This window comes from Oceanobacillus saliphilus, assembly GCF_023522835.1.
GTDB lineage: Bacteria > Bacillota > Bacilli > Bacillales > Amphibacillaceae > Oceanobacillus > Oceanobacillus saliphilus.
The window spans coordinates 1-115,343 of record NZ_JALCZU010000006.1 but is presented as its reverse complement, the minus strand read 5'-3'; the positions used below and the strand labels follow the sequence as shown (position 1 = coordinate 115,343).

Annotated in this window: 114 protein-coding genes, 4 riboswitches and 1 other annotated feature (1 of these 119 running past the window's edge); of the genes, 77 read left to right on the top strand and 37 right to left on the bottom strand. The window is 39.3% G+C overall.

Annotation, left to right across the window (positions count from 1 at the left end):
• The 3 genes in view from MN204_RS11535 to MN204_RS11525 are tightly spaced (at most 15 nt apart) and all read left to right on the top strand, a layout consistent with a single transcriptional unit that may run on beyond the window.
• Positions 1-457: the 3' portion of a (Fe-S)-binding protein gene (locus MN204_RS11535; protein ID WP_249871226.1), read on the top strand. The gene continues 263 nt to the left of window position 1, outside the view; only the last 457 of its 720 coding nucleotides appear in the window; its start codon lies beyond the left edge, outside the window; the stop codon is at positions 455-457.
• Between the two features lie 15 nt (positions 458-472).
• Entirely contained in the window at positions 473-1,906 is a 1,434-nt protein-coding gene (locus MN204_RS11530; RefSeq protein ID WP_249871225.1) for a LutB/LldF family L-lactate oxidation iron-sulfur protein, read from the top strand.
• 3 nt (positions 1,907-1,909) lie between these two features.
• Positions 1,910-2,611, top strand: coding sequence for a LutC/YkgG family protein (locus MN204_RS11525; RefSeq protein WP_249871224.1), 702 nt, complete (start codon positions 1,910-1,912; stop codon positions 2,609-2,611).
• Between the two features lie 12 nt (positions 2,612-2,623).
• On the opposite strand, the gene MN204_RS11520 is transcribed toward MN204_RS11525, so the two are convergent.
• Positions 2,624-3,508: a LysR family transcriptional regulator gene (locus MN204_RS11520; protein WP_249871354.1), complete on the bottom strand. Its 885-nt coding sequence runs from the start codon at positions 3,506-3,508 to the stop codon at positions 2,624-2,626.
• Positions 3,509-3,662: 154 nt separating this feature from the next.
• On the opposite strand from MN204_RS11520, the gene MN204_RS11515 reads away from it, so the two are divergent.
• The 7 genes from MN204_RS11515 to MN204_RS11485 all read left to right on the top strand — a co-directional run bounded on the left by MN204_RS11515 (position 3,663) and on the right by MN204_RS11485 (position 14,067).
• Positions 3,663-5,840 (top strand): malate synthase G, encoded by a 2,178-nt coding sequence (locus MN204_RS11515; protein WP_249871223.1) that lies wholly within the window; start codon positions 3,663-3,665, stop codon positions 5,838-5,840.
• A 369-nt stretch (positions 5,841-6,209) separates the two neighbouring features.
• A complete protein-coding gene (locus tag MN204_RS11510) occupies positions 6,210-6,920 on the top strand; it encodes a FadR/GntR family transcriptional regulator (RefSeq protein ID WP_249871222.1) in 711 nt (236 codons plus the stop codon).
• A gap of 15 nt (positions 6,921-6,935) precedes the next feature.
• A complete protein-coding gene (locus MN204_RS11505) occupies positions 6,936-8,270 on the top strand; it encodes an FAD-binding oxidoreductase (RefSeq protein ID WP_249871221.1) in 1,335 nt (444 codons plus the stop codon).
• A 1-nt stretch (position 8,271) separates the two neighbouring features.
• On the top strand, positions 8,272-9,654 hold the full coding sequence (locus MN204_RS11500) for a (Fe-S)-binding protein (protein ID WP_249871220.1): 1,383 nt from the start codon (positions 8,272-8,274) through the stop codon (positions 9,652-9,654).
• 74 nt (positions 9,655-9,728) lie between these two features.
• Positions 9,729-11,126 (top strand): FAD-linked oxidase C-terminal domain-containing protein, encoded by a 1,398-nt coding sequence (locus MN204_RS11495; RefSeq protein ID WP_249871353.1) that lies wholly within the window; start codon positions 9,729-9,731, stop codon positions 11,124-11,126.
• A gap of 81 nt (positions 11,127-11,207) precedes the next feature.
• Positions 11,208-11,966 (top strand): fumarylacetoacetate hydrolase family protein, encoded by a 759-nt coding sequence (locus MN204_RS11490; protein WP_249871219.1) that lies wholly within the window; start codon positions 11,208-11,210, stop codon positions 11,964-11,966.
• Positions 11,967-12,300: 334 nt separating this feature from the next.
• Positions 12,301-14,067 (top strand): L-lactate permease, encoded by a 1,767-nt coding sequence (locus MN204_RS11485; RefSeq protein ID WP_249871218.1) that lies wholly within the window; start codon positions 12,301-12,303, stop codon positions 14,065-14,067.
• Positions 14,068-14,107: 40 nt separating this feature from the next.
• Here MN204_RS11485 and MN204_RS11480 read toward each other — a convergent pair whose 3' ends face one another.
• The gene (locus tag MN204_RS11480; RefSeq protein ID WP_249871217.1) at positions 14,108-14,416 is read right to left on the bottom strand and encodes a hypothetical protein; all 309 of its coding nucleotides are present in this window, start codon (positions 14,414-14,416) and stop codon (positions 14,108-14,110) included.
• A 513-nt stretch (positions 14,417-14,929) separates the two neighbouring features.
• Here MN204_RS11480 and MN204_RS11475 point away from each other — a divergent pair.
• Both MN204_RS11475 and MN204_RS11470 read left to right on the top strand, forming a co-directional pair.
• Entirely contained in the window at positions 14,930-16,228 is a 1,299-nt protein-coding gene (locus tag MN204_RS11475) for a hemolysin family protein (protein WP_249871216.1), read from the top strand.
• Between the two features lie 259 nt (positions 16,229-16,487).
• Positions 16,488-17,291: a VLRF1 family aeRF1-type release factor gene (locus tag MN204_RS11470; protein ID WP_249871215.1), complete on the top strand. Its 804-nt coding sequence runs from the start codon at positions 16,488-16,490 to the stop codon at positions 17,289-17,291.
• 131 nt (positions 17,292-17,422) lie between these two features.
• Here the strand turns inward: MN204_RS11470 and MN204_RS11465 are convergent, their stop codons facing one another.
• The 7 genes from MN204_RS11465 to MN204_RS11435 all read right to left on the bottom strand — a co-directional run bounded on the left by MN204_RS11465 (position 17,423) and on the right by MN204_RS11435 (position 21,959).
• Positions 17,423-17,851, bottom strand: coding sequence for an SH3 domain-containing protein (locus MN204_RS11465; protein WP_249871214.1), 429 nt, complete (start codon positions 17,849-17,851; stop codon positions 17,423-17,425).
• 220 nt (positions 17,852-18,071) lie between these two features.
• On the bottom strand, positions 18,072-18,416 hold the full coding sequence (locus tag MN204_RS11460) for a fluoride efflux transporter FluC (RefSeq protein ID WP_249871213.1): 345 nt from the start codon (positions 18,414-18,416) through the stop codon (positions 18,072-18,074).
• The gene (locus MN204_RS11455; RefSeq protein WP_249871212.1) at positions 18,413-18,793 is read right to left on the bottom strand and encodes a fluoride efflux transporter FluC; all 381 of its coding nucleotides are present in this window, start codon (positions 18,791-18,793) and stop codon (positions 18,413-18,415) included. Before MN204_RS11455 ends, MN204_RS11460 begins: the two co-directional genes overlap by 4 nt.
• A gap of 6 nt (positions 18,794-18,799) precedes the next feature.
• Positions 18,800-19,213: a Fur family transcriptional regulator gene (locus MN204_RS11450; RefSeq protein ID WP_249871211.1), complete on the bottom strand. Its 414-nt coding sequence runs from the start codon at positions 19,211-19,213 to the stop codon at positions 18,800-18,802.
• Positions 19,210-20,061: a metal ABC transporter permease gene (locus MN204_RS11445; RefSeq protein ID WP_249871210.1), complete on the bottom strand. Its 852-nt coding sequence runs from the start codon at positions 20,059-20,061 to the stop codon at positions 19,210-19,212. The genes MN204_RS11450 and MN204_RS11445 overlap by 4 nt, the downstream gene beginning before the upstream one ends.
• Positions 20,062-20,077: 16 nt before the next feature.
• Positions 20,078-20,833 (bottom strand): metal ABC transporter ATP-binding protein, encoded by a 756-nt coding sequence (locus tag MN204_RS11440; protein ID WP_249871209.1) that lies wholly within the window; start codon positions 20,831-20,833, stop codon positions 20,078-20,080.
• Between the two features lie 70 nt (positions 20,834-20,903).
• Complete coding sequence (locus MN204_RS11435; protein WP_249871208.1) at positions 20,904-21,959, bottom strand: metal ABC transporter solute-binding protein, Zn/Mn family; 1,056 nt, start codon at positions 21,957-21,959, stop codon at positions 20,904-20,906.
• A 265-nt stretch (positions 21,960-22,224) separates the two neighbouring features.
• Here MN204_RS11435 and MN204_RS11430 point away from each other — a divergent pair, with 265 nt between their 5' ends.
• From MN204_RS11430 to MN204_RS11315, 24 genes are all read left to right on the top strand, one after another.
• A complete protein-coding gene (locus MN204_RS11430; RefSeq protein WP_249871207.1) occupies positions 22,225-24,612 on the top strand; it encodes a 3-hydroxyacyl-CoA dehydrogenase/enoyl-CoA hydratase family protein in 2,388 nt (795 codons plus the stop codon).
• A gap of 20 nt (positions 24,613-24,632) precedes the next feature.
• Positions 24,633-25,808, top strand: coding sequence for an acetyl-CoA C-acetyltransferase (locus MN204_RS11425; RefSeq protein WP_249871206.1), 1,176 nt, complete (start codon positions 24,633-24,635; stop codon positions 25,806-25,808).
• Positions 25,809-25,888: 80 nt separating this feature from the next.
• The gene (locus tag MN204_RS11420) at positions 25,889-27,673 is read left to right on the top strand and encodes an acyl-CoA dehydrogenase FadE (RefSeq protein WP_249871205.1); all 1,785 of its coding nucleotides are present in this window, start codon (positions 25,889-25,891) and stop codon (positions 27,671-27,673) included.
• Positions 27,674-27,824: 151 nt separating this feature from the next.
• Complete coding sequence (locus MN204_RS11415; RefSeq protein ID WP_249871204.1) at positions 27,825-28,181, top strand: arsenate reductase family protein; 357 nt, start codon at positions 27,825-27,827, stop codon at positions 28,179-28,181.
• A gap of 72 nt (positions 28,182-28,253) precedes the next feature.
• A complete protein-coding gene (gene gcvH / locus MN204_RS11410) occupies positions 28,254-28,634 on the top strand; it encodes a glycine cleavage system protein GcvH (RefSeq protein ID WP_249871203.1) in 381 nt (126 codons plus the stop codon).
• A gap of 110 nt (positions 28,635-28,744) precedes the next feature.
• Positions 28,745-29,101 carry a toprim domain-containing protein gene (locus MN204_RS11405; protein ID WP_249871202.1) on the top strand — a complete coding sequence of 119 codons (357 nt, stop codon included), beginning with the start codon at positions 28,745-28,747 and terminating at the stop codon, positions 29,099-29,101.
• Between the two features lie 18 nt (positions 29,102-29,119).
• A complete protein-coding gene (locus MN204_RS11400) occupies positions 29,120-29,428 on the top strand; it encodes a thioredoxin family protein (protein WP_368858665.1) in 309 nt (102 codons plus the stop codon).
• A 182-nt stretch (positions 29,429-29,610) separates the two neighbouring features.
• Positions 29,611-29,718, top strand: a riboswitch (SAM riboswitch).
• Between the two features lie 169 nt (positions 29,719-29,887).
• A complete protein-coding gene (locus MN204_RS11395) occupies positions 29,888-30,919 on the top strand; it encodes a methionine ABC transporter ATP-binding protein (RefSeq protein ID WP_249871201.1) in 1,032 nt (343 codons plus the stop codon).
• Complete coding sequence (locus tag MN204_RS11390) at positions 30,909-31,577, top strand: methionine ABC transporter permease (protein ID WP_249871200.1); 669 nt, start codon at positions 30,909-30,911, stop codon at positions 31,575-31,577. The genes MN204_RS11395 and MN204_RS11390 overlap by 11 nt, the downstream gene beginning before the upstream one ends.
• Positions 31,578-31,645: 68 nt before the next feature.
• Positions 31,646-32,500, top strand: coding sequence for a MetQ/NlpA family ABC transporter substrate-binding protein (locus MN204_RS11385; protein ID WP_249871199.1), 855 nt, complete (start codon positions 31,646-31,648; stop codon positions 32,498-32,500).
• Between the two features lie 209 nt (positions 32,501-32,709).
• Positions 32,710-32,880: a YuzK family famiily protein gene (locus tag MN204_RS11380; protein WP_249871359.1), complete on the top strand. Its 171-nt coding sequence runs from the start codon at positions 32,710-32,712 to the stop codon at positions 32,878-32,880.
• A 343-nt stretch (positions 32,881-33,223) separates the two neighbouring features.
• The gene (sufC, locus tag MN204_RS11375; protein WP_249871198.1) at positions 33,224-34,009 is read left to right on the top strand and encodes a Fe-S cluster assembly ATPase SufC; all 786 of its coding nucleotides are present in this window, start codon (positions 33,224-33,226) and stop codon (positions 34,007-34,009) included.
• Between the two features lie 16 nt (positions 34,010-34,025).
• Entirely contained in the window at positions 34,026-35,336 is a 1,311-nt protein-coding gene (sufD, locus tag MN204_RS11370) for a Fe-S cluster assembly protein SufD (protein ID WP_249871197.1), read from the top strand.
• Complete coding sequence (locus MN204_RS11365; protein ID WP_249871196.1) at positions 35,336-36,559, top strand: cysteine desulfurase; 1,224 nt, start codon at positions 35,336-35,338, stop codon at positions 36,557-36,559. The genes sufD and MN204_RS11365 overlap by 1 nt, the downstream gene beginning before the upstream one ends.
• Complete coding sequence (gene sufU / locus MN204_RS11360) at positions 36,546-36,983, top strand: Fe-S cluster assembly sulfur transfer protein SufU (RefSeq protein ID WP_249871195.1); 438 nt, start codon at positions 36,546-36,548, stop codon at positions 36,981-36,983. Before MN204_RS11365 ends, sufU begins: the two co-directional genes overlap by 14 nt.
• A gap of 40 nt (positions 36,984-37,023) precedes the next feature.
• A complete protein-coding gene (sufB, locus tag MN204_RS11355) occupies positions 37,024-38,421 on the top strand; it encodes a Fe-S cluster assembly protein SufB (protein WP_249871194.1) in 1,398 nt (465 codons plus the stop codon).
• 134 nt (positions 38,422-38,555) lie between these two features.
• Positions 38,556-39,377, top strand: coding sequence for a sulfite exporter TauE/SafE family protein (locus MN204_RS11350; RefSeq protein WP_249871193.1), 822 nt, complete (start codon positions 38,556-38,558; stop codon positions 39,375-39,377).
• A 12-nt stretch (positions 39,378-39,389) separates the two neighbouring features.
• The gene (locus tag MN204_RS11345; RefSeq protein ID WP_249871192.1) at positions 39,390-40,790 is read left to right on the top strand and encodes a bifunctional metallophosphatase/5'-nucleotidase; all 1,401 of its coding nucleotides are present in this window, start codon (positions 39,390-39,392) and stop codon (positions 40,788-40,790) included.
• A gap of 84 nt (positions 40,791-40,874) precedes the next feature.
• Positions 40,875-41,183 (top strand): YunC family protein, encoded by a 309-nt coding sequence (locus MN204_RS11340; protein ID WP_249871191.1) that lies wholly within the window; start codon positions 40,875-40,877, stop codon positions 41,181-41,183.
• Positions 41,184-41,469: 286 nt separating this feature from the next.
• Positions 41,470-42,558, top strand: a complete 1,089-nt coding sequence (locus MN204_RS11335) for an HD-GYP domain-containing protein (RefSeq protein WP_249871190.1) — start codon at positions 41,470-41,472, stop codon at positions 42,556-42,558.
• Between the two features lie 79 nt (positions 42,559-42,637).
• Positions 42,638-43,414 carry a sporulation protein YunB gene (gene yunB, locus MN204_RS11330; RefSeq protein ID WP_249871189.1) on the top strand — a complete coding sequence of 259 codons (777 nt, stop codon included), beginning with the start codon at positions 42,638-42,640 and terminating at the stop codon, positions 43,412-43,414.
• A gap of 47 nt (positions 43,415-43,461) precedes the next feature.
• A riboswitch (Lysine riboswitch) is annotated at positions 43,462-43,637 on the top strand.
• A gap of 152 nt (positions 43,638-43,789) precedes the next feature.
• Positions 43,790-45,349, top strand: a complete 1,560-nt coding sequence (locus MN204_RS11325) for a Na+/H+ antiporter NhaC family protein (protein ID WP_249871188.1) — start codon at positions 43,790-43,792, stop codon at positions 45,347-45,349.
• 230 nt (positions 45,350-45,579) lie between these two features.
• Entirely contained in the window at positions 45,580-47,118 is a 1,539-nt protein-coding gene (locus tag MN204_RS11320) for a sodium-dependent transporter (protein ID WP_249871187.1), read from the top strand.
• Positions 47,119-47,232 carry a methionine/alanine import family NSS transporter small subunit gene (locus MN204_RS11315; protein ID WP_249871186.1) on the top strand — a complete coding sequence of 38 codons (114 nt, stop codon included), beginning with the start codon at positions 47,119-47,121 and terminating at the stop codon, positions 47,230-47,232.
• A 225-nt stretch (positions 47,233-47,457) separates the two neighbouring features.
• Here the strand turns inward: MN204_RS11315 and MN204_RS11310 are convergent, their stop codons facing one another.
• Together MN204_RS11310 and MN204_RS11305 are read right to left on the bottom strand one after the other, a co-directional pair.
• On the bottom strand, positions 47,458-48,429 hold the full coding sequence (locus MN204_RS11310) for a M23 family metallopeptidase (protein WP_306798678.1): 972 nt from the start codon (positions 48,427-48,429) through the stop codon (positions 47,458-47,460).
• Between the two features lie 33 nt (positions 48,430-48,462).
• Positions 48,463-49,038: a YhcN/YlaJ family sporulation lipoprotein gene (locus tag MN204_RS11305; RefSeq protein ID WP_249871185.1), complete on the bottom strand. Its 576-nt coding sequence runs from the start codon at positions 49,036-49,038 to the stop codon at positions 48,463-48,465.
• A gap of 136 nt (positions 49,039-49,174) precedes the next feature.
• Between MN204_RS11305 and MN204_RS11300 the strand changes: the two genes are divergently transcribed.
• On the top strand, positions 49,175-49,450 hold the full coding sequence (locus MN204_RS11300; protein WP_249871184.1) for a YutD family protein: 276 nt from the start codon (positions 49,175-49,177) through the stop codon (positions 49,448-49,450).
• 137 nt (positions 49,451-49,587) lie between these two features.
• Here the strand turns inward: MN204_RS11300 and MN204_RS11295 are convergent, their stop codons facing one another.
• The gene (locus MN204_RS11295) at positions 49,588-49,845 is read right to left on the bottom strand and encodes a hypothetical protein (protein WP_249871183.1); all 258 of its coding nucleotides are present in this window, start codon (positions 49,843-49,845) and stop codon (positions 49,588-49,590) included.
• 441 nt (positions 49,846-50,286) lie between these two features.
• On the bottom strand, positions 50,287-51,708 hold the full coding sequence (locus MN204_RS11290; protein ID WP_249871182.1) for an amidase: 1,422 nt from the start codon (positions 51,706-51,708) through the stop codon (positions 50,287-50,289).
• A 109-nt stretch (positions 51,709-51,817) separates the two neighbouring features.
• On the opposite strand from MN204_RS11290, the gene MN204_RS11285 reads away from it, so the two are divergent.
• The 3 genes from MN204_RS11285 to MN204_RS11275 all read left to right on the top strand — a co-directional run bounded on the left by MN204_RS11285 (position 51,818) and on the right by MN204_RS11275 (position 53,767).
• Positions 51,818-52,258 carry a DUF86 domain-containing protein gene (locus MN204_RS11285; RefSeq protein WP_249871181.1) on the top strand — a complete coding sequence of 147 codons (441 nt, stop codon included), beginning with the start codon at positions 51,818-51,820 and terminating at the stop codon, positions 52,256-52,258.
• Positions 52,259-52,269: 11 nt separating this feature from the next.
• Positions 52,270-52,905, top strand: a complete 636-nt coding sequence (locus MN204_RS11280) for a helix-turn-helix transcriptional regulator (RefSeq protein WP_249871180.1) — start codon at positions 52,270-52,272, stop codon at positions 52,903-52,905.
• A 91-nt stretch (positions 52,906-52,996) separates the two neighbouring features.
• Positions 52,997-53,767: a 5' nucleotidase NucF gene (locus MN204_RS11275; protein WP_249871179.1), complete on the top strand. Its 771-nt coding sequence runs from the start codon at positions 52,997-52,999 to the stop codon at positions 53,765-53,767.
• A 437-nt stretch (positions 53,768-54,204) separates the two neighbouring features.
• Here MN204_RS11275 and MN204_RS11270 read toward each other — a convergent pair whose 3' ends face one another.
• Together MN204_RS11270 and MN204_RS11265 are read right to left on the bottom strand one after the other, a co-directional pair.
• Positions 54,205-55,125, bottom strand: a complete 921-nt coding sequence (locus MN204_RS11270) for a phosphotransferase (protein ID WP_249871178.1) — start codon at positions 55,123-55,125, stop codon at positions 54,205-54,207.
• A 166-nt stretch (positions 55,126-55,291) separates the two neighbouring features.
• A complete protein-coding gene (locus tag MN204_RS11265; RefSeq protein ID WP_249871177.1) occupies positions 55,292-55,807 on the bottom strand; it encodes a phosphatidylglycerophosphatase A family protein in 516 nt (171 codons plus the stop codon).
• An 89-nt stretch (positions 55,808-55,896) separates the two neighbouring features.
• On the opposite strand from MN204_RS11265, the gene MN204_RS11260 reads away from it, so the two are divergent.
• Both MN204_RS11260 and MN204_RS11255 read left to right on the top strand, forming a co-directional pair.
• On the top strand, positions 55,897-56,853 hold the full coding sequence (locus MN204_RS11260) for a YutH/CotS family kinase-like spore coat protein (protein WP_249871350.1): 957 nt from the start codon (positions 55,897-55,899) through the stop codon (positions 56,851-56,853).
• Positions 56,854-56,875: 22 nt separating this feature from the next.
• Positions 56,876-57,841: a 2-hydroxyacid dehydrogenase gene (locus MN204_RS11255; protein ID WP_249871176.1), complete on the top strand. Its 966-nt coding sequence runs from the start codon at positions 56,876-56,878 to the stop codon at positions 57,839-57,841.
• 138 nt (positions 57,842-57,979) lie between these two features.
• Here MN204_RS11255 and MN204_RS11250 read toward each other — a convergent pair whose 3' ends face one another.
• Positions 57,980-58,204 carry a NifU family protein gene (locus MN204_RS11250; RefSeq protein ID WP_249871175.1) on the bottom strand — a complete coding sequence of 75 codons (225 nt, stop codon included), beginning with the start codon at positions 58,202-58,204 and terminating at the stop codon, positions 57,980-57,982.
• Positions 58,205-58,346: 142 nt separating this feature from the next.
• Here MN204_RS11250 and MN204_RS11245 point away from each other — a divergent pair, with 142 nt between their 5' ends.
• From MN204_RS11245 to MN204_RS11235, 3 genes are all read left to right on the top strand, one after another.
• Complete coding sequence (locus tag MN204_RS11245; RefSeq protein WP_249871174.1) at positions 58,347-58,676, top strand: YuzD family protein; 330 nt, start codon at positions 58,347-58,349, stop codon at positions 58,674-58,676.
• Positions 58,677-58,692: 16 nt separating this feature from the next.
• The gene (gene dapF / locus MN204_RS11240; RefSeq protein WP_249871349.1) at positions 58,693-59,553 is read left to right on the top strand and encodes a diaminopimelate epimerase; all 861 of its coding nucleotides are present in this window, start codon (positions 58,693-58,695) and stop codon (positions 59,551-59,553) included.
• A gap of 71 nt (positions 59,554-59,624) precedes the next feature.
• Positions 59,625-59,981: a HesB/IscA family protein gene (locus MN204_RS11235; RefSeq protein WP_249871173.1), complete on the top strand. Its 357-nt coding sequence runs from the start codon at positions 59,625-59,627 to the stop codon at positions 59,979-59,981.
• A gap of 52 nt (positions 59,982-60,033) precedes the next feature.
• Here the strand turns inward: MN204_RS11235 and MN204_RS11230 are convergent, their stop codons facing one another.
• A complete protein-coding gene (locus tag MN204_RS11230; protein WP_249871172.1) occupies positions 60,034-61,020 on the bottom strand; it encodes an NAD(P)/FAD-dependent oxidoreductase in 987 nt (328 codons plus the stop codon).
• A gap of 319 nt (positions 61,021-61,339) precedes the next feature.
• Here MN204_RS11230 and MN204_RS11225 point away from each other — a divergent pair, with 319 nt between their 5' ends.
• The 3 genes from MN204_RS11225 (at position 61,340) to spsC (ending at position 63,784) form a co-directional block, all read left to right on the top strand.
• A complete protein-coding gene (locus MN204_RS11225) occupies positions 61,340-62,554 on the top strand; it encodes an NAD(P)/FAD-dependent oxidoreductase (protein ID WP_249871171.1) in 1,215 nt (404 codons plus the stop codon).
• Positions 62,555-62,726: 172 nt separating this feature from the next.
• A complete protein-coding gene (locus tag MN204_RS11220; protein WP_249871170.1) occupies positions 62,727-63,038 on the top strand; it encodes a YuiB family protein in 312 nt (103 codons plus the stop codon).
• A gap of 62 nt (positions 63,039-63,100) precedes the next feature.
• Positions 63,101-63,784 carry a stationary phase survival protein SpsC gene (spsC, locus tag MN204_RS11215; protein ID WP_249871169.1) on the top strand — a complete coding sequence of 228 codons (684 nt, stop codon included), beginning with the start codon at positions 63,101-63,103 and terminating at the stop codon, positions 63,782-63,784.
• 206 nt (positions 63,785-63,990) lie between these two features.
• Here spsC and MN204_RS11210 read toward each other — a convergent pair whose 3' ends face one another.
• Both MN204_RS11210 and deoD read right to left on the bottom strand, forming a co-directional pair.
• A complete protein-coding gene (locus MN204_RS11210) occupies positions 63,991-64,467 on the bottom strand; it encodes a divergent PAP2 family protein (RefSeq protein ID WP_249871168.1) in 477 nt (158 codons plus the stop codon).
• A gap of 353 nt (positions 64,468-64,820) precedes the next feature.
• The gene (gene deoD / locus MN204_RS11205) at positions 64,821-65,528 is read right to left on the bottom strand and encodes a purine-nucleoside phosphorylase (RefSeq protein WP_249871167.1); all 708 of its coding nucleotides are present in this window, start codon (positions 65,526-65,528) and stop codon (positions 64,821-64,823) included.
• A gap of 342 nt (positions 65,529-65,870) precedes the next feature.
• On the opposite strand from deoD, the gene MN204_RS11200 reads away from it, so the two are divergent.
• Positions 65,871-66,134, top strand: a complete 264-nt coding sequence (locus MN204_RS11200) for a phosphocarrier protein HPr (RefSeq protein WP_249871166.1) — start codon at positions 65,871-65,873, stop codon at positions 66,132-66,134.
• A gap of 209 nt (positions 66,135-66,343) precedes the next feature.
• Here the strand turns inward: MN204_RS11200 and kapB are convergent, their stop codons facing one another.
• Complete coding sequence (kapB, locus tag MN204_RS11195; protein WP_249871165.1) at positions 66,344-66,721, bottom strand: kinase-associated lipoprotein KapB; 378 nt, start codon at positions 66,719-66,721, stop codon at positions 66,344-66,346.
• A 116-nt stretch (positions 66,722-66,837) separates the two neighbouring features.
• Here kapB and MN204_RS11190 point away from each other — a divergent pair, with 116 nt between their 5' ends.
• Positions 66,838-67,035: a hypothetical protein gene (locus MN204_RS11190; protein ID WP_306798676.1), complete on the top strand. Its 198-nt coding sequence runs from the start codon at positions 66,838-66,840 to the stop codon at positions 67,033-67,035.
• Positions 67,036-67,175: 140 nt separating this feature from the next.
• Positions 67,176-67,751 carry a superoxide dismutase family protein gene (locus MN204_RS11185; protein WP_249871164.1) on the top strand — a complete coding sequence of 192 codons (576 nt, stop codon included), beginning with the start codon at positions 67,176-67,178 and terminating at the stop codon, positions 67,749-67,751.
• 164 nt (positions 67,752-67,915) lie between these two features.
• On the opposite strand, the gene MN204_RS11180 is transcribed toward MN204_RS11185, so the two are convergent.
• A complete protein-coding gene (locus tag MN204_RS11180) occupies positions 67,916-69,088 on the bottom strand; it encodes a MalY/PatB family protein (protein WP_249871163.1) in 1,173 nt (390 codons plus the stop codon).
• A gap of 244 nt (positions 69,089-69,332) precedes the next feature.
• Here MN204_RS11180 and MN204_RS11175 point away from each other — a divergent pair, with 244 nt between their 5' ends.
• Together MN204_RS11175 and MN204_RS11170 are read left to right on the top strand one after the other, a co-directional pair.
• On the top strand, positions 69,333-69,884 hold the full coding sequence (locus MN204_RS11175; protein ID WP_249871162.1) for an RNA polymerase sigma factor: 552 nt from the start codon (positions 69,333-69,335) through the stop codon (positions 69,882-69,884).
• A complete protein-coding gene (locus tag MN204_RS11170; protein WP_249871161.1) occupies positions 69,877-71,451 on the top strand; it encodes a hypothetical protein in 1,575 nt (524 codons plus the stop codon). The genes MN204_RS11175 and MN204_RS11170 overlap by 8 nt, the downstream gene beginning before the upstream one ends.
• A 58-nt stretch (positions 71,452-71,509) precedes the next feature.
• Here the strand turns inward: MN204_RS11170 and MN204_RS11165 are convergent, their stop codons facing one another.
• The 3 genes from MN204_RS11165 to MN204_RS11155 form a co-directional block, all read right to left on the bottom strand.
• Positions 71,510-72,856 (bottom strand): glucose-6-phosphate isomerase, encoded by a 1,347-nt coding sequence (locus MN204_RS11165; protein WP_249871160.1) that lies wholly within the window; start codon positions 72,854-72,856, stop codon positions 71,510-71,512.
• A 234-nt stretch (positions 72,857-73,090) separates the two neighbouring features.
• Entirely contained in the window at positions 73,091-73,459 is a 369-nt protein-coding gene (yugI, locus tag MN204_RS11160) for a S1 domain-containing post-transcriptional regulator GSP13 (protein ID WP_249871159.1), read from the bottom strand.
• Positions 73,460-73,563: 104 nt separating this feature from the next.
• On the bottom strand, positions 73,564-74,562 hold the full coding sequence (locus MN204_RS11155; protein WP_249871158.1) for a potassium channel family protein: 999 nt from the start codon (positions 74,560-74,562) through the stop codon (positions 73,564-73,566).
• 101 nt (positions 74,563-74,663) lie between these two features.
• On the opposite strand from MN204_RS11155, the gene MN204_RS11150 reads away from it, so the two are divergent.
• A complete protein-coding gene (locus MN204_RS11150) occupies positions 74,664-74,867 on the top strand; it encodes a hypothetical protein (protein WP_249871157.1) in 204 nt (67 codons plus the stop codon).
• Positions 74,868-75,216: 349 nt separating this feature from the next.
• On the opposite strand, the gene MN204_RS11145 is transcribed toward MN204_RS11150, so the two are convergent.
• A complete protein-coding gene (locus MN204_RS11145; RefSeq protein ID WP_249871156.1) occupies positions 75,217-75,765 on the bottom strand; it encodes a thioredoxin family protein in 549 nt (182 codons plus the stop codon).
• A gap of 133 nt (positions 75,766-75,898) precedes the next feature.
• Here MN204_RS11145 and MN204_RS11140 point away from each other — a divergent pair, with 133 nt between their 5' ends.
• From MN204_RS11140 to MN204_RS11130, 3 genes are all read left to right on the top strand, one after another.
• Entirely contained in the window at positions 75,899-76,957 is a 1,059-nt protein-coding gene (locus tag MN204_RS11140) for a M20/M25/M40 family metallo-hydrolase (protein ID WP_249871155.1), read from the top strand.
• 630 nt (positions 76,958-77,587) lie between these two features.
• On the top strand, positions 77,588-81,865 hold the full coding sequence (locus tag MN204_RS11135) for a S8 family serine peptidase (protein WP_249871347.1): 4,278 nt from the start codon (positions 77,588-77,590) through the stop codon (positions 81,863-81,865).
• 296 nt (positions 81,866-82,161) lie between these two features.
• Positions 82,162-82,305: riboswitch (FMN riboswitch) on the top strand.
• A gap of 163 nt (positions 82,306-82,468) precedes the next feature.
• Positions 82,469-83,053 (top strand): ECF transporter S component, encoded by a 585-nt coding sequence (locus MN204_RS11130; protein WP_249871346.1) that lies wholly within the window; start codon positions 82,469-82,471, stop codon positions 83,051-83,053.
• A gap of 90 nt (positions 83,054-83,143) precedes the next feature.
• Here MN204_RS11130 and MN204_RS11125 read toward each other — a convergent pair whose 3' ends face one another.
• A complete protein-coding gene (locus MN204_RS11125; protein ID WP_249871154.1) occupies positions 83,144-83,500 on the bottom strand; it encodes a TraR/DksA C4-type zinc finger protein in 357 nt (118 codons plus the stop codon).
• A gap of 57 nt (positions 83,501-83,557) precedes the next feature.
• On the bottom strand, positions 83,558-84,493 hold the full coding sequence (locus tag MN204_RS11120) for a 1,4-dihydroxy-2-naphthoate polyprenyltransferase (RefSeq protein ID WP_249871153.1): 936 nt from the start codon (positions 84,491-84,493) through the stop codon (positions 83,558-83,560).
• A gap of 256 nt (positions 84,494-84,749) precedes the next feature.
• On the opposite strand from MN204_RS11120, the gene MN204_RS11115 reads away from it, so the two are divergent.
• From MN204_RS11115 to ytkD, 9 genes are all read left to right on the top strand, one after another.
• Positions 84,750-86,141: an isochorismate synthase gene (locus MN204_RS11115; protein ID WP_249871152.1), complete on the top strand. Its 1,392-nt coding sequence runs from the start codon at positions 84,750-84,752 to the stop codon at positions 86,139-86,141.
• A complete protein-coding gene (menD, locus tag MN204_RS11110; protein WP_249871151.1) occupies positions 86,138-87,889 on the top strand; it encodes a 2-succinyl-5-enolpyruvyl-6-hydroxy-3-cyclohexene-1-carboxylic-acid synthase in 1,752 nt (583 codons plus the stop codon). Before MN204_RS11115 ends, menD begins: the two co-directional genes overlap by 4 nt.
• 5 nt (positions 87,890-87,894) lie before the next feature.
• Complete coding sequence (menH, locus tag MN204_RS11105) at positions 87,895-88,707, top strand: 2-succinyl-6-hydroxy-2,4-cyclohexadiene-1-carboxylate synthase (protein WP_249871150.1); 813 nt, start codon at positions 87,895-87,897, stop codon at positions 88,705-88,707.
• A gap of 37 nt (positions 88,708-88,744) precedes the next feature.
• The gene (gene menB / locus MN204_RS11100; protein ID WP_249871149.1) at positions 88,745-89,563 is read left to right on the top strand and encodes a 1,4-dihydroxy-2-naphthoyl-CoA synthase; all 819 of its coding nucleotides are present in this window, start codon (positions 88,745-88,747) and stop codon (positions 89,561-89,563) included.
• 121 nt (positions 89,564-89,684) lie between these two features.
• A complete protein-coding gene (locus MN204_RS11095; protein ID WP_249871148.1) occupies positions 89,685-91,127 on the top strand; it encodes an o-succinylbenzoate--CoA ligase in 1,443 nt (480 codons plus the stop codon).
• 181 nt (positions 91,128-91,308) lie between these two features.
• On the top strand, positions 91,309-92,979 hold the full coding sequence (locus MN204_RS11090) for a mechanosensitive ion channel (RefSeq protein WP_249871147.1): 1,671 nt from the start codon (positions 91,309-91,311) through the stop codon (positions 92,977-92,979).
• A 623-nt stretch (positions 92,980-93,602) separates the two neighbouring features.
• On the top strand, positions 93,603-93,923 hold the full coding sequence (locus MN204_RS11085; RefSeq protein WP_249871146.1) for a hydrolase: 321 nt from the start codon (positions 93,603-93,605) through the stop codon (positions 93,921-93,923).
• A gap of 105 nt (positions 93,924-94,028) precedes the next feature.
• A complete protein-coding gene (locus MN204_RS11080) occupies positions 94,029-94,577 on the top strand; it encodes a hypothetical protein (RefSeq protein WP_249871145.1) in 549 nt (182 codons plus the stop codon).
• Positions 94,578-94,609: 32 nt separating this feature from the next.
• Positions 94,610-95,083, top strand: coding sequence for an RNA deprotection pyrophosphohydrolase (ytkD, locus tag MN204_RS11075; protein WP_249871144.1), 474 nt, complete (start codon positions 94,610-94,612; stop codon positions 95,081-95,083).
• A gap of 109 nt (positions 95,084-95,192) precedes the next feature.
• On the opposite strand, the gene MN204_RS11070 is transcribed toward ytkD, so the two are convergent.
• The 4 genes from MN204_RS11070 to pckA form a co-directional block, all read right to left on the bottom strand.
• Positions 95,193-95,993 carry an ABC transporter permease gene (locus MN204_RS11070; protein WP_249871143.1) on the bottom strand — a complete coding sequence of 267 codons (801 nt, stop codon included), beginning with the start codon at positions 95,991-95,993 and terminating at the stop codon, positions 95,193-95,195.
• A complete protein-coding gene (locus MN204_RS11065) occupies positions 95,986-96,783 on the bottom strand; it encodes an ABC transporter ATP-binding protein (RefSeq protein WP_249871142.1) in 798 nt (265 codons plus the stop codon). Before MN204_RS11065 ends, MN204_RS11070 begins: the two co-directional genes overlap by 8 nt.
• Before the next feature lie 13 nt (positions 96,784-96,796).
• Complete coding sequence (locus tag MN204_RS11060; protein WP_249871141.1) at positions 96,797-97,786, bottom strand: ABC transporter substrate-binding protein; 990 nt, start codon at positions 97,784-97,786, stop codon at positions 96,797-96,799.
• A gap of 276 nt (positions 97,787-98,062) precedes the next feature.
• Positions 98,063-99,649 (bottom strand): phosphoenolpyruvate carboxykinase (ATP), encoded by a 1,587-nt coding sequence (gene pckA, locus MN204_RS11055; protein WP_249871140.1) that lies wholly within the window; start codon positions 99,647-99,649, stop codon positions 98,063-98,065.
• A gap of 216 nt (positions 99,650-99,865) precedes the next feature.
• Positions 99,866-99,972, top strand: a riboswitch (SAM riboswitch).
• A 247-nt stretch (positions 99,973-100,219) separates the two neighbouring features.
• Between pckA and metK the strand changes: the two genes are divergently transcribed.
• The gene (gene metK / locus MN204_RS11050; protein WP_249871139.1) at positions 100,220-101,416 is read left to right on the top strand and encodes a methionine adenosyltransferase; all 1,197 of its coding nucleotides are present in this window, start codon (positions 100,220-100,222) and stop codon (positions 101,414-101,416) included.
• A 243-nt stretch (positions 101,417-101,659) separates the two neighbouring features.
• Here the strand turns inward: metK and MN204_RS11045 are convergent, their stop codons facing one another.
• Both MN204_RS11045 and MN204_RS11040 read right to left on the bottom strand, forming a co-directional pair.
• Positions 101,660-103,039: a trypsin-like peptidase domain-containing protein gene (locus MN204_RS11045; RefSeq protein WP_249871138.1), complete on the bottom strand. Its 1,380-nt coding sequence runs from the start codon at positions 103,037-103,039 to the stop codon at positions 101,660-101,662.
• A gap of 164 nt (positions 103,040-103,203) precedes the next feature.
• Positions 103,204-103,725 carry a gamma carbonic anhydrase gene (locus MN204_RS11040; protein WP_249871137.1) on the bottom strand — a complete coding sequence of 174 codons (522 nt, stop codon included), beginning with the start codon at positions 103,723-103,725 and terminating at the stop codon, positions 103,204-103,206.
• Between the two features lie 155 nt (positions 103,726-103,880).
• On the opposite strand from MN204_RS11040, the gene MN204_RS11035 reads away from it, so the two are divergent.
• Both MN204_RS11035 and MN204_RS11030 read left to right on the top strand, forming a co-directional pair.
• Positions 103,881-104,903, top strand: a complete 1,023-nt coding sequence (locus MN204_RS11035) for a tetraprenyl-beta-curcumene synthase family protein (protein WP_306798688.1) — start codon at positions 103,881-103,883, stop codon at positions 104,901-104,903.
• Positions 104,904-104,915: 12 nt separating this feature from the next.
• Positions 104,916-105,338 (top strand): DUF1801 domain-containing protein, encoded by a 423-nt coding sequence (locus tag MN204_RS11030; RefSeq protein ID WP_249871135.1) that lies wholly within the window; start codon positions 104,916-104,918, stop codon positions 105,336-105,338.
• A gap of 142 nt (positions 105,339-105,480) precedes the next feature.
• Here the strand turns inward: MN204_RS11030 and MN204_RS11025 are convergent, their stop codons facing one another.
• Positions 105,481-106,257 carry a DUF1129 family protein gene (locus MN204_RS11025; protein ID WP_249871134.1) on the bottom strand — a complete coding sequence of 259 codons (777 nt, stop codon included), beginning with the start codon at positions 106,255-106,257 and terminating at the stop codon, positions 105,481-105,483.
• On the bottom strand, positions 106,250-106,603 hold the full coding sequence (locus MN204_RS11020; protein WP_249871133.1) for a PadR family transcriptional regulator: 354 nt from the start codon (positions 106,601-106,603) through the stop codon (positions 106,250-106,252). Before MN204_RS11020 ends, MN204_RS11025 begins: the two co-directional genes overlap by 8 nt.
• A 334-nt stretch (positions 106,604-106,937) precedes the next feature.
• On the opposite strand from MN204_RS11020, the gene MN204_RS11015 reads away from it, so the two are divergent.
• The 6 genes from MN204_RS11015 (at position 106,938) to MN204_RS10990 (ending at position 110,042) form a co-directional block, all read left to right on the top strand.
• Positions 106,938-107,366, top strand: a complete 429-nt coding sequence (locus tag MN204_RS11015) for a GNAT family N-acetyltransferase (RefSeq protein WP_249871345.1) — start codon at positions 106,938-106,940, stop codon at positions 107,364-107,366.
• Between the two features lie 32 nt (positions 107,367-107,398).
• On the top strand, positions 107,399-108,421 hold the full coding sequence (locus tag MN204_RS11010) for a DUF2332 domain-containing protein (protein ID WP_249871132.1): 1,023 nt from the start codon (positions 107,399-107,401) through the stop codon (positions 108,419-108,421).
• Between the two features lie 26 nt (positions 108,422-108,447).
• The gene (locus tag MN204_RS11005) at positions 108,448-108,849 is read left to right on the top strand and encodes a VOC family protein (protein WP_249871131.1); all 402 of its coding nucleotides are present in this window, start codon (positions 108,448-108,450) and stop codon (positions 108,847-108,849) included.
• Between the two features lie 18 nt (positions 108,850-108,867).
• Positions 108,868-109,206: a DnaJ family domain-containing protein gene (locus MN204_RS11000; protein WP_249871130.1), complete on the top strand. Its 339-nt coding sequence runs from the start codon at positions 108,868-108,870 to the stop codon at positions 109,204-109,206.
• A gap of 75 nt (positions 109,207-109,281) precedes the next feature.
• Complete coding sequence (locus MN204_RS10995; protein WP_249871129.1) at positions 109,282-109,632, top strand: VOC family protein; 351 nt, start codon at positions 109,282-109,284, stop codon at positions 109,630-109,632.
• 20 nt (positions 109,633-109,652) lie between these two features.
• On the top strand, positions 109,653-110,042 hold the full coding sequence (locus tag MN204_RS10990) for a VOC family protein (RefSeq protein ID WP_249871128.1): 390 nt from the start codon (positions 109,653-109,655) through the stop codon (positions 110,040-110,042).
• A gap of 260 nt (positions 110,043-110,302) precedes the next feature.
• On the opposite strand, the gene mnmM is transcribed toward MN204_RS10990, so the two are convergent.
• A complete protein-coding gene (gene mnmM / locus MN204_RS10985) occupies positions 110,303-110,860 on the bottom strand; it encodes a tRNA 5-(aminomethyl)-2-thiouridylate-methyltransferase MnmM (RefSeq protein WP_249871127.1) in 558 nt (185 codons plus the stop codon).
• Positions 110,861-111,072: 212 nt separating this feature from the next.
• Positions 111,073-111,293 (top strand) — a binding site (T-box leader).
• A 198-nt stretch (positions 111,294-111,491) separates the two neighbouring features.
• Here mnmM and leuS point away from each other — a divergent pair.
• Positions 111,492-113,906, top strand: coding sequence for a leucine--tRNA ligase (gene leuS, locus MN204_RS10980; protein ID WP_249871126.1), 2,415 nt, complete (start codon positions 111,492-111,494; stop codon positions 113,904-113,906).
• A 191-nt stretch (positions 113,907-114,097) separates the two neighbouring features.
• Here the strand turns inward: leuS and MN204_RS10975 are convergent, their stop codons facing one another.
• Complete coding sequence (locus MN204_RS10975) at positions 114,098-114,838, bottom strand: YybI family spore inner coat protein (protein WP_249871125.1); 741 nt, start codon at positions 114,836-114,838, stop codon at positions 114,098-114,100.
• A 152-nt stretch (positions 114,839-114,990) separates the two neighbouring features.
• Here MN204_RS10975 and MN204_RS10970 point away from each other — a divergent pair, with 152 nt between their 5' ends.
• Positions 114,991-115,296: a rhodanese-like domain-containing protein gene (locus MN204_RS10970; protein WP_249871124.1), complete on the top strand. Its 306-nt coding sequence runs from the start codon at positions 114,991-114,993 to the stop codon at positions 115,294-115,296.
• Positions 115,297-115,343 lie beyond the last annotated feature (47 nt).

The following is a 115,343-nucleotide window of genomic DNA, read 5'->3' as shown; positions in this document are numbered from 1 at the left end:
TCTATTTGAAGAAGACAAAGAATGGCAGGAAAGAGCTCAAGCTATTGCGGATAAAACGTATGAGTTTACCCAATTTATTGTTTCTGTTCTGGGTGTTGAGGATGTGGGGGCAGTCTATCCAGAGCAAGCTACTTACCATAGCTCTTGTCACATGCTCAGGTTACTAAAGGAAACCGAGGCACCATTTAAACTTTTGAAAAATGTAAAGGGCCTTGAATTACTACCACTTAAAAACAGCTATGACTGTTGTGGGTTCGGGGGAACTTTTGCAGTGAAAATGGGTCCGATATCGGAACAAATGGTGGATGAAAAAGTCAGACATGTTCAGGAATCTTCAGCCGCTGTGCTGATTGGCTCTGACAACGGTTGTCTCATGAACATAGGAGGACGGTTAGATCGAAGGGAAATACCGATTAAAGTGAAGCATATTGCTCAAATATTAAATACGCGAGCCTAAGGGAGGTATTTTTACATGCCAATGAAAATTGGAGAAAAGCAGTTCTTTGATCGGATTGAAGATGCCTTGCAGGATGACTTCATGCGTCATGCGATGGCATCAGCTCAGGATAGATTACGTGGGAAAAAGCTTGCTGCAACCGAAGGAGATAAAACGATTGGTGATTGGGAAGAATGGCGAAGTGCTGGTGAAGAAATTCGCAGGCATACATTGGAGAACCTTGACTTTTACTTGGATCAGTTAAGTGAAAATTTCGCTGAACGTGGTGGACATGTATATTTTGCTGAAACAGCTGAAGATGCTAACCGATATATCCAAGATGTTGCCAGGAAAAAGAATGCAAAGCATGTAACCAAATCAAAATCAATGGTTACAGAAGAAATTGGTCTGAATGAAGCATTGGAAGAAATCGGATGTCATGTACATGAAACAGACCTTGCTGAGTACATTTTGCAGCTGGATGATAAAGATCGACCGTCTCATATTGTTGTTCCATCCCTTCATAAAAATAAAGAGCAGATTCGTGATACATTTAAAACGAAGGTAGGCTATATGGGAACTGAAGAACCACGAGAGTTAACAGCTTTTGCCAGGAGCCAGCTTCGTGACGTGTTTATGGAAGCGGATATTGGAATTACGGGTTGTAACTTTGCTATTGCGGAGTCTGGTTCTCTCTCCCTTGCAACGAACGAAGGTAACTTGAATATGGTTACAACCTTTCCGAAGACACAGATAACGGTTATGGGTATGGAACGGCTAGTACCGACCTGGGAGGAAATGGACGTTTTAATCAATTTATTAAGCAGAAGTGCCGTGGGGCAAAAGATAACGACGTATGTAACGAATTTGACACCAGGCGTGGAGGAAGATTGTGTTGATGCACCAAAGGAGTTTCATCTTGTCATTTTGGATGCTGGACGTTCAAGGGCATTGGGCACGGAGTTTCAATCGGCTCTTCATTGCATCCGATGTGCAGCCTGTGTGAATGTTTGTCCTGTGTATCGGCATATTGGAGGGCATGCTTATGGTTCCATTTACCAAGGACCAATTGGCGCTGTACTTTCCCCTATTCTTGGAGGTTATGAGGAATATGGCGAACTCCCTTTCGCATCTAGTCTTTGTGCCGCCTGTACGGAAGCTTGTCCTGTTAAGATTCCACTCCATGAACAATTAATCAGGCACCGGGAAAATTATGTGAAGGAAAAAGGAAGGGTAAAAGCAAGTGAAAAAGCAGCCATGAAAGCATTTGGAATTGGTGCAAGCACACCATCATTGTTTCAAATAGCTGTGAAGGGCGCACCGATATTTATGAAACCGTTCATACAAGATGGCAGTATTTCGAAAATTCCAGGTCCTATGAAGCCTTGGACAGAAATCCGTAAATTTCCTTCACCCGGGAAAGATAATTTTAGAACCTGGTTTAAAGAACATCAAAAGGGGAGGCAGTAGTCAATGGCTAAAGGCATCATTCAAAATAAGGATTCTTTTTTAAATAATATTGCTGATAAGCTTGAACGAAAACGTAAGGAAGATGTCTCCCTGCCAACGTGGAAACACCAGCCACAATGGCAGGTTTACAAAAATGAATCGACTGACGGCCTAATGGCAGCTTTTCAAAAAAACAGTACAGAAAGAAATGTTGATGTGTATGAAACACAGCAATCGGAGCTTTCTGTAACGATAGAAAAGATTATAAACGAATACGGTGGAGACTCTATCGTCATTACAAAGGATAGTAGGTTTTCAGAATATGGGCTCACTTCCTTATTTGATACAACCCAAACACATATATGGGACACTGCAGCCGGTAAAGAAAATATTGAGAAAGCTAAACATGCGGACATAGGCGTATTTTTTAGTGATAAGAGTTTGGCCGAGTCTGGTACGATTGTTCAATTCAACGATAAGGATATTGCCCGTTCCGTAAGTCTGTTGCCGATTACGTATATTGCTATTGTCCCAAAATCAACCATTGTACCCCGAATGACGCAGGTCACTCACGAGATTCATAAACTTGTAGAGAATGGTAAGGAAATTCCAACCTGTGTCAACTTCATTTCCGGACCCAGTAATAGTGCTGATATTGAAATGGACATCGTTGTCGGGGTACATGGGCCGGTTAAGGCAGTGTATGTAGTAGTAGCAGATCGCTAAATATTGCTTTGTTTAAATGCTGAATGATTCGGACATGGCGATAAATTCACGTACAGCATGTGGCACGTATTTGTCCTTTTTCCAGATCATGCCTAATTCCAGATTGACGACAGGTCTCGTAAAAGGAATCGCTTTAATTTTATCACTGTTAATCTGACCGCAAATTTTACTAGGTAATAAGGCAACACCTAATTTTGCTTCAACCATCTCAATCATAAAATCCTTTTGTGAGCTCTCACATACGATATTTGGATAAAATCCATGATTTTCACATGCTTCAATAATCCTGTCATGGAGGGAGAAATCATGTCGGTACATAATAAAGGGCTCTTTTTCGATATGGGAAAAGCCAATGGATTCTCTTTCCGTTAACGGATTGTCTTTTTGTACAACAAGCATTAATGGATCTTTTAATAGTTTAATTGTCTCAAAGTTTTCTTTTTGAATGGGGAGATTGCAGATTAATCCAATATCCAGTTCGCCTTCATTAACGCCATGTTTAATTTTGTTACTTCCAACCTCATTTAAGATCAAATTAATGGAAGGATAGGACTCTTTGTATTTACTTATTAATTTTGAGAAAAATGCTGCGCCAATAATCGGGGGAATCCCGATTTTTATTTCACCTTTTTTTATATTAATGACATCATTTAGTTCAGATGTTAAATTTTCGAAAGCATCAAGAACAGTCTTCGCATTGACTAAGAACGCTTTTCCTGCATCCGTTAGATCCAATTGTTTAGCGCCTCGATAAAAGAGTGGAGCACCTAGCTCTGTCTCAAGGTTTTTAATTGTTTTACTTAATGAAGGCTGTGATATATGAAGAATGGAAGCTGCTCTCGTGAAGTTGAGCTGTTTCGCAACTTCTGCAAAATATTCAATTTGTCTTATGTCCATCATGAGCACCCTCTCAAAATATTACTGACTTTAACCTAATTATACGGTAAGGTATAGCCAAAAGGAATAACATTCATGCAAAACATGTATTTTTGTTTCTGATAATCTCCTATTAGAATAGTTGATAGAGGGATAGGAAAGGGAGGAATTATGTATGACGGATTATGTGAAGGTGGGCAATCTTCAAGTTGCCAAAGTACTTTATGATTTTGTTACTTCGGAAGCACTACCAGAAACAGGGCTTGATGTTGAAAAATTTTGGACAGATTTAGGTAAACTTGTCTCCGATTTGGCTCCGAAAAATAAAGCCTTATTAGTTGAGCGTGATGAATTACAAAAGCAGATCGATGCATGGCATAAAGAAAACAATGCATTTGATTCCAAAACATATGAAGCATTTTTAGAAAAAATCGGCTATTTGGAGCCTCAGACAGAAGATTTCAATATTACGACCGAGAATATCGACGATGTCATTACGGTACAGGCTGGACCACAGCTCGTGGTGCCAATTGACAATGCACGCTATGCCATTAATGCTGCTAACGCACGCTGGGGTTCACTTTATGATGCACTATACGGAACAGATGCTATAAGTGAAGAAGACGGCGCTGAGAAAAAAGATGCCTATAACCCTATCCGTGGCGAAAAAGTAATTGCATTTGCTAAAAATTTCCTTGATGAAAACGTACCACTTCAAACCTCCTCACATCTAGACGTAACGAACTACACCATTGATAGCGGGAAACTAATCGTAACCCTTAAAAGCGGAGAGACAACGGAACTTGAAGATATTGCTAAATTTACTGGTTACCAGGGGTCTGCGAAAAATCCTGATGCTGTGTTATTTAAAAATAACGGTTTACATTTTGAAATTCAAATTGACCGTAATCACCCAATCGGAAAAACGGACCCGGCTGGCGTTAAAGATGTTTACTTGGAGTCCGCAACCTCCACCATAATGGACTGTGAAGATTCTGTAGCAGCTGTAGATGCCGAAGATAAAACACTTGTATATCGCAACTGGCTGGGCCTGAACAGAGGAGATTTAACGTCTGTATTCAGAAAAGGGGAAAAAGAATTTACGCGTACATTAAACCGTGATCGTGTCTATACAGGAACGGACGGTGAAGAGATTACACTACCTGGTCGTGTGCTGATGTTTATCCGTAACGTTGGTCACTTAATGACGAACAACGCAATGTTGGATGAGAACGGGCAGGAAGTACCTGAAGGAATTATGGATGGTGTGTTTACAAGCTTGATGGCTAAACACGATCTATTAGGTAATAGTCCATACCAAAATTCTACGAAGGGTTCTGTCTATATTGTTAAGCCGAAGATGCACGGATCCAAAGAAGTGGCTTTTGCAAATGAATTATTTAATCGTATTGAAGACATGCTTGAGATGAAGCGCAACACACTTAAAATTGGCGTAATGGATGAGGAACGCCGAACCAGCTTGAACTTGAAAAATTGTATAAATGAAGTAAAAGAACGTATTGTTTTCATTAATACTGGTTTCCTAGATCGCACAGGTGATGAGATTCATACCTCCATGGAAGCAGGCCCAATGATTAGAAAAGGTGAAATGAAATCATCAACTTGGCTGACTGGCTATGAGAAAAATAATGTCCGTATTGGCTTGGATACCGGTTTAAAGGGGAAAGCGCAAATTGGAAAAGGGATGTGGGCCATGCCGGATTTAATGGCTGCTATGCTGGAGCAAAAAGCTGGCCACTTAAAAGCAGGTGGAAACACCGCCTGGGTTCCATCACCGACAGCCGCAACACTGCATGCGCTTCACTACCATGAAATTGACGTTCGAAAAGTTCAAGAGGAACTTCAAAAAGATGTGCAGAATTACCGTAAGAACATTTTACAAATTCCAGTTGCAGAAAATACAGACTGGTCTGCTGATGAAATTCAGAACGAGCTTGATAACAGCGCACAAACATTGCTAGGTTATGTTGTTCGTTGGGTAGAGCAGGGTGTTGGCTGTTCAAAAGTTCCGGATATTAACAATGTAGCGCTTATGGAAGATCGTGCCACATTGCGTATCTCTAGCCAAATGTTAACCAACTGGCTTCACCATGGTATTTGTACCGAAGAACAGACGTTAGATACACTGAAACGTATGGCCAGAATTGTTGACGAGCAAAATGCAGGAGATGCATTTTATCGCCCAATGGCACCTAACTTCGAAGATTCTATTGCATTCCAAGCAGCATGCGACCTTGTTTTCAAAGGGAAAGAACAACCAAGCGGGTACACGGAACCGATTCTTCACAGTCGCCGTCTGGAAGCAAAAGAAAAGTACCACGTAAAAAGTTAATGGATGGGAGGGACTAGCAGGTCCCTCCTTCTCTTTGTTCTTTGATTCGACTCGGAACGATTGTTTGTCGAGTTAGAGCTGGTGCCCGAGTTTCAGTTTCGGTATAGCCAAATTGTTAATGGACAAAGTTCTGAGCAACCCAGGTCCTCCGCAACCAGAATTTCGCTAGTATGGAAACTTGAATACATAAAGGCTCCGCATTGTTACTATTTGACGAAAAGTATAAAAGAAGATAGTATCGTATAAATATTTGCATTCTTTTGAAAACAACCTTGACTTTGCACGATTACAATGGTTTACTAAAGAAAAAGTTATCAGATATCTGATAAGTAAACGAGCTTCGTAATCGAAGCAGAGGGAGGTCTTCAAGTGCTTCAAGCTGATAAAATATCGAGAAAAAAGGTTTCTGAGATTGTTGTTGAACAAATTGAAGGATGGATTCTTTCCGGTAAAGTTGAGCCTGAGGAAAAATTGCCTTCTGTTAGAGAACTGTGTGACATGTTTGAAGTGGGACGCTCGGCCGTGCGTGATGCGTTAACAACATTAAAAGGAAGAGGACTTGTCGTCATAAAGCATGGGGAAGGTACCTTTGTCTGCCGTACTGATACCAATTATCTGCTTCCTAACGTACTAAGCCTGAGAAAAAGAGACATTCGTGAAGTTTATCAAGTTCGTAAGATTTTGGAGGTTGGTATTGTTGAAATGGCTGCAATTAACGCAACCGTAAGTCAACTGGGTCCAATGGAATTAGCATTGAATGACTTAATAGAGGCTAAAACATTAAAAGGGTGGAAAGCAGATTATGAATTTCACCAGGCGATTGCAGAAGCATGTGGTAATGAAATATTGATCGAATCGTTGAAAGCGGTTTCGGAATCAATGAAAAAGGGCATGATGGACTGCCATCGAATCATTTTATCGGATTCGAAATTATCATCCGATGTCAGCATGCAGCATACTGCAATTTATGAGGCTATAAGAGCAAATGATTCCATAAACGCTCGTGAAGCAATGCTAAGTCACCTTACATATGTAGAAGCGTTACTTCATAGTCACCTGCAAGATTCAAGTAATGAATGAAGGAGGAACTGGAACATGATTACTTCTGGTACGGAAGGTGTTTTACCAATCGAGGACATTCTACCCAAAGAACAAATCAAACAGAATGATGAACAAAAGCATCCGCTTGGTAATGGCGGGATACAGATGATGGAAGCCTACTCTGAAGAAGATATTTCAAGTGTGCTCGCATATGCAAATGAACATGATAAAACGGTAAATGTTATATCTGGTGGAACGAAGCGGGGATACGGCGGAATAGTTGAACTGGCCGATATTTTGTTGTCGCTTGCAAACTACAAGGGAGTCGTCGATCATTCCGTTGGTGATCTGACATTGACGGTGAAACCCGGAACGACGTTAAAAGAAATTACAAATGCATTAACTAAAACCGGACAGCGTGTCGCATTTGATACTCCCTGGCCGGAGCTGGCAACGATTGGTGGCATTGTCGCAGCAAATGACAGCGGTCCTAAAAGACTGCTTTACGGATCTGCTAGAGATTTGGTTATCGGCACGAGAATTGTTTATTCGGATGGAAACGTTATTCGCACAGGCGGTAAAGTTGTAAAAAACGTGGCGGGGTATGACATGAATAAGCTTTTCATCGGTTCGATGGGAACACTTGGTGTAATTAGTGAAATCACGATTAAACTACGTCCACTCCCAAAATACGAGGGACTATCTCTGCTGCATTTTCTGAAAGGCAATGAACAGGATATTCGTGATTTTTCTGTGAAGATTCTCGATTCGATGATGGAACCGGTCTCTCTGGAGCTTTTAAACCCTACGCTTACTGAAAAGATGAATGGTAAACATTGCTATACACTTGCAATTGCATTTGAAGATCGGGAAAATGCTGTTCTGGAACAGGAAAAATGGGTGAAGGAACATTTACCAGTCGGCGTGGAACATACCGTAATGCATGAAGAAGAAGCAAGGCAGTGGTGGGAAAAATTCCGTCATTTGGGTCCAAACGGCTACAATGATGAACAGCATGATGCAGCTACGCAAGCTGCCTTAAAAGTAGGAAGTAATAATTTGGATGTCCTCGTTAACCTGGAGCTGGCTGATAAACTTGCTGCGATGCATGCTGTCTCAATTGAAGCGCATGGAGGCTTAGGCCATGGAATTTCACGGGTATTTGTAAAGGGGTCTTCCAGCAATATTGTTTCATACATTAGAGAATTTCGCACAAAGGTAGAAAACGGCCACGGGTATGTCGTTTGTACACATTTACCATTTCAATTAAGGGAGACGGTTGGAGTTTGGGGTGAAAAGCCAGGGTACTTTGCACTGCTACAAGGTATTAAACGAACAAACGACCCGAAGGTAATCCTAAACCGCCATCGATTTGTAGGAGGTATATAGAATGAGTGTGCATGAGAAGGGATTAGCAAATTTGGTAGAGATTGCAAAAAACGGGGTAGCATGTGAAACGAAGACGTTAGGAAACTATCTTTGGGATGATCTTCCTGATGAAAATAAATGGGCAGACTGTGTTCACTGTGGCATGTGTCTGGAAGCTTGTCCGACGTATCAGGAAACAGGTGAAGAACAACATTCACCAAGAGGGCGTGTTTATTTAATCAAAGCTGTAGCGGAAGGCAAAATTAATGTCAATGAAGCATTTTCCAAACCTGTATTTGATTGTTTGGATTGTCGTGCTTGTGAAACTGCATGTCCTGCAGATGTGCAAGTGGGTGGTTTAATTGAAGAGGCTCGAGGTCAAATTCGCCAGGCAATGCCTTTAAAAGGATTTAGTGGAATGATCAGCAAGACAGCATTAAAAGGTGTTTTTCCACATCAGAATCGTTTGAATATGCTTGGTGGGTTCATGCGGTTTTACCAAAAGAGCGGGGTCCAAACTGTTGTAAGAAAAACAGGGATGCTTAACGTCATGCCAACCCACTTGAAAGATATGGAGTCCGTTCTTCCGAAAGTAGGAAAACCGGTGCTAGGCAGGTATCCGGAGATTGTACCAGCTGAAGGTGAGACAAAGCAACGGGTAGGGATTTTAACTGGCTGTGTCATGGATGTCATGTTCAGTGATGTTAACGAAGCGACCATTCGTGTGCTGACACATAACGGATTTGAGGTTGGTATGCCAAAACAACAGGGATGCTGTGGGGCTCTTCATATTCATGCTGGAGATCGAGAAACAGGGAAAATGCTTGCAAAACAAAATATCGAGGCTTTTAAAGATTACGATAAAGTACTAGTAAATGCAGCAGGCTGTGGAAGTGCACTGCAGGAGTATCACGAACTATTCAGAAATGATCCTGAGATGCTGCCTTTAGCAAAAGAATTTTCAGCAAAAGTTGAAGATGTTTCCAAGTTTTTGTATGACACTGATTTTAAACGTCCAAAAGCAGAAGTGAAAACCAAAATAACGTACCACGATGCATGTCACCTAGCACACGGGCAAGGTGTACGCTTTGAACCTCGTCAGCTTTTAAAAGAAATTCCAGGTGTGGAGATGGTGGAGTTACCGGATGCAGACAGATGCTGTGGCAGTGCAGGAATCTACAATCTCACACACCCTGAGATGGCAGGGGCACTTCTTGACCGTAAGATTGATGACATCCCTGAGAATATTGAAATGATTTCAATGGGCAATCCTGGTTGCATGCTTCAAATCGCGATGGGTGTAAAAAAACATGGCAGAAGTGAAAAGGTTGTCCATACCATCCAACTGCTGGATTGGGCTTATGAAAAAGATAAAGAGGAAGCAAGCAAACAAGTTAAATCGTAATGATAAAGGATGTGAGAAATTTGTTTGGAAAAAAGCGTCAAAGACAAAAACCCGATGCTGTTGTACAAAAATTAATGGATATTGTTGGCGAAAATGAAGTTCTTTATTTGAAAGAAGATCTCATTTCTTATGAATGTGATGGCTATACGATGTCAAAAGGTATGCCAAAAGCGGTTGTTTTTGTAAAAAGCACAAAACAGGTTACAGACGTTGTGAAATGCTTAAACAAAGAAGAAACCCCATATATCGCACGCGGTGCTGGTACCGGTTTAAGTGGAGGAGCGACACCATTGGGAGGGGAAGTGCTGATTAGTCTGGTCAAGATGAAGAAAATGCTTCATCTTGACTTGGAAAATAGAAAAGCAGTTGTTGAGCCAGGTTTTATTAACCTTAAGCTGACACAATCTATTTCGGACAAAGGCTACTATTACGCACCAGATCCTTCAAGCCAATATACATGTACAATTGGCGGTAATGTCGCTGAGAATTCAGGTGGCGCCCATTGTTTGAAATATGGCGTTACGACGAATCATATCTTAGGCCTTGAAATTGTACTTCCTAGTGGTGAAGTCATTGAACTTGGTGAAGAAGGTGTTCCCGATCGTCCGGGATATGATCTGCTTGGCCTTTTGACTGGTTCAGAAGGAACGCTTGGCATCGTAACTAAAATCACAGTAAAAGTATTAAAAAATCCTGAAGGGAAGAAAACCGTTCTTGCTTATTTTGATGAAATCGATGATGCAAGTAAAGCAGTTTCAGAGATTATTGCTGCTGGGATCATTCCAGCAGCACTTGAAATGATGGATTCTATTGCCATTGAAGGTGTGGAATCAGCTGCCTATCCAGTTGGACATCCAAGAGACATTGCTGCCTTTCTGCTTATTGAAGTAGATGGGATTGCCGCTGGAATTGAAGACCAAATCGATGAGATTCTTACTGTATGTAAAAATAATAATGTCCGAGAAGTAAAAGTGGCGAAAGATGAGGCAGAGCGTGGTCTTTGGTGGGCAAACCGAAAGATGGGCTTTGGAGCAATGGGGGCAATCTCTCCTGACTATCTTGTGCAGGATGGCGTTATTCCCAGAACACGCTTGCCTGAGGTCCTTACAAAAATCGCTGAAATCAGTAAAAAGTATGAGCTTCGTATTGCGAACATCTTCCATGCAGGCGATGGAAATCTACATCCACTCATATTATACGATGCGAGTATTCCGGGTGAAAGTGAGCGTGCATCCAAAGCGGGTTCCGAATGCTTAAAGGCTTGTGCAGATGTTGGAGGTTCGATTACTGGTGAACACGGTGTCGGAATTGAAAAATCAGCTGAAATGCGCTTTATTTTCAGTGACGAAGAAATAGCTGCACAAACAGATATACGAGCTGTGTTTAACCCAAAAAATCTATTAAACCCAGGAAAACTATTCCCACAACCTGGTCGTTGTGCAGAAGTGAAAAAGGAATTAGTAAAAGCTTAAAAAGTTTGTTCAAAAAGTCCGGTATAAAAGAGAGGGGTGGAAAAATACCCCCTCCACAAATGAATTAGAGGAGTGGAAACAATGAAATTCGCTAGATTTAAAAAACAAAATGAAGAGGCAATTATGCAAGGAATTGTAACGGGTGATCAGATTCAACAAATTGAGGGGAACATATTCTCTGATTGGGAACATACAGATTTCATACATAATCGAGAAGAGGTTGAACTATTAGCCCCACTTACACCAAGACATGTGATAGGTATTGGCGCAAACTATGTTGGTAAAACAGATGATTTACCTTCTGAACTTCCTGAAATTCCTGTATTTTTTTATAAACCAATTTCATCCATCATAAGTAGTGGAGAACCAATTGTTATCCCAACTGGAATAGAAGAAGTGAAATTTGAATCAGAGCTAGCAGTTGTGATTGGCAAACGTACAAGCAACATTTCAGAAGAACATGTAACAGACTATATTTTTGGCTATACGGTAGCCAATGATGTAACGGCACCGCAATTCTTTCATGAAGCTGGACATTGGATGGTAGGAAAATCATTTGACACGTTTACACCGCTTGGTCCATATATCGAAACAGAACTCGATCCTGACAAAGTAACGGTTGAAGCATATTTAAATGGCGACAAGAAGCAGGATAGTTCTACATCGCTTATGATTGTTTCCATGAGAAAGATGATCGCTTACTTATCCAGCGTGATGACACTGGAAGCAGGCGATGTGATTCTTACTGGTAGTCCACTAGGGGCAGAAATGATGAAATCTGGGGATGAAATCATCTGTCAAATTGCTGGAATTGGTGAGCTTCGTAACGCTGTAGAATAAGGTTGAATTGTACCACTAATAAAGGAATGGAAAAGCCAGGTGATTCATAAGTTATATAACAATATCAAATTTAAAAAATGATGTTGTTATTTAATATAATTAAACCTTTATAACATGGTAACTGGCAATAAATCCCATACTTTAAAAATAAAGGAGGGTTGAGAATTTTGGGTAGGGGATATTTGCCGTAAAAGTCCGATTGATAAGGGCCTAAAGGATGCAGTCAAAAAAGCGTTGGGACAGGACGTTGTAACTTTAGCCCTTGTTCTTCTTTACAAGTGGGGGAGAAAAAGCTCTCACTGATGAATTTTTACTTTATAAGGGGGGATTGAAATTGGGGAATGGATTATTAGCTGTACTGGCTTTATTACCAATTATTGTTGTTGCTGTTTTTCTAGTCGGTCTTAAATGGCCGGCAAGTAAAGCAATGCCGCTTTCCTATATTGTAGCTGTCTTACTGGCTCTATTTATTTGGGATGTAGCATTTCCACAAGTCGCTGCTGCTTCTGTTCATGGGCTTATCGTAGCTGTCACGCTTTTATTTATTATTTTCGGTGCGATTTTATTATTGAACACACTGCAAGAAAGCGGGGGGCTTCACACCATTCGTCGCGGTTTTACCGATATTACACCGGATCGCCGTATTCAAGTAATTATTATCGCATGGCTTTTCGGTTCATTTATTGAAGGTTCAGCAGGTTTTGGTACACCAGCTGCTGTCGCGGTACCATTATTAGTTGGGTTAGGCTTCCCAGCGATGGCAGCAGTTGTATCCGGCATGGTTATTCAAAGTACACCAGTATCATTTGGGGCAGTTGGAACACCAATGATTGTTGGGGTAGGTACAGGACTTGAGCCGCTCACTCAAATCACAGATATTTCCACGTTTGTATTTGGTGTTGCGGGGAAAGTAGCCTTACTCCATGCCATTGCGGGGCTATTAATTCCATTGTTTTTAGTCGCCATATTAACTAAATTTTTCGGGAAAAACAAATCATTCAGTGAAGGCTTAAAGGTCTGGAAGTTCGCAATATTTGCTTCGCTGGCGATGACTATGCCATATTTGTTCGTTGCTAACGTGTTAGGACCTGAGTTTCCTGCAATGATTGGTGGCTTAATAGGGTTGGCTATTGTTATTCCTGCTGCTAAAAGAGGATTCCTTATGCCTAAAGAAGACGATATTTGGGACTTTGAAGCAAAAGATCGCTGGGATCCAACTTGGACAGGACGTGTCGAACTCAAACATAGTGATATTTATGCAGGTAAAATAAGTATGTGGAGAGCATGGGCTCCCTACGTGATGATTGCTGTTCTTTTACTAATATCAAGACTAACTGTAGTTGGAGATTGGCTTAAATCTGTAAAATTAACACTTCCCAATATTTTCGGTTCAGCAATATCGTCCAGTTGGGAAATTCTATTTTCGCCGGGCTTTATTTTTATAGTCGTTGCGGTATTCACATATTATCTCCATGGAATGAAAGCCAGGGAATTCGCGAGAGCTTGGAAAGATTCCGGTAAAACAATGATAGCTGCAGGATCGGCTTTAGTTTTTACTGTTCCGATGGTTCAGGTATTTCTTAACTCAGGTGGCGGAGCGGCAGGTTATGCGGAAATGCCAATCGTATTAGCAGAAGGTGTTGCCGGTCTTGCAGGGTCTGTGTACCCAATCTTTGCGACGTTTGTCGGAGGACTCGGTGCATTTGTAGCTGGTAGTAATACGGTTAGTAATATGATGTTCTCGCTCTTCCAGTATGGAGTAGGTGATCGGATTGGTGGGGACGCAACTTGGATGGTTGCACTTCAGGCTGTTGGTGGTGCTGCAGGAAATATGATTTGTGTGCATAACGTTGTTGCAGCGTCAGCGGTAGTAGGTCTTGTAGGGAAAGAAGGTCATGTTATTCGTAAAACACTTCTTCCGTTTTTCTATTATGCCCTGTTGATCGGTTCGATTGGTTATTCCATTATGTGGACAGCTGATAAAGGTATCTTCAACATTGGAATCATTATCTCCGTTCTTATTTGGGCAGTCGTCATCTATATTATCGCAACCAACAACAAACGACTGGACGCAATAACTCGAAAGAATAATGTAGCTTAACGGAGGTGCCACTGAGGTGCCTGTCACTACCCGAATAATGTCATAATATGCCGAAAACCGAACAGTGCCTGGCACTGTTCGGTTTTCCTCTGGTAGGGTTGCAGGATTTATAGGAGCTGTTAGGGCCAACTTGCAAGGTTACTATTTGTGATTGGTTTTTGGCAGGCACGTTTTCAAGGGAAATGATAAAAACAGCACCTTGTTTCATGAAAGATTCATAATTACTTTCTAGAGCAATATCGATTTGTTTAAGTAGATGTCTTCTAATAGCGTTTTTTTCTATCATTTGAGAAACTGGGAATAATGACTTTTTCCTAACAGGCACTTCATTTGGCATCGTTGTATGCATTTTTATAATCTGCAATTAACGAATACATTATTAAATTTCACCTCAACTGTGATCTAGATGTTTATCGACAACTAAACTATATCAAAAGTTGAGGTGCTTTTGCTTTATAAATACAATTGCCAAAGTGCATAATAAGGTACGGAAAGTTTTACACAGATATTGGTTAGATTTCATTATTCCTCTGCGAACAAGCCTATAAATATGTCACTAAATATAGACTCATATTTTCAAATATATTATAATCAAATAAGGAAAGTAGGTGGTTCGATGGGAAGGTAAAACTATATGACCGATTCAGCAATGGCTCCGTAACTGTATTTTTACTTCATATGTTGAATCATCACGTACGGAAAATCAAATCGAATATACTTATTTTTTAGCAGGAAGGAAAGTATAAAACTTTCCTTCCTGCATAAGTGCGACTAAGGCTGTCACCGAAAGACTTGGTGACAACCAAGTTTTCTAAAAAAATCAGGAGGTGAAGTCCTTGTGTCGATGGCACAAGGATCTTAATTGGACATAGATACCATAATAAGTTTACTTGCAGTTGCAGTACTTCTAGCTTTAGCCGCTTTCTTCGTAATGGCAGAGTTTGCGATTGTAAAAGTTCGAAGTGCTCAGCTAGAACCGCATATTGAAAATGGAAGGAAGTCAGCGATATACGCTAATAAAGTTGTGACCCATTTGGATGAGTATTTGTTCACTTGTCAACTCGGTATCACGGCTACTGCAATCGGGATCGGGCGTCTATCGGAACCTGCATTCGAAAGCCTACTGCATCCTATTATTGGGTCACTGAATATAAGTGGAGGACTTGTTACAACTTTTTCCATTGCTATTTCTTTTGCATTTGCAACGTTCCTCCATATTGTTGTGGGAGAACTTGCACCAAAGACATTGGCAATTCAAAAAGCCGAGCAGGTTACATTGTTTGTAGCACGGCCTCTTATTTTCTTTTATCGACTTCTCTTCCCGTTCATTTGGTTCTTAAACGTTTCAGCACGACTCTTAGCTCGTTCTGTGGGACTGCAGCCCATGACTGGTCACGAAGCATCGCACAGTGAAGAAGAATTGCGCTTGATTCTTGCAGACAGTTTTAAGAGTGGTGAAATCAATCAATCAGAAATGATGTATGTAAACAATATTTTTGATTTTGATGAACGCGTAGCAAGGGAAATAATGGTTCCTCGTACAGAGATGGTATATCTTTCAAAAGAGGACAGTTTTGAAGCTAACATCGAAATCATTCGTGATGGACAGTTTACGAGATATCCTGTGGCTGATGAAGACAAAGATAATATTATTGGTTTGGTGAATTTGAAAGAGGTTTTTACTGGTCAATATGATGAGGACAAACCTCATACGATAGAAAAGTTCATTCGTCCAATTATTCATGTATCAGAAGCGACCCCAATTAAACAGCTATTGGTTAAAATGCAAAAAGAGCGGATTCATATGGCAATCGTTAATGATGAGTACGGTGGCACTGCCGGCCTTGTAACGGTTGAAGATATATTGGAAGAAATTGTTGGTGATATTCGTGATGAATTCGATGAAAATGAAATCCCGGATATCGAGGAAATTGACGAGAAAACGATAGTTGTTTCAGGTAAACTGAATTTGGATGAAGTAAATCAACGTTTAGGAATACTCTTGGAAGATGATGAAGTAGATACGATTGGTGGTTGGTTCTTCACGAAAAACCTTGATGCTGAAGTAGGTTCGTCCATGGAACATGATGGCCATGAATTCATCCTTGATGAGAAAGATGGATATCAGATTAAACGGATTAAAATTGCAAAAATAGTATAGATACAATAAAAGGCATACCTGCTAGCAAGGTATGCCTTTTTGTATGATTCTGTAAAAATAAAAATATATTATTTCCTTCACTTGTTTAATTTTGACTCAACTTTAAAACCCAATAAAATACGTACAAATATTTAACTGGATATAATTAGAGTGCCAGCCACAAAATAATTTGGTTTCTTGTTCCGTCTGTAAATGTTTATTTACATCAGGTTTAGGATAAATAACTAATATCATTTCTTTAGGAGGTTATCTAAATTTTATGGCTATAAATAAACAACTAAAAGAGTTGGAGAATGTCATAATGGAAGGAAGCAACAAAGTTTTTACGATGTACTTAAATACGGACCCGGCTGATCCTGACCAACAAGGTGGAGAATGGAAGATCCATTTCAAAAATGGTATGCGGAACTTTGAAAGTTACTTGAAAGAGGCAAATGACAAAGAGGAATTGAAAAACTTTCAGCTCGTCAAGAAAAACGTTGAAAAGTTTATAAAGGAAAGTGAACAACAGCAATTAAAGGGAATCATTGTATTTGCTACTGCTGATGAAATGGTATGGTATGCAGACATTGTCCAAATGCGATTGGAGAATGAATTTTACTGGCAGGAAACACCTGAATTAAATCAACTTAAACAAATTGAGGAAACATATCCTAAGACAGGGATTATCCTTGTCCAGCAAAATGAGATTAAAGTAATCGATTCCTATTTGAATCAAGTGGAGGACACGCTCTCCTATGAGCTTGATGTGGAGGAAGAAACATGGAGAGTTATGCAGGGGCCACGGAAAGCTAATTCCACAACTGGGCTTGGATCTTCCAATATTCAAAAGGATAATTTTGAAGCGCGTTATGAAGCTAATCAAAAACGATGGTACAAAAGCATTGCTCCTAAGCTTGATAAACAGGCGAAGGATAGAAAATGGGAAAAAATAGTTGTCATAGGAGAACCTTTTGCATCTAAAGAATTGTCAAATCAAATGAATAAACAAGTGAATGAAATAATCCAGAAAAATATGCTTGATCATGAAGAGACAAAAGTTATGAAGGAGGTTTTTAGCTGAGTGACAAGAAAAAGACAGTGTCTGTATAAGCAGACACTGTCTTTTTTCACAAGGAAGTATAAAATTTTTTCCTTTCATAAGTGCAACGAAGACAAACGTCCAGCCCTTGGACGTTTGCCTTCGTTTTCTAGTTATTCTTCAGTCAAATATTTTTCATTTACAAAGCCTGTAAAATCAGGTGTGGTGATTTTCACCCATTCACTACCATCGTCCTCAACTTCTACTTCCTGATTAAGTATCAGTACACCGGCAATTTCGTAATCCGTGCCTGGTCCACTTCGGACATTAAGTAAATCCACAGATACAATTCGAGTGGAATGAGTAATTGTGTTATCCTCTTGTGATTCTTCAGCTCTTTTGCTATTTGCTTCATCTTCAACGGAAGCATCTTCTGTTTCTTCGTCATCAGCTGTATCTTGAAGATGGTCATTACTAGAATCAGACACACTGTTAACCTGAATTTCCGGATTCATAAAGTTATGTTGCATGATCGCTACAAAAGCGATAAAGCCTGCAGATAAAATAAGTAGTATTCCAAATAGAATTCCTTTTCGGTTCATTTTTCAAATCTCCTATAAAATAAATGTCTAGAAGTAGTATACATGAACTGACAGCAAATTGAAAAGAACTGGCTGTTAGTTCCAGTTCTTTTCGTTTTTTAATAGTTACCAAGTCCACTTGCAGGTGTTTGGATAATGACCGGATTTTCGCTGGATCAAGCCATCCAACGTATTACCCAGTTATTATACATGAAATATTCAACAAGTTAGAAGGAAAGCATTACAAGAAGGTGAGGATAGTAAAAACAGCTAAAATCGATACACTAAACGAGCTTAATACATAGATACCTGCATAGATGTATTGCTGATGCAGCAATAGTTGCAGCGTCTCATTTCCAAAAGTTGAAAAAGTGGTATAAGCTCCGCAAAAACCAACTCCAAGCAAGAGCCAGATTTCATCGGACAGGGAGCCTTCCGTGTAGAAATGGTATAAGAATGCCAAAAACATGGATCCTGTTATATTGGCAATCCATGTAGCAGGTAATTTTTTGTTCCATTTAATAGAGATGGAATACCTTGTAATACTTCCTATGAAACCACCAAGGGCGACTAATAATAAATTCATCTGGAAACCTGCTTTCCAGCTTTGTCGGCAAATTGATATCCAAGATAACTAAAAGCCAATCCACCAATGAAGGTAATGACGATGTAACTGAGAGCTGCGATTGGATTGGCGTCCCACAATTGAACATATTCTACAGCAAGAGCCGAAAAAGTGGTGAATGAGCCAATTAGGCCGGTTGTAAGAGCACCGAACACAGCAGCTGATAGTTTTTGCTTCATGAAGGAATGATTTAATAGGTATGCTAACATAAAACAGCCTATTAAATTGACAATCAATGTTGAAAAGGGAAATCCGTTCGTGTCAACTAGTAGGGAAATGCCGTAACGTCCACTTGCACCGATCATTCCCCCAATACCTATTGCAACATACAATTTCATTTACATTTATGCTCCTTTGCACATTGGACACAAACCATAAATTTCAAATTTATGACCTTCAATTGCATAGTTGGCAAGTGACTGCTGAACTTCATCCATCGGGCAGACTTCTATTTCTTTTGTTTTACCGCATTCATTGCAAATAAAATGATGATGATGGTGATGTGTACAATTCATCCGAAAATGTTTTTCGCCATTTAGTTCTGTAGATTCAAGTATTCCCACTTCATTGTATAAATGTAAGTTTCGATAGATCGTATCAAAGCTGATTCCTTCATAGCTATTTTCCAAATAGGTGATTAAGTCTTTAGCTGTACGGTAGCCGTCTGCTTTTTCAAAATAAGCAAGAATATCTTTTCTTTTTCCAGTCGTTTTATAGCCTTTATCCTTTAAAAGATCAATTGCTTCCTTTATGTTCATGCTGAATTCCTCGCTTTCTCGGGTTTGGAACGGATTCGTTTTATTCCGATGGCGATTAGTAAGATAATAATGGATACCATTACTATTGTTCCGCCTGGAGGGATACTTAAATAATACCCAGATACTAATCCTATAATAACAGATAATTCTCCAAATAATATCGATAATAGCATCATTTGCTTAAAACCTTTGGCAAGTCGCATGCTTGCTGCCACTGGCAAAGTCATAAGTGCAGAAACGAGCAGCACACCTACAATACGGATGGAGGCTGCAATAACAAGTGCTGTCAAAACGATAAATAATAAGTGAATCCGTTTTGCGTGCAATCCGGAAATAGTCGCATGTTCTTCATCAAATGATAGGGTGAAAAGCTCTTTATATAAAAATACGACAACAAGGACAACAAAGATTGAAATACCAAGTATCATAAAAAAGTCATTTTTGCTCACTGCAGAAACAGAGCCAAACAGATAATTAAATAAGTCTGTATTAAATCCATCAGCGATCGAAATGAAAATGACGCTTAAACCTACTCCGGCAGATAATATAATCGGTATGGCAAGTTCCTGATAGGCTTTATAGATAGTTCTTAATTTTTCAATCAGTACAGAGCCAATGACGGAAAAGACCATTCCACTATATAGCGGACCGATCATTAGTCCGAATTTTTTTTCTGCCATCAATCCAAAGGCAATTCCAGCCAGTGTTACATGTGAAAGTGCATCAGCGATTAAGGAAAGTCTCCTTACTACAATAAAAGTACCAAGCAGAGGGGCAATCACGCCAATCAGCAACCCGGTTAAAAACGTATATCTTAAAAAATCATATTGAAAAAAATCTGCCAGCATAGTGTTTCCTCCAACTTTAATGGTTATGGGTGACAATATTTACGGGATGCCCATAAAATTGAGATAAATCTTTTTCGGTAAGGGAACTATATTCTTCCGGATTACCGTGGAAATGTAATGTTTTATTCAAACAAACAATATCTGTCGCATACTCCGTCATTGTACCGGTATCATGGGTCACAAGCAGCAGCGTTTTGTTCTGTACATGATGCAATTGATGCAATAACTCATAAAATCGCTTAACATTTTCGTAATCGATCCCGACAGTCGGTTCGTCCAGTATTATTAATTCTGGATCACTGACTAAAGCACGGGCAATAAATATTCGCTGTTGCTGCCCACCTGATAGATTGCCGATATTTTCATAAGCATAATCAAGCATTCCAACCTGATCGATTGTTTCCAGTATTTTTGATTTATGTGCTTTATTAATGAATTTAAAATAGCCGATTTTAGAAGTAAGGCCAGCAGAAACGACTTCAAATACGGTTGCTGGGAAGCCTTTATTAAACGAATTTGCCTTTTGTGAAACAAAGCCAATTTTATTTTGGTCCTTCAGTTTATTTATCGGCTCATTAAAAATATGGATAGAGCCCTGATCTGGCTTCAATAGTCCTAGAATAAGTTTGACTAAGGTGGTTTTTCCACCACCGTTTGGACCTACTAATCCCATGAAGGAGCCTTGGGGAATTTCAAAGTTAATATTGGCCAGAACATTTTTATTTTCATAGCTGTAACGTATGTTTTTCATGGATACTACAGGTTCTGTCATGGTAACACCTCTTTCATATTAACGCTGTGAAAAACGAAGGAAGCACCTTGAAATAAGGTGCTTGTTTTTGCTATTTTGTAGCGATGTCCAGAATTTCCAGATTGTAATTCATCAAGGATATATAATCTTCATCATTGTTAATATCTTCCTCTGTCAATACAGACAAATTATGAATGGTTAATGAATCTACTCCGATTTCACCCTGGATAACTTCTGAAACGCGATTTGAACTGTTCTGTTCAAAAATGATATAGTCCAAATCATATTCTCTAGCTTGATCAATAATTTCGGTCAGTTCTCTTTGAGAAGGTTCATTGCTTGAAGACAAACCATTGATGGCTATTTGTTCAATTCCGTATCTATCTTCCCAATAACCGAAAGCAGCATGAGAAACAAGTATATGTTTATCTTTTTTTGTTCCCAATACATCTTGATAGTTTTCGTCCAATTCATGAAGTTCCGCCTCTAATGCAGCAAAATTTTCATTATAAAGAGCTTCTTCCTCAGGGTTTACTATTACAAGCTCATTTTTAATAATTTCTGCCATAGCAATCATGCGTAATGGGTCAATCCAGATATGCGGATCTTGATCACCATGGTTATGCCCATCATGTGAATCAGCTTCTTCACTCTCGTCATGCTCCTCATCTGAATGGTCTGAATGATTATCATGAGCGTGTTCATCTTCAGTGTGCCCATCTTCGTCCTCTGAATGTGTTGAATGTTCGTCATGTCCATCTTCAGTGCGAGTTCCCGTGTGGTAGAGTTCATCGTGCACACCAATTTCTATTAAAGTTACATCTTGGGAAGCCAGTGCAGCTGCAGCACTTTCGGCAAAACCTTCCATTCCCGCACCCATATATATAAATGCAGTACTGTCTGCGATAGTTGTCATGTCTTTTGTGGTCGGTTCATAAGTATGTGCATCTACCCCTGGTGGATAAACAGTCTTCGCTGAAACAGTATCTCCGCCGATTCTTTCAACAGCATATTGAATAGGATAAATGGAAGTATAGATTTCCAGCTGATCTTCTCCTTGATGTGAAGAAACATCGTTAGCAGAAGAACATCCTGCTATAATTATACTAAAAAATAATACCAGAATCATAGTTTTTAAGTTTTTCATTCGTTATCATCATCTCCGTCCAAGATTAATTCACTTTCCATATAATAACGTAATGGTTACGATTTGTAAACAGGAATCATTACGGTTCTAATAATTTTTAAAATCGATTAATTTATTTAACTTCATTAGGAAAAGTGAATTAAATCTATTGCGAAATATCAGAAATTAAATTATAGTAATATATAGATGGATAGATAGGAAACTGTCTTTTTATTTAAGTTAAAAATGAATGAGTATTCATTCAACTATGTTTGGAGGTCGAAATATGAAGCATTTAATCAAAAGTGCAGCTGTGCTTGGATCGGGAGTGATGGGGTCTGGAATAGCTGCCCACCTCGCTAATTTGGGAATACCAGTTATGATGCTCGATATCGTACCACGTGAATTGACAAAAGAAGAAGTAGAAAAGGGCCTTACAATGGACCATCCTGTTGTACGGAATCGTATCGCAGCGAACAGTAAAAGGGCTCTGCGTAAACAAAAACCATCTCCAATTACAACGAAGCAGAGTCTCGAACTAATTTCAGTCGGAAATATGGAAGATGACATGAAGAAATTGGCTGATGTTGATTGGGTTATAGAAGTAGTTGTAGAAAACCTGGAAATAAAAAAGAAAGTATTTGCAACGATAGATAACTACCGGACAAAAGGAACAATCGTAAGCTCCAACACCTCAGGTATTTCAGTGGAGGCAATGATAGAAGATTGCTCGGAAGATATGAAGAAGCACTTCCTGGGAACACATTTTTTCAACCCTCCACGCTATCTGAAACTGTTGGAAGTCATACCGACAAAGCATACGGATCCTCAAGTTCTTCGCTTTATGAAGCAATTTGGAGAAGATGTCCTCGGAAAAGGTGTTGTGGAAGCGAAAGATACACCAAATTTTATTGCAAACCGAATTGGCACTTACGGATTGCTTGTAACGGTAAGGGAAATGCAGAAAGGTGGATTCAGTGTAGGAGAAGTTGATTCCGTGACAGGTCCACTTATTGGCAGACCAAAAAGTGCAACATTCCGAACGTTGGACGTTGTCGGATTGGATACATTCAGTCATGTGGCAAAAAATGTTTACGATCAGGTTAATGGGGCTGAAAAAGAAGTATTTGACATTCCGGAGTTCATGAAAAAGATGCTTGATGAAGGCTTGCTTGGAGCAAAAAGCGGCCAAGGGTTTTTCGTGAAAAAAGACCGTGAGATTTATGAATTAAACCCAGAATCAATGGAATACGAGAATCGGAAAAAACTGAAAACAGCTGCAACGGAAATGGCCAAACAAGAAAAAGATTCACGCCATAAAATGAAAGCGCTTGTATCGGCTAAAGGTGATAAGGCCGGTGATTTGGTCTGGTCCATTTTGAAGCCGGTGTTAACGTACTCCGCTGAGCTTCTTTTTGAAATTGCAGATGACGTCGTTTCCATTGACAAGGCAATGAAATGGGGGTTCGGATGGGAGCTTGGACCGTTTGAAACTTGGGATGCGATAGGATTGCGCAGTTCAGTTGAGCGAATGCAGGAAGAGGGAGAGGCTGTTCCAGACTGGGTGCTGGCGATGCTTGAAAATGGTCATGAATCATTTTACAAAACGATCGAAGGCAACACATATTACTACGAAAAGGGTGACTATAAGGAACAGAGATTCAATGAAAAAGAGATTCATATAAAGCGCCTTAAAGAGCTCAATGGTGTAATCAAAAAGAATAGTGGAGCGAGCCTAATCGACATGGGAGATGGTGTTGCACTACTGGAATTCCACTCAAGAAGCAATGCAATCGGTCTTGATATTATCCAAATGGTGAATGATTCCATTGAGGAAGTATCGAAAAACTATGAAGGACTTGTTATTGGGAATCAGGGAAAAAACTTTTGTGTGGGAGCCAACCTAGCAATGATGCTCATGGAAGCACAGGATGATAATTTCTTTGAATTGGATATGGTTGTGCGAAAGTTCCAGAACATGGCGATGGCAATTAAGTATTCCGAGAAACCGGTTGTCGTTGCTCCATTTAACATGACACTTGGTGGCGGAGCCGAGGTTTCCCTGCCGGCAGCTGCGATTCAGGCATCACCGGAAACCTATATGGGGTTGGTTGAATTTGGTGTCGGTCTCATTCCAGGTGGCGGGGGAACAAAGGAGCTCTACTTAAAAGAACTTCGGAATCTCCCACAAGGAGTAGATTTTGATTTAACAAAGGTAGCTAATCATGTTTTTGAAAAAGTTGCCACTGCTAACGTATCGACATCTGCTGCCGAAGCGTTGGAAAATGGCTTCCTTAATAAAAATGACAGAATCAGCGCAAATCCGGATCACCTTTTATATGATGCCAAACAAAGGGTGCTAGCATTGGCGAAATCAGGTTATAAAAAACCAATACGGGAAAAAATCCCGGTTGTTGGTGACTCTGGTTATGCAGCAATGGTGATGGGAGCGAGGACAATGCAATATGGCGGGTATGCATCCCAACACGATGTGAAAATAGCAGAGAAATTAGCATATGTATTATCAGGTGGAAGAATTAAAGAAGGAACGTTCATCGACGAACAGGTCATGCTCGATCTGGAACGTGAAGCATTCCTCAGCCTTATCGCTGAACCGCTGACACAAGCTCGAATGCAGCATATGCTTGTAAAAGGAAAGCCATTACGTAATTAACTAAAAAAGGGGGAGGAAATGTGAAAGAAGCAGTTATTGTAGCAGGTGCCAGAACACCGGTAGGAAAGGCGGCAAAAGGATCCCTATCCAACACAAGGCCTGATGATTTAGCGGCAATTACCATCATGGAAACACTTAAACGTGCAGGTGGATATGACGGCAATATTGATGATGTCATCATAGGATGTGCTACCCCGGAAGCAGAGCAGGGTATGAATATGGCACGTAATGTTGCTGGGTTGGCAGGACTAGGAAATGATGTTCCCGGAATTACCATTAACCGTTATTGTTCATCTGGATTACAAAGTATCGCCTATGCAGCTGAACGTATTATGGTCGGAGCAAGTGATACGATTATTGCGGGCGGAGCTGAATCTATGAGTCTACTACCTATGGGTGGACATGTGCTCAAACCGAATTCGAAATTGGTTGAAAAAGCACCTGGATATTACATGGGAATGGGTCATACTGCCGAGGAAGTAGCTAACCGTTTTGACATTTCAAGAGCTGATCAGGATGCATTTGCTGTCCAAAGTCATCAACGTGCAGCGAAAGCAATAAAAGATGGGAAATTCAATGATGAGATTGTTCCTGTGGAAGTTACCGAGCGTACTGTAGGTAAAGATAACAAGATTGAGGAAAAGCGTTTTCTTTTTGAAATGGATGAAGGAGTTCGACCTGGAACTACAACGGATATCCTTGCAACATTACGCCCTGCATTTCATAGGAAAGGTTCCGTAACAGCAGGAAATGCTTCCCAAATGAGTGATGGTGCGGCTTCAGTACTCGTTATGGATCGTGAAAAAGCCGAAGCTGAAGGGCTGAAGCCATTGCTGAAATTCCGTTCCTTTGCCGTAGCAGGTGTTGAACCGGAAATCATGGGTGTCGGACCGGTTGAAGCTATTCCGAAAGCACTTAGGATTGCAGGACTGGAACTGTCGGATATTGGCTTATTCGAACTGAACGAAGCATTTGCTTCACAATCGTTGCGTGTTATCCAAGCCCTTAATTTGGATATCGATAAAGTAAATGTAAACGGTGGCGCAATAGCGCTAGGGCACCCGCTCGGATGTACCGGCACAAAATTAACACTAACATTGTTACATGAAATGAAACGGAGAAATGAACAATTTGGTGTCGTTACCATGTGTATTGGCGGTGGTATGGGAGCAGCTGGCGTATTTGAATTGCTGTAATGTGGAGAAATAAATTGATTTTTTTGTAATAACACTTCAAGGGTTAAACGAAAATTTCTATAAATGAAAGGGAGATTATCATGAGTGAAACAAAAGAAAAATTAGTTAAAGGTGGGGCATTTTTAATAGAAGATTTGTCTGGTGACGACATTATCACTCCAGAGGATTTCACAGAAGAGCATAAGATGATTGCCAAAACTACGGAAGACTTCATCGTTGGAGAGGTATTACCATTAATCGATAAACTGGAAAACCATGAATTTGATCATTCTGTGCAGCTTCTGAAAAAAGCTGGGGAGCTCGGACTTTTAGGTGCGGATGTTCCAGAACAGTATGGCGGCTTGGCATTAGATAAAATAAGCTCATCCCTAATTACGGAAAAATTCTCCCGAGCTGGGGGTTTTTCAATCAGCCATGGTGGCCATGTAGGTATTGGATCTCTTCCAATTGTATTTTTCGGTAATGATCAGCAAAAGGAAAAATACTTACCAAAATTGGCAACCGGTGAATTACTGGCTGCATATGCATTGACCGAACCAAGCTCAGGATCGGACGCACTTGGAGCAAAAACAACTGCGAAACTTAATGACGCCGGTACCCATTATTTATTGAATGGTGAAAAGCAGTGGATTACGAACTCAGCTTTTGCGGATGTATTCATTGTTTATGCGAAAATTGATGGCGAGCATTTCTCCGCATTTATAGTTGAGCGTGACTTTCCTGGAGTTTCAACAGGTGTAGAAGAAAAGAAAATGGGAATTAAAAGTTCTTCAACCCGTACATTGATCCTGGAGGATGTAGAAGTACCTGTGGAAAATCTTTTAGGAGAAAAGGGACGTGGCCATATTATCGCATTCAATATTCTGAATGTAGGTCGATATAAGCTTGCTGTTGGAAGTGTAGGTGGTTCCAAGCGTGCACTTGAATTGGCTGCCAAATATGTAAATGAGCGCAAGCAATTCAACACCCCAATCTCCAGCTTCACTTTAACACAGGAAAAACTTGCTACGATGGCAGCTAAAATCTACGCAAATGAAAGTGCGGTGTATCGTACGGTAGGATTATTCGAACAGCGTATGGGAGCTTTAAGTGATGAGCAGTTAAAGGATGGCAGAGAAGTTGCCCGTGCAATCGCTGAGTATGCGATTGAGTGTTCCTTGAATAAATATATGGCTACTGAGCTATTGGATTATACTGCTGATGAAGCGGTGCAGCTGCACGGTGGATATGGATTTATGCAGGAATATGAAGTTGAACGGATTTATCGTGATTCAAGAATAAATCGTATTTTTGAAGGAACGAATGAAATAAATCGTTTGCTTGTACCAGGCACACTTCTGAAAAAGGCATTAAAAGGTGAATTGCCATTGTTGCAAAAAGCACAAGGGCTTCAAGAAGAATTACTGATGATGATGCCGGAAGAAGTTGGTACCCAAGCATTGGAGCAGGAGAAATATCTATTACGAAATGCAAAGAAAATGGTCCTGCTTGGAGTGGGGCTGGCTGCACAGAAGTTCGGCAAAAAGTTGGATAGAGAACAGGAAATTCTAGTGAATCTTGCTGATATGACTGCGGAAATATACAATATGGAATCAGCAATTCTCCGTACTGAAAAAGCAATAAGCAATTCAGGAGAAGCAAAAAACAATTTAAAGCTTCTGTATACACAGGTATATGTGCAGGAAGCATTCAATCGAATTGAAGCTGATGCAAAAGAAACATTAATTACTGTCGAAGAAGGAGATACTTTGCGTACGATGCTATCCTCGTTGCGAAAATTGACTCGGCACACACCAATAAATGTTGTTTTGAAAAAACGGGAAATTGCAGCTGAAATTATTAAAGAAGAAAAATACGTCATATAATTTATAATGTCTCTGCCATTTCAGGTAGGGACTTTTTTTCTTTCTGTTTTTAGAAGTCCTTACAATGGAAAATGACTTCTATTTTGGTATAATGAGATAAAATCAAACATCACTTAGTAAGGGTCAAAAAATAATTGTTAGGAGGGAAAATATGGCCTTGACATTTTATTGGTATCCGAATTGCGGTACATGTAAAAATGCAAAGAAATGGTTGGACGAGAACAATATCGATTATTCAAGTGTACATATAGTGAAAGAAACACCATCTGAAAAAGAACTTTTAGATTTGATTGAAAAGAGTGAACTTCCTGCTAAGAAATTTTTCAATACAAGCGGCAAAAAATATCGGGAGTTAAATATGAAAGATAAGATTAAAGATGCAAGTACAGAAGAGATGGCGAAGCTTCTCTCAACAGACGGAATGCTGATCAAGCGCCCGATTGTAACAGATGGGCAAAACGTAACAGTAGGATTCAAAGAAGAAATTTTCGAGGAAAATTGGAAGTAGGGATGATAGGGGCTAGAAAAAAAGCGCAATAGATTGTATAGTAATATGGAATGAATTATTGGAGGGATAACAATGAGCTTACCACAGGGATTATTATATTCGAAAGAACATGAATGGATTAAAAAAGAAGATGGAAAAGTAAGAATTGGAATCACTGATTTCGCACAGGATGAACTTGGTGATATCGTTTTTGTTGAATTACCAGAAGTTGGAGACGAGCTGACAGCAGATGAACCGTTTGGCAGTGTAGAGTCAGTGAAGACTGTTTCCGAATTATACGCTCCAGTCAGCGGCAAAGTTGTTGAAGTGAACGAAGAGCTAGAGGATAGCCCGGAATTTGTAAATGAATCTCCATACGAAAAAGCCTGGATGCTTGTTATTGAAACAACGAATGAATCTGAACTGGAAGAATTGCTGTCCCCTGACCAATATAAAGAATTAATTGAAGGATAATAACCAAATTAGGCTGGCTAACACAACTATTTGTGTATAGTCAGCCTTAACTTTATCATATAATGTAATTAAATAAGCATCTTTCTTGCTTGCATAAGGAGTGCTATGTGATGATAACTACTGAACCGGAGAAAGTAATTATTGTCGAAGGACTGACAGATAAGAAGCAGATTGAGAAGATTATCAACGACAATGTTACGATTGTTTGCACGAATGGTACTATGGGTGTTGAAAAGTTTGATGAATTACTGGAAACATACGAATTGGATGAGAAGGATGTGTTTATTATGGTTGATGAGGATAAACCCGGAATGAAATTACGTAAGCAGCTTGCTCGTGAGCTTCCGCATGCTGAGCATATTTACGTCAGCAGGGAATATCGGGAAGTAGCGGCTACACCGGAAAAAATTCTTGCAACCGCATTACTAAGCAAACATTTTTCCGTCCATCCTATATTTTTATTCTAAGATTTAAGGTGGTTGAAAGTGCAGCAGATTACAGAAGAAACACTCAATCAGGAACGAATGCTCTTATATATTTATACTCCTTTTTGCGGTACATGCAGTGTCGCAAGAGCAATGTTAGAAAAAATTGAGTCGGTGCATGGCGAGGATCTTTTTTATGAAATGAATGCTTCGCTGCATCCTGATTTTATGCAGGAGAACATGGTTGAAAGTGTTCCGTGTCTGTTAATTAAGGAAGGCAATCAGATTAAGGAGAAAATCTATGCCTTCCAATCGACAGGCAATATTTACAGCTATTTGATGAAATATAAACCGGAATTATTTGTTTGAATACTTGGGTGTGATCAAGTTCATCATCGGTGATAGCCTTCGTTGCAGTTAGGCAGATAGGAAAGTTTTCTCCCTTCCTAATCTGCCGAAAAACAATCAAAGAGGCTTTGTGCATTTTTTATTGACATAGGTATAACCTCATGCTAGGATAGTATCACTGATTAAAAATAAATAATTTCTATCTCTTATCTTGAGCGGTGGAGGGACTGGCCCTGCGAAACCGCGGCAACCTTCAAATTTTAATTTGAAAGGTGCCAATTCCTGCAAAGTAGTACTTTGACAGATGGGGGAACGTGAGACTTTTATAATAAGACGTCTTTCTGTTCTCGGACAGATTGGCGTTTTTTGCTGTTTTTTGCAACTAAGTCATTCACCCAAAGGCTTAGGCAGTTGCTAAAGTTTTCAAAAAAATAGGTCGTATCGGTCGATGATGCCACTATGTTATGAGGAGGTTAAAAAGTGATATCGATTGAGGGTTTAAATAAAATCTTTTCGTTAAATAAGAAAAAGATTATAGCCGTTGATGATTTGACGCTTACTATAAAAGAAGGCGAGATATACGGTGTGATTGGATACAGTGGTGCCGGAAAAAGTACCTTTGTTCGTCTGCTTAACAGACTGGAAGAACCCACTTCTGGTAAAGTTACGATCGATAATAGGGAAATTACGTCATTAAATCCAAAACAGTTACGTCTGGCGCGCCAGGAGATTGGAATGATTTTTCAGCACTTCAATTTACTTTGGTCGAGAACGGTTGAAGATAATATTGCTTTTCCATTAGAGATAGCAGGCATTTCCAAAGCAGATCGTTCAAAACGTGTCCAGGAATTGATTGACCTTGTTGGATTAAGTGGACGTGAAAAAGCATACCCATCCCAATTAAGCGGTGGTCAGAAGCAACGTGTAGGAATAGCACGTGCACTTGCGAATAATCCGAAAGTACTGCTTTGTGATGAAGCAACTTCCGCATTGGATCCCGAAACTACCAACTCTATTTTGAACCTATTGGTGGATATTAACCAGAAGTTCGGCCTGACAATTATTCTGATTACCCACGAAATGCATGTCATTCGTAAAATTTGTAATCAAGTGGCCGTCATGGAGCAGGGGAAAATAGTTGAACAGGGAAACGTTCTTGATGTATTCACCCATCCTAAAAAATCAGTAACTAAGAAATTTGTGGAACAGATTATGGGATCAAGTGAAGCGGATGAGGATATATCGAACTTAATAGATAATTATAATGATGGGAAAATTCTTCGTTTGCATTTTCTCGGTGAAACAACGAACCAGGCCCTTATTAGCAAATTGGCAAAAAAGTTCGATGTGGAACTCAATATTCTGCAAGGTAAAATCGTGCAGACACAGGCTGGTGGATATGGGACATTATTCGTTCAGGCTAAAGGGGGTATTGAGGAAATCAATAAGGCCGTTCGCTTTATTCAGGAAGAAACCTCAGTAGAAGTGGAGGTTATTCGTGATGCTAACTGAGTTATTTCCAAACATTAAGTTGGACAACCTCCTGGAAGCAACCTATGAAACGTTTTACATGACAATCTTGGCATTAATCGGGACATGTATTTTAGGAATCATTTTAGGTTTATTGCTCTATCTGACTGCAAAAGAAGGTATATGGCAAAATAAATATATTAATTTAATCGTAGCCGCTTTTGTAAATATATTTCGTGCAATACCTTTTATTATCCTGATTTTATTGTTATTCCCGTTTACCGATTTTCTGATTGGCACAATAAGGGGTCCAAATGCAGCACTGCCTGCACTGATTATTGGCTCTGCCCCGTTCTATGGCAGACTTGTTGAGATTGCATTAAAGGAAGTAGATAAGGGAGTTGTCGAGGCAGCCAAATCAATGGGGGCAAAAACAAGTACCATTATTTTCAAGGTTCTTATACCTGAATCAATGCCTGCACTTGTCTCTGGACTGACAGTTACTGCGATTGCGTTAATCGGTTATACGGCAATGGCCGGGGTGATTGGAGCAGGTGGACTTGGTAACTATGCATATTATTTCGGATTCCAACGCCGAGACTTCGATACCGTGTTTTTCTGTACAGTGATTATTGTAATTATCGTATTTATTTTCCAATTTATTGGGGACTTTATTACTAACAAAATGGATAAAAGATAAGTAAATTCATGTGTAAATAGGCCATTTACCTATTTTAACTATATATTAATAAAGAAGGAGAGAAAAGCATGAAAAAAATTCTAGGATTATTAACATTAGCATTTGTATTACTATTGGCTGCCTGTGGGGGAGGCAATACAGATACAGGAAGTGAAGAGGGAACAACGGAAGGAACAGAAGAAACAACGGAGATTACAGTAGGAGCTTCAAGTGTTCCACATGCTGAAATTTTGGAAGAAGCACAATCGTTACTAGAAGAACAAGGGATTACATTAACTATTGAAGAATATCAGGATTATGTATTTCCGAATGATGACCTGGCAAGTGGGGAGCTGGATGCTAACTATTTTCAGCATATCCCATATTTGAACCAAACAGTGGCTGACACTGGCTATGAAATTGAATCCCTTGGTGGTATTCATGTAGAACCAATGGGCGTATATTCTCAAAATATAACGAGTATTGATGAGATTCCAGATGGTACAGAAGTAATCTTGAGCAATTCTGTTGCAGATCACGGCAGAATCCTGTCTTTGTTTGAAGCGGAAGGATTACTTACACTTGAAGAAGGTGTCGAGAAATCAGAGGCAACAATGGAAGACATCGCAGATAACCCTAAAAACTTAAGCTTTTCACCGGATTATGATCCAGCATTTTTGCCGGAATACTATAATTCAGAAGAAGATGCTCTTGTTGTCATCAATACAAACTATGCAATCGAAGCTGATTTGAACCCACTGGAAGATGCGTTGTTTATTGAAGGCGAAGAATCCGAATACGTGAATGTGATTGCTGTTAAATCTGAAGATAAAGATAATGTAGCACTGAATACATTGGTTGAAGTTCTCCAATCAGAAGAAATTCAAAACTTTATTATTGAAAACTATGCTGGTGCAGTTGTGCCAGTAGGCGGAGACAGCTAATAATTTTAAATGTTGAGGATTTCAAAGGATTTGCTAGTTAATCAATCGTATTGTATGGTGCGAGCCGATTGACGGTTGTAATGGGGAAATAAATAGTTTTATCCTTGAAAAGAGGTTTATATCCGTTTTGTGAAGGGAATCGTCCTTGTGTTAACATGATTATTGTAAAACACTCGAAAGGATGGTTCACTATCAATAGTGGAATTGACTTGAAGTATACCTCTGAAATGGAAAAAGGGATGTCGCAATCCCGTCACATGAGCTATGAAGAGTACGGAAGAAAATTTGAAAAACGTATTGAGGTTGAAAAGCAACGAGAAGAGGAATATAAAGAAGCGAAAATGTTAGCTTCAGAACTAGATAGTCAATTGCCAAAATAAAAAATGAATGCTGATGTTCTATTAATAGAGCATCAGTGTTTTTTTGTTTGCATGTCAGAAAGTTAACCTTACCTACCTGCAAAATTGCAACGAAGGTATTAGCCTTTTATTTTCTAATATAGGAAAAACGAGTAGAATAAAAAAAATAGGAGAAGTTCTTATTAAAGAGTCCTCCATTTTCAATTAGAGAACATGTGAAAACTCTTAAAAAATGCCATTTTACTGCTAATCTAAAAGAGTTGATTATTAATTTGAAATGCTTTAAGATTGTAATGAGAATAAATTGAGAATGGATGTAAATTCATTTGAAATCTAGAAAATACAGTATTTGGAGGTATGTTTTATGTCAGGATCAGTTTTAGAAATTAAAAATCTTCATGTATCCATTGAAGACAAAGAGATATTAAAAGGTGTAAACCTTACGATAAAAGGTGGAGAATTCCATGCCATCATGGGACCGAACGGAACTGGTAAATCCACTCTTGCTTCAGCGATCATGGGTCATCCAAAATATGAAGTTACAGAAGGAAGCATTCTTCTTGATGGGGAAGACGTTCTTGAAATGGAAGTTGATGAACGTGCCCGCGCCGGTCTTTTCCTTGCAATGCAATACCCAAGTGAAATAAGCGGTGTCACTACTTCTGACTTCCTGCGTTCTGCAATCAATGCACGTCGCGAAGAAGGCGATGAGGTTTCATTAATGAAATTCATTAAACAATTGGATAAAGATCTTGATTTCCTTGAAATTGACCAAAGCATGGCTACACGTTATCTTAATGAAGGATTCTCAGGCGGGGAGAAAAAGCGTAACGAGATTCTTCAATTGATGCAATTAAAACCAGCGATTGCGATTCTGGATGAAATTGACTCCGGACTGGATATAGATGCCCTTAAAGTTGTTTCCAATGGGATTAACAAAATGCGAAATGATAATTTCGGTTGTTTGATTATTACGCACTACCAACGTCTACTAAACTACATTACACCTGATTTCGTACATGTAATGATGCAAGGACGAGTTGTTAAGTCAGGTGGACCTGAACTTGCGAAGCGTCTTGAAGCAGAAGGTTATGAGTGGATTAAAGAAGAACTGGGTATCGAAGACGAAACAGTTGAACAAAACGCGTAACGTTAGGAGGGGTAATATGACTGTAGAAACTAAGCTTCCATTTGATAAAGATTATATAGAGCAATTCTCCAAAGATCGTAATGAACCACAATGGATGAAATCGTTGCGCCTTAACGCTTTGGAACTTGCAAATACACTTGATATGCCAAAACCGGATAAAACAAAAATCGGTAATTGGAATTTCAGTAATTTCAAACATGAATTTTCAGAAGGAGATGCAGTTTCTTCTGTAAAAGATTTGCCGAAAGAATTACAGGCATATTTTGACGAAGAGAACACAGCTGAGAATCTTTTGATTCAGCGTAATCATTCTGTAGCATACAATACATTAAATGAAGATCTCAAAAATAAAGGCGTCATTTTTACGGATATCTTTACAGCGATGAACGACCACAGTGATCTTGTTGAAAAGTATTATATGAAAGATGCTGTATCTGTTGATCAAAACCGTTTGACAGCACTTCATACAGCTTTAATGAACGGTGGGATATTTATTTACATCCCTAAAAATGTTCATGTTGAAGCGCCGTTACAAGCTATATTCTGGCAGGAAGATGCTCAAACAGCTTTATTCAACCATGTACTTTTGGTAGCAGAAGAAGGAAGTGCACTTACTTATGTGGAAAACTATATTTCCCATAATGATGAGCAGCAAACAGTTGCAAATGTCATAACCGAAGTATTTGCACATGACAATGCACAGGTTGCATATGGTGCAGTTGATAACTTTGCAGCCGGTACAACAACATACATCAATCGTCGTGGAGTTGCTCATCGTGATGCAAAGATCAACTGGGCGTTGGGACAAATGAATGATGGTAATACCGTTTCTGAAAATATCACTTATCTGATTGGTGACAATTCAAAATCAGAGGCAAAAGCTGTTACTGTTGGACGTGGGAAGCAAACACAGAACTTTACATCAAGCATACGCCAATATGGAAAAGCGACAGATGGCTATATTCTGCAACGTGGTGTTATGAAAGGCAGTGCAACAACTATTTTCAATGCAATTGGAAAAATCGAACATGGTGGGTCCAAGTCTAACTCCGAGCAAGAATCACGTGTACTTATGTTAAGTGAAAAAGCCCGTGGTGATGCTAACCCAATTCTTTTGATTGATGAAGATGATGTAACCGCTGGTCATGCAGCTTCTGTTGGACGTGTAGATCCGTTACAAATGTACTATCTGATGAGCCGCGGACTGAAAAAGGAAGAAGCAGAACGCCTTGTAATTCACGGTTTCCTTGATCCGGTCGTATCCCAAATCCCTATTGAGTCAGTAAGAAAACAATTGACTCAAGTCATTGAAAGGAAAGTTAATTGATGGATGTCAAAGCCATTAAAGAACAGTTTCCGATCTTAAATCAGGAAGTAAATGGCCATCCGTTAGTATATCTTGACTCATCAGCTACATCCCAAAAACCGGTGTCTGTTATTGAAGCAATCAATAAGTATTATCGTGAGGATAATTCGAACGTACACCGTGGTGTCCACACGCTGGGTACCCGTGCTACAGATAAATATGAAGGTGCCCGTGAAAAGGTCCGTAATTTTATCAATGCGAAGAGCACAGCTGAAGTTATCTTTACCCGTGGTACAACTACCGCAATTAATACAATTGCAACCAGTTATGGACGCAACAAACTAAAAGCTGGGGATGAAATTGTGATAACCCCTATGGAACATCACAGTAATATCATCCCTTGGCAGCAGGCTGCAAAAGCATCTGGTGCAACATTAAAATATATCCCATTGCAAAGTGATGGCACCATTACATTGGACGATGTCCGTGAAACGGTGACGGATAATACGAAAATTGTAGCAATAACACATGTTTCTAATGTACTTGGTACCATTAATCCTATCAAGGAAATTGCCAAAATTGCACATGATCATGGTGCAGTCATTGTTATTGATGGTGCGCAAGGTGCCCCGCATATTCAGGTTGATGTTGTGGAACTGGACTGCGATTTCTATGCTTTCTCGGGACATAAAATGTGTGGCCCGACCGGGATCGGGGTATTGTATGGTAAAAGGGCACTTCTGGAAGATATGGAACCAGTGGAATTCGGTGGAGAAATGATTGATTTCGTAAATCTTTATGATTCAACATGGAAAGAACTGCCATGGAAATTTGAAGGCGGAACACCAATCATCGCAGGAGCCATCGGACTTGGAGCAGCAATTGACTTTCTTCAAGAAGTTGGCCAGGATAACATTTTGGAACATGAACAAAAATTAGCAGATTATGCAATGGAGCAATTACGCACAATAGATGGTATGACAATCTATGGTCCAGAAAAACGTGCAGGACTTGTTACTTTTAATATAGATGATGTTCATCCGCATGATACAGCGACAGTACTCGATTCATTTGGGATTGCAGTACGTGCTGGACATCATTGTGCACAACCATTGATGAAATGGCTGGAAGTATCTGCAACTGCACGTGCAAGCTTCTATCTTTATAATACAAATGAAGATATTGATAATCTTGTGGATGGACTGTTAAAAACAAAGGAGTATTTTGGCAATGGCTTTAAATAACCTTGATACACTTTACCGACAAGTAATTATGGATCATTATAAGAATCCAAAAAACCGCGGAAATATTGTTGATGGTGATGCCGTGACAATAGATATGAATAACCCGACCTGTGGTGACCGGATCCAACTGCAAATGCAAGTTGAAGATGGTATTGTCAAAGATGCCAAATTTGACGGAGAAGGTTGCTCAATCAGTATGTCATCTGCTTCCATGATGACAGAGGCAATTAAAGGAAAAAAAGTGGAAGATGCAATTAACATGTCCCATACTTTTTCTGATATGATGCTTGGAAAAGATATTGACACAGAAAAATTTGATTTGGAAGATATTGAAGCACTACAAGGTGTTTCTAAATTTCCAGCAAGAATTAAATGTGCCACTTTAGCTTGGAAGGCTATGGAAAAAGGTGTAAACGAAGACTAAGGTATATTTTTTAAAAAAATACCAATAGGAGGTTTTATAAATGGCTAAGAATATGCCGGAAATCGATGAATATAAATATGGTTTTTCTGATAAAGATGTCTCTGTTTTTCGTACGGAAAGAGGCTTAACAAAGAAAGTCGTCGAAGAAATCTCCAAATTGAAAGAAGAACCACAGTGGATGCTGGATTATCGCCTGAAAGCTCTTGAGCATTTCTATAAGCGCCCAATGCCACAATGGGGTGGGGATCTTACTGGTTTGGACTTTGATGAGATCATTTATTATGTAAAACCATCTGAAAAACAAGGAACAACTTGGGATGAAGTTCCTGCAGAAATCAAGCAGACATTTGATAAGCTTGGAATTCCTGAAGCAGAACAAAAATATTTGGCTGGTGTATCAGCACAATACGAATCGGAAGTTGTATACCATAGCTTGAAACAAGATTTATCAGATTTGGGTATCCTATTTACAGATACAGATACTGCATTGCGAGAACATGAAGATCTCTTTAGAGAATACTTTGGTAAAATAATTCCTTATTCGGATAATAAATTCTCTGCTCTTAACTCTGCTGTATGGTCTGGTGGATCATTCATCTATGTTCCAAAAGGTGTTCAAACAACTACACCATTACAAGCATACTTCCGTATTAACTCTGAAAATATGGGGCAATTTGAGAGAACATTGATTATCGTTGACGAAGGTGCATCTGTTCACTATGTAGAAGGTTGTACAGCACCAGTGTATACAACAAACTCACTTCACAGTGCAGTTGTTGAGATTATTGTTAAGAAAGATGCATATTGCCGTTATACAACGATTCAAAACTGGGCAAACAATGTGTATAACCTAGTAACGAAACGTGCAGTATGTGATGAGAATGCAACGATGGAATGGATTGATGGTAACATCGGTTCTAAATTAACAATGAAATACCCTGCCATCCTCCTAAGAGGTGAAGGTGCTCGTGGTAATACGCTTTCTATCGCTATAGCAGGTAAAGGACAAATGCAGGATGCAGGAGCTAAAATGCACCACCTGGCACCAAACACATCATCCACAATTGTTTCGAAATCCATCTCTAAACAAGGTGGGAAAGTATCGTATCGTGGACTTGTTCATTTCGGACGTAAAGCAGATGGCGCACGTGCAAACATTGAATGTGATACGTTACTCATGGATAACGAATCGTTCTCCGATACAATTCCATACAATGAAATTCTGAATGATAACATTTCATTGGAACACGAAGCGAAAGTTTCCAAAGTTTCTGAAGAGCAATTATTCTACCTGATGAGTAGAGGATTGACGGAAGAAGAAGCAACAGAAATGATCGTCATGGGCTTCATTGAGCCATTCACAAAAGAACTTCCAATGGAATATGCAGTAGAAATGAACCGTCTGATTAAGTTTGAGATGGAAGGTTCAATCGGTTAAGTATAACTTCAAAACCTCAAATCGGTAATTCCGGTTTGAGGTTTTTTGATGTAAATTCGACAAAATTCGGGGAGTGACAGGCACCGGTTTGTGATAAGATAGGTATTAGTATATAGAGGATGGTAGGGATTAGTTTGGTTATTTTAATGTGCTTGGTTATTGGGGTTATTACCGCGTTTGTCGGATCGATGATGGGACTGGGTGGAGGGATTATTCTGGTTCCCGCTTTGTTGTTTATGAGTTCTATTTCAGAAGGGTTTGCCTGGGCAACCCCACAGGCAATCGTTGGTATTTCTTTAATAACGATGGTAGTTACCGCATTATCTTCCACCTTGGCTTATGCCAAAGGGAAAAGGGTAGATTATAAAACGGGATTTCTTTTTTTGATTGGAAGTATCCCTGGTGGCGTACTTGGTTCCTGGCTAAATCAATTTATTGATTCTCAGTCATTTTTAATGTATTTTGGTATATTAATGATAGGAATATCGTTATTATTTTTTATTAAAAGACAACCTTCCAGTAAGCAGCGATTTACTGGAGATGAACGAGGTGTCCGCACATTTGAACTTTACGGGGAAACCTTCCGTTACCGTGTCTCTATTCCGATTGCATTTATATTATCATTACTAGTAGGAACGTTATCCGGTTTGTTTGGAATTGGCGGCGGTTCGATTATGGTGCCGGCAATGATTTTACTTTTCGGATTTCCTGCACATGTGGCAACCGCTACATCGATGTTTATGATTTTCTTTGTAAGTATTGTAGGCGCCAGTACGCATATTGCACTCGGACATATCGCCTGGGCATATGTGCTTTTCTTTATACCTGGATCATGGATTGGTGGTAGACTTGGAGCGAAGGTAAATCAAATGTTGCCTGGGAAGACATTGGAATTAGCATTGCGGGTATTGCTTGTTTTTATCGGTTTGCGGATGATATATCAAGGGTTATCCTAAGGAGTTATCAATATGGAAGAAAAACTTTATTTTTATTATACCAATGATTTACATAGTAATTTTGAGCAGTGGCCCCGGGTTACTGGATTTTTGAAAGAGAAAAAGGCTCTCCGTAAAAGAAGGGGAGAATCAAGTTGGATAATTGATATTGGAGATCATGTGGACCGTTCTCATCCCATTACGGAAGCCTCTATGGGCAAGTCTAATATACAGCTATTAAACGATGCCAAGTACGATTTTGTAACCATTGGAAACAATGAAGGGATCACACTATCCCATAAAGATTTATATCATCTTTATGATGAGGCTGATTTTCAAGTTGTCTGTGCGAACCTAAACAGTACAGATAACATACAGCCTTCTTGGCTTAATGAGAAAATTAAAATTGAATCGGTTAATGGAATCAAAATAGGCTTGATTGGGCTGACCGCTCCATTCAATGCTTTTTATAATTTGCTGGACTGGCATATTTCATCAGAGTTTGATGCACTGGATAAACACCTTGCCGAGTTGAAAAAATCTGTTGATATCATTATCGTGATGTCACACCTTGGTATCAGTGTTGATCAGGAAATTGCAAGAAGGTATGATGATATCGATGTCATTATTGGCGGTCATACCCATCACCTGTTGAGAAACGGTGAATATCTAAATAATACCGTCATAACAGCTGCAGGAAAGCATTGCTCGTTTATTGGAGAAGTCATTTTAACCTGGGATCATGATCAGAAGCGTCTTGTCAAAAAAGAGGCTTTTACGACCGATATTACGAATGCTACCAAAGATGTAGAAACAGAGCAGCAGTTGAATGCGTTACAGAAAGAAGCTGATGATTTGCTGGGGGAAACAGTAGTTCATATGGAGCAGCCGCTTGAAGTGAGTTGGTTTACGGAAACCCCGCTTATGCAGGAATTGACGAACACCATTAAACAGTGGACCAATGCAGATGCTGCTATGTTGAATTCAGGCTTGCTGCTGGATGGATTGCCGGCCGGTGATGTCACCTATGGAGATATACATCGAATCTGCCCACACCCAATAAATCCTGTTGTTGTTGACTTAAAAGGGGGCGAATTGATTGAGGTAATTCGTGCATCATTGTCAAAGGATTTTATGGAACTGAAACTGAAAGGATTTGGTTTTCGCGGGGAATTACTTGGAAGAATGATGTTTTCCGGACTGACTGTTGAGACTGCTTTTCACAAAAATGGCGGAGAATATGTAAAGCAGGTTTTGCTCGATAATGGAAAGCAGGTAGATCCTGATCATACGTATTATATTGCTACTGCAGATACATTTACATTTGGCAGGCTATTACCTGAAGTAGCCAAATCGGATACAAAGCATTATTATGTACCTGAATTACTCCGTGACCTACTTGCAACTACATTACGCCGTAAATTCTCTTCATGAATGTATTTGCAAGATGATCTGTGACACGTTGCCCCCTCTTTGCATACAAATATAAGGTGAAATGTGAAGGGGGCAGTCATAATTATGATTACGATAAATCCGCTTGAAGTAGATGGTATGATCTTTACGGCCATTAGTGTAGAGCTTCCAAAAACTACATTGTTAACGATATCGAATGACATCGGCTATATTATGTGTGCGGCATTAGACGTTGATATCTTTAATGAAATTCCGAAACTAAAGGAACGGAACGTCATAGCAGGCCGTGCAGTTGGTGTACGTACCATCGATGAATTGCTGAATGCACCATTGGAAAAAATCACGGATGCTTCAAAAGCATATGGATGGGAACCTGGTATGACAGGAAAAGATGCCTTACTAAAAATATCGTGAACATGATAAATGTCTTCCGCTTGGGAGGCATTTTTTCTGTTGTTGGAAATCTGCATGCAGTTTCTGTTTAATTAGTAAATTGGTTATTTGTGCTAATAATTGTAATATTTTCATAGCATATCTTTACAATTTCTGATACTATTTAATAAGAACAAGGCCTCTTCTACACAGGTAGGATAGTATAAAATTTACTTATCTGTATAAGTGCCTAAAGGATTCGCCGAAAGGCTCAGGCAAAAAAATCCTTCGTTTTTTAATTGAATCATGTCGATGTTAGGGGATCATTATGAAACTTGCGAGTACGAAATCAATCAAACCGGGAACAATTCTTGCGCAATCCATCTATAACGAAAACGGTGTTGTACTGTTGGCAAAGGGTATGTCTTTAACAACACAAATCATCAAAAGACTGCTTGAGCAAGGAATTACATACATATATATTGAAGATATACATACGAAAGATATTTATCCGGAATCACTTATACCCGATAATCTTCGCAGAGAAGCTACGAAAACAATTAAAAATGTATTTAAGCAAATCAAAAAAGATGGCATGATGGAAAAATCGTATATATTAGATAAAAAGAATAAGGATCTTGGAAACGTGGTAGAACAGATTCTTAAGGAAATACAGACTAATGAGAAGTCATTGACATTGCTTTCCGACATTTTCATTTCCGATGATTATGTTTTTCAGCATTCTCTTAATGTAGCCATCTACTCTCTTGCAATAGGAGTTCAGCTAAAATACCCACAAAAGGCTTTAGTAGAGATAGGTGTTGGGGCTATGCTACATGATGTTGGGAAAATCTTTATTGATCCTGATATTTTGCATAAACCCAACCGGCTGACAGATCAAGAGTTTGAAATTATTAAAAGTCATACACAAATTGGGTATGATTATCTTAGAAAACATTCGGGCATCTCTTCTGTAATTGCCCATTGTGCCTATCAGCATCATGAACGGCTTGATGGTTCAGGTTATCCTCGCGGCATATCTGAAAAAGATATGCTACCATATGCTAAACTGATTGGGATTGCAGATGTATTCGACGCTGTAACAAGCAATCGCGTATACAGGGATGCAATGCTTCCTCATGAAGGATTGGAAATTCTATATGCGGGTGCAATGAGCCTTTTCGATAAAGAAATGGTAGAAGCATTCAAGAAGAGCATCGCTGTATATCCGGAAGGTCTAGCTGTAGAATTGAGTGATGGAAGACAAGGAATTGTTATTAGACAAAACGAGGAACTATGTGATCGCCCTGTATTGAGAATTATTAAAGAGAACGGAAAAGACGTGGACGAGATTTATGAACTCAACCTAGGAAATGTTGTCAACATAACCATTACCGCCGTTCTGACAGATATTTAGTAAACAAATGTCATACAAATCATTAATTAGTCTAACCCCCTTAGAACAAGCATAAATTGTTCTTGAGGGGGTTTTTGGATTGAGGCATAAAAAGCGTTATCGAAAAAAATTCGCATCACCTCCAGGAAGTAATATTATGATGATTACGCTAGTAATATTTGTATGCTGTGTAGGATTCAGTATATGGATTATCGATAAGCGAATTGAACCGGTGCTCATGCAAATCGGCGAAGTGAAGACAGATGAATTTGCAACGCGTGCAATCAATTCCGCTGTTAGATTCGCTGAAGAGTACAACTTTGAGGATGTATTGAATATAACCTATGATAACGAGGGACACGTTGCGACGTATGGTTGGAACCCATCTGCAGTCAGCGAAATCAATCGCGTGGCGACCGACAGAGTTGAAGAGTTCTTCAAAAATGTAAATAGAGGAGACCCAATTACTTATGATTATTCACTTCATGATCCGTATGATTATGAAGAAGGAGCCAGAGGGCGTGTAGAACAGGATCCCACCTTGGTTGAAGTACCGCTAGGGCAAGTTACAGGCAATACTGTTCTGGCCAACTTGGGTCCAAAAATTCCAATTAATCTAGGCTTAGTAGGAAGTGTACGGACAAATATTGTACGGGATGAGGAAGAGTTTGGCATCAATGGTACTTGGGTTTCGCTCTTTGTCAATGTAGAGGCTGATGTACAAATTGTCATACCGTTTACGACGGAAGTTAAAACCGTACATACGGAAATCTATATTGACGGAGGAGCTATTTTTGGCAAAGTACCGGAATTTTACAGTGGCGATGGTGGTGGACCGTCAATCGCTGTCCCTAAAGAGGACTTGCAGAATAACTAAGAATCTTGTATAGTAATCGTATAATTAAATATTAAACCTTATCAGATCGGTGAGGTAGAGGCGCAAACAAGATGAGTAATCAACCGGAGGATGACAACTGGGATGGTTGATAAAAGGATTGTTTGCCGAAGCGTAATAAGGGTCAGTCTTATTATTGCTGGTACATTTTTGAACAAAGGATGGACTGTCATGCAAAATCTATGCATGGAGAACTACTGATCGAAATGGAGGATAACGTATATTGTAAAAACAATGATAGGTTATTTTCTATCGTTGTTTTTTTGTGTGTAAAAATAACGTATGCTCGTATACTAGCATTTCGTACTCAAGTAAGTTCGCCTGACGTCCATTCCAAAAAAAATTGGAGGTAACATTATGGAAGGCACAATTTTTTCATTAATTCCCGCACTGCTTATGTTGGTGCTTGTAATGCTTACAAGAAAAGTATTACTATCCTTAGGTGCAGGAATTATCGTTGGGGCATTATTTATTCATGATTTTAATATTATCGCTTCCGTTTCAGAAATTTGGACGGTTTTTTATGAAATTTTTGTTTCTGAAGGGGCTTTAAATACAGGAAATCTACTATTACTAGGATTTTTAATATTATTAGGGATGATGACAGCATTCCTGCAGGCATCCGGCGGAAGCAGGGCGTTTGGAGAATGGATGATGAAACGCATCAAAACTCGCACAGGTGCGCAGATCATGACAAGTGTATTAGGCTTAATCATATTCATTGATGATTACTTCAATAGCTTGGCTGTCGGACAAATTGCAAGACCTTTGACAGATAGACATAAAATTTCCCGGGCAAAGCTTGCCTACATTATTGACTCCACTTCTGCACCAGTGACCGTCATTTCACCAATTTCAAGCTGGGGAGCTTATATTATAGGAATTCTTGGTGGATTATTTGCAGCGAATGGAATTACAGATATTCAGCCACTAACGGCATTTATTCAAATGATCCCCCTTAATTTATATGCCTTTTCAGCGATTTTGCTTGTGTTCATGGTTGCTTATTTGAAACTGGATATCGGGCCAATGCGCAAGCACGAGAAACGGGCAATGGAGACAGGTGCCTTATTGGATCCTGAACAGGATAAGGTTCCTGGTGACCTAAGTGATGCGTTTACCCCGCATAAAGCAGGAAAAATTTATCATTTAATACTACCAATTATCGTATTGGTAGTTGGAACAGTTTTGTCAATGGTTGTCACAGGTGCAAATGCAAGTGAAGGTACGATAACGATTTTAACTATATTTGCCAATACGGATGTTAACTTATCATTAGTTATCGGTGGAGTTCTGGCTGTTCTAACATCCCTGATATTCCATTTTGGATTAAGTACCCCGAAAGCAAATATCGGAAAAATAGTTGGGGAAGGTACGAAAACAATGCTGCCTGCCATTTATATACTTATATTGGCATGGATGATTGGTTCAATCATTGGTACCCTTGAAACAGGTGCATATTTAGCGGGAATCTTTGAAAATGCATCAATCAGTTCTACGATGCTACCAGTTCTTTTCTTCATCATTGCGGGATTTATGGCCCTTGCAACGGGAACATCCTGGGGAACATTCGGGATCATGCTGCCGATTGCAGCAGAAGTAGCAGCTGTTTCAAACATCGAAATGCTTCTGCCTTCATTGGCTGCTGTACTGGCAGGTGCTGTTTTTGGAGATCATTGTACGCCAATATCAGATACAACAATTCTTTCATCAACAGGTGCGGGTGCTAACCATATCGATCACGTATTAACACAGTTACCTTATGCACTCATTGCAGCTGGTGTGGCTGTTGTTGGCTATCTGCTAGTTGGTCTCACGAATATGGTAATTATTCCATTGCTTGTATCTCTTGGACTTGTCGTAATTATTGGTTTTTCAATAAGTTACTATTTAAAATCACAAGGTAATAATGCGTAAAACAGTAAAAGTAATCTTTCATCATAATTGGTGGAAGGTTATTTTTTTGCGAGTAAGATAGTGTGTGAATAGTCGAATTAAATGAAAATTTAAATATTATTTTGACATAGGATAAAAGTACCGTTATAATACAAGCATAAATATGTGAAAAAAATAAATATTTAAAACATTCCTTCTTACTATTAAACATAAGAATAGATAGTAGAAAGGAAAACAAAGGAGGGCTATACATGGAAGGACGTTCTCAGTGGGGGACAAGAGCTGGTTTTATTTTGGCAGCTGTCGGTTCTGCAGTAGGTTTAGGTAATATTTGGCGTTTTCCGACAGTTGCCTTTGAAAATGGTGGGGGCGCATTTTTTATTCCGTATTTATTTGCTTTGTTAACTGCGGGGATACCGATATTGATTATGGAATTTACAATGGGCCATAAGTATCGAGGATCCGCACCATTAACGTTCAAAAGAATGAACAGGAAAACAGAATGGCTGGGCTGGTGGGGAGTACTAGTAGCATTTGTCATCTCCACGTACTATTCAGTAATCATTGCTTGGGCACTATCTTATTCGGTCTTTTCATTTAATTTGGGCTGGGGTCAAGACACAGAAGGATTCTTGTTTGCAGATTATTTAAATCTTACAGTTGATCCGGGACAAATCGGAAACTTGGTTCCTGGCGTACTTATTCCATTAATTCTTGTTTGGGCTATCGTACTGGCTATACTGTTTAAAGGTGTTAGAAGGGGTATCGAAATTGCAAATAGGATTTTTATTCCTACATTAGTAATTATTTTTCTTATAATTGTTATATTTTCCCTGACATTACCTGGTGCAATAACAGGAGTGGATGCATTCTTTGCACCTGACTTCAGTAAAATACTCAACGCGGATGTATGGGTTGCAGCTTACGGACAGATATTCTTCAGTTTATCGATTGCATTTGCAATCATGATTACGTACGCCAGTTATTTGCCGAAAAAGTCGGATATAACGAACAATGCTTTTATTGTTGGGCTTGGAAACTCCAGTTTTGAATTGCTTGCAGGTATTGGAGTGTTCGCTATTTTAGGCTTCATGGCATTTACTGCTGGTGTTGGTGTTGATGAAGTAGTGGCTGGTGGTGTTGGTCTGGCTTTTGTAGTCTTTCCTGCCATTATCAATGAATTTCCATTCCTGAATGAATTTTTTGGATTCCTATTCTTTGCTTCGCTCGTATTAGCGGGATTAAGCTCTTTAATTTCAATTATTGAAACATATGTCGCTGGATTAGTTGATAAATTTAATATTAGCAGAGGAAAAGCGGTAATTTTCGGTGGTGGTTTTGCTGCAGTGATTTCATTGCTTTTTGCTACACAAGGAGGACTTTTCTTCCTGGACGCAGCAGATTACTTCATTAACCAATTTGGTGTCGCGTTAGTCGGTTTAATCGAAGTTATCATGATTGCATGGATATTGCGGGAAATGAAGGGACTGCAATCATACGCAAACGAAATATCGGATATTCGATTAGGTTCATGGTGGACCATTTGTTTGAGTATTGTTACACCGATTGTCCTGGGTTATATGATGTTTGGATTATTCAAACAGAACTTGTTGAAAGAATTTGATACCGGTACAGGAAACTATGAAGGATATACGGATACATTTATTATGTTTGGTGGATGGGCCGTCGCAGGAGCCGCTTTATTGATTGGTATTTTACTATCACTTTCAAAATGGAGAACTTCGGATACAGTCGAAGAAGAAACTCAAAAGACTGGGGAGGCAAAATAGATGAGTGGTGGAGCGATTTTTGTAATGATCATCGGTATGATTATTATTTGGGGAGGACTTGGAGCAAGCATCTGGTATGCTTTAAGAAATCAAAAGAAGCAAAGTAAAAATTAAAGCAAACTTGGTTGTCACTGATACGCTTGGTGACAACCAAGTTTTTTTAGAGATAAGAAAGTATAAAATTTTGGCAGCAATTAATTCTTACACCTAAACGGCCGCTTCCAACTCCGGTTCCTAGAAACTCCCTTGCTTATGCGAGCGTTTCTAACCCGTCACCTCCGATTTCGTACGTCCAACGCAAGCTAGTCGGCGGTGTAGAAGACCCTCGCGATTTTGTTCTTAGTCCTTATTTCTTGCCATGCGTTCCCATTTTACTAAATATGGGTAGGGGTCAAAAGACCATTCACTATAACCGTTATCCTTGTACATTCCATAATGCAGATGTGGAGGGAATTTCCCTGATGTGCCTGGTGGACCATAGCCTGTTGAACCGACACTTCCAATCACATCTCCGGGTTTTACTACCTGACCTACTTTTATTTCGTCACTGAATCCGCTCATATGGGCATAATAATGGTAGATGTTAAAGATATCTCGTATACCAACCCGCCATCCACCATAAAGATTCCAGCCCATCATTTCAATTACTCCATAGGTGGTGGATTTAACTGGAACACCATACCCAGCAAAAATATCAGTTCCTTCATGTATACGTAGTCCTCCAAAACCTCTTCGATCCCCCCATGTATTACGGTAGCTATAATTATGCTGAATGGAGACAGGAAAATCCCTGTCAGTTAGATTTATATCACCAAATGTTTGAAACACTTTTGCCGTATTCATAATCGTCTGAACGGTTAAATCTCTTTTATAGTGATTCCAAAGTGCAATTTTAATATCATCTCTGTCAGGGCCATATTCCAGAAGAATCATCGCCATTGTATACAGCACATCTTCCGCATTTTCCGGGTCGGCAACGCCATCCCCATTCCCATCTTTTCCTTTACCATTAAATGTGTCGATGAGAGCTATGTCCTTCATAAAAGAGCTATTACCTGGTCCAAACCATAATTCAGGTGGGATTTCTATGGAAATCACCTGCTCGGGCTCATCACTGTTTTTAATATTTCGTTCATAATTATCAATTGCAGCAAAATAATACCATGGAATTTGGGTAAGTGCTTCCGTTTTTTTAAAGAGAGCCATTCGTTCATCGTAAATATCTTCTGCCTCTTCTTCAGCTTGAATACTATATGGCTGTATGAAAATAAACATAAAAATAAAACAACTAAAGGCTAATCGAAAGAACATTATCTCACCTCCTCAAACTTTTTCTGGAACACATTATTCCATCATATCCGGAGTGTTCTCCGTTCCTTGCGGCGATTTTTGCATTTCTTCTATAATCTGGTCAATGGTGTTGTCATAGTTTCGATTTTCGGTTGTAGAATTATGCAGACTTTGAATGTCGTACACTAATGCTTCATTGTCGGTAACGTAAATATCGAAATAACGTGGCATGATTGACATTGCAGTCCTCTTCGCTACGTCTGCAGCGGTATTTTCGTTTATGGCTTCCGTTCTGTCATAGGCAATCAAAACTTCCTGGTCTGTGACAAGTGTTGCTACTTCATTAAAATCGTCATTTTGTAAGATTATCCTGGTAATCATATCGGCCATTGCATGACGATCAACAGTTATTTCTTTATTATTACTTTCTGTGTCATTTTCAAATTGTTCCTTTGTGTATCGAACATAACCGATTTGAGCATCCAAGTCCTGGTTTGCAGGATTTTGATAATTTCTTGTAGGGTTCAATTCGTTTACTATCTGTTCCCTTTCTGTCAACGTGTTATCTGTTTGACCACACGCTGAAAGAAATAAAGTAACTGCAAGTGCAATGAAAAATAGTGATTTCATGATTTACCTCCTATATTAGCGATTGATGTGATGCTTTTAGTTTCTTTAAAAAGCAAAAAATAATGCATGTAAATATTTCTGGTTTCCATAACTGCTCATGTGGTAAACTATAATAAGGTTAAGTGGGGTGAATTTCTTGATTGAATTGAACGGAAAGAACTACGAAATTATTGAAAATAAAAAAGACGGATTTCAGGAACAAGCATTGAAGGACCGCTATTCCGAAATTTTGGCGAAATATGACTATATTGTGGGAGATTGGGGCTATGACCAACTCCGTTTAAAAGGATTCTATAAAGATAGAAATGCAAAAGCAACGATTGAATCAAAAATCGGTACTTTGGATGATTATCTGCTAGAATATTGTAATTTCGGATGTGCCTATTTTGTTTTGAAAAAAATACCAAAGTAAACAATGTTATTTATAAAGAGCAGAACTTTCATGAGTCAAATGATTGGAAGAAGAGGCAACAGCTGTTGAATCTGTTGCCTAGCTTTCGTTCTATTCTAATCTTCGTCCCATTTCTGCCCGCATTCACTCCATGCTTGTTACTTTTCACTATCGTGGGTAGGGTGAGCGCCATCTGCCTGCCTTGGTATTCCATCATGCTGATTTTTATCAGGAAATACAAATGCACTGTCACGGTATTGTCCAGGTTTCCATGGTTCGGATTTGCCTGTTACTTTCTCATCTATATTAATTGCGGAACCATAAGGACCTTCAGGAAATTCTTCCGGAATTAACTGGTTTTTTTGTTGATCGACATTGGGAAAATTAGAGTATTCCTCTTTATGATTATCTTTCATTTGTAAATCGCCACCTTTAGTTGTGTTACAGCAATTATAGTATGTGTATTAACGAAAGAATTATGACAGTTGATGTTGTAGTCTATTGTTTGAAGAAAAGAGGAGAATTTATCTTTCCGTGTAATAATAAAAGCAGCTAATCCATGATTCAATAGATTAGCTGCTTTTATCTTCACAGTAGATATAAAGTGGGACGTAACTTCAATGTTAAATATAAAGCACTTTTAATGGGAAATAGATTCTCCAGCAACCGCAGCCCGTATACACTGCGCTTTTGGTGTGAGTGTATTCCCCAGAGCGTTTGCCGAAGTAACTTATTTCCATAACCAGCGCTACAGATCTAACATGAATAGCAGTTACTTCGGAGTTTACAGATATTGTGCAAATGATAACAGTTTTTTCGGTAGGGTGAGCAACCTCAGTCGCGATCGTTAAAACAGCTTATTTTCTAAACCGTACATAACCTCTAAATTTTTTCTCAATCAGTCTTCCTAAGCGGAACAGAGCATCTTCATTCCCGTTTGTGCTCATAATTTGAACGCTGACTGGCATATTGTTCTCATCGACTCCAACAGGCACTGTCAAAGAAGGCAATCCCCAGACGTTCGCATATGCCGTATAGGGCATATATTGCAGAAATGTCTTTCGAATAGAAAAAATTTCTTTGAAGACCTGACCATGTGGTAAGGCTCCTGAATGGTATACCGGAAAGATCAACAAACGATTTTTTAAATATGACGCCAGCAGTTCATCTCCTTGCTCAAGTGTTGCTTCAATTTCGCGAATACGCTTGAGGGATGGTCGGAACATTTTCGCTCCCATGATTGCCCAGGAAAGGTATGGATGTATCTTCGTACGTTGTGTTAATTTTTCCTTGAAAAAAGAGGTGTATACATGGGATCTGTCATTGTTGTATGCTTCCAGTTCAATTAATTTACTTCCTTCAATGGACATAATTTCTTGCCATATAAGAGCACTATTCTTGAAATATGGTGGAATTGCCCGTTTTGTTGAGTATATTTTTTCCAGAAATAATTGAAGCTGATCAAGAATTTCTTTTGTTTTTTGTGATAACGGATAGTCGATATTTCCAGGTAATATTTCTATTCGAAAATGCTGCAGTTTTTTTTGTTCCAATGATGACCCCGAAAGAATTTGATAGAGAAGCCTCATGTCCTGAACGGATCTCCCCATCGGACCTACAGTCATCATCCGCTCCTGAAGCGGATTAATCACATGCGGGAAATGGCCGGTAGTGGAAACTTGATACATCCCGGGCTTGAAACCGATAACGCCATTGAAATGTGCTGGAAAACGAATCGAACCACCGATATCTGAACCGATGCCAGCAGCAGCGCCTCCAATTGCGAGTAGTGCTCCCTCACCCCCGCTGGAGCCCCCGGCAGTCCGGCTAACATCCCACGGGTTGTTTGTTCTTCCATACAATTTATTCTCTGTTTCCTGACAAAAGCTTAATGCTGGTGTATTGGTTTTACCTAAAATAATGGCTCCTGCATTTTTTAAACGTGTGACAATCTCGGCATCGTCCTTGGAAATCAAATCCTGCCGGTGTTCCAGTCCACCTGTTGTCTTCATATCTGCAACATGCACCGATTCTTTTATGCTGATTGGAACACCGTGCAAAGGTCCTTTAATCTCATTCCTTTCAAGCATAGAATCCATTTCCGTTGCTTCTTCCAGAGCTTTCTCAAACCGATCTTCCACCATGGCGTTAATTTCTGGATTGTTTTCTAGTATATGTTTGATGAAAGCTGTAACAGCTTCGACACTGGTCATGTCATGATTTTGGATGGAACTAGCTAAAGCCGTTGCATCCATATCGATGATTGATTTTTCTTCCATTTGCTTTCCCTCATTATAAAGATCATTTTATTAAATATATCATGTTTTAACTTATATTCATAAAGAATATGATATGATAAAATTATAGTCAGTTATGGAGGTATTATGAATGTATTTTGTGGATCAAAGTAAAATTGAGCAAACACTTATATATATGGAAGAAATCCTTCTGGAAATAAAAAAGCAATCATTTAGTAGTAAAATCGAAAAATTTGGTCTAGAGCGAATGGTTCATGTCCTAATTGAATCTATCCTTGATGTCGGTAATATGATGATTGATGGGTTTATTATGCGTGATCCAGGAAGTTACAATGATATTATCGATATATTGATTGATGAGAAAGTGCTGCCAGCAGAAGAAGAAGAACAGGGATACAAGTCTGTCATCGGTCTTCGCAGGATGCTCGTTAATGACTATACAGATATTAACCATTCCATGTTAATTGAGATAATGAGGGATAAAGAAGAAATGTTAGGTAAGTTCAGCCAAAACATTCGAATCTATTTAAAAAATGAACTTGGAGTAGCCAACGCTTTTTCCAATGAATAAAGGTGATGAAAATGAGTAAACGTACACCTACAAAAGAAAAGCTGCTGCACGTCTTAAAAAAGAATAACGGTTTAACCATTGGAGCTATCATGGCGTATTTTTCCATTTCGGAAATTGCTGTTCGAAAGCAGCTTCATGAACTTGAGCAGAACGGTTTTGTCAATTCGGTTGCCCATAAACAAAAGATTGGTCGTCCATATTTCACATATGTTTTGACTGAGAAGGGACATGAGACATTTCCTAATCAATATAAACATCTCCCTGTTGAACTATTGCAAGATTTAGAAGAGTTACATGGAAAAGCAGCTGTTGAGGAGCTTTTGAATAAGCATGGTGAACGCGATAAATCTTCCTTCAGAAAAGCCATACAACTAGAAGACTTTGATGAAAAGGTAACTGAAATGATACGTATACAGAACGAAAAGGGGTATATGCTCGAGGTTGAGAAAACCGAAGCTGGTCATTATGAAATACAAAATTTCAATTGCCCGGTAGCCAATATCGCTAAGTGCTATCATCAGTTGTGCACGAATGAGAAAAAGCTATATGAAGATATTTTCTCGGAAAGTGAAGTTAAAGCGCATTCTTTTATAACAGAAGGTGAACCTATTTGCAGTTGGACAATAACAAAACCTGAAAAAAGATGATTCAATCATCTTTTTTGGCAGATACAAAAGTTTAAAACGCTCCTATCTGTATAAGTGTAACGAAGTTTTCTGAAACGGAGAAGGATTTTATATGAAAAAGTATAAAGGATATTTAATCGATTTGGATGGAACGATGTATCGCGGAACAGAAGTGATTGATGGAGCAGCTGACTTTATTGATGAACTTTCCGCACGAGGTATTCCTTATTTGTTTGTTACCAATAACTCATCAAAAACCCAGGAGGATGTATCCAATAAGTTAAATTCCATGGGTATAAAATCCACACCAGATCAGGTTGTGACTACAAGTCTTGCAACCGCAAATTATATTCGTTCAAATAAGGAATATGCCCGTTGTTTCGTGATTGGCGAGTCTGGCCTAATTCATGCCCTAGAAGCAAGTGGATTGGTCATTACGGAAGAAAAATGTGATTATGTTGTCATGGGCATTGATCGTCAAGTGACCTATGAGAAGTTCGTTAAAGCTTGTCTTGCCATACGGAATGGTGCATCATTTATTTCCACTAATAGTGATGTGGCTATTCCGACGGAGCGTGGGTTACTTCCAGGAAACGGGGCATTGACGTCGGTTGTGTCCGTAAGTACGGGCCGTAAGCCAACATTTATCGGAAAACCCGAGGCTATTATCATGCAAGAGGCTTTACATATTCTTGGTCTATCAAAAGAGGATACGTTAATGGTAGGAGATAATTATAATACAGATATAAAGGCAGGGATCAATGCGGGCATTGATACATTAATGGTATTCACTGGCGTAACCCCGTTTGATGATCTCGAGACTCTAATCAAACAGCCAACCTATCATGTACATTCTCTGAAAGATTGGGTAAGGTATATTTGAAATGAACGGAACCAATAATAATGTTGTAGAAAAAAACGCTTCAAGACTTTGAAGTGTTTTTTCACTATTTACTCAACTAGGGTAACACTAAAAAAAGTTCAAACGTTTAAATGGGTTAAACTTTCGAATGTCACTAATAATCGCCTTACTGATTTGACAAACGGAAGGCTGGTTTTGTTATTTTTGTTACTTTATAAGCTTCGCATTTTATGTGAACTGCGAATTAACTTAATTAATTACAATTGGATTTGATATATGGTGTGACGCTGGATAAGTAGCTTCGGCGTTCGCTCTAGGGAAGCGCAGTGTATACGGGCTGCGGTTACTGGAGAATCTATTTTCCATTAAAAGTGCTTTATATTTAACATTGAAGTTACGTCGCATTTTATATCAAATCCGATGAAAGCCTTACATTTTTTAATTAACGCGAATAAGAGTTAGCCCAAATTGTAACTAGAAGGATCGAGCAATACTTCCACAAGACTTTCAAATAGCTTTACTTGAGAGGGATTGGTCCAGTCTTCTTCGACTTCTGCCATTAACCACATTACTTCATCAAGAAATACATGCCCAAGTGCTCGATTCCACTCCCTTTGTTCCAATTCGGTAAAACTCATATATTCCTTATAACCTGATAAAAATAAATTCCATTCAGAAGGTGTGAACATACGGGCAGGAGCTGTTGCCATTTCATTATGGAATAAAAGCAATGCAAGTGCCAAATCAAAAATTTTAGGAATCCTTAATGCATTATCAGGATCAATCAGAAAAGGATCCGGTGTATAGATTAAATTATTAGCTTTATAATCATGAGGTGTTGTAACTGACGGTAATGGTAAACGTCTTAATTCTTCCTGCTGTGCGACAATCTCCAATAGCTTCTTTTTCAGCTCCATGCTGTCGATATAAGAACCTGCACCTTCTGCAAATCTTTTAATATTTTCAACACTTTCATCTACCTCTTGATTATTAAAATTGAAAACATCATATTCATCCAGATCGTATGTATTTTCAGTCGGTGAAAGATGGTGGATTTTCCCTAACAATTCCCCGGCTTCATAAATTTCATGTTGTTTTCCTGAATATACCAATCCATGAATAAATGGGTAGACAACATAAACGTATTCTCCGATTGACTGTGGATTGTCAGTATCGAGTGTTACTGGGGTAACAACATTAATTCCCTTTTCATTTAAGGCTGTCGTATAAGAAATAAGACGGTTCGCTCTTGCCATTGGACTTTGGGTGCGCTTTACAATAAATGCATTCACCCGATAAACTGGAGAGAAAGAATAAATACTTTTAGGTTCTTCTGTTGACTGGAAACCAAATGTCTGTAAAACTTTACATCCACTCATACCAATACCCCCGTATTTCAAATCAATATAATTATAAAAAACACACAGCAAGACAGTTTAATCGCTGTGTGTTTCTATGTTATGCACATGTGATTTCCTGGTATAAGAAACGATAATCTACAGGCCTGCATAAATGCTGCTAATTTTCACGAGCCAAGAAGGATATTCAAATATCAACTTCCTCCATGTCCTCTGCATCACTATGGGCCAATCTACTTGATGCAGCAGCGGCAATTGCACCGACGATATCATCAAGAAACGTGTGGATTTCACCACTGGATTTATCATTTAGTTTTTTCAGTATTCCGGGCTTTTGTTTATCGATGTATCCGAAATTGGTCATTCCTATGGATCCATAAACATTAACGATGGACAATGCAATAACCTCATCCACTCCGTACAGACCTTCATCAATCTCAATTGTTTTCTGTAATGGTTCTTCAAGTTTTTTCTGCTCTGCAAGAACATCCAATTGGATTCCTGTCAGAATCGCATTTTGGACTTCTCTTTTTGTAAGTACGCGGTCTACATTGTGCCTGCATACATCCATGGATAAATTTTTATGATATTTCGCTTGTAAATAATAGACAAGTTCAGCAATATCATCCAATCCGACTCCACGTTGTGTAAGTAATTGTCTAGCTTTAATTTCGAGTTCACTTTTATTTGTATATTTAGCCATCAGATCACCTTTTCATTATTGTAGTTAAATTATCTTTTCTTCATTCATACACTTTTATTAAAAGGGAAAAAGGGGAGATTGCTTTGCCAATGGAAGAAATGTTGAATATTCATTACCATATCCAGGTGGAAGATAAACTGTTTCTTGGTAATAAAGAAGGTTACAGACATGGTGACACTATCTATTTTACCATTTCTGGAACAAACAGGGAAACAATACTAATGGAACAAGCGGCACTTTCTTATTATTTAAATGAAAATATCCCGGAAAGTCTGGCCCTGCCGATTAAGAATGTGGATGGTGAATGGTACACGACTTATGCAGACGATTTCTGGATGGTTTTAAAGCTTCCAACATTGACTCGAAATCACGAAGACTCAACTGGTATCCGTTTAGCAAAAATTCATCAAATTGGTGCCCAGTTCAGATATGAACCAAAAACGATTTCAAGCTATGGTAAGTGGAAGGAACTTTGGATTGAAAAAATAACTACTTTTGAGAATGCAATCGAAAAACAAGCCTATGAAACCCCCTCAGACTATTACCGGACTTTGATGGATTTTCTTCCATACTTAATTGGAGTCAGTGAGAATGCCATTCAATATTTGCAGGAGAGCGAACGTGAAAAGCGCATTCTCGCCACTGACCAGGGGACGACAACCTTCATTCGGTTTGAAGCGTTTTCGGAGCAATCGATTATTTGGACAGATCAGCTTATCTATGATCATCCCTCAAGAGACATTGCTGAATATATACGTCATTCCTTTCTAAAAAATGACAGTTCGAAAAAAATGATACGTTTCTTGAATGATTACCAGAAACTATGTCCATTATCCATTTTCGGATGGCGATTAGTGTACGCACGATTACTCTTCCCTATACATGTTTATGATTTAATTGAACATGGATTCACGCATCCGGATGTAGCTAAGTTAAAAAGGATGATTACGTTACAGGCAGATTATGAAAAGCAGCTAGGTTCATTTTACAAAACAGTTGGAGTGGATAGTGAAAGTTGGGGAATACCTGTGTTACACTGGCTGTAACGATTAAAAGTGAGGGGAGAACATGGGAAAAGCAAGGATTTATATAACAAGGAAAATACCGAATTCATTGCTCGCCGATTATGAGAAAATCTTTTCGGTTCGCATGTGGGAGAAAGAAGATGAAAGGGTACCTAGAGAGGTTTTACTGACAGAAGCGAAAACAGCAGATGGTATACTCACAGTTCTAACTGATCAGGTTGATGAAGAACTTTTGTCACAAGCTGCAAATTTGAAAGTAGTTGCAAATCTTGCTGTCGGTTATGACAATATCGATTTGCTTGCTGCAAAAAAACATGGCGTCATTGTCACGAATACACCTGATGTATTATCAGAGACAACGGCAGATCTTGGATTCGCATTGCTGATGGCAACTGGAAGAAGGGTAGTTGAAGCAAATGAGTTTATCAAAAACGATAGATGGAAGGAATGGGCCCCATACCTGTTGGCTGGAACTGACATCCATCATAAGACAATAGGCATATTGGGCATGGGAAGAATAGGGGAAGGTATAGCGAGACGTGCCAAAGGATTTAATATGATGGTCCGCTATCATAATCGTACACGCAAAGAAGCCGCAGAAAGGCAACTCGGAGCAATCTACTCAAGCTTTGATGAATTGCTGTCAAATTCCGACTTTATTGTTTCGGTTGTTCCACTTTCAAAGAAAACGGAAAATATCTTTAATAAACAGGCATTTGAAAAAATGAAATCAAGCGCTATTTTCATTAATATATCCCGTGGTGGAGTCGTTGATGAAGATGCATTACTCCAGGCACTCAAAGAAGGGAAGATAAAAGCGGCGGGACTTGATGTGTTCAAGGAAGAACCGATATCTTCCGAACATCCACTTATGGGAATGCCAAATGTTGTATGTCTTCCTCATATCGGATCTGCGAGTGAAGAAACCCGAACAGCAATGATTAATCTTTGTCTGAATAATCTTAAAGGGGTTCTTTGTGGAAGTGGTGCCATAACACCTATCGATTAATTGATAAAAGGGACAGTTTTTTTAAAATAGAAAACAAGCTTTTTCGTCTGTGCATCTATGGAAGTTTTATAAGCCTATACTTTCTATGGTAAAAAAAGGCAGACAAGTGTATTGTCTGCCTTATAATATATAAAGTTCTTAGAAAACTTGTTCGATTTCTTTCACTCCAGGAACTTCTGCCATTAAAGCGCGTTCGATTCCTGCCTTTAAAGTGATTGTAGAACTTGGACAGTTTCCACATGCACCCATTAGACGAAGCAAAACAACACCGTCTTCATCGACATCGATTAATTCGACGTCTCCACCGTCACGCAGTAAGAATGGACGTAATTTATTCAATACTTCTTGTACTTGCTCTTGCATATCCATCTACTCCTTTCCATACTCCCATTATAAATTGTATTTGTATAAAAATCTATCTTTGAAATTAATTTTAAGTTTCCAGTCAATTATATTTTATCTTTATATAAAGATTTTGTAAAATAAAATACAAGGAGGGGATACGGTGGAAACTAAAAAAGTTATCATAACCATTTACGGATCGGAACAAATTTGCGCCAGCTGTGTTGGAGCACCAGGTTCAAAAGATACGTATGAGTGGCTACAGGCTGCAATCGGAAGAAAGTATATAGATGCCCCAATTGCATATGAATATATTGATATCAATCAGCCTCCTGATGTGGAAAAGCATCAGAAGTTTGTGGAACAGATTATCGAGGAGGATTTATTTTATCCAATCGTTTTTGTGAATGATGAAATGGTCGCAGAAGGAATTCCCCGTTTGAAGACAATATATAGCTCTTTGGATAAACACGGCATACAACTACAGTCATAACAGAAGGCAGGTACTCATAATGGAAATACCCTTTATCAAAATGCATGGATTGGGAAATAATTACATTTATATTGATCTGTTCCAACATAATCTAGAAGAAGAAATGCTGGCTGATATTGCTCAGAAAGTTTCAAATGTTAACACGGGAATTGGTTCGGATGGAATGATTTTGATTCACCCTAGTGAAAAAGCGGACCTTGGCATGCGGATATTTAATAAAGATGGGTCTGAAGGAATGAGCTGTGGCAATGGACTACGATGTACGGCCAAATATGCTTACGAACATGGCATAATCAAAAAAGAAAAGTTCAGCATTGCGACAAAAGCGAATATTGTGGAATCCGAAGTGCAATTAGAAGGTGACCAAGTTCAGGAAATCACGATCAATATGGGCGCACCTGACTTACGTCGCATGGATATTCCAATGATGGGAAATGACGATCCGAAAGTAGTATCGGAACCGTTTATTGTTAACGGGGAAAAATTACATGTAACAGCTGTATCGATGGGGAACCCTCACGCTGTGTTTTTTGTGGACAATATAGAGGAAGCTCCATTATATGAGCTCGGACCTAAAATTGAAAAGGATATGCGCTTTCCTGAGGGCGTCAATGTCGAATTCATCGAAATTGTATCCCCTAACGAAATAAACTTTTGTGTTTGGGAACGTGGATCTGGGGTAACGCAAGCATGTGGAACAGGCGCATGTGCAGCTGTCGTAGCTTCTGTTTTAAATAATCATGTGAATCGGAATGAGGATGTTGTCGTTCATTTGGCTGGTGGAGATTTAACAATCAAATGGGATGAATATGGTGATGTCTGGATGACCGGTGGGGCGGAAGTTATTGCAGAAGGAATTTTTACGTATTCCAAATAGAAATCAAATGGTTGAATATCGTTTGTTGTGTTGTATACTTAAGATATTACTAAAAAGAGGAGGTCCGGCAAATGGTCATTAATATAACGGATAGTGCGTGTGCTCAAATTAAAGAAATGATGAAGGATGAGTCTGAAAATGCACGATTGCGATTTGGTATAAAGGGTGGAGGCTGCAGCGGATTGTCCTATTCATTGGGTTTTGAGTACGATGTAAACGAAGAACTGGATGTCATGGAAGATATTAACGGAATTCCTGTTGTGTTTTTCAATCAGGACATACCTATCATAGAAGGTACAACCATTGATTTCAAACAAAATATGATGGGCGGAGGGTTCAGCATCGATAACCCGAATGCCATCGTTTCCTGTGGATGTGGATCATCATTCCGTACGAAAGATAAAGTCGGAACACCAGGGGACTGCTAATAAAAAAGAAAGCCAGAGCGCATTTATTTTCTGCTCCGGCTTTCTTTTTTTCTTAAAACATTGCTGTTGAATGCTTCGGTTGGACACGAGCTTTTGGATCAATATAGTTTTTGGCATTGTTGACTGCCGTTGGACCTTCCCCAAATCCGGTTACGATCAGCTTTACTTTACCTTCATAGGTGCAGATATCACCTGCCGCATAGATTCCGGGAATATTGGTTTCCATTTTTGTGTTGACGACGATGCTGTTTTTTTCAATGTCCAGTCCCCAATCCTTAATTGGCCCTAGACTTGAAATGAACCCATAATTACAGATGACATCATCCACTTCAAGGTCCATTTTTCTCTCGCCTTTTACTTCTTCCAATATAATTCTGTCGACTTTATCGGAAGTAACAATATCAGTTGGTGCGAATGGGGTCAACACCTCTACCGTTGAAGTCATCAATTGTTCCACACTATGCTCATGAGCACGGAATTGATCGCGTCTATGAACAAGCTTTACATTTTTTGCAACTTTTTCTAGCATTAGTGCCCAGTCAACTGCGGAGTCTCCGCCACCTAAAAGAACAACATTTTTATCCTTGAACTGATTCATATCTGTAACATGATAATGTAAATTCTTTCCCTCGAAATTTTCACTTTCCCCAATGTTTAAACGGCGTGGCTGGAATGCTCCATTTCCTGCTGTAATGATGATTGTTTTTGTATAATGAATTTCTCCGGTAGTTGAAGTCATCTTAAAGGAGTTATCTTCTAGTCTATCCAATTTTTCAATAGCTTGTCCTAATACAATTTCAGGATTGAACATGCTTATCTGTTCTTCAAGTCTGTCGACAAGCTCCTGTGCACGTACTTTTGGGAATCCAGCTACATCATATATATATTTTTCCGGATAAAGGGCCGTCAGCTGTCCGCCTGTATGTGGCAGGCTTTCGATTATTTTAACACTTGCCTGACGCATTCCTCCGTAGAAAGCTGTGAATAATCCAGCAGGACCCGCTCCGATAATCGTGATATCGTAAATTTCTTCAGACATGATAAACCCTCATTTCTCTCTATTAATTTGTGCCATTTATATCGTACCATAAACACTGGAGGCATGGTATAAATGGGTACTTAATTTGTTTTAAGGGAAAATTAGGAAGGGCTTGATTATTAAAAATGCTTGATTTAGGGTTGAAATTTATTGCCAAAAAAGCTAGTATGAATAAGGATATATTACAGGTTGATGACAAATAGATGTTATTTTAGTAACTTTTTATAAGGCAAACTGACACGTACATTCATTTTGTCTTATGAGTTAGTGAAGAGAATCACAAATAGGAAACATCCTAGAATATGGAGTAGTGAAATTAATGAAGAAACCACATATAGTAATTTTAGGTGCTGGATATGGTGGCATGATGACAGCGGCAAAATTGCAAAAAACACTGCATCCATCGGAAGCAGTTATTACACTTGTTAACAAAAATGATTACCATTACCAGACGACATGGCTTCATGAAAATGCTGCTGGTACACTTCATCATGATCGGACTAAAATTAAGATTAAAGATGTCATAGATTCAAACAAAGTAAATGTTATTTTAGATGAAGTGATCTGTGTTAAGCCAGAGGAGAAAATGGTAAAACTTTCAAATGATGAGCTTAAATATGATGTTCTTGTTATTGGATTAGGATTCGAGGCGGCAACATTTGGTATTCCCGGGCTGAATGAGCATGCATTTACGATCGATAATATTAATAGTGCCCGTGTACTGAGGGAGCATTTGGACTATAACTTCGCATGCTACCATCATGAGATGGAAACAAATGATGCTCGACTCAATATTGTCATTGGAGGCGGCGGTTTCACGGGAATCGAGTTTGCCGGAGAATTGGCAAATCGAATTCCACAGCTGTGTGAAGAATATGACATTGAAAAAACCCAGGTAAGGATTATTGTAGTTGAAGGTGCATCAACTATTTTGCCCGGATTTGACGAGCGGCTTGTTGATTATGCCATGAATTCATTGGAATCTCGTGGAGTAGAATTTATCAATGGTGCAATGCTGAAGGAATGCAAGAATGATAGTATTGTTTATGAAAAAGATGGAAAACAAATTGAAATACCAACAATGACAACGATTTGGGCGGCAGGAGTTCGGGCAAATTCCATTGTTGAACGCTCTGGATTTGAAACAAACCGAGGGAAAGTTGAAGTACGGGGTGATATGCGTACCCCTGATCATGATGAAGTTTTCGTTATTGGAGATTGCGCATTAATTATAAATGAGGAGACCGGGCGACCATTTCCTCCGACAGCGCAAATTGCAATCCAGCAGGCTGAAACAGTTGCAAGCAATGTGAAAGAAAAGGTCCGTGGTGGAAAACTAAAATCGTTCGTACCTCATTTACAAGGGACAATAGCTTCGCTTGGTAACGATGATGGGATTGCCGAAGTCCTTGGTCATCAATTATTCGGTTGGAAAGCAGCAGTTATGAAAAAAGTGAGTGATAACCGTTATCTTCTTAAATTGGGTGGGATCGGTCTCTTGATGAAAAAAGGTAAGTTTAACTTCTTTCATTAACTAGCCCAAAGCTCGGGGACAATAGTCATGAGAGGTTCACTTACTTATCCAGAAAGGTAAGTTTATATCTGTAAATAAAGCAAAGGCAAGCGTATAGCCTTTGCTTTTCTTTTGTTTTATTATAAAATGACTCTTATATGCCTGTATAGATAAATGAGGGGGAGTTACTACATTGATCCAATTAATTGTTTCTGTTATGTTATACTTTATCATCTTTTTCGGGATAGCATTTATATTGAATATGCTTTTAAGAAGAACCTGGTTGATGGCATTCCTATATCCGTTTATTATAGTTATGATAATTGATAATATCTCCACGCTCGAATATTTTACAAATACTGGAGATGCTTTTGCAAAATTGTTAAGTGAAATAACAAGTTTAGCAGTTGCAGATGTCATCATTTTATTATCTGGCTTAGCTGGAGCAATCGTTTCCGGTATGGTTATAAAGTTCTTGCGTAAAAGTGGCTATCAAATGTTTTAATTCCTTTTTTTTGAATAAAATTTTAATAGATTGGAAATGATAGCATCCAAGAGGTGTTAATCATGAAAATCAAAAAAAATATTTGGCATGTTGGAATGTTGGTGCTGATTATGTTTATATTCACGCAGGCATTTCATTCCATTACGGATGCCACATGGATTGAAAGAAAAGCTGAGGCAATGGACCAGCCGGATTCGCAGATCACTTCAAAATCAGCTGAGTATAGACATAGTGCATTAACATATAAAAGTTTAAACACTGCAAAGGCAAAACAAAGGTACATTTCAAGTGATGAGATTCATGCTCCAAAATCAATTGAAGAAGCAATTGACTTCAATCAGTATCCAGTTACAACGGTTTTGGCTACAGGTTATACGGCAGGAATCGAATCAACTGGGAAAACATCAGACCATCCGGAATACGGAATTACTTTTTCGGGAGTTAAAGTAAAGCGAGACTTGTATTCTACCATTGCTGCAGATTTAGATGTCTATCCGATTGGGACAATTCTGTATATCCCTAATTATGGTTACGGTGTAGTTGCAGATAAGGGAAGTGCAATCACAGGGAATAAAATCGATTTATATTACCATACCGTTGAAGATGTATTTTCACAGTGGGGTAAAAGAGAAGTTGATGTATATATCGTGGAATTGGGCAATGGTCAACTTAGCGAAGAGCAGCTGAACCAATTAAACGAAAATGAAGCCATGCAGGTATTCAGACAACAAATTAATGAAAGTTAATATCAAAAGCAAAAGTAGCCAGTAAGCATTCAAAATGAAAAGACTCCCTAAAAATTTAGGGAGTCTTATTTTCATTTCCATGCGTATAATAATATTTCTAAAGAATATCTATCGACGTTACTCATTCCATCGAATAAACTGTTGTTACGACACATATCTGTCTGTATACTACGAAGATCAGGAGCAACAATATTCAAAAAGAGCTTTTATTGGAAAAGTGGATAAAGAAGGAATGCAATGATAATACCTGTCAAACCGCCGAAAAATACTTCAATAGGCTGATGGCCGAGTAATTCTTTCAATTCCTGGCGTTTCTCATACTCTTCCTTATTATTCCAATCCTTTGCACTCTCAGTAAAATGATGAAAATCATTAATTAATCGATTTAGAACAGCAGCCTGTTCCCCAGCTTGTCTTCTCACCCCAGAAGCATCAAACATGGTAATTACACTAAAAATACATGCCAAGGCAAATACATTGGAAGTTACTCCTTCTAAAATACCAATTGCCGTTGTCAATGCAGTTACAGCAGCAGAATGACTACTGGGCATTCCACCGGTGCTGAATGCAAGCCCCGGTTGGTATTCTTTCGTGAGAATGAATTTGATTGGAATTTTAACAACCTGAGCAAACACGATTGCTGCTAATGCTGCCCATAAAGGGAAATTGGAAAACAAAGCCATAAGCTAAAAACATCCTTCCTGCTGATCGAAACCGTTGTTACATCGGTTCGCTTCCGTATTGATGTTGTTATTTTACCATACCGAAGTTTCCAGGTAAACGAATGTCTGAAGCTAATGAATAATCTCTGCTATATTTTAGTGTTTTTGAGTGAACTAGACAGTCGCGACATCTGTTTGAATTTGTCTGAAAGTCGCAATTAAAAAGCAACAATTGCTATCATGGTCATTCAGACGGAAACCGCATCTAACGTAAAAACGTAATGCTTCTATTCCGTTTCATTAGGAAATGATAGTCAATCGTACAACTTCATAAAAGCAGGCTGTCCATTAATGGGCAGCCTGCTTTCGTATAACTATTTAATTACTGCATCCAGAGCAATTTCCATCATTTCATTAAATGTCGTCTGACGTTCTTCTGCAGTAGTTTCTTCGCCAGTAAGGATATGGTCAGATACAGTCAGTACAGATAGAGCCTTACGACCATATTTTGCTGCAAGCGTATAAAGTGCAGTTGTTTCCATTTCAATAGCAAGCACTTGATATTTGGCAAGCAGTTCATTTACTTCTTTTGCATTGTCGCGATAGAATGTATCGCTTGTAAATACATTTCCGACTCGCAAATGGAGTCCCTTTTCGACACCGGCATCATAGGCATTTTTCAAAAGCTCAAAATCAGCAATTGGTGCATAATCAATACCATTGAAAATTAACCGGTTCATATTGGAGTCAGTGGTTGCACCTTGTGCTAAAATTACATCACGTACTTGAACATCTTTCTGAATGGCACCACAAGTACCGACACGGATAAGTTTTTTAACGTCATAGCTCTGAATCAGTTCATTTACATAAATAGAGATGGATGGTACACCCATTCCGGTTCCCTGTACGGAGACACGTTCACCTTTGTATGTACCTGTATACCCGTACATGCCGCGTACTTCATTGTATAATTTTGCATCTTCCAGAAACGTTTCAGCAATAAATTTTGCGCGGAGCGGGTCTCCAGGCAAAAGAATCTTATCAGCAATTTCTCCTTGTTTTGCACCTATATGAACACTCATTTCATTTCCTCCTTGATTTATAAAAACTAGTTTAAATTAGGCTCTCCTCATAAATTTTGTTGCTTTTATTTCGTCGTTTTAAAATTAGGTTTCACTACCAACATTTTTTTTCGGTGGAACGAGCAGCGACCGAACCGATCTTTTAGAAAACAGCCTTAAATTAAAGTTATCACAACAGGATGTTAAAGACAAATTTCCTCTTTATATGATAATTTATGAGTTAAATCTTTCATAAAACCGCGTAATTGTATATAATAAAATTAGGTTTATGTGAACCAATAACAGGTATGGTTTAGTGAGTAACCTAATTACAGTAAATAGATTTTGGAAGGATGAGATAAAATGAAAGCACAAACATTTACGATTACAGCTGATACTGGAGTGCATGCAAGACCTGCAACTCTACTCGTTAATAAAGCGGGCCAATATAATTCTGAAGTAGAGGTATCTTATAAAGGGAAAAAAGTTAACTTAAAATCAATTATGGGTGTTATGTCACTAGGAATCCCTAAAGGTGCTGAAATCGAAGTTACTACTGATGGTAATGACGAAGAAGATGCATTGAATGGTATTGCAGAAGTAATTAAAGAACACTTAGGTGAGTAATCTAAAAAGCTAGGGAACATGAATTTGTTTCCTGGCTTTTTGGGTTTAGGGTTTTTATGAAGTAAGAAATTATCGTTTGTTGCTTGTACAAAAGCATAAACGTACCCACCTACATAAGTGTAACAAGGCTGTCACCGAAATGCTTGGTGACAGCCAGTTTTTAAGCAAGTAAGGCATCCGCACAAAGGATTAGGCAGTTGTCAAGTTTTCTAATAATAATGCTTTTCTAGAGAATTTAATTTTAGCAGTGATTGCTTGTTAAATTCATGATCCTCTGCAACTAATTTCTGACGATAATTTTTAACTGCTTCTTTCAGGGATTTTCCATAAGGAGGAATCTCACCTTCAAAAGAATGGACAGCCGCTTTTTTGACATTCATTTTTTCGTGATGCGCCAGAGCTTTTCGTTCATGGAAAAACACATCCTCAAGCTTTCCATAGTTATGAAGATCGCCTTGCAGTGGGTGTTTCAGAACAGCGAGCACTTCAATCAGATAGTTTGCTCCCCGGTCCTCGATTACTTCACCGATATATGTACCTGAATGATAATGTGCTTTGACAGTATCTCCGATTTTAACTTCTGCCATTGTATCACTCTCCTTAGCTATATTGTGCCAAAAATGTAGCAGTTTGGCGAATATTTGACTCATTTTGTTGGTCAATAGAATAAATTTGATATAATAAGAAATGAAGGATGTGAAGAATGATGATGCCTTTTCTTTATTTTCCCGAAGATAAAGCGGAATATATTCCAGCTATTATCGCTCTGGCAGTTTTTATATTTATGGCAGTTCTTGCTATGAACTTCATGATAAAAAAATCCAGAAGAGATGAAAAGGATTTTAAAGAGAAATACGATAAGCTATTGAAAAAAGCCAGCAATGATAAAACCAATTCTTGAGCTAGCCTCCTTATATTCTAATATAAGGAGGCTTTTTTTACTGTTACCGACAGGCTTGGTGCATGCCTTCGTTTTTAATGTTTAGTTTATAGTATAGTTGCAAATACTGAGTAGAAAGAGATGCTAAAGGAGCTAGTTATATGCGTTTTATTTTCTTGCTTATCCTACTTATTTTAACCGCCTGTCAGGAAGACAGCCCTACAAGTAAAACAGTGGAAATGTACAATGCCTCAGGAGATATGGTTGGAACGGCGACATTGAATGAACAGGAAGAGGGAGTAGGGATAGAACTTAAGCTGGAAGGTCTGGAACCGGGTTTCCATGGAATACATGTACATGAGTTTCCTATATGTGAAGGCCCCGATTTTATATCTGCAGGCAATCATTTCGATACAGAGGGCAATGAACATGGTCTGATGCACCCTGAGGGAGCCCATCTCGGTGACCTGCCAAATATTGAAGCCGATGGCGAAGGACTCGTGGAAGCGGAACTGATGCTAGCGGGTGCAACCCTGCTTGATGGAAAAGATTCCATATTGAAAGAAGAAGGAACTTCGTTGGTTGTTCATGAATCCCAGGATGATGGGGTCAGCCAGCCAAGCGGGGATTCCGGAGCAAGAATTCTGTGCGGTGAAATTAAAAGGGACGAGGATAACGGTGCAACAGAAGAGTCACCTACAGACCCGACCGATTTTAATGAGGAGCAGGACGAGTAGCTGGAAATTAGCGATGTGTTGTAATCTTGCCGATAAAAACCAATATTCACCGAAAAATAAAAAAAGATAGTTGATAAGTGCGTAGTGAATGCGTCTTAAATAATCTCAAGTTAACCATAATAGAAAAAGCAGTCAAATGCTGAGCGCATTTGGCTGCTTTTAAATCAAAGAGCTTGTACCGCTCCAACAATCCGGTTTACGCCTTCTTCCAATGTTGCACGTGGACAGGCGATATTGATTCGCATGAATTGATCGCCCTCTTCACCGTATTCCGCCCCTGTATTCAAGCCGACTCTCGCTTTTTCAATCATAAATCTTTTCAGTTCCTTGCTGTCCATATTAAGTTCGCTGCAGTCAACCCAAAGTAAGTATGTTCCTTCAGATTTAACGACTTTAAGTTGTGGTGCATGTTTGGCAAACATTTCCGTAACATAGTTCGCGTGGTTTTCGAGTAATGCCACAAGTTCTTCCAACCACGATTCACCATACGTATAGGCAGCTTCCATCGCCGTATTTCCCATCATATTCAACATATTATGGAAACCTTGTCTGCTGAACGCAGCATTCAGTTGTTTGCGCTTATCTTTATTTGTCGTGATAACATAGGAAGCATCCAGACCAGCAAGGTTAAATGTTTTGGAAGGTGCCATGCAAGTAATGGTCTGATCGGCAATCTCTTCAGAAAGAGATGCAATCGGAATATGATGCTTCCCCGGGAATACGAGGTCGCTATGAATTTCATCCGAGAAAATCATGACATCATATTTCAGACAAAGTCTCGCCATTTCCTGCAATTCTTCTTTTTTCCATACTCTTCCTACAGGATTGTGTGGAGAGCATAAGATAAAGGCTTTAACACCACTTCTTAATTTTTCCTCGAAATCATCGAAATCAATCGTATAATAATTATCTTGATTTATAAGTGAATTCTTTACAACTATTCTGTCATGTTCAGTAATTACACTGTAAAATGGAGTGTAGACAGGGGATTGAATTAAAATTTTATCCTGTGGTTCAGTGAATGCCTGTACTGCCATATGTAAGCTGGTTACTACACCAGGACTATAGGTTAACCATGATTTATCTATTGTCCATTGATTTCTTTTCTTCTGCCAGTCAATAATTGCACCAACCACATCATCATCTACGACTGTATAGCCATAAATACCGTGCTGTGCGCGTCTAATCAAGGCATCATTTACCTCTTTCGGTGCTTTGAAATCCATATCGGCAACCCACATCGGGAGAACTTCGTCGGATTGGAATACTTCTTGAAGCATGTCCCATTTGGCAGACCTTGTATTTCTGCGGTCAAATATTTCATCAAAGATACTCATATTCAGTCAGCCTCCTACTTTCATTATTGCTATTATAGCAAAGAGTACTTGAGAATGCGCAAAAAAAAAGCAAAGCGTCGAAACGCCTTGCCTACAGGGGGAATACGAGAAAGTCTTACATTTATAGTATTACCCGGTGTTAAAAATTATAAACAGCTTTTTAAAATTATTTTTTTGGAAATGCAACTTTATCTAAAACTTCTTTCGTTTCACAATAGATAAAAGAAAGGGGGAGAGTCCCCAATTGAATGAACAGGAGATTATCCAAAGAGTAAAATTAAATGACGAAAAAGCGTTTGAACAATTAATTGACCATTATAAACCAGTAATAGAGAGATTTGCTTATCAGTTTGGCATTAAACAGGAAAACATTTCGGATATTGTTCAGGAAACCTTCATTAAAATTTACAGGAAGATTCATTTGTATACGAAAGGAAAGTTTTCAACATGGCTGTACAAAATCACATTAAATGTAACCCGGGATTATTATCGAAAAGAGAAGAGAAGTACTAAATTAATGGATCGAGCCAAGGAGCGACAGCAAGGAATGCATGCGAGAGGGTATTATTTTGAAAAACAGGAGCATTTATTTCTGCATGAATGTATTCAGAAACTGGACGCTAAGTATAAGCTGCCATTAATCCTCTATTATTTTCATGATAAAACATACGATGAAATTGCCCTTATATTAAATATAAAGTTATCAATGGTGAAAACAAGAATTTATCGCGGCAAAAGGAAAGTGAAGGAACTATATGAATCTACTATCGGGGAGGAGGTTTATCAAAATGGATGATAAAAAGCTTGATAAATTGCTTCATCATCTAAAGCAGGATTATGATAAGTTACCTGTACATACAGATACGGAACACGTAATGAATAAGTTATTTAACAAGAAAAGGAAATCAGTTCGGGGGAAGCTACTCCCAGGTTTGGGCTTAGCTTTGGGAATTTTATTATTTATGCTCGTGTCATTACCCTATTTAAGTGATTTTCAACAAGGGGAGAATAAGACCAACTATCTTGAAATGTACTATTTGGAAAAGAAGAACGCGTTTTGGGAAGAACTTGGTATCGAACAGGTGGACTTGTTCGGGGAAGTAGAGTTTGCTGAATCAATTATTGAAGAATACAAGTCAACAACTGATTCGGACAGATTGAATCAGGCAAAATCAGAAATCGATACTGCTTTTACAACTCCCAATCAATTAGCGAAGCAATTAAATGAAGAAGGAGAGTTGCTTTTAGCTGATGATCGTTTCCGTGTAAAGATGCGTCAGATGGAAGACACCTTTCAAGGTTATTTCCAAGAATTATTATTGGAACATAAAATGGACGTATATGCGCGGGATGAAGTAATTGCAGCACAGGACAATATAGATCGTTACGAAGGATCATCAGAAATCGAAGCCTTTCTGCATGCAATAAGTGAACAAGGATTCATGATTGTTCCGCTCCAAGACGGAACAAACGCTGCAGAAATCCAAATTGATTATGAATGGATATACGATAAAAGTGAAAATTTCGAGGGCTTTGAAGGATATAAACGTTTCTTGGAGCTGTCTACAACAATGATTGATCATAATTATCCAGGTGCAACAAATAGATTTGAAATACCGTGGACAGAGTTTGATACAATTTTACTTGAAATAGAAGATTTATATGATTCCCACCCTGAAGAAAGGGATCTCTTATTTAACAAGTTGGGATTGCACTATACGGCGATGGTATATTTGAATGACTATATTCTTGGAGGGGTCGGGACATCCTGGGATTTGGTATATGGGATGGAAATTGATGATGAATCCGCCAAAGCAGAACTAAGGAATTTTGCGAGCGAACATAAAGGTTCACGTTTTGGCGAGATAGTAGGTGGTATTGTCAACGAATATGAAGCTAATGGATGGGTCTTAAAGAGCTTTCTTATAATGGATGAAATGAACCTCTTATTTCACGAAAGTTATGATCATATAAGCTATGGGGATATTATCGAATCCAATAGATGGCCAATTACTGAAACGACAAAGCAAAATTATAATAACTTTAAAGAAAAGAAGGATAGAGACGTACGGAACGAACTATCTTCACTTGAATATCTGGCAATCTACATGTATGCAGCTGTTAACCGAGACACGGAGGTAGTCGACGCATTATCTGTAAGTGACAGTGATTTTAAAAGCTCAAATCAGCCCGATTGGTTCCAAATAGCGATTGATGCCAGATATATTATAAGGGCAGAAGGGGACGATAAAAAGGCAGTCTACCATTTTATTGGAGAGAGCTATGAAACAGAAATTATAACAGAGATTCAGATGCTAAAAGAAGATGGATTCTGGAAGGTTTCTGGTCAGAAAATGAATTAAAATGAAAAGACATCACATGCTGTCCTAGCATGTGATGTCTTTATCTTTACTATTTTTTTTAAAGACGTTTTTCTAATTCTTCTTTCTGAGTTTCGTATCCAGGTTTACCAAGTAATGCAAACATATTTGTTTTGTATGCTTCTACACCAGGTTGGTCGAATGGATTTACGCCAAGCAGGTAGCCGCTGATTGCACAGGCTTTTTCAAAGAAGTATACCATATAACCGAATGTATAAGCATCAAGTGCAGGTACTTCTACAATCAGATTTGGAACGTCACCATCTGTATGGGCAAGCATCGTACCTTGGAATGCTTTGTCGTTGATCTCATGAATTGTTTTTCCTGCAAGGTAGTTCAAGCCATCGGAATCATTTTCTTCCGCTTCAAGCGTCATTTCTTTTTTAGAAGAATTAACATGCAGAACCGTTTCGAAAATATTTCTGCGGCCTTCTTGGATGTATTGCCCTAATGAATGAAGGTCTGTTGTGAAATTGGCTGAAGAAGGGTAGATGCCTTTTTGATCTTTTCCTTCACTTTCGCCAAATAGCTGTTTCCACCATTCGGAGAAATACTGCAGGCTTGGCTCATAATTAATGAGGAGCTCAGTCACCTTTCCTTTGTTGTATAATACATTTCTGACTGCAGCGTATTGATAAGCCGGATTTTTTTCAAGTGATGGATCAGCAAAATCATTCATCGCATCTTTTGCACCCTGCATCATATCATCAATGGAAATGCCGCTGACAGCAATTGGCAATAGTCCTACCGCAGTCAATACAGAATAACGGCCGCCGACATCATCCGGAATGACAAACGTTTCATAGCCAGCCTCATCTGCAGAAGTTTTCAAGGCACCTTTTGCTTTGTCGGTAGTTGCATAAATGCGACCTTTCGCTTCCTCCGCACCATATTTTTCTTCAAGATACTTTTTGAAAATACGGAAGGCAACTGCAGGTTCTGTCGTTGTACCACTTTTTGAAATCACGTTAATGGAAAAGTCTTTATCTTTTAGTACATCAAAAAGCTCGCTCATGTATGTAGAACTTAAATGATGGCCAACAAAGATAATCTGTGGTGCATTGCGTTCCTCTTTGGAAAGCAGGTTTTGGAAAGAATGGTTCAACATTTCAAGGGCAGCACGTGCACCAAGGTATGAACCACCGATACCAATTACAAGCAAAATATCGGAATCATTTCTAATTTTTTCAGCGCTTTTCTTAATCTGCGCATATTCTTCTTTGTCATAGTTTTCAGGTAGGTCGATCCAACCGAGAAAATCATTTCCGGCACCGGTTTTTTCATGAAGCATTTGGTGTGCCGCCTCAACATATGGGCTTAGATTTTTCACTTCCTGTTCATCGAAAAACTTCAGTGCTTTATCATACGTAAATGAAACATGTGTCATTGTTATCCTCCTTGTAGCTACTGTAATAATTCAACTTAACTTTAAGCTAATAGGATTGTGAAATCAAGAACAAAGCTTGTTATTTTCGTTTGATTTTAAAAATAGTATAAAAATAGTACAACGGCACGGGAGAAATGCATGTGGAGATAAGAGATGATGTATCTGAAAAAATAGAAAAAAGAGGCTTATACTAGGTAAAATCGATCCTAGTATGAGCCTCTTTTTTCATCGTACTTACTTCTTTTCTGATTGGTCGATCCACTCTTGAAGTTTATCTTTCAATGTGTTAAATCCAGAAGTATCATTGTCCTGTTGGAATGTTGCTTGAGGTTTCTTAGCTCTAACAGGTTTTTTTGGTGCTTCTTCAGTAGCACGAATGGATAGAGAAACTTTATTTCTAGCTTCATCAACGTTCATTACTTTTACTTTAACGTCGTCCCCTACAGATAGGTGCTCATTGATATCTTTAACATATCCATGTGTGATTTCTGAGATGTGAACTAAACCTTGGTTTTCTTCGTCTAAAGCGACGAATGCTCCGTATGGCTGAATTCCTGTTACTTTACCTTCTATTATCTGACCAGCTTCAAATTTGTTAGTCATGCTGAACAACTCCTATACCTATATTCGATTCTTATACACAATATATTATTATAGCACAGTTAGTTGATTCTAGCAAAAATAATAGAGAGGTTAAAAAGAAAACATTACCAACGAGTAAGTGAAATGAGAATATCATCTTTCACTAAAATCTGATTTGTTGTGGGATGAATAAAATACTTTCCTTCACGAATATAACCGAGAACTAACTTCTCCTCTTTCAACATTTCTGCCAAGACCGTTTTATATGTTTGGTTTTCAAGCGCTGTCGATAACTTCGTATGCAAGAATTGCTGCTGACCAAGAATTTGAATGATATCCTCAAATGACGTAGCCTTCCTATTGTTGGATAGCTCATGAAAGAATAAAGAACTCATAAAATCATTTGATCGGATAATTGTATTGGCGCCTGCACGCAATGCGTTTTCGATCTGCCTTTGGGAGAGAATTTCTGCTACAATCGGAATTTCTTTATGATTGCCTCGGACTGCAATAGTCGCAAGAATTGTATAATTATCGGACTGCCGCTCATTTTTGGTTATATCTGCACTGATTAAAACACGAGAAGCATAGGCAATATTTGCTTTTATTAGCGTACTGTCCTCGGTTGCATCACCATGAATAAAATGGACAGGAGATTCCTGGAAGGTGAGGTGGCGCAACGTCCTGTCAATCAGGACAATGCGGATACTCGGATGTTTCTTCACTACAATATCAATCAATTGTCTCGTTCGTTCATTCCATCCGATAAATATATAATGGTGACTCCCTTTAAAGGCAAGCTTACCACTTTCCATCTCCTGCTCCCGTTTGACTGTAGCTGCTGATAGAGATGTAATATAAAATGCAAGAAAGCCTCCCCCTGTCAAAATGAGCAATATCGCAATCATTCTTCCGGTTTGGGTCAATGGAACATAATCCCCATACCCAACTGTTGCCCCTGTTACAAATGCCCACCAAATGCCATCGAAAATAGTCGGAAACTGAGTAGGCTCAACGATATGGATCAGAAAGCCGAAAAAACTCATCAAAACAAAAATAGTGACCAGCAGCTTTAGAACAGTTGGAAGTCGAAAATAAACCTGTTTCAGGAATCGAATATACATAGCTTCACCCTGGAATAGCTTGATTTTTAGTTAGTATGTGCCGGAATAGGGGGGCTATTCAATATATGATGGATTGGTCTTGTTTTTGATGGAGTAGATTAATGGATAAACTGTTCGCATTAATTAATGCTTCCACTTGCACAGCTAACGTCACAATCCATTGTCAGGGAAATAGGGAAAGATATAAGGCTACGTGTAGTGGATTCGAAGGCAGAAAAATGTTCGTTTCTGTTATGAAGATCAAACCGTGTGCAGTAAGTGCTGGAAATGATCTTCATCAATGCGATGAAGGTCAAAATGTGTGAGGTTAGCGGTGGAAATGATCTTCATCAATGCGATGAAGGTCAAAATGTGTGAGGTTAGCGGTGGAAATGATCTTCATCGATGTTATGAAGATCAAATCATGTGAGGTTAGCGCAGGAAATGATCTTCATCGATGTTATGAAGATCAAATCATGTGAGGTTAGCTCAGGAAATGATCTTCATCGATGTTATGAAGATCAAATCATGTGCAGCTAGCGCTGGAAATGATCTTCATCAATCTGATGAAGGTCAACCCCAAAAAGCGTCAGAACCCAAAACACTAGAGGTGATAGCCAATATTATCTCACCCAATAAAAAAAGTAACAGCGGAAAACTGTTACTTTTTGAGTGCTATTTCAATGTTTCTTTTAAACTGTTATAAACGACTGTCCAAAAATCGGTATGGTCACGGTAGGATTTTGTCATGAACATATACATTTCACTGGACTTTTCCTTGAAATCCTCTGCATCCTGTGGTGGGAGCTTACTGCGGGATTCATCCACGAATTCCTGTATTTTTGCTGCTCTTGGTCCCCATTTGGCGACTTCATTGCCGTCTTGATCAAAGAAGATGAAAATAGGAATAGAGCGGGACTTGCCATTTGTCAGGTACTGATCCATTAATTCCAGATTCTGATCACGTAAAAGCATTCGTACTTGAATACCAGTTGCTTGCGAAAGCTTCAAAAGGATTGGGATATTAAGCATGGCATCGCCGCACCAGTCTTCTGTCAGCACGATGGCTCGAAGATTACGTTCCCGTACCTCCTCGAAAAAGGCTTCGTCATTCGGTAAAATGAAGTGATCGTAAATATGAAGTAAATCCTCTTTGTGTTTTTCCATTGATTGAATATAAAGATCGGGGTTCAACCCTTTTTCAAACCAGTCATTCAAATTCATTCGGCCACACTCCTCGTATTTAAAAGCTTGTACTAGAAGTGTACCCATTATTGAATTAGCAGTAAACAAAAGTGCTCTCTAGTTAAATATTTGCTATCATAAAGATAAATGAAACGTTCTGGGAGGAAATAAGATGGCTCTACCAAATCAGGAATTTTTACTAGAATTACTGAAAACGGCTTCTCCATCAAGTATGGAAATGGAAATTCAGAAAAAATGGATAAATTATGTGAAAGATTTTGCACATGAAATTAGGACGGACAATGCAGGTAATGCGATAGGTATATTGAATCCGGATGCACCATTTAAAATATTACTAGCTGGGCACTGTGATGAGATTGCACTCGTCATCAATCGGATTGACGAAAGTGGATATTTACATTTCGATAAAATGGGTGGTATTAATCCAAAAGCTGCCGTAGGGATGCGGGTTACAGTGCTCGGTTATAATGGGGCTACCACTGGAGTGATTGGTGTTAATGCCCAGCACCATGGCGGGCTGAAAAACGATTTTGGGCTTGAAGATCTGTTTATCGATTGTGGTTATAAATCAAAAGAAGAAGCTGTCAAATATGTACAAATAGGAGACCTTTGTGTTTATAAAACCGAACCAGAAATTCTGATGGATCGCTATGTGGCTGGCCGTGGTTTAGATAACCGGACAGGGGCGTTTATCGTTGCGGAGGTGCTTAAACAACTAGCTGAAAAAGATGTGAAAGTTGGTGTGTACGCGGCTAGTACTGTCAATGAGGAAACGAATATGGGCGGAGCGTATTTTGCGGCAGCAGGCATCGAACCTACCATGGCAATAGCCTGTGATGTGACATTTGCTACAGACTATCCTGGTGTCAACAAAAATAAGTATGGGGACATCAGACTTGACGGTGGTCCCGTACTCGCAAAAGGTTCCCCAATTAATAGTAAAATCAACAAACTGCTTGAAGAGACGGCGAAAAAGCTGAAAATGGATGTTCAATATGAGCTGACTCCAAGAATGACAGGAACGGACGCAGATAAAATGCGATTAACCGGGAAGGGAGTCCCAGTATCATTGGTCTCTTTACCACTGCGCTATATGCATTCTCCGGTTGAAACGGCGAGCATAAAAGATATCGAAGAAGAAATTGAATTGATCGTAACGATGATTGCTAATATGACTGGTGAAGAAAGTCTAAATCCGTTGGAAGATTAATTAATATGCCGTGAAAGTAGCCGCCAAGTCCTGAATCAAGGATTTGCCGGCTATTTCAATTGATAAACATATAAACCTATACATGATAGTGCGTTCCAACTATATACCTACTTCAAACTACTATTCAGCCTCTCTTCTCCATACCTTTATGCCTGATTTTCCAATTAGAAGAAAAAATAATGGGATCTTGAGTTTCGTAATTAGGATTATTTAATCATTTTTCAAAAAAATATGGAAGGAAAAAAGTACCTTGGCGAGATTAAACCCACTTGTATCAATGATTCATTTGCATATAAGAAAATGAAAAAGGCAACGGAACTTGAAGAAAACAAAGAAAAACTCATACTATACTATCAATTTAGAAAATTCAGATTAAATATGACAATAGTCGACATTTTTTCATCTATGAATCTATTATACTAGCACTAACAGCATGAATTATCTATACACCGCAATGGGCTCGTTATTCGACATGATTATGTTGCAGAGGGGGGTTACGGTGTTTTTCGCATGTCCAATGTCGAATATTCGGATGGTAACGGAAGTGTTTTAAAATTGAGGGGAGGAAAAGTATTGAGACTAAAGAAGAAACGTCAAGTAAAAGCATTTAGTATTGCAGCATCGGTATTGATGACATTCTCATTAATTGCTCCAAGTGCAGCTCTTGCAGAATCAAATAGTAAAGCGCATTATTCCTTAAATGATTCTCAAAATGTAGCAGAGGTTAAAGTGAGTGATCGGCTGCGGACACAATTTACAGAAGATGAAAAAGTTACATTCCTAGTCAAATTCAATGAAAAAGCAGATGTGGAGACAGTAGCGAGAGATGCGAAAGCAAGTGCTGACAAGGCGAGCCTTTCAGCTCAAAAAGCGGAACATATTCAACGATCTGCAGTTATTTCAACGTTGAAATCCACTGCTTTGACATCCCAACAGAATGTGATCGATTATGTAGAGCAGGAAGTGGCAAAAGGAAACGCTGAAGATCTCAAATCTTTTCATATTGTCAATGGTTTGGCGGTTACGGCAACGAAAGAAGTAGCAGAAAAAATCGCTACCTTTGCCGAAGTTGAAAAAATCCTACCAAACGAAACGCGAGAAATTTCTACAGTAACTGTTTCAGACGAAGTGGAAACACCAAACTCCGAAATTGCTAACGTGGAATGGAATGTAGAGCGCGTTGGAGCACCTGCAGTTTGGGATATGGGAATTGATGGTACAGGAACAGTTGTAGCAAGTATCGATACGGGGGCACAGTTTGATCATCCCGGACTTGCTGAACAATATCGTGGCTATGACGCAGCGACCGGCGAAATAGATCACACGTATAGTTTTTTCGATGCAGTTAACGGGCGGACACCTGCTTATGACGATCATGGGCATGGTACACATGTTACCGGTACAATGGTTGGAAGTGAGCCTGATGGTTCCAATCAAGTTGGCGTAGCGCCTGGAGCCAAGTGGATTTCGGTTAAAGGGTTGAATGCTGCCGGCGGTGGATATGATGTTGATTTGATTGCTGGAGCGGAATGGTTACTCGCTCCTGGTGGAGATGTTACAAAGGCACCTGATGTTGTCAACAACTCATGGGGTGGTGGACCAGGACTTAATGAATGGTACAGAGATGTTGTCATTGCCTGGAGAGCAGCAGAAATATTCCCTGAGTTTTCTGCTGGTAACGGAACTCCGACTCCTGGATCAGTTGCTGCTCCGTCGAACTATCCGGAGTCATTCGCAACTGGAGCGACGGACATTAATGATGGACTGGCAAGTTTTTCATTAGTGGGACCTTCTCCATATGGTGAAATCAAACCAGATATTTCAGCACCTGGTGTGAATATCCGTTCTACGGTACCTGGTAGCCGTTATGAAGGTGGATGGAATGGAACTTCCATGGCAGGGCCTGCGGTGTCCGGGGTTGTAGCTTTAATGAAACAGGCAAATGCTAGTCTAACAGTTGATAATCTTGAAGAAATTATTATGAATACAGCGACACCACTAACAAACAGCCAATATACAGAATCTCCAAATAATGGTTTTGGATATGGCTTGGTGAATGGTTATGATGCTGTTTCATCTTTAATATCTGGTCTTGGAGTAATAGAAGGTCAGGTTACGAAAGAAGGGGAAGATACAGAAGCTCCAACTTTTGAACATGTTCCACCAGTCGAAACATACGAAGGAATGGATCTCGATTTATCCATCCATGTTTCTGATAATATTAGTATCGCTTCAGTAGAAGTTGTCTATGGTGATGGACAATCTATCGAGGCAACACGCGTTTCCGGAGATTATCGATCTGGGGAATATGCGGTAACAATTCCTGGTGAAGATATAGTGGGTGATTCTTTCACCTATCATTTTATAATTAATGATTTTGGTAATAATGAAGTAACTACGGAGGACTATGTAGTAGCTGTTTATCCAGGTATTACAGTAGGATATTTTACAGATTTTGAGACGAATCCTGCCGGTTGGACACTATTTGGAACAGATAATAACAGCTGGAATCGTGGTATCCCGACTTCTGGTCCTGGGGAAGCCTATTCAGGTGAATACGTATATGCGACAAACACAGACGGAACATATACGAACAATGAGGATTCAACACTTTTGATGCCTCCGATTGATTTACCTGAAGGAGAATCATACCTACAGTTTGCTCATTGGTATAACATTGAAAGGAACTGGGATTTTGGTCATGTTTATATTTCAACGGACCAAAATAACTGGACACAGCTTCTCCGTATAACAGATGTAAATAATGCTTGGGAAACAGTGGAAATTGATCTATCTGAATATGCTGGTGAGCGTGTATATATTGCGTTTAACCTGGATACGGATGGAAGTGTCATAAGAGATGGATGGTATATTGATGATGTAGGCTTGTCAGACACTTCATTGGAAATAGAAGAAACGTCGTCCAGTGGGGAAGTGGACAACAGTACAAGTGATGTCGTTAAAGAAGAAAAAGTAGACCCTGATAACATGCAGCCTAGCATGGCTAAAAATGAATCTTTACCATCAAGTGATGCAGGGATTCATCCGATGCTGCTTCCATTAGGTGCACAAGTCAGTGTACTTGAAAGTGGACGTTCTGTAACAACAAATCCAGCAAATGGAACGTATTCGTTTATGCATGCTGCTGGTGACTTTACGGTTGTTGCAGAAGCATATGGATTCGAGACCCAGGAGCAATCGGTATCGTTGGGGGCAGATGAAACTGTCGTTGCTGACTTTGTACTGGAAGAACTGGCAAAATCAACAATGAGTGGAACAGTGACAAGCTCCAACTCTGGAAATCCGATTGAAGGAGCAACATTGCTACTCGTTGAAGATGCGAATATTACTCCTGTAGAAACAGATTTAGAAGGTAATTATGAATTAACTGGCTACAATGGTACGTATACACTGAAAGTAATAGCGAGAGATTTCCATCGTTATGAAATGGAAGTAGAACTGGATGGTGATTTCGAATTAAATATTGAACTTGACCCATTCTACACGGTTCCAGGCGGAGAAATTGGCTATGATGATGGAACTGCTGAAAATGCACGTGCATTTTATGATGCTGGGAACGGTTGGGCAGTAAAAATGTCCTTACCAGATAACCAGGAATCAGCCATTGTAACAGATGGTGTGTTCCAATTCCATGGTACTGACTGGCCAAATCCAGGTGGAACAGAATTTGCCGTTGAAGTATGGGATGCTACAGGTTCTGACGGAACGCCTGGTCAACGAATTGCTGGTCCTTTTGATGCTACGGCTATAAGAAGCCTAGCAGAATGGACTGTTGTCGACTTAAGAGAGCATTCTATCCAAGTAGAAAGCGATTTCTATATGGTTTATATTCAATCGGATCCTCATCCAAATGCACCTGGATTGGCTACCGATGAAAATGGAACAAATGCAGGTCGCAGTTATCAATATGTTGGTGGAGCTTGGTCACAATCTCCTACTTCAGAAGGTAACTACATGATCCGCGCCCGTGTGGCCTATGGAGTGGAAGACCCTGTAATTACATCACCTGCTGCTGGTCTAGTAACAAATGAAGCATCTGTTACTGTTGAAGGAACAGCGTCTTCAACAACTACTGTAAAATTATTGAATAATGGATTGGAAATTGGTACTGCTGAAATTGGTAATGAAGGTACTTTTGCTATACCGGCAGAACTAGCAGAAGGTGAAAATGAAATTACCGCAGTAACTGTCGTAAACGGTGAAGATGCAACAACTTCAGAAGCAGTTACCGTTACGCTTGACACGGTTTCACCTGAACTTACAATTGATAGCCCACTGGACGGGGATATGACCAATCGTGAAACAATTACTGTTGAAGGAACTGTTTCCGATGAGCATCTTGAATCAGTAGAGGTTAATGGTCAAGATGCATCCGTTACAAATGGCAGCTACTCGAAACGTTTGATTCTTGATGAGGGTGAGAATGTAATTGAAGTAGTTGCTGTTGATGCTGCAGGAAACACAACTGTAGAGACAGTAACAATTGCTGCAGATTACACCGCTCCGGTAATCGAAAACTTGGTTCCGACTGAAGATCAACAGCTTCAAGCAGGTCAAACAGTCGCAATTGAGTTTGATAGTGAATCAGGTCTGACTGCAACATTTGCAGTGCATATGCCGTTAACGAATCTCGGTGGCAGCCTTTCCAATGTAACAGAGCTACCATTAACGGAAACATCTAATGGACATTATATCGGATATTGGACGGTACCAAGCAATATCGTTGCTGATGGTGCTCTCATTGAAGTAACAGCTGTTGACGATTTTGGTAACGAAACACGTGAACAGGCTGAGGGTAAATTGTATATCGGTGAAGAAGATAACGGCAATGGTAAGGGGAAAGGGAAAGATAATGGAAAAGGAAATGGGAAAGGAAATGGCAAGTAAAAATTATTTATCATAATTTGTATGGAAGGTGCAGAGGTGAATCAGCCTCTGTACTTTTTTTCGTGAGTAGGAAAGTTTATACGTTCTTACTCGCATTAGTGCAACGAAACCATCCGCCCAAAGGCTTAGGCAGTTGCCCTAGTTTTTTAAAGCGAAACGCGGAATAACCGGAACACGCGCTGCGTAAATCTTACCCTCATTTGATAGTTTAGAAGGGAAAAGCTGTAAACCCGATTTTTCTACTTGCATTTAATTCAGTATATTGTATAATACATATAAACAATTAAATAATCGATTCCAATCTTCGGGGCAGGGTGAAATTCCCGACCGGCGGTGATAAGCATATGCTTAAAGTCCGCGAACTGTATGGCAGCTTGCCATATGGTTGACCTGGTGCAATTCCAGGACCGACAGTATAGTCTGGATGGGAGAAGATGTCGAGCCTTACTTTGGTGTTTTTAAATACACCATTATTTGCCGATAAATTTACAACCCTAAAGCCCCTGTTTGCTTTAGGGTTTTTGTGATTTATCGGGGGATGTTACAGGGCAGCGATCCTTCATCACGAGATCGGAATCGATAAGATGAAGGAGGAGTATGATGATGCAAAATTCTACCAAGCGATCATCAAATTTATTAAAACTTATTATTCTAGCTTTACTAGGAACAATCTCACTTGTACTATTTTTTATTAATTTCCCATTGCCGTTTTTACCACCTTATTTGAAAATTGATTTCAGTGATGTGCCGGCTCTGATGGCGTCACTCATTTTCTCGCCGATTGCAGGCGTCATTGTGGTTGCAGTAAAAAATATTCTTTATTTGGCAGTTTCTGGAGCAGGAGACCCAATTGGGGTATCTGCAAACTTCCTTGCCGGTGTCATGTTTGTCGTGCCAGTTTCCATCCTTTACCATAAAGTTAAAGGTGTTAAAAGTATTATTAGCGGGTTGGTAGCGGGAACATTGATCATGGCTATCGGTATGAGTGTACTGAACTATTTCATTATCTTGCCTGCCTATGGTTGGTTTATGGGCTGGGAAATGTCTCAACAAGTAATCTGGACGTCCGTATTGGTCGGGGTACTGCCATTTAATATTATAAAAGGGATTGTCATTGCTCTATTGTTTATACCGTTATTCATCAAAATGCGCAGCTGGATCGAAAACCAACAAGCAAGGTTCATCTAAATTTGAAAAGCTAACCCGTTGCGGTTAGCTTTTTATTTTATCTAAAATGAAAAAATTCACCCTTACAAACAATAAGGGTAAATTTTTGTGTTATTCCTCTTCTTCAACTAAGTTTCTTGCAATCGGCATTACTTCCAATCTTTCTTCCGGAATCGGTTTTCCTGATTTTTCACTGAGACCATATGTGCCGTCTTCGATTTTCAGAAGCGCATCTTCAATTTCTTTTAAATGATCCTGGCGCATAAGATCCAATCCGGCATCACGCTGCTGCTCGAATTGTTCAGTTCCCATATCTGCTGGGTGGTTATCGTAATCAGCAAGTTCCTGGATAGAATCATTTGGACCGATATTTCTGTTGGTTGCTATTTCCTGTTCCGTTTCTTTTTTCATTTGTAATAGTTTTTCTTTAAAATATGCAAACTTTTCTTTGCTAAGTTGATTGCTCATCATCTCATCCTTCCTTTCATTACGGAGGGGTGATATTCCAATCTGAAACAATTACTGTTAGAACAGCTCTGAAAGAAGCAGTGAAATACCTAAAAGAAAACCATAAATCGTGTTCGTTTTGGCAGTAGCCGCCATGGCAGGCATCATTTCAATCGCTTCGGTTTTCCCGCGGAATTTCTTGATAACTTCCCGCGCTTTGATTGCGCTGAAGAAAGTAATAAATGACCATAAAGGTAAAATACCGAGAACGATTAATATGGCTGTTATACCATATGCTATAAGCATTGACACGGCCAGCAATGTAATGGCGTTTTCTCTGCCTATTAAAATAGCGATCGTTTTCCTTCCTCCCAATTCATCTCCATCACGGTCGCGAATGTTATTGGATAGGTTGATACTACCGATGAAGATTGTAACTGGAATGGAAATCCAGATCACTTCAGCAGTAACCGTACCTGTTTGAATAAAGTACGTAATGCCAATAATTACCGTTCCCATTAAAACACCTGAAAATAACTCTCCAAATGGGGTATAGGAAATTGGAAGGGGCCCTCCTGTATATAAATAACCGAAAGCCATACAAACTAAACCAATCACTGCAATCCACCAGCTGGAAGCCATACAGATGTAGACACCTAGAAGAATGGATACGCCATAGAAAGCAAACGCAAGATTACGGATTTTTTGTGGTGCAATTCCGTCACGTACGATAGATCCACCAATTCCAACTGATTGGTCTGTATCTAATCCACGTACAAAATCGTAGTATTCATTGAACATATTGGTTGCTGCTTGTATAAGTAGTGATGCAACTAACATAGCAAAAAAGAGTAACCAATTAATCGTACCCTCATTAAATGCGACCATTGTTCCGACAAAAACGGGTACAAAGGAGGCTGTTAGTGTATGGGGACGCATAAGTCTCCACCAAACGTGAAAGCCGCCACGTTCATTTAAAGCCTGTTTAATATTACTTTTATCTGTAGATTGCATGTATCTGTTCCCCCTGATTCTAATTTCATAGGATGATCCATAAAATTCAACTTCCGCTTCTAAACGGTTGTTGTTAACGCTATTTATTTTCACATCATACTAATAGTATGGAATTTGTTAGGGAGTGTCAATCTATTCTGGCTGGTCTGGATGAGTATTTTGTGGAATTAAAGGGATTTTCTTGAGAAACTAGAGAAAAGAGCATAAAATAGGATAGGATGTCTCTGACTTCAGGATATTACGGAGGTTTATTTAGATGATTGAAATTAAGGAAGCACAACTTGCATCCATTCTATCTGAAGCTATTCAGCAGTTAAAAGCAGAAGATGAATGCAGGCTTGTTAGTATAACAAAAAAAATAGAAAAAACCGATCCGCTTTATTTTTTTAATGCGGCTAAGCATATTGGAAACCGTTCGTTTTGGACAAGTTCTGATCACTTGCTTTTACTTGCTGGTGCTGGAATGGCACATCAAATGACTTCGGATCAGTTGCGGATTGAAGCAACTCAGAAACAGTGGGATACCTTGTTGCGTGAAGCATTCGTGTATAACCCCTATGGTGTTCCAGGAACGGGGCTCGTTGCGGTTGGTGGTATGTCATTTGATCCGAAAAAGAAACCAACCGAATTATGGGAGAAATACAAACCAAGTCATTTTACCATTCCAGAATTCTTACTGACCAAATATGATGACAGCTATTATTTTACGATAAATATATACGTGAAAAAGAATGATCATGCCAAGCAATTGGCAGATGAACTGGAGCAGATGGAAAGAAGGCTTCTTCTTCCTACTGATAGTACTGCCGATGACCTTATCATGACAGGCTGCCTTGAGGTTGCTCCCCAACAGTGGAAAAAGAGTGTCCAGAAGGCAACAGAAGAAATTGGTAGGGGAAAGGTAGAGAAAATTGTACTTGCAAGGGAAGTCCGGTTAAAATATAATCGGAAAGCCGATATTACGGCAGTGTTGTCGGGTTTATTAAAAACCCAGCCAAACAGCTATATTTTTGCATATGAAATTGAAGAGGACTGTTTTGTCGGAGCAACCCCTGAAAGGCTCGTAAAAATTGAGGGAAAGCAGCTTCTATCGACATGTCTTGCAGGAACTGCTCCCCGTGGTAGTACAAAGGAAGAGGACGTAAAGCTGAGGGATGAACTACTCCATGATGAGAAGAATCTCAAGGAACATGATTTTGTTGTTACGATGATCAAGCAAGCGATTAAAGATTGCTGCATTCAAGTAAATATCCCAGATAAACCGGTAATCTATCCATTAAAAAATTTACAGCACTTATACACGCCGGTAAGAGGACTTTTAAAGAATGGATATAGTATTTTTGATATTGTAGAAAAGTTGCATCCAACCCCAGCTCTGGGTGGAACGCCCCGGGAGGAGTCACTTTCATTTATTCGCGAACATGAACTGTTGGATAGAGGTTGGTATGGTGCGCCGATTGGATGGGTGGACAGCAACAAGAATGGTGAGTTCGCAGTTGCTATTCGTTCTGCACTTATTCAAGGTGATGAAGCTTCCCTGTTTGCAGGATGTGGCGTTGTAAAGGATTCTGATCCGGAAAGTGAATATGAAGAGACGAAGATCAAGCTTCTGCCCATGTTATCTGTTTTAGGAGGCAAAAATAAATGAATCATACAGAAACATTAACAAGATATACAGCAAATTTTGTAGATGAATTAGCTAAAAGTGGGTTGATTGATGTTGTTATTTCGCCAGGTTCCCGATCGACGCCACTTGCATTGACATTTACGGAGCATCCTTCGATAAAACAATGGGTTATTATCGATGAACGCTCTGCCGCTTTTTTTGCATTGGGGATAGCTAAACAAACGAACCGTCCAGTGGCACTCGTCTGTACTTCCGGAACCGCAGCTGCAAATTATTTCCCTGCTATTGTGGAAGCCCATTACAGCAGGGTGCCATTACTAGTTCTGACAGCAGACCGACCCCATGAATTGCGGGATGTCGGTGCCCCACAAGCAATTGAACAAGTTAGACTATATGGTAATTATCCGAAATGGTTTCATGAGATGGCCCTCCCTGAAGCGTCTACAGAAATGCTCAGCTACGCAAGAAATAAAGCGGCACGGGCTGTATACATGGCGCAGGAAGGAAATCCTGGTCCGATTCATATGAATTTTCCATTTCGTGAGCCACTGAATCCAGATTTTTCACTGGATAATATTTGGACGTTTCCTGGTGCAGCGCAACATACACAATCTGTCAATCCTGTGTATGATGGGAAAAAGCGTTTGGCCGAACCAGAGATCCAGCATCTTGTAGAGAAACTCGGTAATGGTCAAAGAGGGGTCATTGTTTGTGGTCCACAAACAGATCCGGATTTTGCAGACGCGATTACAACACTGGCCAATAAATGGGGGCTTCCGGTGTTGGCTGATCCATTATCTCAAGTGCGAACGGGAAGTCATCATAAAGATCAGGTGATCGAAGCGTATGATGCCTTTTTGAGGAATGAAGAGATCCGGAAACAATTGAAACCTGATTATATTATCCGCTTTGGGGCGATGCCGGTATCCAAAGCATATCTTTTTTATGTTAAAGAACATTCGGACACCAGGCAATATATCGTAGAAAATTATACCGGGTATCGGGAACCGACGGGGAATGTTACAGAATTTATTTTTGCGGACCCAGTCATGCTCAGTGAGGATTTAACTGCTGCTTCGCCTGATAAAGATGTAGATACAAACTGGCTGGAAATGTGGAAGGAAATGAATCGTATCTCCAAAAAACATCTATTAAGCGGCACAGAAGCAGCAATCACGGAAGGGGAGGTTGTCCGAGGTCTAGCTGAAGTCATCCCTGAGGAGAGCATATTATATGTCGGAAATAGTATGTCTGTTCGTGATGTGGATACGTTTCTGATGACCACTCCGAAGCACATTTCCATTCTTGCCAATCGAGGAGCAAATGGGATAGATGGGATGGTTTCCAGTGGACTTGGAGCAGCTGCAGCAGGTAAGTGTGTTACATTACTGCTCGGTGATTTATCATTTTTCCATGATATGAATGGACTGATGGCGGCAAAGCATTATAACTTGAATATAACAATTTTGCTTGTGAACAATAATGGTGGTGGGATTTTTTCATTTCTGCCCCAATCGAATGATAAAAAGCATTTTGAAGCATTATTCGGAACTCCGGTAGACATTGATTTTGAAAAAGCGATTACGATGTATGGGGGAGAATATGCACAGGCAAGAACAGAAGGACAATTAAAGGAATTGCTGTACACCAGTTACCAGCATGAAGGTCTTTCCGTTATCGAAGTGAAAACAGAAAGAACCGAAAATGTAGAATGGCATCGAGCGAAGTGGCAAGCCATCGAAAAGGAAATCTTACAGGACAGGGACTGATTGATATGTATTTTTCCAGAGAAGATGCAGCCTACTGGTACGAAATTCATGGAGAAGGTGTTCCCGTTGTCATGTTGCATGGTTTCACAGGTAGTTCAGCTGCATGGAAGCCATTTGTAGATAGCTGGGGATCAGGATATCAACTAATAACGGTTGATTTGCCCGGACACGGCAAAACTCGGACACCATCACCTAGGTCTATGGCAGATTGCTGCAAGGATTTATTTGAACTCTTCCAATCAATTGATTTAGGTCCGTTTCATTTGCTTGGATATTCAATGGGCGGCCGAACCGCACTGTCATATGCCATATTGTTTCAGGATTCATTACGTTCATTAATTTTGGAAAGTTCCTCACCAGGAATTGCTGATGAGGAAGCAAGGAAGTCAAGAAAAGAAAATGATGAGAAGCTGGCTGAGCGTATCGAGCAGTGTGGAATATCGTCATTCGTAGATTTTTGGCAGGATATTCCATTATTTGATTCACAAAAAAGACTTTCTGCCGATGTACAGGGATCATTACGTGCTGAGCGGCTTTCGCAATCTGCAGAGGGGTTGGCCCAATCGCTCCGTATGATGGGTACTGGGAACCAGCTATCTTTATGGGATCGGCTCCATGATTTTAAGAAACCGGTGTTACTGATTGCTGGGGAACTTGATGAGAAATTTGTTGCAATCAATAAAAAGATGCAAAAAAAGCTGATATCATGTAATCTGATAATATGTGAGGATGCAGGTCATGCAATTCACGTGGAAAAACCGAATACTTTTGGTAAAATGGTAAAGGCATTTATTCATGCCAATACGCATACTGACTAAAAGATAACTACATAGTAACTATTGGAGGGATTTGAACATGACAGTAGAATGGCAAAAAGCGAAAGACTATGAAGAAATTGTTTATGAAAAATATAATGGCGTTGCTAAAGTGAGTATTAACCGTCCAGAAAGACGGAATGCATTTACACCGCTAACCATTCAAGAAATGATCCATGCATTTTCAGACGCAAGGGACGATTCTTCAATTGGAGTAATTATTCTTGCCGGTGAAGGAGACGAAGCGTTTTGTTCCGGTGGAGACCAGGCTGTCCGCGGGCATGGTGGGTATGTTGGAACGGACAGTATTCCACGTTTGAATGTCCTTGATTTACAACGATTGATCCGTACGATTCCAAAACCGGTCATCGCAATGGTTTCCGGATATGCAATCGGTGGGGGGCATGTCTTGCACGTTGTATGTGACTTGACAATCGCTGCTGACAATGCAATTTTCGGACAAACAGGACCGAAAGTAGGAAGCTTTGATGCTGGATATGGGGCTGGCTACCTTGCACGAATGGTCGGGCACAAACGGGCACGTGAAATATGGTATTTATGCCGTCAATATAATGCGGATGAAGCGTATGAAATGGGCATGGTAAACAAAGTAGTTCCATTGGATCAATTAGAAGATGAAACATTGCAATGGTGTGAAGAAATTCTTGAAAAATCACCAACTGCACTTCGCTTCCTGAAAGCATCTTTCAATGCGGATACGGATGGACTTGCTGGATTACAGCAACTTGGTGGAGATGCCACATTGCTTTACTATACAACAGAAGAAGCAAAAGAAGGACGCGACGCTTTCAAAGAGAAAAGAAAGCCAGACTTCAAACAATTTCCGCGTTTCCCTTGATCTGAGATAACGATAATAAAACCTTTGCTTAAATTTTGGCAAAGGTTTTTGATTTTTTGGCACACGCCACCTATTCCATTTGGGAATAAACAATAAACAATAAGTAAGGAGAATCATCAGAATGGCAGAAATTATTCCCCATTGGTTAACGAAACAGGCTGATTTATCCCCTGAGCTGATTGCGATTGAGATGGATAACGGCATGACAGTGACTTTTGCTGAGTTAAAAGAAAGAAGCCAGATCTTCGCAAGAAAGCTAGCACAAGTGGGAGTTACAGAGGGAGTTCATGTTGGAATTTTATCTACCAATCAGGTTCCAATGGTAGTGGCAATCCATGCACTAAGCTACTTGGGAGCAGTTGGCGTCATGCTGAATACGCGATTGACGGATGAAGAACTAAATTATCAATTGAAGGACGCTGAAGTTTCTCTATTACTGACTGCCGATCATTTAAAAGACTCTACCAACGATTTGAAAGCAGAAAAAATGAAGACTTTTTCTGAGATGGAGTCTGTTATAGAAAAGGATTTCACATTAAAATCGGAGCTGCATCTAGATGATATATTTACCATTATGTACACTTCTGGAACAACCGGTTTTCCGAAAGGCGTCATTCATACATATGGCAACCATTGGTGGAGTGCAATTAGTTCAGCTTTGAATCTTGGACTTAATAAAGAAGATAAGTGGCTGATTCCCTTGCCTGTTTTTCATGTAAGTGGACTGTCAACAGCAATCAAGAGCGTCATTTATGGGATGCCGATTTACCTCATGGAAAAGTTTGATGCAGTAAAAGTACATGAGGCAATTATGAAGAAAGGAATTACGATTGTTTCGGTTGTAACAATCATGGTGCAGCGTCTCATGGAAATGCTTGGTGATCAATCCTATCCGACATCATTACGTTGCTTGCTTCTCGGTGGAGGCCCTGCACCAAAGCCAATGCTTAAGAGGGCTAAGGAAAAAAATATTCCAGTATTTCAGTCGTATGGGATGACGGAGACGGCGTCACAACTTGTGACGCTGAGCCCCAAAGACGCATTGGAAAAAGTCGGGTCAGCAGGCAAACCTCTTTTCTCTGCTCAGCTGAAAATCTCTGAACACGCAACAGATCAGATAGGTGAAATTCTCGTGAAAGGCCCGATGGTTACAAAGGGATATTTTAAAAACAAAGAAGCAAATGAAGCAGCATTTACAGGTGGGTGGTTTTCAACTGGCGACCTCGGCTATTTGGATGCCGATGGATTTTTATATATCGTGGATCGAAGGAAGGACCTGATTATTTCGGGCGGGGAAAATATTTACCCATCTGAAATAGAAAGCGTTCTTAGTGGTATGGAGCAAATTCTGGAAGTTGGTGTTGCAGGAAAAGCTGATGAAGTGTGGGGAAAGGTACCTGTTGCTTTTGTTGTGAAAAAGCGGGAAGTGACAGCCGAGGAAATTTACGCATATGCCAAAAACAGATTGGCGAAATATAAATTACCCAAAGAGATCCGCTTTGTCGATGAGCTGCCAAGAAATGCGTCAAATAAGTTGGTCAGAAACAAATTAATCAATGACTAATGCCCCGGTTTTAGCGACGTAAAATGATGAAGGAAGTTTTGCTAAAGCTACAGACTTTCTTGGGCTGAACGTGGTTTGCCAGGTCCATTAGCTGGAGTAATAACTTTTAATAAATTTATAATGTTTTGAAATTATCCCTTCAAGGTATATATAAGTATATTCTTGAAGGGAGTTTGTGTAGATGAGCAACTTTATGGAACAGTATTTTTCAGTTAGTTTTATGCAAGGACTGCAAAATTTCGTTATTGCACTTCTTGTTTTATTGGTTGGGTGGCTGATTGCAAAAGTAATTGGTAATGCAGTTGAAAAGGCATTGAAAAAAACCGATTGGGACGATAAACTGTTTAACAGATTTCGTACAAGTGATAAACCTGTAAATTCAGCCAAGATAATTGGAAAAGTGGTTTATTACATACTTCTTTTAGTAGTATTCATCCTGTTCTTCAACGTATTGAACCTGAATATGATTGCAAATCCTTTATCTGATCTTATTTCCACCTTCTTAAACTTCATCCCGCAAGTATTGGGTGCAGCGCTTATCCTGCTGTTAGCATGGGTGCTTGCAAGTGTTACTCAGTGGTTGATTGTTGAGGGAAGCAGAAAAGTCAATTTGCAAAATTTATTTTTTAAGATGAAAGTGGCTAAAACGGAAGAGGAGATTCGTGGATATACGCAAACTATTGGAAAAGTAGCTTTTTATCTCATATTGCTTTTATTCATCCCAGGTGTTTTTGATGCCCTGAATATTCAAGGTGTGGCAGCACCATTCAGCGGACTGCTTGCTAGTATTCTCGGATTTATTCCAAAATTGATTGCTGCAGCTATTATCTTTGCAGTCGGTTGGTTTGTAGCTAAAATTGTAAAAAACATTGTCACAAATCTTCTGCAGGCTGTTGGTTCTGAAAAGCTGATTGAACGTTTAAAGCTTTCCAAGCTCTTTGAAGGTACTAGCTTTGCAGCATTTGTCGGTAATATTGTTTTCATTTTAATTCTGATTCCTATCACAATTACTGCTCTTGAACAACTTGAATGGAGAGGTATTACAGATCCAGCCATTGACATGTTAAATACCGTTATGACAATGATTCCAAATATCATCGTCGCCATTACCCTTGTACTTGTTGGTATATGGCTTGGAAAATTAATTGGCGGATTTGTTGAAGACTATGTGCAGCGTATTGGCTTTGACCGCCTCTCTGCTACATTGAATGTCGGCAATAAGAGCGCCGCAAGCAACAAGATGAGCCCTTCTGCCATTTTAGGTTATATTGTACAGTTCCTGATTGTCTTTTTCCTTACAGTACAGGCACTGAATCTTGTGCAGCTTGACTTCCTTGTAGGAATTGCAACGGCTATCACTGCGTATATTCCACATGTGCTTGCAGCCGTTCTGATTCTTGCAGTAGCGATTATCCTTGGAAACATTGTCCAAAAACTATTGAAAAATATTCTTGATGGTACTGCTTCCAATACACTTGCAGGTTTTGCAAAATATACGATCCTAATAATTGCAGGGTTTATGGCATTGACACAGCTTGGTATTGCTCCATCCATCGTTAATGCAGCATTTATTCTAATTCTTGGAGGCTTGTCCCTTGCGTTCGGTCTCGCGTTTGGACTTGGCGGCAAGGATTTCGCAAAAAAATATTTGCGTAAGTTTGATCATACAATTGATGAGACAACGGTAAATCAACAACAAACTGAAAAAAGCGACGTATCTGATTTAATGGAAGATACGGAAGTAAATCCTACAAAATCAACGGAACAGACCATTGATGATACGGAACCAGAGTCGTTCGATAATATTAATGATTTAGAATCAGTTGATAACAATGATCCTGAAAAGCATTAACCCAGGAAGTGAAAATAAATACAAATCTAAGGCCCACTAAAAAGATTAAAGCACTTGCAAATTCACAAGGAATTTTGCAAGTGCTTTTCTTTACAAGCTTTTTATTTTATGAAGATCAAAGCTGATGAAGAAACAGGGGAGAAATGACCATCATAGCGGTAATGAAGATCAAAGATGATGGAGAACTCGGGAGAAATGACCTTCATAGTGGTAATGAAGATCAAAGCTGATGAAGAAACTGTGAGAAATGACCTTCATAATGGTAATGAAGATCAAAGATGATGAAGAAACTGGGAGAAATGACCTTCATAGCGGTAATGAAAGTCAATGATGATGAAGAAACTGGGAGAAATGACCTTCATAGCAGTAATGAAGATCAAAGCTGATGAAGAAACCAGAAGAAATGACCTTCATAGCAGTAATGAAGATCAAAGATGATGAAGAAACAGGGGAGAAATGACCATCATAGCGGTAATGAAGATCAAAGATGATGAAGAACTCGGAAGAAATGACCTTCATAATGGTTATGAAGACACAATATACAATAAACGTATTCACCCAGATGCTTTTTTTGGGTTAAATTCGAGTAATTGAGCCAAATTAAGGACAGGAGGTGCTGTAAGTTGGAAAAAGAAAAATATTATGTGAATATCGGTGATGGGTCAATTTCACAGATGAGATATCAAAATAATGATGATTTTGTCATCTATGCAAGTATGCAAGACATAGCTTTACTACGATCAAAAATGGAAAATATGCATGGGGCAAATTTTGACTCTTATATACGTGCCCATATCCCAATCGTTCCATATCATAATGATAGTGCTAATGACGAGTATGACGATAATTTGACAGAGGCTTTTCGAATGGTATATGAACTGGGAGATGAACAAACAAAATCACATATTAAATCAATGGGTATTCTATCCGACAAACATTTGTAGAAAAATTAGAATAGAATTGGTAAAAAATGTTTAAAATGCGTTTAACCTCTTGGGATTAAAGGAATAGATAAGCACAGAACACTTTAACAGCCAGGGGGATATAAAATGAATAAACAGCCAAAGAAACTGAAGTGGATCATTACAATTGGAATCGTGGCTTTATTAGTATATATAGGAAGTACTACGATAAATAAGGAACTAGTGTTAGCAGATGACCATGAACAAATCAACATGTCATCTCTGACGAAAGATGAACTGTTCTCTTCTGAAGCAGCGTTAACTCATGATGATGTCGTTCATTTGACGCGTACATTTATGGATATTCTGGTGCAGGACACGAATGTAAATTATCAAGTCATTAACTTTAATACGAAAGAGGAACTCTTAAATGAATTTGAGAAGGTTACAACGAAGGAAACTGCTCAGGATTATGTTGATTTCTACTACACAGAAGAGGCAGATGGCATGTATATCTTGCCGACAGAAACGCCACCATGGTTTCTCGAAGGAAATGAATATGATATGATAAACGTGGACGCTTCAACAGTTAAAGTCGTACAGGAAAATTATACGGATCTATACGGCTATTATACATTGGAGTTGGAATTCACATTTGATGGTGATTGGAAAATAACAGAAATTATGTTCTATTAATTTTTCAATCAGTAAAAAGGCAGTTGAATTATTTGATAACATTCAGGGACTATTACAACAATGAGGTAAACCTATCTTTTGATGATCATCCATTTTCCAAGTATCCAAAACATGTCTGGGTTATATGCAAGTATAAGGAAAAATGGCTATTAACAAAACATAAAGAAAGAGGACTGGAATTTCCCGGTGGAAAAGTGGAAGAAGGAGAAACGGCAAAAGAAGCTGCCATTCGAGAAGTGATGGAAGAAACTGGCGGAACCATCCAGGAAATCAGTTATATTGGTCAATATATGGTAGATGGCAGAAACGATACAGTTATAAAAAATGTCTACTTTGCCAAAATAGATAAACTGACAGAACAGGAAACCTATTATGAAACAGACGGACCGATCCTGCATAAATATATTCCAGCAAAAGTCAAATACATTAAAAAGTATAGTTTCATTATGAAAGATGGCGTGCTCGAACACTGTATGAAATTTATTAAAGAAAATCGTTTCAAATAACAAGATAATATTCTGATATTTTGTTTTGAAGTGAGGATAACATCGGCAGTGCGAATCCTAAAGAGTATGCCCGTGAAAAAACAGAAACATATAGCCTGCTTAAAACATGCTATATGTTTCTGTTTTTTATTAGCCATTTCTCCAGTTTTTCAACCAGTTTATACATGATTGCAGCGAGGATTGCTATAATGACTAAACTTGCCATGACGAGGGTGAAATCGAAAACTTGAAATCCATAGATGATGAGATATCCGAGACCTTGCTTGGATACAAGATACTCACCGACGATGACACCGACCCAGGACAGCCCGACATTCACCTTCAAGGTGGAAATCATGGCAGGCATGGCTGCAGGGAATATGGCTTCCCGGAAGCATTGCCATCGTGTAGCACCAAAGCTGCGCAATACTTTTTCATAGTTTGGATCGACTTCATTAAATGCAGAGAATACAACTAAAGTCGTTACAATGACTGAAATGATGAATCCCATTGCAATAATGGACAGGTAACCTGGTCCGAGTGCCACAATGAGAATCGGTCCGAGTGCTACCTTTGGCATGGCATTAAATACAACAAGGTAAGGATCCATCACCTTTGCAAAGCGTGCAGAAGACCAAAGCATGGTTGCAATAAGTATTCCACCTATGGTTCCAATGATAAACCCAATGATTGTTTCAAAGAGGGTAATCTGTATATGCGTAAATATAGTGCCATTGGCAAATCGGGAGATAATGAGTTGGAAAACCCTGCTCGGTGAACTGAATAACAGTGGGTCAATCCAATAGAAACGGCTTGCTGCTTCCCATAAGGCAAAGAAGGAGATTAATATGGTCAGCTGCCAGACGAGGATAATTTTTTTCTCTCTTTTTAATCCCCGCTGGTAGCTTTCAAATAATTGGCGATCATTCATTTGGAATTTTCACCGCCTTTTTTTCTGATTCTTTTGCCTCCAATTCATTCCAGATCTTATCAAATAGGATTTGATACTTTGGGTGGCGTCTGGACAAGAAAGGAATTTCATTACGAAGTTCAAGTGGGACATCGTATATTTTTGCAATGGACCCAGGGTTGGTATTCATCATGAAAATACGATCGCTCATTGCAATTGCCTCTCCAATATCATGGGTTACCAGAATAGCTGTTTTATGGTATGTCTTGAGTAAATCAGACACCAAGTCCTCAAGATTCAGTTTTGTCTGATAATCAAGTGCAGAAAAAGGTTCGTCGAGCAATAATATTTTCGGATCATTTATTAGCGTTCTAACCAATGCCACTCGCTGCCTCATTCCACCTGAGAGCTCATTGGGATATTTCAATGTGACATTATTTAATCCTACTTCACGAAGCAGTTTAATCGCTCTTTCCTTCAGTTCCTCTGTTATATTTCGATTGATTTTAGGACCAAGCAAAACATTATCGATGATGGTTTTCCAAGGGAAAAGATAATCCTGCTGCAGCATATAGCCAATATCCAATTCTGACTCGCCGACTTCATCACCTTGCAGCAAAACCTTTCCCTCCGTATGCCGGATGATTCCTGCCATAATGGAGAGAAGTGTTGACTTACCACAACCGCTTGGTCCGAGCAGTGCTATAAATTCCCCCTCTTTAACAGACATCGAAATATTGTTTAATGCCTTTGTGTAATTATTTTTAGAAAAATAATGATGGGAGACATGGTCCAAGGTCAAAAATGACACAAGATCCCCTCCTTTAATCAGATAGTACCTTTTCAGCGTATTCTGTGTTTACCAAGTCTTCATAAGGAACATCGGCAGGAAGTTCACCGGCCTCATCCATAATTGCTTTTAGATTATTCCATTCTTCTTCATCGAGGATTGGATCAGTGGCGAATGATCCCTGACTTTTATAGCGGTCGATTGATGCAGTGAGAATATCTAAATCAGTATCTTCAAAGTAAGGCTCAATTACTTCGGCGATTTCCTCAGCACTGTTTTCCTGAACCCACTGCTGTGCTTTATATATTGCTCGTGTAAATGACTCGACAGCTTCATCGTTTTCTTCCATATAGCTTTGCTTCGTCATAAAGACCGTATAAGGTACCTTTCCGGATTCCTCTCCGAATGAAGCTACGATATGTCCCTGACCTTCTTTTTCAAATACACTTGCAGTTGGTTCAAATAGCTGAACATACTCATAATCACCCGATGCAAATGCTCCAGGGATATTGGCGAAATCAATGTTCTGGACTAAATCCAGATCTAAATGGGGATTAATGCCGTGCAGTTTTAATACATATTCCCCAACCATTTGAGGCATTCCTCCAACACGCTGTCCTAAAAAGTTACTTCCTTCAAGGTCTTCCCAAGTAAAATCGGGATTCGGCTCCTTTGCAACTAGAAATGTCCCATCTGTCTGGGTTAATTGTGCGAAGTTAATTGCATAATCCCTGGAATCCTGCGCATAAACGTAAATGGATGTTTCAGATCCAACGAGTGCAATATCTGCGCCACCTGAAAGGAGTGCTGTCATTGTCGTATCGCCACCCCATGTGGTCTGCAGATCTACTTCAAGACCTTCCTCTTCAAAATACCCTTTTTCAAGTGCTACATATTGTGGCGCATAAAAGAGGGAACGGGTTACCTCTGCCAAGCTTATCTTAGTCGTTTCTGCTGCATTGCAAGCCGAAAGGAAAATGAGGAAAACAACGGACCAAACAGCAATGAATCTAACTTTTCTCATATATTTCGTTCCTTTCAAAATATGTGATGATTTATCAACACAGTTTATGCAGTGGGGAAAAAATGTGTGAATGCCTAGTTTCGGAAGGGGAAGCATTAGCAACCTTAATTATCACCAAGTCTTTCCGTGATGGCCTTCGTTGGCACTTATACATATCGGATACTTTTCTATACGCAAAAAAACCGGCCTCATTCGGAGACCGGTTGTCAGCACCAGGCTGGCTATTGCTTTCACTCATATAATTAATAATCCTTTTGGGATGAGGAAACGAAGTTATTAACCTTTATATAAAGGTCCTGCTTGCTTGATTTCATCACTTGCCAGTGTGAACTTTTCGAAGTTTTTATGGAATTTCAAAGCTAGCGATTGTGCAGCTTGCATGTAGCCTTCTTTGTCCTCCCAAGTATTCTTAGGTACCAAAACTTCATCAGGGACACCTGGTACATGCATCGGTATTTCAAGACCGAAAATTTCATCTGTTACCGTTTCAACGGAATTCAGTTCACCTTCGAGAGCGGAATGGACCATAGCACGTGTATAAGAAAGCTTCATCCGGCTACCCAGACCATAAGAGCCACCAGTCCATCCAGTGTTTACCAAAAATACGTTGGAATCATACATATCGATTTTTTGACCAAGCATTTCCGCATATCTAGATGGTGCCAAGGGCAGGAATGGAGAACCAAAGCAAGCTGAAAATGTTGCTTGTGGTTCCGTAACGCCACGCTCTGTACCAGCAAGTTTACTTGTGTAACCACTAAGGAAATGGTACATTGCCTGTTCTTTCGTTAACCTGCTGATCGGTGGCAACGTTCCGGAAGCATCTGCAGTTAAGAAAATAATTGTATTCGGATGTCCGGCTACACTCGGTGTAACGATATTATCGATATTTTCAAGCGGATATGCCGCCCGAGTATTTTCAGTAAGGAAAGTATCATCATAGTCCGGAATTCTTGTAACCTCATCAAGAATTACGTTTTCTAATACGGAACCATAGCGGATTGCATTGAAAATTTGCGGCTCTTTTTCTTCTGATAGATTGATGCATTTCGCATAGCAGCCACCTTCAATGTTGAATATGCCATTCGGGCTCCAACCATGCTCGTCATCTCCAATAAGTCTGCGGTATGGATCGGCAGACAATGTTGTTTTACCAGTACCTGAAAGGCCGAAGAACAATGCTACATCACCTTCCAAACCAACATTGGCTGAACAGTGCATGGATAGCACATCATTCTGTGGAAGCAAATAGTTCATTACAGAGAAGATGGATTTTTTTATTTCTCCCGCGTATTCCGTACCCCCGATTAATACAACGCGTTTTTTAAAGGAGATCAAGATAAAAGTTTCTGAATTGGTGCCATCTATGGCTGGATCTGCTTTGAAATTTGGAGCGGAAATCACAGTAAATTCAGCTTGATGATTCTTTAATTCTTCCTCCGTTGGTAAAATGAACAATTGTCTGGAAAAGAGATTATGCCATGCGTATTCGTTAATTACCTGTATTGGCAGGCGATAATTTTCATCGGCACCTGCGAAACCCTTAAACTGATAAATTTCATCTTTGTCACTTAAATAATCAATTACTTTTCTGTAAAGATTATCAAAGACTTTTTCCTCGATTGGGCTGTTTACTTTTCCCCAGTCAACGGTATCTTTGGAAACTTCATCCTTTACGATGAATTTATCCTCCGGTGATCTGCCAGTATATGCTCCGGTTGTAGCCCGAACTGCGCCAGTAGAAGTCAATATACCTTCATTACGGCTCAAAATTTTTTCAACTAATTGTGCCACCGATAAGTTCTGGTAAATATTCTTATGGGAATAAAGCTCCTTAACTATTGACTTTTCCACAGTTTTCATATTGGAATCTCCTGCCTTTTTAAAGGTATTGTATGATATAATGAAACGACTTTCCACGAATTATTTATCTGATTCTGGTTAATAGTATAACACATTCAAATTAATAGTCCATACTATTTAACTAAGAAAATTTGAAAATTAAGTGACAACGTTTACACGTGTAAAACAGTTGACAGGACGGACTGGTTTCGTTAATCTAAAAACTGAACGGATACTCTCTTATTCAGAGTCGGTGGAGGGACAGACCCGATGAAACCCAGCAACCATCGCTACGGTGAAAAGGTGCTAACCTGATGCAAGGATCATACCTTGAACAATAAGAGCGAAAGGCCAGGTAGTCCCTTTCCTCATGCTTTTTAAGGAAAGGCTTTTTTGTTTTTAGCAGGTAGCAACGTATCAACTTACCTGCATAAGTGCAACTAAGTCATTCTCCAAAGGCTTAGGCATTTGCTGAGAAGTAAAACTTGATCACATGAAAAATTGTTTACCTTTTGAAGGTACTTTGAATAATATAGAAAATAAAATTGAAATTAGAGTTCCGTAACACATTATAAAGGAGAGTTTAGCCATATGGCTGCAAATCGTCGTTTGTTTACATCAGAATCTGTTACAGAAGGGCATCCGGATAAAATGGCAGACCAAATATCCGATGCAGTTCTTGATGAAATTTTAAAAAAAGATCCTCATGCAAGGGTGGCATGTGAAACCACTGTTACTACCGGACTAGTATTAGTCGCAGGAGAGATATCAACCAGTACGTATGTGGATATTCCGGCAATTGTAAGGGAAACGGTAAAAGGGATTGGCTATACACGTGCAAAATATGGCTTTGATTCTGAAACTTGTGCTGTGCTGACTGCCATTGATGAACAATCAGCTGATATTGCCGGAGGTGTGGATACAGCGCTTGAAGCACGACAGGGGAAAATGAGCGAAGATGAAATTGATGCAATTGGTGCAGGAGACCAGGGGTTAATGTTTGGTTTTGCGTGTGATGAGACAGAAGAGTTTATGCCATTACCCATTTCGCTTGCACACAAATTATCCAAACGCCTGACAGATGTCCGCAAAGAAAATATATTGGATTATTTACGTCCAGATGGAAAAACACAAGTGACCGTGGAATATGATGAAAATGATCAACCGGTTCGTGTTGATACAATCGTTATCTCCACGCAACATCACCAGGATATAACATTGGAACAAATTGAAAAAGATTTGATTGAACATGTAATCCGTGCAGTCGTTCCGGCCGAATTACTTGATGATGCAACCAAATATTTTATCAATCCAACAGGACGCTTTGTCATCGGAGGACCACAAGGCGATGTAGGATTGACCGGCCGCAAAATTATCGTTGACACATATGGCGGATATGCTCGTCATGGTGGTGGTGCATTCAGTGGAAAAGATGCTACAAAAGTTGACAGATCTGCTGCATACGCTGCTCGTTACGTTGCTAAAAACATCGTAGCAGCTGGTCTTGCGAAATCTTGTGAAGTTCAATTGGCATACGCAATCGGAGTAGCAGAACCGGTTTCCATCGCAATCAATACATTTGATACGGGTAAAGTAAGTGAGGAAGTTCTGGTTAAAGCAGTTCGTAAGTTATTCGATCTTCGTCCAGCTGGGATCATCCGAATGTTAGACTTGCGCAAACCAATATTCAAAGACACGGCTGCTTACGGTCATTTCGGCAGAACCGACATCCTGTTCCCATGGGAGAAAATCGACAAAGTGGAAGAATTGATTGCAATGACAAAATAATCATGCTTCTAAGCGTTAAAAGCTGTACAGCTCATAAAGAGTTGTACAGCTTTTTTTTGTTGCTTAGGAAACTATAAAATTTTAATGATGTGGATAACTTAGTTACCGAAACAACCACGTCTAGCGCAAGCGCCATTCATATTATCTTTTATAATACCTGTTTTCATACGACAGTATATGGCCTGTAATTGTTCACTAATATAAAAGATCGCATGAATATGAATTCAAAAAGCATACGTAAAACTAAAACCCTTCCACTTCATAAAAAAGATCATCTATATCATCATATATATACCAAATATCATCATAATCATCGTAATAATACCATTCATCATATAGTTCATCGTAATACCAGTTATCATCTAATGTGTTATGAAAGTAAACAGCCTGGGAATCAAATTCGAATTCCTCATCGTACCAATCTTCCTCATAATCATATTCAAATTCCTCTTCCATCCAATCTTCTTCATACTCATAGTCATAGTCATACTCATAGTCATATTCGTCATACGCATCGTACCAATCTTCATCATACTCATAGTCTTCAAACCAATCGTCGAAGTAGGAATCATCATCGTAATAATCCCATAGGTCTTCACCATATTCATACCAAAAATCTTCATAATCATATTCCCAGTAGTCATAATAGGAATTTTCATCGGAATAATAGCCACCTTCAAAATAGCCATCACTATACTCCCACAGTTCCTGGAAATAAAAGTTACCATTTACATCGTAAAATTGAGCTAGTATCGCATCTTCAGACATCGGTTCCGCAATCCAGGATGTTATAAGTTCATTAACTGTGTACAGTGGAATGCTGAATCCAATTGTTGAATCTGCGGTACTTTCGGCAGAGTTGATGGCTATGATTTTTTCAGTCGATTTTGAGATTAATGGCCCTCCACTGCTTCCAGGAGAAATCGGAGCGGAAATCTGATATAAGTTTTTATAAGTATATGATCCAATGTAAAAATTCCGATCCTGACCGGTAATGTACCCCATTGTCGCTGTGTTTTCAAGGCCAAGAGGGCTTCCCAATGCTATGACTTCTTCTCCAACTTTATTGGGCTCTGTAACCTCGATAGCAAAGGGCTCCCGTCCAACCAAATCTGGAACATGGATGATTGCAACATCTATACTGTTTGAATAACCGATTACTTTACCGGATAACTCCTGGCCGTTTACTGTCTTTATGTAAACATCGGTTGTACCTTCAACAACGTGGGCATTTGTCACAACTGTACCTTTATTATTGAACAGAAATCCTGAGCCTTGGCTGTAATCGGATAACACGGTGTAGACAGTTTCTTGTGCAGAAGCAATAATATCGGTCAATTCCCGTTCCTGAACTGGTTCGAGTTCCTGCTTCTCGGCTACGGGTTTTTCAAGAGCAGGCTTATTTTGAACTGTACTTATTTCAGAAGTTGCGTTTTCAGAAGCAGGTAAGTCAGCCTCCGATATTTTGGTATCTTCATAAAATAGATAGTAGCCAATAATAAGTATAAAAAGTGCACTAACTGCAATAAATGGAATACGAATATTTCTCTTCTGTTTGTTTCCGCAGTGCTGGCAAAACCTTGAATTTTCGATTCGTTCTTTCCCGCAATTTGGACAGTACATACGAGCCCCTCTTTACAAGTTTATTTTAGGTATATTATACCATGCATAAGGAATAGTTAGTAAATTTATAAGAAAAAGATTTTTTAACCTATCGCTAGATTCTGCAACTAAAAAACCGTTATCTGCAAATCATATTCTGCGATAACGGTCTTCTATTTTGCTAGCTATAACCCCATATTCGTATGTTCCTTATAATATTTTCCTTTTTCAACATATGATTTTCTCACGCGTTCCATTTCGGCATAATCATCTTCATTCAGTTCCCGCACGACTTTGGCAGGTCTTCCCATTACCATTGTGTTTGGTGGGATTATTTTACCGGGTGGAACTAGGCTTCCGGCCCCGACAAATGCATTTTCGCCAACTTCAGCTCCATCTAAAATGATTGAACCCATACCAATCAATGCATTTTTGCGGATAACTGCTGAATGCAGGGTGACCTGGTGGCCAACGGTAACATCATCTTCGACAAGAAGTGGTTTGTTCGGACTTTGATGCAGCATGGATAGGTCCTGAATGCTTACTCTTTTGCCGATTCTAGTCGGGGCTACATCCCCACGAATCACGGTTTTAAACCAAATGCTGGATTCCTCGCCAATTTCTACATCACCATTGATAACCGCGTCTTTTGCTATAAAAGCGCTCTCATGGATTTTTGGATAAACAGTATTATAATGGTCTATCATGCATTCATCTCCTCGTTCTCATTTGTATGTTTCATGTCTATATGATGTATAATTAGTATAACAAATTTAAAAGGTAAATTACGGTAAGAACGTATTTGAATGGAGGAAATAATGTGAGTCGGGTGCCAAGCAATGCAATTTTACTTCTACGGTCCATGTTCCAAAAAATTTTCCCTATGGTTGATGAGGAAATCAATTATTGGAGAAATCGGGCTAAGCAGATTCCCAATGAGGAATTACGCACACAGGCAATTGCAAGTATAGATTCCAAGAAGTTTCACTGTCAGGGTGGGGGAGTGTATTCTCTGCTTGCCGGCAATCAGAATAAAACGGCAATCCGTTTTATTGTTGCCTACCAGACAATCAGTGACTACCTTGATAATTTGTGTGATCGCAGTACATCCCTCAATCCACATGACTTCCGGCTTTTGCATCAATCGTTAAAAGATGCGCTGACTCCAGAAAATGATTTGAAAAATTATTATCGTTTTCGGGAAGAACAGGAGGATGGTGGCTATCTGGCAGAATTGGTAGCAACATGTCAGGATATCCTAAAAAATCTGAAAGGCTATGAATATATATGTAATCAGGTCTGGCAACTGGAGGAGTTGTATGCTGATTTACAAGTACATAAGCATGTGAAAGCAGAAGAGCGAATCCCGCGTTTAACGAACTGGCATGAACAAAACAAGAAAAAGGCACCTGAACTGACGTGGTACGAATTCTCTGCAGCTACAGGGTCAACGTTAGGAATCTTTTGCCTCATTTCCTATTTCCTAGGAGGGAAGATTGACGAAAAGACTTCCCATGAAATTTACGACAGTTATTTTCCGTATATACAAGGTTTGCATATCATGCTTGATTATTATATTGATCAGCAGGAGGACCGGATGGAAGGTGACTTAAACTTCTGCACTTACTATGAAGATGAGAATCATATGAAGGAGCGTTTCGATTTTTTTATAAAACAATCCAATCTTCATGCAAAGAAACTTCCAGACCGAAAATTTCACGAAATGATTATTCATGGGCTTGTCGGTCTTTATTTAGCAGATAATAAAGTAAGAAAAATGAAAGGCTCGAACAATATGAGTAAGGCATTGCTGAAATCAAGCGGAACGACAGCAAAATTCATTAACTTCCATATAAAATTCTATTATAAGATGGAAAATTCCTGAGGGAGGCCGATTATGTATGAATTAAAAACGAAGGAAAACGACAGCAGTGTAATCGAATTTATCGAAAATGTGGATAGTATAAAAAAACGGGAAGATGCGTATAAGCTTCTTGATATTTTTACGGAGTCAACTGGTGAAAAAGCGAAAATGTGGGGGAACAGCATCATTGGCTTTGGATCCTACCATTATAAATATGACTCGGGCCATGAGGGGGATGCTCCGCTTGTTGGTTTTTCCCCAAGAAAAGCAAAGCACAGTCTTTATTTTGCGACTGGAGATGAAAGACGGGAAGCGTTGCTTGAGGACTTTGGAAAACATACGACTGGGAAAGCATGTGTGTATATTAATAAAGTGGCGGATATTGATGTCAATGTGCTGAAGGAACTGATAGAACAGTCGGTGGAGTTTTTACAGAAGCGATATCCGAGGAAGTAATAAAGGATTTACCGATGTTCAAGTCGGTAATCCCTTTATTATTTATACATAAATCTGCTCCGTCAAACTCTAGGATTCTACTCAAGCAAATAGTTACGAAAGCTCTGCTGTAGCAAACGCCACTGTGAAATTCACTTGGCAATCAAGGTAGTTTAATACGTTTACTTTTATCCGTACGACTTATTATTAAAAGGTAGATAGCTATCCCGGCAAACGTTATGAGTGTACCGGTCATAAGGCGTGCAGATTCGGTCAGGGCAGTAAAACTTAGGAAGAAATTAGGAAGACTCAATAAAGCTATAAAGATAATTAACACCCAGCTACGCGTCCAGATTGAAAAAGCAGTCAGAAAAATAAATGCAATAATTGCTATAATGACAGTACCAGTAATACCAAAATGAACAATGGGAGTTTCAATCGTACTGTTAAGCAGGATAAGAGCCAAAAACAGGATCATTGGTAGCATGCCAAGTATAAACAGGATGGAAAATTCCTTTTTTCGATTCAGGTCGTTTGCAGAAACATAACGGAAACTAATGGACGTGCCTTCCAGGAAAATTCCGACAATGACGATAAAACCAACGATTTCCAATAAGGAGTAGGTAAGAGTGCCCTTAAATAAGTCACTAATGATTATAAAGGAAAATGCACCGGTAATAATCAGGGGGATATATTTGAACCAGGCTTTGTAATCAACGGGCATCTCAGCAGAAATTTCATCCATATAATTTTTAGGAGATTGCCCGATAATATGCTCGATAGATTTGCCATTTTTTTCAGCCTCCACGAAGTGATCCTCTAATTCTTCTACAATTTCCTTCATTTCTTTTTCATTTTTGCCGCTTGAAAAAAGATAGACATGTAAATCCTCCAGAAACTTTCTGCTTTTTTCCGACAGTTCGACTTTCTGTTTAATCATCGTTTCCACTCCTCCTCGTTACTGTTTCATGATTAAGCACATTATTTACGCTCGTTTGCAGATAGTTCCACCTTTCTAAGAAGTCACGAAGTTCCTCTTCTCCTTTTTCGGTGAGAGAATAATATTTTCTCTTCGGTCCTGCAGTCGATTTTTTTAATGTGGATGTCACGAAACTTTCTTTTTGCATTCGTAGTAATAAAGGATAAATCGTACCCTCACTGAAGTTGTCAAACCCATAATCTGCAAGCTTTTCAGCTAGTTCGTACCCATAAACTTCTTTGTTTTTGATGATGGCCAGCAAACAACCATCCAAAATTCCCTTCATCATCTGTGTCGTTGTGGACAAGCTCCAATCACCTCCATAACTCTTGCAATGCAAGGTTAATTATCATAACTAGATATCTTGTTATACAAGGTATAGAGAAATTATATAATTAAATACCTTGCAATGCAAGAGTTATAGGAGAATTTTTTTAGCGAGTAAGGCATTCGCCCAAAGGCGCGGCGCTGACAAGTTTTTAAAAAGGATTTCCGGACCCTTTATCGAATTAGTATAGGGAGTGGATGTTTGTTTTAGAGTGTCCAGATAAGGTAGCTAATCATCATGACAACAGCGCTTTCCATATCTACCGTATCCAAAAAATAAGTTTGAAAGTAGAGGAGTGAATCATTTGGAAGTAATGATACGCAGCGCCAAAAAAAACGATGTAGAACAGTTAGCCGGACTTATGGGTGAGTTGGGCTATCCCGTAACAAAAGAAGAAATGCAAAAGCGTTTTTCAAAAATAAATGCATCACCTTCATACCATACGTTCGTTGCGGTTGTTGATGATTCAGTTGTCGGAATGATCGGGATGATTGAAAGTCACCATTATGAAAAAAATGACGACTACATAAGAATTGTTGCATTCGTAGTAGCATCTACGTACAGAAATCTTGGAGTGGGGAGAAAGCTTCTCGAGAAAACTGAATCGTTAGCAAGAGAAAAAGGTATTCATAAACTGGTCCTGAACAGTGGAAATCGAGACGAACGGAAGGATTCCCATCGTTTTTATGAACGCAGAGGTTTCGAAGGAAAGGCAACAGGATTTTATAAAGTTCTTGATTGAGCACCTTCCCGAAATGATTAGGAGGATTGGCGATGACTTATGAAAAACAATCGAAAATATTCCGGCGTTTTGCGGAAGTCGAGTGTAAAGATTCGAGTCCACTGTATGAGTATCTTTCACTAAAGATTGCCAAGGATGATTGGTTACTAGAGTTAAGCTCACACGCTCATATGGGGCAGCCTGTTCCAAATTTATTATACGGAGCGGTACACTATTTACTTTTAAAAGGAAAAAATCATACATTAAAACAATTTTATCCGAGTATAACCGGAGATGAAGAAGCACCTGAAGACTCCTTTCCACATTTTAAACGTTTCTGCAAATCCTATGAAACAGAAATTATCTCCATCCTGAAAACCAAAAATGTACAGACAAATGAGGTAAGGCGTTGCGCTTACTTATATCCTGTTTTTTGCTACGTTTTTAGAAAGACGAAGAAACCCCTGTCTTTCATAGAAATAGGAACAAGTGCCGGGCTACAATTGTTATGGGATCGCTTTTCTTATTCTTATGGCAATGAGAAAATTTATGGAAGCAAGGATGCTCGGTTGCACATACAAACGCAAGTTAAAAATGGCACGTTAACTCTTATTGATAAAATTCCTCCAGTGAAGGCACGGGTCGGAGTAGATCTCCATATTTGCGATCTAAGGAATGAGGAGGATTACTTGTGGCTGAAAGCACTGATTTGGCCAGAACATACAGAACGATTTGCCATTTTTGAGCAAGCGGTGAAGGAATATAAGAAGAATCCACCAAAACTCGTCGAAGGTGATGGTGTAAAGTTACTCCCATCCCTTGCAGAACAGATACCAGAGAATCATACGCTATGCATTTTTCATACCCATGTAGCCAATCAACTACCAAAAGAAGTAAAGGAAGAATTGCTTGAAGAGATAAATAAGATTGGCAGAAACCGAAATGTATATCATATATATAATAATATTTGGGATGGAAAGCTGCATCTTGATTATTTTATGGATGGAACGTTTTATGAAAATACAATTGGTGAGACGGATGCCCATGGAAGATGGTTTGAATGGAATTTAGTTTAAAGATACAAACAATTGGAGGCTGGCAAATGGGAAAAGGACTTATTCATCACATGGAGATGAACGTGTCAGATCTGTCCAAATCAACCGATTTTTGGGGATGGCTGTTGGAGGAACTGGGGTACCATCTGTTTCAAAAGTGGGATGCGGGACGGAGCTGGAAACTAAATGATAGCTATCTTGTTTTTGTACAGACAGAAGAAAAGTATCTTCCATCTTCCTATTACAGAAAGCGAGTTGGCCTTAATCATCTGGCATTTCATGCAGAATCAAGCGCACAGGTTGATGCACTTACAAAGCGTTTACAGCAAAAAGGTATTCCAATTTTGTATTCGGATAAACATCCGTATGCCGGGGGGATTAATCATTACGCTGTTTATTTTGAAGATCCTGACAGAATCAAAGTGGAAATTGTGGCACCAAAACTCTAATAGAATAGAGGTTTTACGATGGATCAAAAATATAACGATTTAATTGGTGATATTCTTGACGCATCTGGTGAAAAGGATAACTTTAATCTAAAAGGAAAGGGTAAACCCCTGCCAAAAGGTTATTTGGAAAGAGATGTTTTTCAAAACTTCCAAAAAATTGCCAAGGACGCAGGCTATTTGCCATATTGGCTAAAGCTTCAAAAGGAAATATCAGCTTTAGTTCACAACGCCAAGACGGAGAAAGACATTAAGATGATTAATAAGAAAATAAAAGAATATAATGTTGCTTGCCCATCTTCCATGCAAAAGTCACCCGTGGATATTGAGGAATTGGCAAAGGCGAAAGAGATTTGGTGAGTGGTTTGACTGATGTTTCTTACGGGTTTGCGCCATGTATGTTTTTTAGTTTTTTATGTAGAGGAGTGATGGATAATGGGATTAATCGATAGGATTGACACGATATGTTTGCCTGTTTCAGACGTCAAGAAAGCAAGTGCATGGTATCAGGAAACACTCGGTTTTCAGGAGTCATTTAAGGCTGATGGATATTGTGTACTCCATGTTGGGGAGAAAGGGATACCCTTAACATTGGAAAAGGGAGACATGCAAACAAACAGTAATAACCCTTATCCGATATTTTTTTCCGAACGTATCGATCAGTTATATGCATTGCTTGCAGAAAAGGATGTATCGCTTGGGGAACTGCAACATGATGACGTAAATAGATTCTTTGACTTTTTTGATATGGATGGCAACAGGTTACAGGTTTGCTGTTGGAAATAGATATAGAGAGGAGATTTGTTATGAGTACATTTACTAAATCACCAATAAAAAATAAAATAGGTACAGTGTTTATCCATGTGAAAAATTTAAAAAAATCTGTAGAGTGGTACGGTCGGGTTTTAGGTGTGGATGTCGACCTCGAGCAGGTAGAGTCCCCTGTGTTTAATATACCAATCAATGGGACAACCGGCTTGACATTGGATGACCATACGTTTGACAAAAGTTTCAAGCACGCACCCAGCCCCAATCCGATTGCCAATTTTCTTGTGGATGATATTGATGTAGCCTATGAATTTATAAAGGAAAATGGAGTGGAAGTTGTAAGAGAAATTGAACGGGTGGGAGAGAATTTTGCTTGGTTTAATTTTTCTGATCCGGATGGGAATGTCATTATGGCCTGCACGAATTAGATTGGTTTTTCTGGCAGGGGATTTTGCTAGCATTTAGCAGTAAAAGGGAATGGGTATTGGATAATGTCTTCTTCGTCTCGGAAATGGTCTTTTTTTATTTCGCCTTCTTTTCAGGGGCATTGCTGAGTTACTAAAAAAAAGGTGGAACTGAGTCATGGTCGGAAGGAGAGCATACCAGGAAAGGAGCAAATCTTCTCACATGAAAAACTTGCTCCTTCTTTTTCGACTCTCTTCGACATGATTCAGGGAGTGACAGGCACCTATTTTTTCTGGACTGCCAGTATAAATGGCGGGTCATTTTGCTGATTGATGAACCCGTAACGCAGTACATTGAACTTTTTCTGATCCAGGTGGAGAAGATATCTCAAAAGAGTTTCCTTTTCCTCTTTGCCGCCTTCATGGCCGTGGTAAACGACAAGAACAATAAGTCTGCCTTTTTTAAGCAGATTTACTATGACATCTATTGCGTTGACGGTAGTGTCGCCTTTTGTAATGATGGATTTATCACTCTTGGGTAAATAACCGAGATTAAAAATGGCCCCACCTATTTCTTTCTCATTGATATAGTCAGCAATGTTTTCATGACTATCATGAATCAAGGATACATTCGTCCTTGTGTTATTGATTAATGCTTTTCTTGTAGCTGCAATAGCTTCTTCCTGAACATCAAAAGCATAGACATGCCCATCTTCACCAACAATCCTGCTTAGAAATAACGTGTCATTTCCGTTTCCGCAGGTTGCATCAATTACCTTTTCACCTTTTTCAATAGATTCTTCAAGTAAATAGTGTGCGTAATTAAGGATTCCTTTTAACATAACAGATGCACGTTCCTTTATGATAGATTTCCTTCTTCTATTTAGTTTATCATGGAATCGCTAACGCAGAAATTGAAAAGTTATTGGTAAATTTCTGAAAAAATACAGTGCCGAATTTCACCAATTACACATAAGATGGTACTATTACTTAAGTGAAGGGGCTTGACTCCTTGACAAGAAGTTCTCTATTCATTATAATTCGATTAAATAATTCAACGACTCTGATAAGGACCAGTAGTAACTTTTTTCAGGCCTAGAGAGGCAGTGTTTGGTGGAAGCTGTCGCTGGAGGAAATTATGAACTCACCTTTAATGTTGCAGAAGTGAACAAGATTAGCTTTTGCCGTCTCGTCCGCGTTAAGGATTACAAGCGAACGTAAATGGATGCGTTAATTTGGGTGGTACCGCGGGAAATATAGCTTCTCGTCCCTTTTTAGGGATGAGTGGCTTTTTTATATTGCAAAAGCGGAGGCGCCGTTGCGAATCGATGATGACTTGATCGTTCGGAAGTGGGGAGTCGTTAGTCGCTGGGTGACCCCCGAGATGGCCGTGTCCATAAGCCTTAGCAAGTCAGTTGGGCCTTTAGTTGTTTCATAATAGAGAGTTGAACATTGAAAGGAAGGAAAAATCAGATGAGCTTTAACCATCAGCAAATTGAGAAAAAATGGCAAAAACAGTGGTTGGAAAATAAAACGTTTAAAACGGAAACCTTTTCAGATAAGGAGAAATTTTATGCGCTAGACATGTTTCCATACCCATCTGGAGTAGGTCTACATGTAGGGCATCCAGAGGGATATACAGCTACAGATATTCTTTCAAGAATGAAACGGATGCAGGGATATGAAGTCATGCATCCTATGGGCTGGGATGCATTTGGCCTTCCAGCTGAACAATATGCAATCGATACGGGAAACAGTCCCGCTGAATTTACTGCAAAAAATATTGCTACATTCAAACGTCAGATTCAAGAGCTTGGTTTCTCTTATGACTGGGACCGTGAAGTGAATACGACTGATCCCAGCTATTATAAATGGACGCAGTGGATTTTTATTAAACTTTATGAGAAAGGCCTCGCCTATATTGATGAAGTTGCTGTGAACTGGTGTCCTGCACTTGGAACAGTTTTGGCAAATGAAGAAGTGATTGATGGAAAAAGTGAACGTGGTGGTCATCCCGTCGTGCGTAAGCCAATGAAACAATGGATGCTGAGAATTACTGCTTATGCAGATCGTCTGCTGGATGACCTTGATGAGCTTGATTGGCCGGACAGCCTGAAGGAAATGCAACGTAACTGGATCGGTCGTTCGGAAGGTGCAGAAGTAACGTTCAATATTGATGGACACGACAAAGATTTTACTGTCTTCACAACACGTCCGGATACGCTGTTTGGTGCTACGTATGCAGTTCTTGCTCCAGAACATCCGTTTGTCGAGCAAATTACAACTGCAGAACAAAAAGAGGCGGTTGAGCAGTATTTGCATGAAGTGCAAACAAAATCCGATTTGGAACGTACGGATCTCGCTAAAGATAAAACAGGTGTATTTACTGGTGCATATGCGATAAACCCAGTAAATAACGAGAAAATGCCAATCTGGGTTGCAGATTATGTATTGATGAGCTATGGAACAGGTGCCATCATGGCGGTTCCTGCTCATGACGAACGTGACTTTGAATTTGCAACAAAGTTCGAACTGCCGATCGTAGAAGTGGTTGCCGGTGGAGATGTAACAAAGGAAGCGTACACCGGTGATGGGGAGCATGTTAACTCCGACTTTCTTAACGGCCTTGGTAAGAATGAGGCAATCTCCAAAATGATTGACTGGCTTGTCGACGAAGGAAAAGGTGAGAAGAAAATTACTTACCGTCTGCGTGACTGGCTGTTTGCAAGACAGCGCTATTGGGGGGAGCCAATTCCAATTATCCACTGGGAAGATGGTTCTATGTCAGCTGTTCCTGAAGAAGAACTTCCACTGGAACTTCCGGTTATGTCTGAAATCAAACCATCCGGAACTGGAGAATCGCCACTTGCGAATAACAGTGAATGGGTGAATGTCGTCGATCCGAAAACAGGAATGAAAGGGCGCCGCGAAACAAACACAATGCCACAATGGGCTGGCAGTTGCTGGTATTTCCTCCGGTATATTGATCCTGACAATACCGAACAGCTTGCAGATCCAGAAGCATTGAAAAAATGGCTGCCAATCGATATTTATATCGGTGGAGCTGAACACGCTGTACTACATTTGCTATACGCTCGTTTCTGGCACAAGTTCCTCTATGATATTGGAGTTGTCTCTACAAAAGAGCCATTCCAAAAACTATTCAATCAGGGAATGATTCTTGGTGAAGGTAATGAGAAAATGAGTAAATCAAAAGGGAATGTCGTAAACCCAGATGATATCGTCGTTTCTCACGGTGCAGATACATTGCGCCTTTATGAGATGTTCATGGGCCCACTCGATGCGTCTGTTGCTTGGTCAACCAACGGACTTGATGGTGCAAGGAGATTCCTTGATCGTGTATGGAGACTGTTCATCAATGATGATGGCACAATTTCAGAGAAGATTACTGACGAAAGTAATGCTGCGCTTGATAAGGTCTATCATGAAACAGTAAAAAAAGTAACCGAGGATTTCGAGAACCTTCATTTCAATACAGGTATATCACAAATGATGGTATTTATTAATGAAGGATACAAAGCAGACCATATTCCAAAAGCCTATGTAGAGGGAATTGTAAAGCTGCTTTCCCCTGTTGCACCACACGTTGCAGAAGAACTATGGGAAAAACTCGGACACACGGAAACCATTAGCTATGCTGGATGGCCGATATTTGATGAATCCAAGTTAATTGAAGATGAAGTTGAAGTTGTTTTGCAAGTAATGGGTAAGGTTCGCTCAAAAATAAATGTGCCTGTTGATATTTCTAAAGATGAACTGGAAGCAATTGCAATGGCTGATGAAGGTATGCAAAGATGGCTTGAAGGAAAAACAATTCGAAAAGTTATTATTGTTCCTGGGAAACTTGTTAACTTCGTTGCAAATTAATGACATGAAAAAATCTCTTCTTTATTATAAAGGAGAGATTTTTTTGTAATAAAGTTTTAAAACACTTCGTTCTGCATAAGGACGCTAACAGGTTAGAAACGTTAGACTTACCCAACTCAATAAATGGTACGCAGACATTCGCTGAAAGGATTAGAGAGTGCCTTCGCTTTTAAGCGTAAGTAATTGTTTTATTATAACCTTGCAGGAATCCATTCGGTTTTTAAAATAAGCCATTTTTCATTCTCGTAATACCAAATCGTTTTGATGGAGCCTAGTCTATCCGCATGATATGCCCCGCTAATTTGCTGATAACTTTTTAAACCATAACCTTTACTAGTGCTGATTTTTACCGGTTCAAAGAAAGCAATTGGATCAATCATAAGAGAGGGGGATTTCAGTAAAGCGCCACTTTTATCGTAAATGCCAAGACGGATATAGTCGTCTGCTCTATCTCTGACATCTACCAAATCTGGTTGCCCCTCAGGAACAAAATCAATGGATACAATAAAATTATCTTCAAACATTCCTTTTACATAGTGCTGCTTTGGTAATTCAAGCTCCTTTAAATCACCTTTGGCCAGGGTTTGCAGGTTATAACTGTACAGTCCGCCGCTTCCGCCTGTAGGGCTTTGATAGAAAATATCCTTCACTTTGTCATGGTTTAAGTCGATAAACTGTAACTGGGGATCGTAACCACCACCATAATTGATACTCCAATTAGGTCCTGATGCAGAGGAGATTTCTGTCCATATATTTTGGTAATACTGCGCATCCTGTGAAAATAGTATTCCTTTTAATTCTATTTTTTCATTATCTCCATCCCCTGTAAGATCTTCCTGATAGGTATCAATCACTATCGTATCCTTTGGTTCTGTTTCAGCAGAATAAGAAACCGTCGGAATAAATAACAATAGAAGAAACAAGATATTCATTTTACATTAACTCCATTCATTATGTTCACATGCGATCATCCTTGTCTGATACAAATGCATTTACTCAATATCATTAGATTGTACTTCGTGTTTGCATCCTATGCACAATATCCGTAAAATTGAGAGTAGACAAATTGAAAAGGGTGAGTGTATTGGCAAATATTAATGAATTGACTCCAACCGAAGTCGAGCAGATTATGAAAAAAGATAATATTGTAGTTATTGATGTTAGAGAAGATGAAGAAGTCGCTCAAGGAATAATCGAAAATGCAAAACATATTCCACTGGGTGATATTCCAGAGGCAGTATCCGATTTAGATAAGAGCAAAGATTATATTATGGTATGCCGCTCAGGAGCAAGAAGTATGAATGCAGCGAAGTATATGAATGAACAAGGTTTAAAAGTTACCAACATGAAGGGCGGCATGCTGGAGTGGGAAGGCGAAGTAATCGTCTAACTATATAAAGAGGCTATTTCGGGAATATACGGAAATAGCCTTTTTTG

Excerpts from the sequence above, each read along its gene's own strand:
- MN204_RS11185 (WP_249871164.1), top strand. The coding sequence starts at position 67,176 with ATGCGTTTTATTTTCTTGCTTATCCTACTTATTTTAACCGCCTGTCAG.
- MN204_RS11420 (WP_249871205.1), top strand. The coding sequence starts at position 25,889 with ATGAGTGAAACAAAAGAAAAATTAGTTAAAGGTGGGGCATTTTTAATA.
- MN204_RS10975 (WP_249871125.1), bottom strand. The coding sequence starts at position 114,838 with ATGAATATCTTGTTTCTTCTATTGTTATTTATTCCGACGGTTTCTTAT.
- MN204_RS11265 (WP_249871177.1), bottom strand. The coding sequence starts at position 55,807 with ATGGCTAAATATACAAATAAAAGTGAACTCGAAATTAAAGCTAGACAA.
- MN204_RS11255 (WP_249871176.1), top strand. The coding sequence starts at position 56,876 with ATGGGAAAAGCAAGGATTTATATAACAAGGAAAATACCGAATTCATTG.
- MN204_RS11015 (WP_249871345.1), top strand. The coding sequence starts at position 106,938 with ATGATACGCAGCGCCAAAAAAAACGATGTAGAACAGTTAGCCGGACTT.
- MN204_RS11490 (WP_249871219.1), top strand. The coding sequence starts at position 11,208 with ATGAAATTCGCTAGATTTAAAAAACAAAATGAAGAGGCAATTATGCAA.
- MN204_RS11415 (WP_249871204.1), top strand. The coding sequence starts at position 27,825 with ATGGCCTTGACATTTTATTGGTATCCGAATTGCGGTACATGTAAAAAT.
- MN204_RS11040 (WP_249871137.1), bottom strand. The coding sequence starts at position 103,725 with ATGATAGACCATTATAATACTGTTTATCCAAAAATCCATGAGAGCGCT.
- MN204_RS11235 (WP_249871173.1), top strand. The coding sequence starts at position 59,625 with ATGGTCATTAATATAACGGATAGTGCGTGTGCTCAAATTAAAGAAATG.
- sufD (WP_249871197.1), top strand. The coding sequence starts at position 34,026 with ATGACTGTAGAAACTAAGCTTCCATTTGATAAAGATTATATAGAGCAA.
- MN204_RS11295 (WP_249871183.1), bottom strand. The coding sequence starts at position 49,845 with ATGAAAGATAATCATAAAGAGGAATACTCTAATTTTCCCAATGTCGAT.
- MN204_RS11120 (WP_249871153.1), bottom strand. The coding sequence starts at position 84,493 with ATGCAATCTACAGATAAAAGTAATATTAAACAGGCTTTAAATGAACGT.
- MN204_RS11305 (WP_249871185.1), bottom strand. The coding sequence starts at position 49,038 with ATGAAATCACTATTTTTCATTGCACTTGCAGTTACTTTATTTCTTTCA.
- MN204_RS11280 (WP_249871180.1), top strand. The coding sequence starts at position 52,270 with ATGAGTAAACGTACACCTACAAAAGAAAAGCTGCTGCACGTCTTAAAA.
- MN204_RS11225 (WP_249871171.1), top strand. The coding sequence starts at position 61,340 with ATGAAGAAACCACATATAGTAATTTTAGGTGCTGGATATGGTGGCATG.
- MN204_RS11495 (WP_249871353.1), top strand. The coding sequence starts at position 9,729 with ATGGATATTGTTGGCGAAAATGAAGTTCTTTATTTGAAAGAAGATCTC.
- MN204_RS11290 (WP_249871182.1), bottom strand. The coding sequence starts at position 51,708 with ATGGAAGAAAAATCAATCATCGATATGGATGCAACGGCTTTAGCTAGT.
- MN204_RS11095 (WP_249871148.1), top strand. The coding sequence starts at position 89,685 with ATGGCAGAAATTATTCCCCATTGGTTAACGAAACAGGCTGATTTATCC.
- MN204_RS11435 (WP_249871208.1), bottom strand. The coding sequence starts at position 21,959 with ATGAAAAACTTAAAAACTATGATTCTGGTATTATTTTTTAGTATAATT.
- MN204_RS11430 (WP_249871207.1), top strand. The coding sequence starts at position 22,225 with ATGAAGCATTTAATCAAAAGTGCAGCTGTGCTTGGATCGGGAGTGATG.
- MN204_RS11455 (WP_249871212.1), bottom strand. The coding sequence starts at position 18,793 with ATGAAATTGTATGTTGCAATAGGTATTGGGGGAATGATCGGTGCAAGT.
- menH (WP_249871150.1), top strand. The coding sequence starts at position 87,895 with ATGTATTTTTCCAGAGAAGATGCAGCCTACTGGTACGAAATTCATGGA.
- MN204_RS11000 (WP_249871130.1), top strand. The coding sequence starts at position 108,868 with ATGGATCAAAAATATAACGATTTAATTGGTGATATTCTTGACGCATCT.
- MN204_RS11070 (WP_249871143.1), bottom strand. The coding sequence starts at position 95,993 with ATGAATGATCGCCAATTATTTGAAAGCTACCAGCGGGGATTAAAAAGA.
- mnmM (WP_249871127.1), bottom strand. The coding sequence starts at position 110,860 with ATGTTAAAAGGAATCCTTAATTACGCACACTATTTACTTGAAGAATCT.
- MN204_RS11060 (WP_249871141.1), bottom strand. The coding sequence starts at position 97,786 with ATGAGAAAAGTTAGATTCATTGCTGTTTGGTCCGTTGTTTTCCTCATT.
- MN204_RS11390 (WP_249871200.1), top strand. The coding sequence starts at position 30,909 with ATGCTAACTGAGTTATTTCCAAACATTAAGTTGGACAACCTCCTGGAA.
- MN204_RS11450 (WP_249871211.1), bottom strand. The coding sequence starts at position 19,213 with ATGAACATAAAGGAAGCAATTGATCTTTTAAAGGATAAAGGCTATAAA.
- MN204_RS11180 (WP_249871163.1), bottom strand. The coding sequence starts at position 69,088 with ATGAGTATCTTTGATGAAATATTTGACCGCAGAAATACAAGGTCTGCC.
- MN204_RS11385 (WP_249871199.1), top strand. The coding sequence starts at position 31,646 with ATGAAAAAAATTCTAGGATTATTAACATTAGCATTTGTATTACTATTG.
- gcvH (WP_249871203.1), top strand. The coding sequence starts at position 28,254 with ATGAGCTTACCACAGGGATTATTATATTCGAAAGAACATGAATGGATT.
- MN204_RS11325 (WP_249871188.1), top strand. The coding sequence starts at position 43,790 with ATGGAAGGCACAATTTTTTCATTAATTCCCGCACTGCTTATGTTGGTG.
- MN204_RS11270 (WP_249871178.1), bottom strand. The coding sequence starts at position 55,125 with ATGAGTGGATGTAAAGTTTTACAGACATTTGGTTTCCAGTCAACAGAA.
- MN204_RS11340 (WP_249871191.1), top strand. The coding sequence starts at position 40,875 with ATGATTACGATAAATCCGCTTGAAGTAGATGGTATGATCTTTACGGCC.
- MN204_RS11335 (WP_249871190.1), top strand. The coding sequence starts at position 41,470 with ATGAAACTTGCGAGTACGAAATCAATCAAACCGGGAACAATTCTTGCG.
- MN204_RS11030 (WP_249871135.1), top strand. The coding sequence starts at position 104,916 with ATGTATGAATTAAAAACGAAGGAAAACGACAGCAGTGTAATCGAATTT.
- MN204_RS11310 (WP_306798678.1), bottom strand. The coding sequence starts at position 48,429 with ATGTTCTTTCGATTAGCCTTTAGTTGTTTTATTTTTATGTTTATTTTC.
- MN204_RS11115 (WP_249871152.1), top strand. The coding sequence starts at position 84,750 with ATGATTGAAATTAAGGAAGCACAACTTGCATCCATTCTATCTGAAGCT.
- MN204_RS11515 (WP_249871223.1), top strand. The coding sequence starts at position 3,663 with ATGACGGATTATGTGAAGGTGGGCAATCTTCAAGTTGCCAAAGTACTT.
- menB (WP_249871149.1), top strand. The coding sequence starts at position 88,745 with ATGACAGTAGAATGGCAAAAAGCGAAAGACTATGAAGAAATTGTTTAT.
- MN204_RS11480 (WP_249871217.1), bottom strand. The coding sequence starts at position 14,416 with ATGCATACAACGATGCCAAATGAAGTGCCTGTTAGGAAAAAGTCATTA.
- MN204_RS11440 (WP_249871209.1), bottom strand. The coding sequence starts at position 20,833 with ATGACAGAACCTGTAGTATCCATGAAAAACATACGTTACAGCTATGAA.
- MN204_RS11130 (WP_249871346.1), top strand. The coding sequence starts at position 82,469 with ATGCAAAATTCTACCAAGCGATCATCAAATTTATTAAAACTTATTATT.
- menD (WP_249871151.1), top strand. The coding sequence starts at position 86,138 with ATGAATCATACAGAAACATTAACAAGATATACAGCAAATTTTGTAGAT.
- MN204_RS11520 (WP_249871354.1), bottom strand. The coding sequence starts at position 3,508 with ATGGACATAAGACAAATTGAATATTTTGCAGAAGTTGCGAAACAGCTC.
- MN204_RS11230 (WP_249871172.1), bottom strand. The coding sequence starts at position 61,020 with ATGTCTGAAGAAATTTACGATATCACGATTATCGGAGCGGGTCCTGCT.
- sufB (WP_249871194.1), top strand. The coding sequence starts at position 37,024 with ATGGCTAAGAATATGCCGGAAATCGATGAATATAAATATGGTTTTTCT.
- MN204_RS11505 (WP_249871221.1), top strand. The coding sequence starts at position 6,936 with ATGATTACTTCTGGTACGGAAGGTGTTTTACCAATCGAGGACATTCTA.
- MN204_RS11090 (WP_249871147.1), top strand. The coding sequence starts at position 91,309 with ATGAGCAACTTTATGGAACAGTATTTTTCAGTTAGTTTTATGCAAGGA.
- MN204_RS11125 (WP_249871154.1), bottom strand. The coding sequence starts at position 83,500 with ATGAGCAATCAACTTAGCAAAGAAAAGTTTGCATATTTTAAAGAAAAA.
- MN204_RS11460 (WP_249871213.1), bottom strand. The coding sequence starts at position 18,416 with ATGAATTTATTATTAGTCGCCCTTGGTGGTTTCATAGGAAGTATTACA.
- metK (WP_249871139.1), top strand. The coding sequence starts at position 100,220 with ATGGCTGCAAATCGTCGTTTGTTTACATCAGAATCTGTTACAGAAGGG.
- MN204_RS11525 (WP_249871224.1), top strand. The coding sequence starts at position 1,910 with ATGGCTAAAGGCATCATTCAAAATAAGGATTCTTTTTTAAATAATATT.
- MN204_RS11465 (WP_249871214.1), bottom strand. The coding sequence starts at position 17,851 with ATGAACCGAAAAGGAATTCTATTTGGAATACTACTTATTTTATCTGCA.
- MN204_RS11285 (WP_249871181.1), top strand. The coding sequence starts at position 51,818 with ATGTATTTTGTGGATCAAAGTAAAATTGAGCAAACACTTATATATATG.
- MN204_RS11315 (WP_249871186.1), top strand. The coding sequence starts at position 47,119 with ATGAGTGGTGGAGCGATTTTTGTAATGATCATCGGTATGATTATTATT.
- MN204_RS11250 (WP_249871175.1), bottom strand. The coding sequence starts at position 58,204 with ATGCAAGAGCAAGTACAAGAAGTATTGAATAAATTACGTCCATTCTTA.
- MN204_RS11405 (WP_249871202.1), top strand. The coding sequence starts at position 28,745 with ATGATAACTACTGAACCGGAGAAAGTAATTATTGTCGAAGGACTGACA.
- yugI (WP_249871159.1), bottom strand. The coding sequence starts at position 73,459 with ATGACTAACAAATTTGAAGCTGGTCAGATAATAGAAGGTAAAGTAACA.
- leuS (WP_249871126.1), top strand. The coding sequence starts at position 111,492 with ATGAGCTTTAACCATCAGCAAATTGAGAAAAAATGGCAAAAACAGTGG.
- MN204_RS11035 (WP_306798688.1), top strand. The coding sequence starts at position 103,881 with ATGTTCCAAAAAATTTTCCCTATGGTTGATGAGGAAATCAATTATTGG.
- spsC (WP_249871169.1), top strand. The coding sequence starts at position 63,101 with ATGAAAATCAAAAAAAATATTTGGCATGTTGGAATGTTGGTGCTGATT.
- MN204_RS11145 (WP_249871156.1), bottom strand. The coding sequence starts at position 75,765 with ATGAATTTGAATGACTGGTTTGAAAAAGGGTTGAACCCCGATCTTTAT.
- MN204_RS11210 (WP_249871168.1), bottom strand. The coding sequence starts at position 64,467 with ATGGCTTTGTTTTCCAATTTCCCTTTATGGGCAGCATTAGCAGCAATC.
- MN204_RS11150 (WP_249871157.1), top strand. The coding sequence starts at position 74,664 with ATGGATAAACTGTTCGCATTAATTAATGCTTCCACTTGCACAGCTAAC.
- MN204_RS11010 (WP_249871132.1), top strand. The coding sequence starts at position 107,399 with ATGACTTATGAAAAACAATCGAAAATATTCCGGCGTTTTGCGGAAGTC.
- MN204_RS10990 (WP_249871128.1), top strand. The coding sequence starts at position 109,653 with ATGAGTACATTTACTAAATCACCAATAAAAAATAAAATAGGTACAGTG.
- sufC (WP_249871198.1), top strand. The coding sequence starts at position 33,224 with ATGTCAGGATCAGTTTTAGAAATTAAAAATCTTCATGTATCCATTGAA.
- MN204_RS11025 (WP_249871134.1), bottom strand. The coding sequence starts at position 106,257 with ATGATTAAACAGAAAGTCGAACTGTCGGAAAAAAGCAGAAAGTTTCTG.
- MN204_RS11365 (WP_249871196.1), top strand. The coding sequence starts at position 35,336 with ATGGATGTCAAAGCCATTAAAGAACAGTTTCCGATCTTAAATCAGGAA.
- MN204_RS11135 (WP_249871347.1), top strand. The coding sequence starts at position 77,588 with ATGACATTCTCATTAATTGCTCCAAGTGCAGCTCTTGCAGAATCAAAT.
- MN204_RS11275 (WP_249871179.1), top strand. The coding sequence starts at position 52,997 with ATGAAAAAGTATAAAGGATATTTAATCGATTTGGATGGAACGATGTAT.
- MN204_RS11155 (WP_249871158.1), bottom strand. The coding sequence starts at position 74,562 with ATGTATATTCGATTCCTGAAACAGGTTTATTTTCGACTTCCAACTGTT.
- MN204_RS11170 (WP_249871161.1), top strand. The coding sequence starts at position 69,877 with ATGGATGATAAAAAGCTTGATAAATTGCTTCATCATCTAAAGCAGGAT.
- MN204_RS10995 (WP_249871129.1), top strand. The coding sequence starts at position 109,282 with ATGGGATTAATCGATAGGATTGACACGATATGTTTGCCTGTTTCAGAC.
- MN204_RS11345 (WP_249871192.1), top strand. The coding sequence starts at position 39,390 with ATGGAAGAAAAACTTTATTTTTATTATACCAATGATTTACATAGTAAT.
- MN204_RS11445 (WP_249871210.1), bottom strand. The coding sequence starts at position 20,061 with ATGCTGGCAGATTTTTTTCAATATGATTTTTTAAGATATACGTTTTTA.
- MN204_RS11320 (WP_249871187.1), top strand. The coding sequence starts at position 45,580 with ATGGAAGGACGTTCTCAGTGGGGGACAAGAGCTGGTTTTATTTTGGCA.
- MN204_RS11080 (WP_249871145.1), top strand. The coding sequence starts at position 94,029 with ATGAATAAACAGCCAAAGAAACTGAAGTGGATCATTACAATTGGAATC.
- MN204_RS11005 (WP_249871131.1), top strand. The coding sequence starts at position 108,448 with ATGGGAAAAGGACTTATTCATCACATGGAGATGAACGTGTCAGATCTG.
- MN204_RS11260 (WP_249871350.1), top strand. The coding sequence starts at position 55,897 with ATGGAAGAAATGTTGAATATTCATTACCATATCCAGGTGGAAGATAAA.
- MN204_RS11500 (WP_249871220.1), top strand. The coding sequence starts at position 8,272 with ATGAGTGTGCATGAGAAGGGATTAGCAAATTTGGTAGAGATTGCAAAA.
- MN204_RS11530 (WP_249871225.1), top strand. The coding sequence starts at position 473 with ATGCCAATGAAAATTGGAGAAAAGCAGTTCTTTGATCGGATTGAAGAT.
- sufU (WP_249871195.1), top strand. The coding sequence starts at position 36,546 with ATGGCTTTAAATAACCTTGATACACTTTACCGACAAGTAATTATGGAT.
- kapB (WP_249871165.1), bottom strand. The coding sequence starts at position 66,721 with ATGGCAGAAGTTAAAATCGGAGATACTGTCAAAGCACATTATCATTCA.
- pckA (WP_249871140.1), bottom strand. The coding sequence starts at position 99,649 with ATGAAAACTGTGGAAAAGTCAATAGTTAAGGAGCTTTATTCCCATAAG.
- MN204_RS11165 (WP_249871160.1), bottom strand. The coding sequence starts at position 72,856 with ATGACACATGTTTCATTTACGTATGATAAAGCACTGAAGTTTTTCGAT.
- deoD (WP_249871167.1), bottom strand. The coding sequence starts at position 65,528 with ATGAGTGTTCATATAGGTGCAAAACAAGGAGAAATTGCTGATAAGATT.
- MN204_RS11190 (WP_306798676.1), top strand. The coding sequence starts at position 66,838 with ATGATGATGCCTTTTCTTTATTTTCCCGAAGATAAAGCGGAATATATT.
- MN204_RS11045 (WP_249871138.1), bottom strand. The coding sequence starts at position 103,039 with ATGTACTGTCCAAATTGCGGGAAAGAACGAATCGAAAATTCAAGGTTT.
- MN204_RS11200 (WP_249871166.1), top strand. The coding sequence starts at position 65,871 with ATGAAAGCACAAACATTTACGATTACAGCTGATACTGGAGTGCATGCA.
- MN204_RS11140 (WP_249871155.1), top strand. The coding sequence starts at position 75,899 with ATGGCTCTACCAAATCAGGAATTTTTACTAGAATTACTGAAAACGGCT.
- MN204_RS11470 (WP_249871215.1), top strand. The coding sequence starts at position 16,488 with ATGGCTATAAATAAACAACTAAAAGAGTTGGAGAATGTCATAATGGAA.